The sequence below is a fragment of the Pantoea sp. C1E2 genome (assembly GCF_056491465.1).
The window spans coordinates 3,959,387-4,073,825 of the sequence record NZ_JBSZHT010000002.1 but is presented as its reverse complement, the minus strand read 5'-3'; the positions used below and the strand labels follow the sequence as shown (position 1 = coordinate 4,073,825).

At 54.4% G+C, this 114,439-nt stretch carries 106 protein-coding genes, 1 other RNA gene and 1 pseudogene (1 of these 108 only partly in view); 58 read left to right on the top strand and 50 right to left on the bottom strand.

What is annotated here, in order from left to right; translation table 11 throughout:
- Nucleotides 1–502, bottom strand: the beginning of a protein-coding gene (queG, locus tag ACXI0A_RS19305; protein ID WP_476150826.1) for a tRNA epoxyqueuosine(34) reductase QueG. Its footprint begins 638 nt before the window's first position; only the first 502 of its 1,140 coding nucleotides appear in the window; the start codon lies at nt 500–502; its stop codon lies off the left edge, out of view.
- Here queG and nnr point away from each other — a divergent pair.
- The 15 genes from nnr (at nt 501) to ACXI0A_RS19230 (ending at nt 18,579) form a co-directional block, all read left to right on the top strand.
- Nucleotides 501–2,018 (top strand): bifunctional ADP-dependent NAD(P)H-hydrate dehydratase/NAD(P)H-hydrate epimerase, encoded by a 1,518-nt coding sequence (gene nnr / locus ACXI0A_RS19300; protein WP_476150827.1) that lies wholly within the window; start codon nt 501–503, stop codon nt 2,016–2,018. The two genes, queG and nnr, sit on opposite strands and share 2 nt — an antisense overlap.
- Before the next feature lie 3 nt (nt 2,019–2,021).
- The gene (gene tsaE / locus ACXI0A_RS19295) at nt 2,022–2,498 is read left to right on the top strand and encodes a tRNA (adenosine(37)-N6)-threonylcarbamoyltransferase complex ATPase subunit type 1 TsaE (protein WP_034829377.1); all 477 of its coding nucleotides are present in this window, start codon (nt 2,022–2,024) and stop codon (nt 2,496–2,498) included.
- Entirely contained in the window at nt 2,495–4,144 is a 1,650-nt protein-coding gene (gene amiB, locus ACXI0A_RS19290; protein WP_476150828.1) for an N-acetylmuramoyl-L-alanine amidase AmiB, read from the top strand. Before tsaE ends, amiB begins: the two co-directional genes overlap by 4 nt.
- Before the next feature lie 42 nt (nt 4,145–4,186).
- Complete coding sequence (mutL, locus tag ACXI0A_RS19285; RefSeq protein WP_476150829.1) at nt 4,187–6,043, top strand: DNA mismatch repair endonuclease MutL; 1,857 nt, start codon at nt 4,187–4,189, stop codon at nt 6,041–6,043.
- Nucleotides 6,036–6,977: a tRNA (adenosine(37)-N6)-dimethylallyltransferase MiaA gene (gene miaA / locus ACXI0A_RS19280; protein WP_224933994.1), complete on the top strand. Its 942-nt coding sequence runs from the start codon at nt 6,036–6,038 to the stop codon at nt 6,975–6,977. Before mutL ends, miaA begins: the two co-directional genes overlap by 8 nt.
- A gap of 110 nt (nt 6,978–7,087) precedes the next feature.
- Nucleotides 7,088–7,405, top strand: coding sequence for an RNA chaperone Hfq (gene hfq, locus ACXI0A_RS19275; RefSeq protein ID WP_034829366.1), 318 nt, complete (start codon nt 7,088–7,090; stop codon nt 7,403–7,405).
- A gap of 80 nt (nt 7,406–7,485) precedes the next feature.
- A complete protein-coding gene (hflX, locus tag ACXI0A_RS19270; RefSeq protein ID WP_224933993.1) occupies nt 7,486–8,766 on the top strand; it encodes a ribosome rescue GTPase HflX in 1,281 nt (426 codons plus the stop codon).
- A gap of 113 nt (nt 8,767–8,879) precedes the next feature.
- Nucleotides 8,880–10,118: an FtsH protease activity modulator HflK gene (hflK, locus tag ACXI0A_RS19265; protein WP_200576663.1), complete on the top strand. Its 1,239-nt coding sequence runs from the start codon at nt 8,880–8,882 to the stop codon at nt 10,116–10,118.
- Between the two features lie 3 nt (nt 10,119–10,121).
- Nucleotides 10,122–11,126, top strand: coding sequence for a protease modulator HflC (hflC, locus tag ACXI0A_RS19260; RefSeq protein ID WP_224933992.1), 1,005 nt, complete (start codon nt 10,122–10,124; stop codon nt 11,124–11,126).
- 58 nt (nt 11,127–11,184) lie between these two features.
- Nucleotides 11,185–11,385 (top strand): DUF2065 domain-containing protein, encoded by a 201-nt coding sequence (locus tag ACXI0A_RS19255; protein ID WP_200576668.1) that lies wholly within the window; start codon nt 11,185–11,187, stop codon nt 11,383–11,385.
- A 176-nt stretch (nt 11,386–11,561) separates the two neighbouring features.
- Nucleotides 11,562–12,860 carry an adenylosuccinate synthase gene (locus ACXI0A_RS19250; RefSeq protein ID WP_224933991.1) on the top strand — a complete coding sequence of 433 codons (1,299 nt, stop codon included), beginning with the start codon at nt 11,562–11,564 and terminating at the stop codon, nt 12,858–12,860.
- Between the two features lie 192 nt (nt 12,861–13,052).
- Nucleotides 13,053–13,496 carry a nitric oxide-sensing transcriptional repressor NsrR gene (gene nsrR / locus ACXI0A_RS19245; protein WP_224933990.1) on the top strand — a complete coding sequence of 148 codons (444 nt, stop codon included), beginning with the start codon at nt 13,053–13,055 and terminating at the stop codon, nt 13,494–13,496.
- Between the two features lie 16 nt (nt 13,497–13,512).
- Entirely contained in the window at nt 13,513–15,963 is a 2,451-nt protein-coding gene (rnr, locus tag ACXI0A_RS19240; RefSeq protein WP_224933989.1) for a ribonuclease R, read from the top strand.
- 163 nt (nt 15,964–16,126) lie between these two features.
- Nucleotides 16,127–16,861 (top strand): 23S rRNA (guanosine(2251)-2'-O)-methyltransferase RlmB, encoded by a 735-nt coding sequence (gene rlmB, locus ACXI0A_RS19235; RefSeq protein WP_476150830.1) that lies wholly within the window; start codon nt 16,127–16,129, stop codon nt 16,859–16,861.
- 89 nt (nt 16,862–16,950) lie between these two features.
- Nucleotides 16,951–18,579 (top strand): isovaleryl-CoA dehydrogenase, encoded by a 1,629-nt coding sequence (locus ACXI0A_RS19230; protein ID WP_476150831.1) that lies wholly within the window; start codon nt 16,951–16,953, stop codon nt 18,577–18,579.
- Here ACXI0A_RS19230 and bsmA read toward each other — a convergent pair.
- Nucleotides 18,553–18,879, bottom strand: coding sequence for a biofilm peroxide resistance protein BsmA (bsmA, locus tag ACXI0A_RS19225; RefSeq protein ID WP_476150832.1), 327 nt, complete (start codon nt 18,877–18,879; stop codon nt 18,553–18,555). The genes ACXI0A_RS19230 and bsmA overlap by 27 nt on opposite strands.
- A gap of 55 nt (nt 18,880–18,934) precedes the next feature.
- Entirely contained in the window at nt 18,935–20,866 is a 1,932-nt protein-coding gene (locus ACXI0A_RS19220; protein ID WP_476150833.1) for a Cache 3/Cache 2 fusion domain-containing protein, read from the bottom strand.
- A 160-nt stretch (nt 20,867–21,026) separates the two neighbouring features.
- On the opposite strand from ACXI0A_RS19220, the gene yjfP reads away from it, so the two are divergent.
- The gene (gene yjfP, locus ACXI0A_RS19215) at nt 21,027–21,776 is read left to right on the top strand and encodes an esterase (protein WP_224933984.1); all 750 of its coding nucleotides are present in this window, start codon (nt 21,027–21,029) and stop codon (nt 21,774–21,776) included.
- 45 nt (nt 21,777–21,821) lie between these two features.
- On the opposite strand, the gene ACXI0A_RS19210 is transcribed toward yjfP, so the two are convergent.
- Nucleotides 21,822–22,028 carry a hypothetical protein gene (locus tag ACXI0A_RS19210; RefSeq protein ID WP_034829327.1) on the bottom strand — a complete coding sequence of 69 codons (207 nt, stop codon included), beginning with the start codon at nt 22,026–22,028 and terminating at the stop codon, nt 21,822–21,824.
- A 383-nt stretch (nt 22,029–22,411) separates the two neighbouring features.
- Here ACXI0A_RS19210 and rpsF point away from each other — a divergent pair, with 383 nt between their 5' ends.
- The 4 genes from rpsF to rplI are packed head-to-tail and all read left to right on the top strand — an operon-like array spanning nt 22,412 to nt 23,852.
- Nucleotides 22,412–22,807, top strand: coding sequence for a 30S ribosomal protein S6 (rpsF, locus tag ACXI0A_RS19205; RefSeq protein ID WP_084937237.1), 396 nt, complete (start codon nt 22,412–22,414; stop codon nt 22,805–22,807).
- A 6-nt stretch (nt 22,808–22,813) separates the two neighbouring features.
- Nucleotides 22,814–23,131 carry a primosomal replication protein N gene (gene priB, locus ACXI0A_RS19200; protein WP_084937235.1) on the top strand — a complete coding sequence of 106 codons (318 nt, stop codon included), beginning with the start codon at nt 22,814–22,816 and terminating at the stop codon, nt 23,129–23,131.
- A 4-nt stretch (nt 23,132–23,135) separates the two neighbouring features.
- Nucleotides 23,136–23,363, top strand: coding sequence for a 30S ribosomal protein S18 (rpsR, locus tag ACXI0A_RS19195; protein ID WP_004392491.1), 228 nt, complete (start codon nt 23,136–23,138; stop codon nt 23,361–23,363).
- A gap of 39 nt (nt 23,364–23,402) precedes the next feature.
- The gene (gene rplI, locus ACXI0A_RS19190) at nt 23,403–23,852 is read left to right on the top strand and encodes a 50S ribosomal protein L9 (RefSeq protein ID WP_084937232.1); all 450 of its coding nucleotides are present in this window, start codon (nt 23,403–23,405) and stop codon (nt 23,850–23,852) included.
- Between the two features lie 177 nt (nt 23,853–24,029).
- On the opposite strand, the gene ACXI0A_RS19185 is transcribed toward rplI, so the two are convergent.
- Nucleotides 24,030–24,686, bottom strand: a complete 657-nt coding sequence (locus tag ACXI0A_RS19185) for a LysM-like peptidoglycan-binding domain-containing protein (RefSeq protein ID WP_476150834.1) — start codon at nt 24,684–24,686, stop codon at nt 24,030–24,032.
- Nucleotides 24,687–24,900: 214 nt separating this feature from the next.
- Between ACXI0A_RS19185 and fklB the strand changes: the two genes are divergently transcribed.
- The gene (fklB, locus tag ACXI0A_RS19180) at nt 24,901–25,521 is read left to right on the top strand and encodes a BamJ family beta-barrel-assembly machinery protein (RefSeq protein WP_100703287.1); all 621 of its coding nucleotides are present in this window, start codon (nt 24,901–24,903) and stop codon (nt 25,519–25,521) included.
- A gap of 58 nt (nt 25,522–25,579) precedes the next feature.
- Here fklB and ACXI0A_RS19175 read toward each other — a convergent pair whose 3' ends face one another.
- On the bottom strand, nt 25,580–27,526 hold the full coding sequence (locus ACXI0A_RS19175) for a bifunctional 2',3'-cyclic-nucleotide 2'-phosphodiesterase/3'-nucleotidase (RefSeq protein ID WP_476150835.1): 1,947 nt from the start codon (nt 27,524–27,526) through the stop codon (nt 25,580–25,582).
- Between the two features lie 293 nt (nt 27,527–27,819).
- On the opposite strand from ACXI0A_RS19175, the gene cysQ reads away from it, so the two are divergent.
- Nucleotides 27,820–28,566 (top strand): 3'(2'),5'-bisphosphate nucleotidase CysQ, encoded by a 747-nt coding sequence (cysQ, locus tag ACXI0A_RS19170; RefSeq protein WP_476150836.1) that lies wholly within the window; start codon nt 27,820–27,822, stop codon nt 28,564–28,566.
- Nucleotides 28,567–28,712: 146 nt separating this feature from the next.
- On the opposite strand, the gene ACXI0A_RS19165 is transcribed toward cysQ, so the two are convergent.
- Nucleotides 28,713–29,267 carry a YtfJ family protein gene (locus ACXI0A_RS19165; RefSeq protein ID WP_224933980.1) on the bottom strand — a complete coding sequence of 185 codons (555 nt, stop codon included), beginning with the start codon at nt 29,265–29,267 and terminating at the stop codon, nt 28,713–28,715.
- Nucleotides 29,268–29,580: 313 nt separating this feature from the next.
- Between ACXI0A_RS19165 and ACXI0A_RS19160 the strand changes: the two genes are divergently transcribed.
- Nucleotides 29,581–29,787: a DUF1107 domain-containing protein gene (locus ACXI0A_RS19160; RefSeq protein ID WP_031280153.1), complete on the top strand. Its 207-nt coding sequence runs from the start codon at nt 29,581–29,583 to the stop codon at nt 29,785–29,787.
- An 84-nt stretch (nt 29,788–29,871) separates the two neighbouring features.
- Here the strand turns inward: ACXI0A_RS19160 and paeA are convergent, their stop codons facing one another.
- A complete protein-coding gene (paeA, locus tag ACXI0A_RS19155) occupies nt 29,872–31,209 on the bottom strand; it encodes a polyamine export protein PaeA (RefSeq protein ID WP_224933979.1) in 1,338 nt (445 codons plus the stop codon).
- Between the two features lie 448 nt (nt 31,210–31,657).
- Here paeA and tamA point away from each other — a divergent pair, with 448 nt between their 5' ends.
- From tamA to ACXI0A_RS19140, 3 genes are read left to right on the top strand one after another with little or no spacing between them, the layout of a single operon-like run.
- Nucleotides 31,658–33,397, top strand: a complete 1,740-nt coding sequence (gene tamA / locus ACXI0A_RS19150; protein ID WP_476150837.1) for an autotransporter assembly complex protein TamA — start codon at nt 31,658–31,660, stop codon at nt 33,395–33,397.
- Complete coding sequence (tamB, locus tag ACXI0A_RS19145; protein ID WP_476150839.1) at nt 33,394–37,164, top strand: autotransporter assembly complex protein TamB; 3,771 nt, start codon at nt 33,394–33,396, stop codon at nt 37,162–37,164. The genes tamA and tamB overlap by 4 nt, the downstream gene beginning before the upstream one ends.
- A gap of 2 nt (nt 37,165–37,166) precedes the next feature.
- Nucleotides 37,167–37,520, top strand: coding sequence for a gamma-glutamylcyclotransferase family protein (locus tag ACXI0A_RS19140; protein WP_200576696.1), 354 nt, complete (start codon nt 37,167–37,169; stop codon nt 37,518–37,520).
- Nucleotides 37,521–37,574: 54 nt separating this feature from the next.
- On the opposite strand, the gene ppa is transcribed toward ACXI0A_RS19140, so the two are convergent.
- The 3 genes and pseudogenes from ppa to ACXI0A_RS19125 all read right to left on the bottom strand — a co-directional run bounded on the left by ppa (nt 37,575) and on the right by ACXI0A_RS19125 (nt 39,140).
- A complete protein-coding gene (gene ppa / locus ACXI0A_RS19135) occupies nt 37,575–38,105 on the bottom strand; it encodes an inorganic diphosphatase (RefSeq protein ID WP_007892166.1) in 531 nt (176 codons plus the stop codon).
- A 100-nt stretch (nt 38,106–38,205) separates the two neighbouring features.
- On the bottom strand, nt 38,206–38,655 hold the full coding sequence (locus ACXI0A_RS19130; protein ID WP_038644476.1) for a DUF441 domain-containing protein: 450 nt from the start codon (nt 38,653–38,655) through the stop codon (nt 38,206–38,208).
- Nucleotides 38,656–38,726: 71 nt separating this feature from the next.
- Nucleotides 38,727–39,140: pseudogene (locus tag ACXI0A_RS19125) on the bottom strand (lysozyme inhibitor LprI family protein).
- 169 nt (nt 39,141–39,309) lie between these two features.
- Here ACXI0A_RS19125 and ACXI0A_RS19120 point away from each other — a divergent pair.
- The gene (locus ACXI0A_RS19120) at nt 39,310–40,875 is read left to right on the top strand and encodes a methyl-accepting chemotaxis protein (protein WP_476150842.1); all 1,566 of its coding nucleotides are present in this window, start codon (nt 39,310–39,312) and stop codon (nt 40,873–40,875) included.
- Between the two features lie 77 nt (nt 40,876–40,952).
- On the opposite strand, the gene ACXI0A_RS19115 is transcribed toward ACXI0A_RS19120, so the two are convergent.
- The 3 genes from ACXI0A_RS19115 to ACXI0A_RS19105 all read right to left on the bottom strand — a co-directional run bounded on the left by ACXI0A_RS19115 (nt 40,953) and on the right by ACXI0A_RS19105 (nt 42,168).
- A complete protein-coding gene (locus ACXI0A_RS19115) occupies nt 40,953–41,282 on the bottom strand; it encodes a helix-turn-helix domain-containing protein (RefSeq protein ID WP_166936691.1) in 330 nt (109 codons plus the stop codon).
- The gene (locus ACXI0A_RS19110; RefSeq protein ID WP_476150845.1) at nt 41,272–41,688 is read right to left on the bottom strand and encodes a type II toxin-antitoxin system RelE/ParE family toxin; all 417 of its coding nucleotides are present in this window, start codon (nt 41,686–41,688) and stop codon (nt 41,272–41,274) included. The genes ACXI0A_RS19115 and ACXI0A_RS19110 overlap by 11 nt, the downstream gene beginning before the upstream one ends.
- Before the next feature lie 189 nt (nt 41,689–41,877).
- The gene (locus ACXI0A_RS19105) at nt 41,878–42,168 is read right to left on the bottom strand and encodes a helix-turn-helix domain-containing protein (RefSeq protein WP_476150847.1); all 291 of its coding nucleotides are present in this window, start codon (nt 42,166–42,168) and stop codon (nt 41,878–41,880) included.
- Nucleotides 42,169–42,260: 92 nt separating this feature from the next.
- Here ACXI0A_RS19105 and ACXI0A_RS19100 point away from each other — a divergent pair, with 92 nt between their 5' ends.
- A complete protein-coding gene (locus ACXI0A_RS19100) occupies nt 42,261–42,518 on the top strand; it encodes a helix-turn-helix domain-containing protein (protein WP_224933972.1) in 258 nt (85 codons plus the stop codon).
- A gap of 51 nt (nt 42,519–42,569) precedes the next feature.
- Here the strand turns inward: ACXI0A_RS19100 and fbp are convergent, their stop codons facing one another.
- On the bottom strand, nt 42,570–43,574 hold the full coding sequence (fbp, locus tag ACXI0A_RS19095) for a class 1 fructose-bisphosphatase (protein WP_224933971.1): 1,005 nt from the start codon (nt 43,572–43,574) through the stop codon (nt 42,570–42,572).
- A gap of 166 nt (nt 43,575–43,740) precedes the next feature.
- On the opposite strand from fbp, the gene mpl reads away from it, so the two are divergent.
- A complete protein-coding gene (gene mpl, locus ACXI0A_RS19090; RefSeq protein ID WP_224933970.1) occupies nt 43,741–45,096 on the top strand; it encodes a UDP-N-acetylmuramate:L-alanyl-gamma-D-glutamyl-meso-diaminopimelate ligase in 1,356 nt (451 codons plus the stop codon).
- A gap of 124 nt (nt 45,097–45,220) precedes the next feature.
- On the opposite strand, the gene yjgA is transcribed toward mpl, so the two are convergent.
- Nucleotides 45,221–45,769, bottom strand: a complete 549-nt coding sequence (gene yjgA, locus ACXI0A_RS19085; protein ID WP_224933969.1) for a ribosome biogenesis factor YjgA — start codon at nt 45,767–45,769, stop codon at nt 45,221–45,223.
- Nucleotides 45,770–45,885: 116 nt separating this feature from the next.
- Here yjgA and pmbA point away from each other — a divergent pair, with 116 nt between their 5' ends.
- The 11 genes from pmbA to ACXI0A_RS19030 all read left to right on the top strand — a co-directional run bounded on the left by pmbA (nt 45,886) and on the right by ACXI0A_RS19030 (nt 55,640).
- The gene (pmbA, locus tag ACXI0A_RS19080) at nt 45,886–47,226 is read left to right on the top strand and encodes a metalloprotease PmbA (protein WP_224933968.1); all 1,341 of its coding nucleotides are present in this window, start codon (nt 45,886–45,888) and stop codon (nt 47,224–47,226) included.
- Nucleotides 47,227–47,420: 194 nt separating this feature from the next.
- Nucleotides 47,421–47,807 carry a cytochrome b562 gene (gene cybC, locus ACXI0A_RS19075; protein ID WP_476150850.1) on the top strand — a complete coding sequence of 129 codons (387 nt, stop codon included), beginning with the start codon at nt 47,421–47,423 and terminating at the stop codon, nt 47,805–47,807.
- Between the two features lie 254 nt (nt 47,808–48,061).
- Nucleotides 48,062–48,400, top strand: coding sequence for a glycine dehydrogenase (locus tag ACXI0A_RS19070; protein ID WP_034829231.1), 339 nt, complete (start codon nt 48,062–48,064; stop codon nt 48,398–48,400).
- A gap of 17 nt (nt 48,401–48,417) precedes the next feature.
- Entirely contained in the window at nt 48,418–48,774 is a 357-nt protein-coding gene (locus tag ACXI0A_RS19065) for an SFCGS family glycine-rich protein (protein WP_009087404.1), read from the top strand.
- 2 nt (nt 48,775–48,776) lie between these two features.
- Complete coding sequence (locus ACXI0A_RS19060) at nt 48,777–49,076, top strand: DUF4312 family protein (protein ID WP_476150852.1); 300 nt, start codon at nt 48,777–48,779, stop codon at nt 49,074–49,076.
- A 25-nt stretch (nt 49,077–49,101) separates the two neighbouring features.
- A complete protein-coding gene (locus tag ACXI0A_RS19055; protein ID WP_097119509.1) occupies nt 49,102–49,878 on the top strand; it encodes a DUF4311 domain-containing protein in 777 nt (258 codons plus the stop codon).
- Nucleotides 49,879–49,890: 12 nt separating this feature from the next.
- A complete protein-coding gene (locus ACXI0A_RS19050) occupies nt 49,891–50,538 on the top strand; it encodes a DUF4310 family protein (protein ID WP_476150853.1) in 648 nt (215 codons plus the stop codon).
- A 194-nt stretch (nt 50,539–50,732) separates the two neighbouring features.
- On the top strand, nt 50,733–51,866 hold the full coding sequence (locus ACXI0A_RS19045) for an amidohydrolase/deacetylase family metallohydrolase (protein WP_476150855.1): 1,134 nt from the start codon (nt 50,733–50,735) through the stop codon (nt 51,864–51,866).
- Nucleotides 51,850–52,971 (top strand): DgaE family pyridoxal phosphate-dependent ammonia lyase, encoded by a 1,122-nt coding sequence (locus ACXI0A_RS19040; protein WP_224933964.1) that lies wholly within the window; start codon nt 51,850–51,852, stop codon nt 52,969–52,971. The genes ACXI0A_RS19045 and ACXI0A_RS19040 overlap by 17 nt, the downstream gene beginning before the upstream one ends.
- Nucleotides 52,968–53,705 (top strand): 2-dehydro-3-deoxy-phosphogluconate aldolase, encoded by a 738-nt coding sequence (gene dagF, locus ACXI0A_RS19035; protein WP_224933963.1) that lies wholly within the window; start codon nt 52,968–52,970, stop codon nt 53,703–53,705. Before ACXI0A_RS19040 ends, dagF begins: the two co-directional genes overlap by 4 nt.
- Nucleotides 53,706–53,729: 24 nt before the next feature.
- Nucleotides 53,730–55,640, top strand: coding sequence for a PRD domain-containing protein (locus ACXI0A_RS19030; protein WP_476150857.1), 1,911 nt, complete (start codon nt 53,730–53,732; stop codon nt 55,638–55,640).
- 130 nt (nt 55,641–55,770) lie between these two features.
- Here the strand turns inward: ACXI0A_RS19030 and ACXI0A_RS19025 are convergent, their stop codons facing one another.
- Nucleotides 55,771–56,673: a LysR family transcriptional regulator gene (locus ACXI0A_RS19025; RefSeq protein WP_034829216.1), complete on the bottom strand. Its 903-nt coding sequence runs from the start codon at nt 56,671–56,673 to the stop codon at nt 55,771–55,773.
- A gap of 129 nt (nt 56,674–56,802) precedes the next feature.
- Between ACXI0A_RS19025 and ACXI0A_RS19020 the strand changes: the two genes are divergently transcribed.
- Nucleotides 56,803–57,504, top strand: coding sequence for a pirin family protein (locus ACXI0A_RS19020; protein ID WP_224933961.1), 702 nt, complete (start codon nt 56,803–56,805; stop codon nt 57,502–57,504).
- A gap of 70 nt (nt 57,505–57,574) precedes the next feature.
- Here the strand turns inward: ACXI0A_RS19020 and dolP are convergent, their stop codons facing one another.
- From dolP to ACXI0A_RS19000, 4 genes are read right to left on the bottom strand one after another with little or no spacing between them, the layout of a single operon-like run.
- Complete coding sequence (gene dolP, locus ACXI0A_RS19015; RefSeq protein ID WP_034829213.1) at nt 57,575–58,147, bottom strand: division/outer membrane stress-associated lipid-binding lipoprotein; 573 nt, start codon at nt 58,145–58,147, stop codon at nt 57,575–57,577.
- 14 nt (nt 58,148–58,161) lie between these two features.
- Nucleotides 58,162–58,749, bottom strand: coding sequence for a DnaA initiator-associating protein DiaA (diaA, locus tag ACXI0A_RS19010; protein WP_034829211.1), 588 nt, complete (start codon nt 58,747–58,749; stop codon nt 58,162–58,164).
- Nucleotides 58,750–58,763: 14 nt separating this feature from the next.
- A complete protein-coding gene (locus ACXI0A_RS19005; protein WP_476150859.1) occupies nt 58,764–59,159 on the bottom strand; it encodes a YraN family protein in 396 nt (131 codons plus the stop codon).
- A complete protein-coding gene (locus tag ACXI0A_RS19000; protein WP_476150860.1) occupies nt 59,117–61,192 on the bottom strand; it encodes a penicillin-binding protein activator in 2,076 nt (691 codons plus the stop codon). Before ACXI0A_RS19000 ends, ACXI0A_RS19005 begins: the two co-directional genes overlap by 43 nt.
- Before the next feature lie 62 nt (nt 61,193–61,254).
- Here ACXI0A_RS19000 and rsmI point away from each other — a divergent pair, with 62 nt between their 5' ends.
- The 4 genes from rsmI (at nt 61,255) to mdtI (ending at nt 63,664) form a co-directional block, all read left to right on the top strand.
- The gene (gene rsmI / locus ACXI0A_RS18995) at nt 61,255–62,118 is read left to right on the top strand and encodes a 16S rRNA (cytidine(1402)-2'-O)-methyltransferase (RefSeq protein WP_476150862.1); all 864 of its coding nucleotides are present in this window, start codon (nt 61,255–61,257) and stop codon (nt 62,116–62,118) included.
- A gap of 33 nt (nt 62,119–62,151) precedes the next feature.
- Nucleotides 62,152–62,528: RNase P RNA component class A (gene rnpB / locus ACXI0A_RS18990), an RNA gene on the top strand.
- Between the two features lie 469 nt (nt 62,529–62,997).
- Entirely contained in the window at nt 62,998–63,348 is a 351-nt protein-coding gene (mdtJ, locus tag ACXI0A_RS18985) for a multidrug/spermidine efflux SMR transporter subunit MdtJ (protein ID WP_476150864.1), read from the top strand.
- A complete protein-coding gene (gene mdtI / locus ACXI0A_RS18980; protein ID WP_476150866.1) occupies nt 63,335–63,664 on the top strand; it encodes a multidrug/spermidine efflux SMR transporter subunit MdtI in 330 nt (109 codons plus the stop codon). Before mdtJ ends, mdtI begins: the two co-directional genes overlap by 14 nt.
- 148 nt (nt 63,665–63,812) lie before the next feature.
- Here the strand turns inward: mdtI and ACXI0A_RS18975 are convergent, their stop codons facing one another.
- The 10 genes from ACXI0A_RS18975 to ACXI0A_RS18930 form a co-directional block, all read right to left on the bottom strand.
- Nucleotides 63,813–64,787 carry a glutathione S-transferase C-terminal domain-containing protein gene (locus tag ACXI0A_RS18975; RefSeq protein WP_476150868.1) on the bottom strand — a complete coding sequence of 325 codons (975 nt, stop codon included), beginning with the start codon at nt 64,785–64,787 and terminating at the stop codon, nt 63,813–63,815.
- Between the two features lie 80 nt (nt 64,788–64,867).
- Complete coding sequence (locus ACXI0A_RS18970) at nt 64,868–65,278, bottom strand: DoxX family protein (protein WP_034829198.1); 411 nt, start codon at nt 65,276–65,278, stop codon at nt 64,868–64,870.
- A gap of 206 nt (nt 65,279–65,484) precedes the next feature.
- The gene (locus ACXI0A_RS18965; RefSeq protein ID WP_224933954.1) at nt 65,485–65,769 is read right to left on the bottom strand and encodes a YqjK-like family protein; all 285 of its coding nucleotides are present in this window, start codon (nt 65,767–65,769) and stop codon (nt 65,485–65,487) included.
- Nucleotides 65,766–66,161, bottom strand: coding sequence for a phage holin family protein (locus tag ACXI0A_RS18960; RefSeq protein ID WP_224933953.1), 396 nt, complete (start codon nt 66,159–66,161; stop codon nt 65,766–65,768). The genes ACXI0A_RS18965 and ACXI0A_RS18960 overlap by 4 nt, the downstream gene beginning before the upstream one ends.
- Before the next feature lies 1 nt (nt 66,162).
- Nucleotides 66,163–66,468, bottom strand: a complete 306-nt coding sequence (locus ACXI0A_RS18955; RefSeq protein WP_224933952.1) for an ElaB/YgaM/YqjD family protein — start codon at nt 66,466–66,468, stop codon at nt 66,163–66,165.
- A 34-nt stretch (nt 66,469–66,502) separates the two neighbouring features.
- Nucleotides 66,503–66,874 carry a DUF1090 domain-containing protein gene (locus ACXI0A_RS18950; RefSeq protein WP_034829192.1) on the bottom strand — a complete coding sequence of 124 codons (372 nt, stop codon included), beginning with the start codon at nt 66,872–66,874 and terminating at the stop codon, nt 66,503–66,505.
- Between the two features lie 173 nt (nt 66,875–67,047).
- Nucleotides 67,048–67,416, bottom strand: coding sequence for an EnvZ/OmpR regulon moderator MzrA (gene mzrA, locus ACXI0A_RS18945; RefSeq protein ID WP_200576725.1), 369 nt, complete (start codon nt 67,414–67,416; stop codon nt 67,048–67,050).
- Nucleotides 67,413–68,090, bottom strand: coding sequence for a DedA family protein (locus tag ACXI0A_RS18940; protein WP_224933950.1), 678 nt, complete (start codon nt 68,088–68,090; stop codon nt 67,413–67,415). Before ACXI0A_RS18940 ends, mzrA begins: the two co-directional genes overlap by 4 nt.
- 321 nt (nt 68,091–68,411) lie before the next feature.
- Entirely contained in the window at nt 68,412–69,185 is a 774-nt protein-coding gene (gene exuR / locus ACXI0A_RS18935; protein WP_476150869.1) for a transcriptional regulator ExuR, read from the bottom strand.
- 90 nt (nt 69,186–69,275) lie between these two features.
- Entirely contained in the window at nt 69,276–70,577 is a 1,302-nt protein-coding gene (locus tag ACXI0A_RS18930) for an MFS transporter (RefSeq protein WP_224934025.1), read from the bottom strand.
- A gap of 388 nt (nt 70,578–70,965) precedes the next feature.
- On the opposite strand from ACXI0A_RS18930, the gene uxaC reads away from it, so the two are divergent.
- Genes uxaC through ACXI0A_RS18915 form a run of 3 tightly spaced genes read left to right on the top strand, consistent with a single transcriptional unit; the run spans nt 70,966 to nt 75,327 of the window.
- Nucleotides 70,966–72,381, top strand: coding sequence for a glucuronate isomerase (uxaC, locus tag ACXI0A_RS18925; protein ID WP_476150870.1), 1,416 nt, complete (start codon nt 70,966–70,968; stop codon nt 72,379–72,381).
- Nucleotides 72,382–72,383: 2 nt separating this feature from the next.
- Nucleotides 72,384–73,832 (top strand): tagaturonate reductase, encoded by a 1,449-nt coding sequence (locus ACXI0A_RS18920; RefSeq protein WP_476151209.1) that lies wholly within the window; start codon nt 72,384–72,386, stop codon nt 73,830–73,832.
- A gap of 4 nt (nt 73,833–73,836) precedes the next feature.
- A complete protein-coding gene (locus ACXI0A_RS18915) occupies nt 73,837–75,327 on the top strand; it encodes a UxaA family hydrolase (protein ID WP_476150871.1) in 1,491 nt (496 codons plus the stop codon).
- A gap of 134 nt (nt 75,328–75,461) precedes the next feature.
- On the opposite strand, the gene sstT is transcribed toward ACXI0A_RS18915, so the two are convergent.
- The 3 genes from sstT to ACXI0A_RS18900 all read right to left on the bottom strand — a co-directional run bounded on the left by sstT (nt 75,462) and on the right by ACXI0A_RS18900 (nt 79,149).
- The gene (sstT, locus tag ACXI0A_RS18910; protein ID WP_476150873.1) at nt 75,462–76,706 is read right to left on the bottom strand and encodes a serine/threonine transporter SstT; all 1,245 of its coding nucleotides are present in this window, start codon (nt 76,704–76,706) and stop codon (nt 75,462–75,464) included.
- A gap of 228 nt (nt 76,707–76,934) precedes the next feature.
- Nucleotides 76,935–77,906, bottom strand: coding sequence for a TerC family protein (locus ACXI0A_RS18905; protein WP_224933945.1), 972 nt, complete (start codon nt 77,904–77,906; stop codon nt 76,935–76,937).
- A 262-nt stretch (nt 77,907–78,168) separates the two neighbouring features.
- Entirely contained in the window at nt 78,169–79,149 is a 981-nt protein-coding gene (locus ACXI0A_RS18900; RefSeq protein ID WP_476150875.1) for a Gfo/Idh/MocA family oxidoreductase, read from the bottom strand.
- A gap of 139 nt (nt 79,150–79,288) precedes the next feature.
- Between ACXI0A_RS18900 and ACXI0A_RS18895 the strand changes: the two genes are divergently transcribed.
- Nucleotides 79,289–80,968 (top strand): chloride channel protein, encoded by a 1,680-nt coding sequence (locus tag ACXI0A_RS18895; protein ID WP_476150876.1) that lies wholly within the window; start codon nt 79,289–79,291, stop codon nt 80,966–80,968.
- Here the strand turns inward: ACXI0A_RS18895 and ACXI0A_RS18890 are convergent.
- Nucleotides 80,965–81,465, bottom strand: coding sequence for a M48 family metallopeptidase (locus ACXI0A_RS18890; protein ID WP_100703337.1), 501 nt, complete (start codon nt 81,463–81,465; stop codon nt 80,965–80,967). The genes ACXI0A_RS18895 and ACXI0A_RS18890 overlap by 4 nt on opposite strands.
- 81 nt (nt 81,466–81,546) lie before the next feature.
- Between ACXI0A_RS18890 and rlmG the strand changes: the two genes are divergently transcribed.
- Nucleotides 81,547–82,665: a 23S rRNA (guanine(1835)-N(2))-methyltransferase RlmG gene (gene rlmG / locus ACXI0A_RS18885; protein WP_224933942.1), complete on the top strand. Its 1,119-nt coding sequence runs from the start codon at nt 81,547–81,549 to the stop codon at nt 82,663–82,665.
- On the opposite strand, the gene ACXI0A_RS18880 is transcribed toward rlmG, so the two are convergent.
- Nucleotides 82,666–84,669 carry an FAD-dependent oxidoreductase gene (locus ACXI0A_RS18880; RefSeq protein WP_476150879.1) on the bottom strand — a complete coding sequence of 668 codons (2,004 nt, stop codon included), beginning with the start codon at nt 84,667–84,669 and terminating at the stop codon, nt 82,666–82,668.
- 462 nt (nt 84,670–85,131) lie between these two features.
- Between ACXI0A_RS18880 and idnD the strand changes: the two genes are divergently transcribed.
- From idnD to ACXI0A_RS18865, 3 genes are all read left to right on the top strand, one after another.
- Complete coding sequence (gene idnD / locus ACXI0A_RS18875) at nt 85,132–86,163, top strand: L-idonate 5-dehydrogenase (RefSeq protein ID WP_476150881.1); 1,032 nt, start codon at nt 85,132–85,134, stop codon at nt 86,161–86,163.
- Nucleotides 86,164–86,172: 9 nt separating this feature from the next.
- Nucleotides 86,173–86,937 (top strand): gluconate 5-dehydrogenase, encoded by a 765-nt coding sequence (gene idnO, locus ACXI0A_RS18870; RefSeq protein ID WP_038644549.1) that lies wholly within the window; start codon nt 86,173–86,175, stop codon nt 86,935–86,937.
- Between the two features lie 79 nt (nt 86,938–87,016).
- A complete protein-coding gene (locus ACXI0A_RS18865) occupies nt 87,017–88,336 on the top strand; it encodes a gluconate:H+ symporter (protein WP_045831845.1) in 1,320 nt (439 codons plus the stop codon).
- 31 nt (nt 88,337–88,367) lie between these two features.
- On the opposite strand, the gene ACXI0A_RS18860 is transcribed toward ACXI0A_RS18865, so the two are convergent.
- Nucleotides 88,368–89,078, bottom strand: coding sequence for a laccase domain-containing protein (locus tag ACXI0A_RS18860; protein ID WP_476150883.1), 711 nt, complete (start codon nt 89,076–89,078; stop codon nt 88,368–88,370).
- A gap of 109 nt (nt 89,079–89,187) precedes the next feature.
- Between ACXI0A_RS18860 and ACXI0A_RS18855 the strand changes: the two genes are divergently transcribed.
- The 4 genes from ACXI0A_RS18855 to ACXI0A_RS18840 all read left to right on the top strand — a co-directional run bounded on the left by ACXI0A_RS18855 (nt 89,188) and on the right by ACXI0A_RS18840 (nt 94,407).
- Nucleotides 89,188–89,997: a 5'-nucleotidase, lipoprotein e(P4) family gene (locus ACXI0A_RS18855; protein WP_476150884.1), complete on the top strand. Its 810-nt coding sequence runs from the start codon at nt 89,188–89,190 to the stop codon at nt 89,995–89,997.
- A 580-nt stretch (nt 89,998–90,577) separates the two neighbouring features.
- Entirely contained in the window at nt 90,578–91,216 is a 639-nt protein-coding gene (locus ACXI0A_RS18850) for a carbonic anhydrase (protein WP_224934023.1), read from the top strand.
- The gene (locus tag ACXI0A_RS18845) at nt 91,213–92,688 is read left to right on the top strand and encodes a SulP family inorganic anion transporter (protein ID WP_476150886.1); all 1,476 of its coding nucleotides are present in this window, start codon (nt 91,213–91,215) and stop codon (nt 92,686–92,688) included. The genes ACXI0A_RS18850 and ACXI0A_RS18845 overlap by 4 nt, the downstream gene beginning before the upstream one ends.
- Nucleotides 92,689–92,982: 294 nt before the next feature.
- Nucleotides 92,983–94,407, top strand: coding sequence for a diguanylate cyclase (locus ACXI0A_RS18840; RefSeq protein WP_476150887.1), 1,425 nt, complete (start codon nt 92,983–92,985; stop codon nt 94,405–94,407).
- Between the two features lie 168 nt (nt 94,408–94,575).
- Here the strand turns inward: ACXI0A_RS18840 and ddlA are convergent, their stop codons facing one another.
- From ddlA to ACXI0A_RS18775, 13 genes are all read right to left on the bottom strand, one after another.
- Nucleotides 94,576–95,670 carry a D-alanine--D-alanine ligase gene (ddlA, locus tag ACXI0A_RS18835; protein ID WP_476150888.1) on the bottom strand — a complete coding sequence of 365 codons (1,095 nt, stop codon included), beginning with the start codon at nt 95,668–95,670 and terminating at the stop codon, nt 94,576–94,578.
- Nucleotides 95,671–95,767: 97 nt separating this feature from the next.
- Nucleotides 95,768–96,211, bottom strand: a complete 444-nt coding sequence (locus ACXI0A_RS18830) for an IrmA family protein (protein WP_224933934.1) — start codon at nt 96,209–96,211, stop codon at nt 95,768–95,770.
- Between the two features lie 8 nt (nt 96,212–96,219).
- The gene (locus ACXI0A_RS18825; RefSeq protein ID WP_476150889.1) at nt 96,220–97,806 is read right to left on the bottom strand and encodes an SUMF1/EgtB/PvdO family nonheme iron enzyme; all 1,587 of its coding nucleotides are present in this window, start codon (nt 97,804–97,806) and stop codon (nt 96,220–96,222) included.
- A gap of 35 nt (nt 97,807–97,841) precedes the next feature.
- Complete coding sequence (locus ACXI0A_RS18820) at nt 97,842–99,056, bottom strand: FtsX-like permease family protein (protein WP_476150891.1); 1,215 nt, start codon at nt 99,054–99,056, stop codon at nt 97,842–97,844.
- Nucleotides 99,046–99,774: an ABC transporter ATP-binding protein gene (locus ACXI0A_RS18815; protein ID WP_224933931.1), complete on the bottom strand. Its 729-nt coding sequence runs from the start codon at nt 99,772–99,774 to the stop codon at nt 99,046–99,048. Before ACXI0A_RS18815 ends, ACXI0A_RS18820 begins: the two co-directional genes overlap by 11 nt.
- Nucleotides 99,774–101,735, bottom strand: a complete 1,962-nt coding sequence (locus tag ACXI0A_RS18810; protein ID WP_476150893.1) for a VWA domain-containing protein — start codon at nt 101,733–101,735, stop codon at nt 99,774–99,776. The genes ACXI0A_RS18815 and ACXI0A_RS18810 overlap by 1 nt, the downstream gene beginning before the upstream one ends.
- Complete coding sequence (locus tag ACXI0A_RS18805; protein WP_476150894.1) at nt 101,732–102,721, bottom strand: flagellar basal body-associated FliL family protein; 990 nt, start codon at nt 102,719–102,721, stop codon at nt 101,732–101,734. Before ACXI0A_RS18805 ends, ACXI0A_RS18810 begins: the two co-directional genes overlap by 4 nt.
- Nucleotides 102,715–105,408 carry a virulence factor SrfC family protein gene (locus tag ACXI0A_RS18800; protein ID WP_476150896.1) on the bottom strand — a complete coding sequence of 898 codons (2,694 nt, stop codon included), beginning with the start codon at nt 105,406–105,408 and terminating at the stop codon, nt 102,715–102,717. Before ACXI0A_RS18800 ends, ACXI0A_RS18805 begins: the two co-directional genes overlap by 7 nt.
- A complete protein-coding gene (locus ACXI0A_RS18795) occupies nt 105,408–108,476 on the bottom strand; it encodes a virulence factor SrfB (protein WP_476150898.1) in 3,069 nt (1,022 codons plus the stop codon). The genes ACXI0A_RS18800 and ACXI0A_RS18795 overlap by 1 nt, the downstream gene beginning before the upstream one ends.
- Before the next feature lie 17 nt (nt 108,477–108,493).
- Nucleotides 108,494–110,002, bottom strand: a complete 1,509-nt coding sequence (locus tag ACXI0A_RS18790) for an SrfA family protein (RefSeq protein ID WP_476150900.1) — start codon at nt 110,000–110,002, stop codon at nt 108,494–108,496.
- Between the two features lie 49 nt (nt 110,003–110,051).
- Nucleotides 110,052–111,191, bottom strand: a complete 1,140-nt coding sequence (locus ACXI0A_RS18785) for a tellurite resistance domain protein (RefSeq protein WP_476150902.1) — start codon at nt 111,189–111,191, stop codon at nt 110,052–110,054.
- Nucleotides 111,192–111,276: 85 nt separating this feature from the next.
- Nucleotides 111,277–111,759 (bottom strand): hypothetical protein, encoded by a 483-nt coding sequence (locus ACXI0A_RS18780; RefSeq protein ID WP_476150903.1) that lies wholly within the window; start codon nt 111,757–111,759, stop codon nt 111,277–111,279.
- A 91-nt stretch (nt 111,760–111,850) separates the two neighbouring features.
- A complete protein-coding gene (locus tag ACXI0A_RS18775; protein WP_476150905.1) occupies nt 111,851–112,591 on the bottom strand; it encodes a zinc ribbon domain-containing protein in 741 nt (246 codons plus the stop codon).
- Nucleotides 112,592–113,450: 859 nt separating this feature from the next.
- Here ACXI0A_RS18775 and ACXI0A_RS18770 point away from each other — a divergent pair.
- Nucleotides 113,451–114,155 carry an MgtC/SapB family protein gene (locus tag ACXI0A_RS18770; RefSeq protein WP_034828565.1) on the top strand — a complete coding sequence of 235 codons (705 nt, stop codon included), beginning with the start codon at nt 113,451–113,453 and terminating at the stop codon, nt 114,153–114,155.
- The last annotated feature ends 284 nt before the right edge of the window (nt 114,156–114,439 follow it).

Below are 114,439 nucleotides of genomic sequence, written 5' to 3'. Positions count from 1 at the left end.
CCTCACGGTTGAGAATAAGCGAGTGTTTACCGGTCCAGCCCAATCCTGCTTTGGCGGCAATCGGGCGTTCCAGAATCGGTGCGGAATCCACAAACGGACGGAAATTGAGTTCACCGCAATGGGCCTGAATCATTTCTCCAAGCTTTTTCAGGCGATTGCGCAATACTTTGTGATAATCGCGGCCCAGCGCATAGCGGCTGACATAGCCTAGCTGTGGATTTTTTAAGGTGCTGGCAAACGCCGCTTTGGCCGGAAGGTAGTTCATGCGCACGCTGATCACGCGCAGTGTGCCGGGCAGGAGTTCATGCGGACGCGCACGCATCATGCCGTGGCGCGCCATCCAGTCCATCTCTCCGTGATACTGCTTCTCCAGCCAGTCCTGTAATTTGGGCTCTTCAGCGCTAAGATCGGTATCGCAAATACCAACCTGCTGAAAGCCGAGTTCGCGCCCCCACTGTTTAATTTGGTGGGCAAGCTGTTGAAGATCGAGAGGGTATGACATGAGAAACCAGGCAATTGAAGCAAACCCGCGCAGTTTACCACACTCTGTCTGGCCTGCGCAGGCGATAGGGCAACTGGAGCGCGATGCGGCGGATAGCCTGGGCTTGACCTTGTATGAATTGATGCTGCGCGCGGGGCAGGCGAGCTATGAGCGGGTGCGGGCGCAATGGCCTCAGGCGCAGCATTGGCTGATTCTGTGCGGGCACGGTAATAACGGGGGCGATGGCTATGTGGTGGCGCGACTGGCGCAGGCTGCGGGGCTAAATGTGACGTTGCTGGCGTGTAACGGCAACAAGCCGCTGCCGGAGGAAGCGCAGCAGGCGCAAGAAGCCTGGCTGGCGGCGGGGGGCGTAATTCATGCACCGGATGCGCCATGGCCGGAAAAGAGTGATGTGATCATCGATGCATTGCTGGGCACCGGCATCAATCGTGCGCCCGCCGCGCCTTACGCTGAGCTGATTGAGCTGGCCAACGCGCATGCTGCACCGATATTCGCGATAGATATTCCTTCGGGATTGGATGCCGCCACCGGCACCACGCCAGGCAATGCCATCATCGCGGATGACACCCTTAGCATGATTGTGCTGAAACCGGGGCTGTTAACCGGCAAAGCTCGCGATCACGTGGGTCGTTTGCATTGTGATGCGTTAGGGCTAGGTGCCTTCCTCGCGGGTGAAACGGCCGCCATCCAACGCTACGATGCGGCTGATCTTACGCATTGGTTGAAACCACGCAAAGCCACCTCGCATAAAGGCGATCATGGACGTTTAGTGGTGGTGGGAGGGGATACCGGCACCGCCGGGGCGATCCGAATGACGGCGGAAGCGGCGCTGCGCAGTGGCGCTGGGCTTGTGCGTGTGCTCACGCATGAAGATAATATCGGTCCGATTTTGACGGCCCGGCCGGAGCTCATGGTCGACAAGCTGAGTGAAGAAACGCTGGAACAGGCCCTGCGATGGGCGGACGTGATCGCTATCGGACCTGGGCTGGGACAACGTGATTGGGCTCAGAAGGCACTGAAAAAAGTCGCGGCCAGTGAAAAGCCGATGCTTTGGGATGCTGATGCGCTTAACCTGCTGGCAATCAAGCCGGATTACCGTCAGAATCGCATCATTACACCCCATCCTGGCGAGGCCGCACGGCTATTGGGCGTTAAGACCAGTGAGATCGAGTGCGATCGCTTACATGCGGCGCAAACTCTTGCCAAACGCTACGGCGGTGTGGTGGTGCTAAAAGGTGCGGGCACGATGATTGCCAGCGCGGCGGGTGACATCGCGATTGCCGATGTTGGCAATGCGGGCATGGCATCCGGCGGCATGGGCGATGTACTGAGCGGTATCATTGCGGCCATGCTGGGCCAGAAACTGACTTTACTTGAGGCAGCCTGCGCGGGCTGTGTCGCACACGGTGCAGCGGCAGATGCGGTTGCCCGGCAGCGTGGCACGCGCGGTATGTTAGCCACTGATTTGTTCGAACTGCTGTGGCAGTTTGTTAATCCAGAGATGATTCAACAATAAAGCATGAAGACCTGTGTTATCCCTTTGCCCGATGAGGCGGCAACCCTGAATCTGGGTGCGCAACTGGCCCGCGTTTGCAGCAGCGCGTTGGTTATCTATCTTTATGGCGATCTCGGCGCCGGTAAAACCACCTTTAGCCGTGGTTTTTTGCAGGCGCTTGGCCATCAGGGTAATGTCAAAAGCCCAACCTATACGCTGGTAGAGCCGTACGAACTTGGCTCACGTACGCTTTATCACTTCGATCTCTATCGCCTGGCCGATCCCGAAGAGCTTGAGTTTATGGGGATCCGTGACTACTTCAGCGGGGATGCATTGTGTCTGGTCGAATGGCCGCAACAGGGCGCCGGTGTGTTACCCGAACCCGATCTGGCATTGACGCTGCGCTATGTGGACGCAGCGCGAGAAGCGGAGATCAGCGCGGTATCTGCGGTGGGTGAAACGCTGCTGGCACAATTCCAGCAAGGCAGGGAATCGGCATGACTTCATGGATGAAAGGAATTCTGCTGGCTGCGCTCTGTATGGTTTCGGCTTCGGCGTTATCTGCCACTTTGTCAGACATCAAAGTGGATAACGGTGACAGCCAGGCAACCGTCACGCTGAGCTTTAACGGCCAGCCGGTGTATGGTTTCTTCCCATTGCACAACCCCAATCGCGTGGTGCTGGATATCCGCCAAAGCGGTGCGATCAAGGGCTTACCGCTGAACTTTAGCGGCGAGAATATCGTGCAACGTATCCGTAATAGCCAGCCGAAAGACAAACAGAGTATTCGTCTGGTGTTCGAACTGACGCAGGCGGCGCACACGCGTGCGACCACTCAGCGTGACGGCAATCAGTATCGCGTGGTGTTTACCATTCGTGGTACGCAACCGGTAAAACGCAGTACGGCTGCTGCACCGGTGACCACTGCCCGCCAAAGCGAAAGTGCGGCTAACCCGTTTAACGGCAATCCGGTGACCGCCGTCACCAGTAGCAATACCACGGTACGTCCGGGTGGCGCGGTTTCCCGTAATGATACGGTGATTGTGGCGATTGATGCCGGTCACGGCGGTCAGGATCCCGGTGCATCTGGCCAACACGGTTTGCACGAGAAGAACGTCACCATTGCCATTGCGCGTAAACTGAAAGCGCTGATGGATCAGGATCCGATGTTTAAACCGGTGCTGACGCGTAACGGCGACTACTTTATTTCGGTGATGGGCCGTTCCGAAGTGGCGCGTAAAGAGAATGCCAATTTACTGGTATCGATTCACGCTGACGCTGCACCTAACCATTCGGCGACGGGTGCATCGGTTTGGGTGTTGTCGAACCGCCGCGCCAATAACGAAATGGCGAATTGGCTGGAACAGAAAGAGAAGCAGTCAGAATTGTTGGGCGGTGCGGGTGATTTGCTGGCAAACAGTCAGGCGGACCCTTACCTGAGTCAGGCGGTGCTGGATCTGCAGTTTGGCCATTCGCAGCGCGTTGGCTATGACGTTGCAGTGAAAGTATTGCAGCAGCTGCGCGGAATCACGCCACTGCATAAACGTTTACCGGAACACGCCAGTCTGGGCGTGTTGCGTTCACCGGATATCCCTTCTTTACTGGTTGAAACTGGCTTTATCAGTAACGCAGCGGAGGAGCGGCTGCTCGGCAGCAGCGCGTATCAGGAGAAGATTGCTCAGTCGATTTATAAAGGACTGCGTAATTATTTCCTCGCGCATCCGCTGCAATCGCTCCCAAAGGAGGAAAACCGGCCGCTGGACAGCGCACCAGCGGTTAGCGTTGCCAGCAACCCGGCAACCGGTACCGTGCAATACACTGGCGCCACGCAGCGGCATACGGTCACGCGCGGTGAGACCTTGTCAGGGATTGCCGCCAAATACGGTGTCAGCATGGCAACCTTGCGTGACCTCAATAGCCTGAAGCGCGATGTGGTTTGGGTAGGGCAGCGCCTGAAGGTCCCGGCGAAATCAGGCGTCAGCGTGACTGCCGCGAGTCGCCCCGCGCGACACAAAGTGGTTCGCGGTGACTCGCTCACCGGCATTGCCGCCCATTATGGTGTGAGCCCCAAAGCCATCATGCAGGCGAATAATATGAAGTCGAGCAACGTGATGCTGGGGCAAAACTTAAAGATTCCACAATCCTGATTGCTGGCGCTGCGGCGCCAGTCCTTTTAAAGGATCACCACCATGCCAATACAGATTTTACCGCCGCAGCTGGCGAACCAGATTGCCGCAGGCGAAGTGGTTGAGCGTCCGGCGTCGGTCGTAAAAGAGCTGGTGGAAAACAGTCTTGATGCCGGCGCGACGCGCATTGACGTTGATATCGAAAAGGGTGGCGCGAAATTAATCCGCATCCGCGACAACGGCTGTGGCATCGACAAATCCGAACTGGCCATGGCGCTGGCTCGCCATGCCACCAGTAAAATTGCCTCGCTGGATGATCTTGAGGCGATTATGAGCCTCGGTTTTCGCGGCGAAGCCCTCGCCAGTATCAGTTCGGTTTCACGTCTCACGCTAACCTCTCGCACTGTAGATCAAACTGAAGCCTGGCAGGCCTATGCGGAGGGGCGTGATATGGATGTCACGGTGAAACCCGCTGCGCATCCTGTCGGGACGTCGTTGGAAGTGCTCGATCTGTTTTACAACACGCCGGCGCGACGTAAGTTTATGCGCACCGAGAAAACCGAATTTACCCATATTGATGAAGTGATTCGCCGCATCGCGCTGGCACGCTTTGACGTGGCGATTTCGCTGACCCACAACGGCAAGATGATTCGCCAGTATCGCGCGGTGGATCAGGAAGCCCAGCGTGAACGCCGACTGGGCGCCATCTGTGGCACCACCTTTATGCAGCATGCACTGCGCATTGACTGGCAGCATGACGATCTGGCATTACGTGGATGGGTGGCCGATCCCGCCGGGTCACGTCAGGTGACGGATCTGCAATATTGCTACGTCAATGGCCGCATGATGCGTGACAAGCTAATCAACCATGCTATTCGGCAAGCGTACCAGACGCAGTTGGGTGAAGATCAGCAACCCGCTTATGTGCTGTATCTGGAGATCGATCCGCACCAGGTTGATGTCAACGTTCATCCCGCCAAGCACGAAGTCCGTTTTCACCAGTCACGCCTGGTGCATGATTTCATCTGGCAGGGCGTCATGAGCGCTTTGCAGGCGAGTCGTGCTGCTGAGTTACCTGGCACACATGCGGAAGAGCCTGCGCCAAAGTGGCAGCCAGAGAACCGACAGGCAGCAGGAGCGAATCATTTTGCGCAGCCTGCCAGCACATCACGCAGTAGCGGCGTTGCGGCGGCGAGTGGCGCACAAGCCAACTGGCAGAGTAAAGAGCCGGTCTATCGCGCACGTGAAGGTGCCGCCTACCAGCAGCTAATGAAAACGCCTGTGGCCGAAACTCTTCGTGCCACCACGCCACAATCAGCCCGCGCGCGTCAGCCTGAAGCACAAGAAGCCCCGTTGGCTGCACATGCGCAAAGTTTTGGCCGCGTGCTGAGTGTGATGCATGATCAATATGCGCTGCTAGAACGTGGTCATCAATTACAGTTGTTGTCACTGAGTGTGGCCTCACGCTGGCTGAAACAGGCCCAGTTACAACCGGGAGAAGAAGGCCTGAAACCTCAACCTTTACTGATCCCGGTACGGCTGAAAATTGCCAAAGAAGAGTTGAATGTGATTGATGCCCAGAGCGCGTTACTTGGGCTGATGGGCATTGATTTACAACGAGAAGGTCAGCACGCCACCCTGCGCGCTGTCCCTTTACCGTTACGCACACAAAATTTACAAATCTTGATTCCAGACCTGTTAGGCTATCTGGCCCGGCAGCAAGAGGTTTCTGCATCGGCGCTGGCCCAATGGCTGGCACGTCGTGATGATGCAGAAAACGCTCACTGGAATCACTCGCAGGCGATTGCACTGCTGGCAGAGCTTGAAAGGCTTTGTCCGCATCTGCTCAAGTCGCCGCCTTCAGGTCTGTTACAGACCATTGAGATTGAGAGCGCGATTAACGCGTTGAAGCATGAGTGAACTAAACCAGGCTAGCCGGCCAAAGGCAATTTTTTTGATGGGGCCTACCGCCTCCGGTAAGACGGCATTAGCGATTTCGCTGCGTCAGCAACTTCCGGTGGAACTTATCAGCGTTGACTCTGCCTTAATCTATCGCGGGATGGATATTGGCACGGCGAAACCGTCGGCAGAGGAGTTAGCACTGGCGCCCCATCGTTTGCTAGACATTCGCGACCCAGCGGAAGCTTATTCTGCTGCAGAGTTTCGTCGCGATGCGCTAGCGGAAATGGCGGAGATTACCCAGAAGGGTAAGATTCCGTTGCTTGTTGGTGGAACCATGCTCTACTTCAAGGCGTTACTTGAAGGATTGTCGCCGTTGCCCTCGGCCGATCCCGAGGTGCGTCAGCAGATAGAGCAAATGGCGGCGGAGAAAGGGTGGGATGCCTTACACCGCCAGCTGTGTGAAATCGATCCGGTCGCCGGTAGTCGTATTCATCCGAATGATCCGCAGAGACTTTCGCGAGCACTGGAAGTTTTTTTTATTTCGGGTAAAACTTTAACGGAACTGACAAAAACGTCCGGCGAAGCGTTACCCTACGACGTGTACCAGTTTGCTATCGCTCCGGCGAGTCGTGAACTGATACATCAACGCATTGCGTTGCGTTACGACCAGATGCTAGCGTCAGGATTTGAAGCGGAGGCTCGTGAACTGTTTGCACGAGGTGATTTGCATACGGATATGCCTTCCATTCGTTGTGTAGGTTATCGCCAGATGTGGTCTTATCTTTCTGGTGAAATCGATTACGACGAAATGGTTTATCGGGGAATTTGCGCCACCCGGCAGCTCGCTAAACGCCAGATGACCTGGTTACGTGGCTGGCCCAACGTTCACTGGTTAGACAGTGACGAGCCAGAATTAGCCCGTAATGCGGTGCTTCAGGTAGTTAGTGCGTAGCAGGGACGATTGTGTACAATTGGTCTGTTATCGTGCGCAAATTTTTACGCAGTTTTTCTGAACCACGGTTCTTAAAGTAACAAACAACAAGCATATAAGGAAAAGATAGAATGGCTAAGGGGCAATCATTACAAGACCCGTTTTTGAACGCATTGCGTCGTGAACGTGTACCGGTTTCGATCTATTTGGTGAATGGTATTAAGCTGCAAGGGCAAATTGAATCCTTTGATCAGTTCGTCATTCTGTTGAAAAACACGGTTAGCCAGATGGTGTATAAGCACGCCATCTCTACAGTGGTTCCTTCTCGTCCGGTTTCGCACCATAGCAATAACCCGGGCGGTAGCGGTGGCAGCAGCAATTACCACCATAGCGGAAGCAACCAGGGCGCTCAGTCGCAGCCACAACAAGACGGCGATAACGCAGAATAATTTTGCGCTGCCGTAAAGCCAGGGCTGGGGAGCGAAAACGTTTTCCCGTCCTGGTTATTTTATTTTAGCGAGGTTATAGCTTGTTTGACCGTTATGATGCCGGTGAGCAGGCCGTACTGGTACACATCTGGTTCTCCCAAGACAAAGAGCTGGAAGATTTGCAGGAGTTCGAAACTCTTGTCTCTTCTGCGGGCGTCGAAGCGCTGCAAGTGATTACTGGCAGCCGTAAAGCGCCACATCCCAAATATTTTGTCGGTGAAGGAAAGGCAGTTGAAATTGCCGATGCGGTGAAAGCGAGTGGAGCATCGGTCGTGTTATTCGATCATGCCTTATCGCCTGCCCAAGAACGTAATCTCGAGCGAGTGTGTGAATGTCGCGTGGTCGACCGCACTGGCTTAATTCTCGATATTTTTGCTCAGCGCGCCCGTACCCATGAGGGTAAATTACAGGTCGAGCTGGCACAGTTGCGCCATATGGCAACCCGTTTGGTGCGTGGATGGACGCACCTTGAACGCCAAAAAGGCGGGATCGGTTTGCGTGGTCCCGGTGAAACGCAGCTGGAAACGGACCGTCGTTTACTGCGTAACCGCATCAGTCTCATCCTTTCCCGCCTTGAGCGTGTGGAGAAGCAGCGCGAACAGGGCCGACAAGCACGCGCCAAAGCCGATGTGCCTACCGTTTCGCTGGTGGGATACACCAACGCCGGCAAATCTACCCTGTTCAATGCGGTGACCTCAGCCAATGTGTATGCGGCTGATCAGCTGTTTGCGACTCTCGATCCTACTTTGCGTCGCCTGAATGTGGCAGACGTGGGGGACGTGGTATTAGCGGATACCGTAGGTTTTATCCGCCACCTACCGCATGACTTAGTCGCGGCTTTTAAAGCCACACTGCAGGAAACACGTCAGGCGACGCTATTACTGCACGTGATTGACGCCGCCGATTTGCGCGTCAATGACAACATCGAAGCCGTCAATGAAGTATTGGCAGAAATCGAATCGGATGAAATTCCCACGCTGTTGATTATGAACAAAATCGACATGCTGGAAGGTTTTGTGCCGCGTATTGATCGTGATGAAGAGAATAAGCCGACGCGCGTCTGGCTTTCTGCTCAGAGCGGTGAAGGTCTACCCTTACTTTGGCAGGCGTTGTCTGAACGCTTAGCCGGTGAAATTGCGCAGTATGATTTACGTCTGCCGCCGGAAGCGGGCCGTTTGCGCAGCCGCTTCTATCAGCTGCAGGCGATTGAGAAAGAATGGAATGAAGATGATGGTTCTGTGGGGATGCATGTGCGAATGCCGATCGTTGACTGGCGTCGTTTGTGCAAACAGGAACCCTCGTTAGCCAGTTATATTGTTTGATATTGCCCTAACGCCTTTACCCAAATCATTGAAAATTGCTGCAATTATTTCTCTGGGCTGCAATTCGAAATAGGAAGGGTAAAAAACGTAAATACAATAAATGGAGTAGAAACATGGCGTGGAATCAGCCCGGAAATAACGGACAGGACCGCGACCCGTGGGGAAGCAGCAATAATCAAGGCGGCAACTCTGGGGGAAATAAGGGAGGGCGCGATCAAGGGCCTCCTGATCTGGATGATATCTTCCGTAAACTGAGTAAAAAACTCGGCGGACTGGGCGGTGGCAAACAGAGTGACAACAATGGCCAGCGCGGCGGCGGTAGCGGTGGCAAACTGGTTGGCATCGTAGCCGTAGCCGCAGTCGTCATCTGGGCTGCCAGCGGTTTCTACACCATCAAAGAAGCAGAACGTGGCGTTGTGACCCGTTTTGGTAAGTTCAGCCATCTGGTTGAGCCGGGCCTGAACTGGAAGCCGACCTTTATCGATCAGGTGCGAGCCGTTAACGTTGAAGCCGTGCGTGAACTGGCCGCCTCTGGCGTGATGCTGACTTCGGACGAAAACGTGGTGCGCGTGGAAATGAACGTGCAGTACCGCGTGACCAATCCTGAGCAATATTTGTATGCGGTCACCAGCGCTGACGACAGCCTGCGTCAGGCCACCGACAGCGCGCTGCGCGGCGTGATTGGTCGTTCCACCATGGACCGTATCCTCACCGAAGGCCGTACCGTGGTGCGTAGCGAAACGCAACGCGAGCTGGATGAAACCATCCGTCCTTACAACATGGGTATTACCCTGCTTGACGTCAACTTCCAGGCGGCACGTCCACCGGAAGAAGTGAAGGCCTCGTTTGACGATGCCATCGCCGCACGTGAAAACCGCGAGCAGTATGTGCGTGAAGCAGAAGCCTATTCCAACGAAGTACAGCCGCGTGCGAACGGTCAGGCGCAGCGTATTCTGGAAGAAGCCCGCGCTTACAAAGAGCGTACGGTATTAGAAGCGCAGGGTGAAGTAGCACGCTTTGCTTTACTGCTGCCGGAATACAAAGCGGCACCGCAAATCACCAAAGAGCGTCTGTATATCGAAAGCATGGAACGCGTGCTGAGCCATACGCGCAAAGTATTGGTTAATGACCGTGGTAACAGCCTGATGGTGCTGCCACTGGATCAACTGATGCGCGGTGGTCAGGCTTCAGGTGGTCAGAATGGCCAGAAAAATACCAATTTGATGAAGCTGCCTTCGTCTGGCAGCAGTGCCAGCAATGATGACTCTTCGTCTTACAGTCCGAGCAGCATCATGGACCAGCGTCGCGCCAACGCGTTACGCAACGATACCCAGCGCGCAGGGAGGGAGTAATCGATGCGTAAGCCAATTATTGCCGTAATTATTGTCGTACTGGTGGCGCTGTACGCATCACTGTTCGTGGTGCAGGAAGGTGAGCGCGGTATCGTGTTGCGCTTCGGTAAAGTTCTGCGTGATAACGAGAACAAGCCGCAGGTTTATGCGCCGGGTCTGCACTTCAAGATCCCATTCATTGAAACCGTGAAGTCGCTGGATGCCCGTATCCAGACCATGGACAACCAGGCCGATCGCTTTGTTACCAAAGAGAAAAAAGACCTGATCGTTGATTCCTACATCAAGTGGCGCATCAGTGATTTCAGCCGTTACTACCTGGCAACCGGCGGTGGTGATGTTTCTCAGGCTGAAGTGCTGCTGAAACGTAAGTTCAGTGACCGTTTGCGTTCTGAAATGGGTCGTCTGGATGTGAAAGACATCGTGACGGATTCACGTGGCCGTTTGACCACCGACGTGCGTGATGCGCTGAACACCGGTACCGCAGGCAGTGATGACGAAGTGCAAACGCCAGCAGCTGATGATGCGATTGCCAGCGCGGCAGCCCGCGTTGAGCGTGAAACCAACAGCAGCGAGCCAGCACCGAATCCGAACAGTATGGCTGCACTGGGTATCCAGGTGGTTGACGTGCGTATCAAGCAGATCAACCTGCCGGCTGAAGTGTCTGATGCTATCTACAACCGTATGCGCGCAGAGCGTGAAGCGGTTGCCCGTAGCCAGCGTTCACAAGGCCAGGAAGAGGCAGAAAAACTGCGTGCTCAGGCGGATTACCAGGTCACTCGTACTTTGGCTGAAGCCCAGCGTCAGGCATTGATTTCACGTGGTGAAGGTGATGCGCAGGCAGCAAAACTGTTTGCTGATGCTTTCGGTCAGGATCCTGATTTCTATGCCTTTATCCGCAGCCTGCGTGCTTACGAGAACAGCTTCTCTGACAACCAGGATGTGATGGTGTTAAGCCCGGATAGCGATTTCTTCCGCTTTATGAAGGCGCCGACTAACACCGCGCGTTAAGAACTGATATAACCTTGAGGCCGACAATGTTGTCGGCCTTTTTTTTGGGAAAAATAGCATGAACACAACCATCTGGATGGCGCTGGCATTAGTTCTGGTGCTGGAAGGGCTGGGTCCGATGTTTCTGCCGCGCATCTGGCGCCGCATGATTATTTCAATGGCGCAGTTGCCCGATCGTATCCTGCATCGTTTTGGCGGTGGGTTAGTGGTAGCGGGCGTAGTGATTTATTACATGTTGAGCGTGCACGCGAGCGCATAGCGTTAAATTTGAGCGATAACGCACGGCTAAATTGTGTCTTGCAGTCAATGTTTCCCCCAACATGTTGTATTGATCAAAACGCGGGCAAAAAACCGCGCAATCGTATGCTAAAAGTGCTGAAAGTGAGCAAAACCGATGGTAGAATCCATTTTTAAGCAATCGGTGATTTTGAAAAAATGGGTAAGAACGTCGTCGTACTGGGCACCCAATGGGGTGACGAAGGTAAAGGTAAGATCGTAGACCTTCTGACTGAACGCGCGAATTACGTTGTGCGTTACCAGGGTGGCCACAATGCTGGCCATACACTTGTCATCAACGGTGAAAAAACCGTCCTCCACTTAATTCCATCTGGCATCCTGCGTGATAACGTGACCAGCATCATTGGTAATGGTGTTGTGCTGTCACCTGAAGCGCTGATGAAAGAGATGAAAGGCCTGGAAGAGCGCGGTGTGCCGGTACGTGAACGTCTGCTGATCTCTGAAGCATGTCCACTGATTCTGCAATATCACGTCGCAATGGACCTGGCGCGCGAAAAAGCGCGTGGCGCCAAAGCGATCGGTACCACCGGTCGTGGTATCGGCCCAGCCTACGAAGATAAAGTTGCTCGTCGCGGTCTGCGCGTGAGCGATCTCTTCAACAAAGAAACCTTCGCCGTTAAGCTGAAAGAAATCGTCGATTTCTATAACTTCCAGCTGGTTAATTACTACAAAACTGACGCCGTAGACTACGAAAAAGTGCTGAGCGATACGTTGGCTGTGGCTGACATCCTGACCAGCATGGTAGTTGACGTGTCTGAACTGTTGGACGGTGCGCGCAAGCGTGGCGATCTGATCATGTTCGAAGGCGCGCAGGGTACGCTGTTGGATATCGATCACGGTACTTATCCGTACGTGACCTCGTCTAACACCACTGCGGGTGGCGTGGCGACCGGTTCCGGTATTGGTCCGCGTTACGTTGATTACGTGCTAGGTATCGTTAAAGCTTATTCAACGCGTGTCGGTGCGGGTCCATTCCCAACCGAACTGTTTGATGAGACAGGCGAATTCCTGTGTGCACAGGGCAACGAGTTTGGCGCGACCACCGGTCGTCGTCGTCGTACCGGCTGGCTGGATGCGGTTGCGGTACGTCGCGCAGTACAGATTAACTCCCTGTCAGGTTTCTGCATGACCAAACTGGACGTGCTGGATGGCCTGAAAGAAGTGAAAATCTGTGTGGCTTATCGCATGCCGGATGGCCGCGAAATGACTACCACGCCGCTGGCTGCTGAAGGTTGGGAAGGTATTGAGCCAATCTATGAATCCATGCCGGGCTGGAGCGAAACCACCTTTGGCGTGAAAACGCTGGAAGGTCTGCCGCAGGCAGCGCGTGACTACATCAAGCGTGTGGAAGAAGTGACCGGTGTGCCGATTGATATTATTTCAACTGGCCCGGACCGTAGTGAGACCATGATTCTGCGTGACCCGTTCGACGCATAATCTTACATGGCCGGACACTGTCCGGCCTTTGTTTATCCGCTCTTTGACTCCGCTCACTCTCTTTTTTCTTGCAATTATCGATACTTGCCTAAGAAAAAACGCACCGGCCTTCACGCTCTGGTTTATCATCATACTTAAACACCACGCCGACCGGCGCATAACCCTAACGCCCGATGATTCACCGAGGTATATGTGCAGCTAACGAGTTTCACCGATTATGGTCTGCGTGCGCTGATTTACATGGCGACGTTGCCGGAAGGTAAGCAGACCAACATTACCGAAGTCACCGATACCTACGGGGTGTCGCGTAACCATATGGTTAAAATCATCAACCAACTAAGCCGGGCTGGCTTTGTCGCCGCAACTCGCGGTAAAAACGGCGGAATTCGTTTAGGCATGGACCCGGAAAAAATCGTCATTGGTCAGGTTGTGAGAAGAATGGAGCCTTTGCAGTTGGTGAACTGTGAAGAGTGCGCCATTACGCCGGCCTGTCGTCTGCGCAAGGCGCTGCACGATGCGGTCCAGTTATTCCTCAAAGAGTTGGATAACTATACGCTGGCCGATCTGGTCAAAGATAACGATTCACTGTACCAAATTTTATTGTCCGAACCGCCGGTGGCAATCCAAATTAAATGACATCGGAGGAACCGTAATGTCAAAAGATCCTTTCCAGGATAGAGAAGCAGAAAAGTACGACAACCCCATTCCAAGCCGCGAATTTATTCTGGCGCTGTTAGAAAAGCGTGAGAAACCCATCAATCGTGATGAAATTGCTCAGGAATTGAATATCACCAGCGAAGACCAGCTCGAAGCGCTGCGCCGTCGTCTGCGCGCCATGGAGCGTGATGGTCAGCTGGTGTTTACCCGTCGTCAATGTTACGCCTTGCCAGAGCGCCTCGACTTACTGCGCGGCAAAGTGATTGGCCACCGTGATGGCTATGGCTTCCTGCGCGTTGAAGGCCAGAAAGATGATTTCTATCTTTCTGCTGAGCAGATGAAATTTTGCCTGCACGGTGATGTGATCCTGGCGCAGCCGGGCAGCGCTGACCGTAAAGGTCGCCGCGAGGCGCGTGTAGTGCGTGTGCTTGAGCCGCGCAACAGCCAGATCGTGGGTCGTTACTTTACCGATGCCGGTACCGGATTTGTGGTGCCGGATGACAGCCGCCTGAGCTTTGACATTCTCATCCCGCAGGAAGAAACACTTAACGCGCGTATGGGATCGGTTGTGGTGGTAGAGATCATCCAGCGCTCGACCCGTCGCACCAAAGCTATCGGCAAAGTGACCGAGATTCTCGGTGACGATATGGGTACCAGCCTTGCCGTTGATATGGCGCTGCGTACCCATGAAATTCCGCATACCTGGCCTGAAGAAGTCGAGAAAGAGATTTCGAAGCTGCAAGAGCAGGTGCCGGAAGCCGCGAAAAAAGGGCGTGTTGATTTACGTGAGTTGCCGCTCGTCACTATCGATGGTGAAGATGCGCGTGACTTCGATGATGCGGTCTACTGTGAGAAAAAACGCGGTGGTGGCTGGCGTCTGTGGGTTGCGATTGCGGATGTCAGTTATTACGTGCGTCCAGGTACGGCGTTAGATGACGAAGCGCATCAGCGCGGCACGTCGGTCTACTTCCCGTCGCAAGTGGTGCCCATGCTGCCGGAGATTCTCTCTAACGGCCTGTGCTCGCTGAACCCGCAAGTTGATCGTCTGTGCATGGTGTGTGAGATGACCATCTCTTCCAGCGGCAAGCTCACCGGCTATAAGCACTACGAAGCGGTGATGAACTCCCATGCGCGTCTGACCTACAACAAAGTGTGGAACATTCTGCAGGGCGATACCGAGCTGCGTGAGCAGTATGCTGCACAGGTTAAACACCTTGAAGAGCTGCATCACATGTATCAGGAGCTGGAAACTGCGCGTGAACAGCGTGGCGGTATCTCCTTCGAAACTGAGGAAGCGAAATTTATCTTCAATGCGGAACGCCGTATCGACCGTGTTGAACGCACCGCTCGCAACGAAGCGCACAAGCTGATCGAAGAGTGCATGATCCTTGCTAACATTGCCTCAGCACGTTATGTCGAGAAGCACGAAGAGCCGGCACTGTTCCGCGATCACGATCGTCCGAGCGAAGACAGCATCAAGAGCTTCCGTACCGTGCTGAACGAGCTGGGCTTAAGCCTGCCGGGTGGCATGAAACCGCAGCCTGTTGATTATGCAGCACTGCTGAAGCAAGTGGCCGAGCGTCCAGATGCGGAAATGCTGCAAACCATGCTGCTGCGTTCGATGAAGCAAGCGGTATACGATCCTGAGAACCGCGGCCACTTCGGCCTGGCGCTGCAGTCGTATGCGCACTTCACTTCGCCGATTCGTCGTTATCCTGATCTGCTGTTACACCGCGCGATCAAATACCTGCTGGCGAAAGAGCAGGGCACGCTGAAGGGTAACACCACGCCAAACGGCGGTTATCACTACGATATGCAGCAGATGCTGCAACTCGGCCAGCACTGTTCACTGACAGAGCGCCGCGCCGATGAAGCTACGCGTGATGTGGCAGACTGGCTGAAATGCGACTTTATGCAGGATCAGGTCGGCAATGTGTTTAACGGTGTGATCTCTAGCGTCACCGGATTTGGTTTCTTCGTACGCCTCAACGATCTGTTTATCGATGGCCTGGTGCACGTTTCTTCACTGGATAACGATTACTACCGTTTCGACCCCGTCGGTCAGCGTTTGATTGGTGAATCCGGTGGTCGTACCTATCGCCTTGGCGATACGGTGGAAGTGCGCGTGGAAGCGGTTCACATGGATGAGCGCAAAATCGACTTCGCGCTGATCTCCAGCAAACGCGTACCGCGCGGTGAAGGTAAAACCGAGCGTGAACGTGAGAAGCGCGGCGGTAAGCCACCGGCCAGACGTCGTCGCGATGCGGGTAAAAAGGGCACCTTCGAGCCAGATTCAGCGTTCCGCAGCGAGAAGAAAAAGCCTGCGGCTGCTGAGCCATCGGCAAACACCGAGAAAAAAGGCAAAAAAGTCTCTGAGAAAACCCGTAAAATCGCCGCCGCCACCAAGGCCAAGCGTGGGCCGAAGAAGAAACCTAACGAAGCCTGAGGGCTGGGTCACCAAGCTTGAAGACCTGAGCATACCTTAAAGCCAGGGTCGCCATTAATGGCGACCCTACGTTAGAGCAGCGAGTTTTGTAGGGTGCGCATTCATGCGCGCCGAAGTTAATACCCATATTTTCAGATAGATACATCCAACCTTGAGCAAACAAATGAGTGAAATAATTTTTGGTATTCATGCCGTGCAGGCGCTGCTGGAACGTGATCCTCAGCGTTTCCAGGAAGTCTTTATTCTCAAAGGCCGTGACGATCGTCGCCTGCAGCCACTGATTGCCGCACTGGAAGCTCAGGGAATTGTGGTTCAGGTGGCTAACCGCCAATGGCTCGATAGCCAGGTGGAAGGCGGTGTGCATCAGGGTATCGTGGCGCGCGTGAAGCAGGGTAAAAACTATCAGGAAGGCGATTTACCGGATCTGCTGCAAAGTCTGGAGAAACCGTTCCTGCTGGTACTGGATGGCGTTACCGATCCGCATAACCTCGGTGCCTGTCTGCGTAGCGCTGATGCTGCTGGCGTACATGCGGTGATTGTGCCGAAAGATCGTGCCGCTCCGCTGAATGCCACGGCGAAAAAAGTTGCCAGTGGCGCAGCAGAAAACGTGCCCCTGATTCGTGTCACCAACCTGGCACGTACCCTGCGTTTACTGCAGGAGTATAACATCTGGGTGGTGGGCACCGCAGGCGAAGCCGATCACAACGTGTACCAGAGCAAAATGACCGGCCCGATGGCGCTGGTGATGGGCGCGGAAGGCGAAGGCATGCGTCGTCTGACCCGTGAACACTGCGATGAGCTGATCAGCATCCCAATGGCTGGCAGCGTTTCTTCACTGAACGTTTCTGTCGCGACCGGCGTCTGCCTGTTCGAAGCGGTGCGTCAGCGTTTGGCGTGATCCCCGCCGCAAAAGTGTTTCTGAGCCAGGCATAACTGCACATCCCCCTCATACTTGAACCATGCGTTTTATGAGGGAGATGCCACATTATGACCTGGACAACCCACAGCGTTTTCAATCAGCCCCATCCTCTTAGTAACAGCAATTTATTCACCCGCGATATCGCCTTGTGCGAGGCGGTGGCACGCGAAGGTGCAGGCTGGGACCGCGAATGGCTGGCCTCCGTTGGACTGCAACTCGGCAGCGCCGAATCCCTTGAATTGGGCCGTCTGGCCAATGCGCAATCACCTGAACTGCTACGCTACGACGCACGCGGTGAGCGGCTGGACGAAGTGCGCTTTCATCCGGCATGGCACCTGTTGATGCAGGGATTGTGCGCCAGCCGCTTGCACAATCTCAGCTGGCAGCCGAATGTGCAGCCCAATGCCATGGTGGCACGAGCCGCGCGTTTTATTTTGCACGCGCAAGTTGAAGCGGGTTCGCTCTGTCCGGTGACCATGACCCACGCCGCCATTCCGCTACTGCAAAATCATCTGCCGGAGGTCTACGCTGATTGGCGCGAGGCGCTGCTGAGCGATCGTTACGATGCACATCATCAGCCGGGTAATAAAAAGCGCGGCCTGTTGATTGGCATGGGCATGACCGAGAAGCAGGGCGGAACCGATGTGCTCAGCAACAGCACGCGCGCGGAACCGATTGGTGTGCACGGCACAGGCGAGCCTTATCGCATCACCGGTCACAAATGGTTTTTCTCCGTGCCGCAAAGCGATGCGCATCTGATACTGGCGCAAACCTCACAGGGGCTGAGCTGCTTCTTTCTGCCGCGCCTGCTGCCTGATGGCATGCGCAACGCGATTCGGATTGAACGCCTAAAAGACAAGCTGGGCAACCGCTCTAACGCCAGCGCCGAAGTGGAGTTTCAGGATGCGATAGGCTGGTTGATGGGCGAAGAGGGCGATGGTGTACGGCTTATCCTGAAAATGGGTGGCATGACGCGCCTGGATTGCGCATTGGGTAGCCATGGTTTGATGCGGCGTGCCCTGTCGATTGCGCTGCATCACGCGCAGCAGCGTCAGGTGATGGGCAAAAACCTCAGCGATCAGCCATTAATGCGCACCGTGCTGGCGCAGCAGGCCCTGCAGCTGGAAGGGCAGACCGCGCTGCTCATGCGATTAGCGCGCGCATGGTCAACCCCCGCCAGCGAGCATGAACGTTTATATGCGCGGCTGTTCACACCTGCCGCCAAGTTTGGCATCTGCAAAGCCGGCATGCCATTTGTGGCGGAGTCGATGGAAGTGCTGGGCGGTATCGGCTATTGCGAAGAGAGTGAGCTGCCTCGTCTCTACCGCGAGATGCCGGTCAACAGCATCTGGGAGGGCTCCGGCAACGTGATGTGCCTCGACGTGCTGCGCGTGCTGGGTCGTCAGGTCGATGTGATGACTATGCTCAACGATGAATTTGAAGCGGTAAAAGGCATAAATCGCCACTTTGATCGTCGCTGGCGTCAGTTAAGGCTGCAGCTCAATCACGTGCGAGAAGGTATGGCGCGTGAGGTCACGCAGGCGCTTTTACAATTGGCGACGGCAGCGATTCTGTTGAAAGTGGCAGAACCGCCGTTGGCCGATGGCTGGTGCGATCAACATCTGGATATGCGGGGGCGACGTTCGCTGAGTGACGATCTCAGCGCGCGCCTACTGCTGCGAGCCAGCGCTGGCTGATGGCGCGCCATAGAGAATCGCGGTGCCGTACCAAAAGCCGGGTAGCGTGGTTTCATCCAGCATCAGGATTTGGTAATACACGGCGCCCGCCTGATTCGCTCGTGCAGCCAGTGCGCGTTCGGCATCATCCGGTGAACCACGGGTGGAGACGGTAATGTTGCCGAGCTTGCGCAAACCATAACTTTGCGCACGGCTGATCTCCTGCGCGTGGCTGGTGGGCGGCGGTGGGGCTTCGGGGGTGGTTTTAAACGCGGCACAACCGGTTAATAACAAGCTCAACACCAGTAAGAGGCGACGCATAACAAGCTCCTGAAAAGGAAGATGGCTCCAGTTTAGGCCATCTTCCCGACTCACATCAGTCTTTCAGATGAAAAACACTCACCAGCTGGGTCAAATGATGACCTTGCTGGCTCAGCGTCTGCGCAGTGGTTTCCGATTGAGTAATCATATCGCTGCTTTGGTGCGTCGCCTGGCCAATATGATTCATCGCCAGATTCACCTGACCAATGCCCGCCGCCTGCTCCTGGGCAGCGATATTGATCTCGCCCATCAGCGTTTTGACCTGCTCAATATGGCTGACGATATGCTGCATCGCATCGCGCGTTTGCTCGGACAGCGTATGCCCGGCCGCCACTTTATCGATGGAGGTGGCGATCAGGTTATCGATCTCTTTGGCCGCATTGGCACTGCGCAGCGCCAGCGCACGCACTTCCGCTGCCACCACGGCAAAGCCTTTGCCATGCTCACCGGCACGCGCCGCTTCTACCGCCGCATTAAGTGCCAGAATGTTGGTCTGAAAAGCAATCGACTCAATCACATGGGTGATATCGGCGATGCTTTGTGAAGCCACGCGGATCTCCGCCATGGTTTCGACAGAGCGTGCCACTGTACTGCCACCATGATTGACGGTGCTGGCCGCTTCACCGACCAGCGCCATCGCCTGGCGCACGTTGGCCGCGGTTTGCGCGACAGTTGCACCAAACTGCTCCATGCTGGCAGAGGTCTCTTCCACGCTACTCGCCTGACGATTGATCTGCTCACTGATGCTGGAGCTGCTGGCGGCGATCGTATCGGTGCCACGGCTGATATCGCGTGCCGCATGGCGAACCTGACTCACCACTTTTTCCAGTCCATCGCCGATGCCATTAATGGCTGCCACCAGTTGGCCGATTTCGTCACGACGGCTGGAATCCAGATGCGCCTGCAAATTCCCGGCCGCATACTGCTCCGCCAGATGAATCACCTGTTGTAACGGACGCGTAATGGCGCGGCGGCTGTACCAGATAAAGCCCACGGCGAAAGCGATGACCAGTGCAAAGCCAATCACGATAAACAGGTTGCGGCTCTGGGTAATGGGGGCCAGCAGGCTGGCGCGACTCACTTTTCCCGCGATAATCCAGTTCCAGCCCGGCAGTTGCTGCCACGCCAATAATGTAGTTTCACCGTCGAGCTCAATACTCATCAACCCTTTTGGCTGGGTTAACAGCTGCTGCTGGACGGTCTGACCCCAACGCGGCAATTTGCCCTCTGATTCACGATCAAACAGATATTGCCCCTGCGTGCTGCCGGGGGTGCCGTTCAGAACAAAAAAGTTGCCACTTTCGCCAAGATGGCGCGCCAGCACTTTGTCACGCATCAGGGCGTATTGCGTATCGATCTGCACGCCGACGAACAGAATGGCGATCACCGCACCGCTCTCATCCTGCACTGGCTGGTACTGGGTGATGTAGCGATGGCCAAACAGCGTGGCCAGTCCGCGATAAACTTCGCCCTGATTAACGCTGCGCCATGCTGCACTGCTGCGATCCAATTTGGTGCCGATGGCGCGGTTGCCATCCTGTTTTTTCAATGAGGTAGCGATACGGACATAGTCTTCACCGTCGCGCACAAAGATGGTCGACACCGCACCGGTGCGATCGAGAAAATCATCCACGGCGATTTGATCAAGATTGAGCGTTTTCAGTCCGGCGCGCAGCGTTGGCGTACTGAGTTCGCCGACCTGGACACGCTCATTTTCATCACGGCTAAAGCGTTTAGGCAGGAAGCTTTGGAACAGCTTGGTGTAATTCGCCACTTCTTCAGACAGAGTGGCGTTAAACATGGTGGCCATTTCATTGATGCCCAACACCTGATTCTGCATATCGTCGGTGGCCAACTGCTCCAGTTGGCGTGCCGCGTTATGGCTCAGGGTTAAGGTCAAGGTAAACAGCACAATCGCCACGCTTAAAGACGTCAATACAGACAGTTTAATGCCGAGACCCATGGCGCTGAGAGAGAGACGCTTCATAAAGTACCTATTTCAATATTATTGGAGGGGTACAAGATCAACGGCAAATGCGGCAAAAGGTTTAGTACAGAAATTATTCTGATTAAATGTGAAGTCGCTCGCGTTTTGCCGTTCAGCGCTTACACTGTGACGGGTGATAATCATTCTCAACGGAGGCGGTATGATTGAGTTGGCAACGGAAAACCTGGCAGGCATTGAGTGTATTCACACGGCTCCCGCGGGACAGCGGCAGGCACGTTTACCCACCATCCTGTTTTATCACGGATTTACCTCATCCAAAGAGGTGTACAGCTACTTTGCGGTGGCACTGGCGCAGGCCGGTTTTCGCGTGATAATGCCAGACGCCGACATGCACGGGGCGCGCTACAACGGGGATACCGAAACGCGCATGACGCACTTCTGGGAGATCCTCAAACAGAACATCGACGAAGTGCCGTTGTTAGAAGCAGCGCTGCGTGAGAACGACTGGATTGCCGATGAGCGCTTTGCGGTGGCTGGTGCCTCGATGGGCGGCATGACGGCACTAGGCGCGATGGTGCGCTATCCGCAGATTCATAGTGTCGCTTGCATGATGGGCTCAGGTTACTTTATGCAGTTGAGTCAAACGCTGTTCCCGCCGCTGGTGGCGCGCACGCCAGAGCAAAAAGAGACGCTTGCCGCCCGCCTCGCACCGCTGGCGCCTTACGATCCCAGCCAGCAGCTGGATAAACTGGCTAATCGCCCGTTGCTGTTGTGGCACGGCGAAGCCGATGAAGTGGTGCCGTTTGCCGAAACCGTCCGTCTGGAGAAAGCGCTGCGTGAAGCCGCGTTGAATGACAAAATCACTTACCTGTCAGAAAAGCAGATTGGCCACAAAATTACGCCGTCAGCCCTCACCGCGCTGGTGAGTTTTTTCAAACATCAGCTGTGAAAAAACTCGGGCTGGCAAAGAGGCCAGCCCGTTACGTCTTCCGATTTACAGTTGTGAAGATAAACGATCTGCTGCACTGGTATTCGCACTGACCGGGTTACTGCCAGGCGCATCCAGCCGGTTGACATAGACATAGCCTGAAGCCGCATTGCTGCTGTTACTTCTCATCTGCTGCGCGTAGTCAGCGGAGCTGGCGAAAGCGGGTGGAGACAGGAAGAGACCCAGTAAAGTGGCGAAAATGATGGTTTTCATATTCGACTCCTCACCTCAGGGATTGCACTCTCAGACGCCGCGAATAAGCCAAACCGTTGCGCCTGTAAATAGTTTAGTTCTTCGCCACATTGATGCCAGATCGCCCTGTTGAACGCCTCCATCAGCAATTTTGAACAATCCTTCACTAACCTGCTGAATCTTAATCCTTAGCACAAAAGGTGCGCTTAATTGGCACGACCCCCACGATTTGATGAATTGTGCGCTTGAGTTTCCTGGGGTACGCCAGTATGATTACGCGTCAATTTTTCAGCTGCATTCAGAGGTGTGTTTCATTTAAATGATTCACTACCTATAACGTTCCTTGCTTCCATGGGCCGCAGCTGACCCCGACAGGAGGCTGAATAATCCGTAAGGAGCTATCGATGCGTCATTACGAAATCGTATTTATGGTCCACCCTGACCAGAGCGAACAGGTTCCAGGTATGATCGAGCGTTACACTGGTGCTATCACCGGTGCACAGGGCACGATTCACCGTCTGGAAGACTGGGGCCGCCGTCAGCTGGCTTACCCAATCAACAAACTGCACAAAGCTCACTATGTTCTGCTGAACGTAGAAGCGCCGCAGGAAGTGATTGACGAGCTGGAAACTAACTTCCGCTTCAACGACGCCGTTATCCGCAGCATGGTTATGCGCGTTAAGCACGCGGTAACTGAAGCATCTCCGATGGTTAAAGCGAAAGATGAGCGTCGTGATCGTCGCGAAGACTTCGCTAGCGAATCATCAGATGACTCAGATGCTGGGGATTCTGAAGAGTAATCCGACATGACGGCAAATCGACTGCGCCTGTCAGGCACTGTGTGCAAGACGCCAGTTCGAAAAATCAGTCCGTCAGGGATTCCACACTGCCAGTTCGTGCTTGAGCATCGGTCTGTGCAGGAGGAAGCCGGTTTCCACCGGCAAGCCTGGTGTCAAATGCCGGTGATTATCAGCGGCAGCACCCACCAGGTGATTACTCAACATATAACGGTCGGTACGCAACTCACTCTCGAAGGATTCATTAGCTGCCATCAGGCACGCAATGGTCAGAGCAGAATGGTGTTACATGCCGAGCAGATTGAATTGATAGATTCTGGAGACTAGCCAAATGGCACGTTATTTCCGTCGTCGCAAATTCTGCCGTTTCACAGCGGAAGGTGTTGTAGAGATTGATTACAAAGATATCGCTACACTGAAAAACTACGTTACCGAAAGCGGTAAAATTGTCCCGAGCCGTATTACCGGTACTCGTGCAAAATACCAGCGTCAGCTCGCTCGTTGCATCAAGCGCGCTCGCTACCTGTCCCTGCTGCCATACACTGATCGTCATCAGTAATTGGTAGTTGTCCATTAACGACTTTAAGAGGATAAGGTAATGCAAGTTATTCTGCTTGATAAAGTAGCAAACCTGGGCAGCCTGGGTGATCAGGTTAACGTTAAAGCGGGCTACGCTCGTAACTTCTTGGTTCCACAGGGTAAAGCTGTTCCTGCTACCAAGAAAAACGTTGAGTTCTTCGAAACACGTCGCGCTGAACTGGAAGCCAAACTGGCTGACGTTCTGGCTGCTGCTAACGCACGTGCAGAGAAAATCAACTCACTGGGCACCGTTACCATCGCGTCTAAATCAGGCGACGAAGGTAAACTGTTCGGTTCAATCGGTACCCGCGACATCGCTGATGCAGTTACTGCAGCTGGCGTTGAAGTGGCTAAGAGCGAAGTGCGTCTGCCAAACGGCGTTCTGCGTTCTACCGGTGAGCACGAAGTTGACTTCCAGGTTCATAGCGAAGTATTCGCTAAACTGGTTGTGAATGTAGTGGCTGAGTAATTTACTCTAAATAATTCAAGGTGCGGGAAGGCGGCAAGGGAATGAATCTCAGGAGCTTACTTAGGTAAGTGACTGGGGTGAATGAGCGAAGCCAACGCATCAGCAACTTGAAGTATGACGAGTATACTCGGTAATGCGAAAACGCCGGCCATGTGCCGGCGTTTTTGTTTCTGCGATTTACTGGGCGCGGATAAAGCTGCCGTCCGGTTGACGGGTAAACAGCACCGGGCCGTTGCTGCCATCCACCGTTAAGCCTGTCACCACGCCTTGTGCGTTCTGACGAATCTTCACCTGCTGTCCATTCTTCAATGCGCTGAGCGGCTGATCGTCCCCCTCTACGCGAGCCATCGCGAACACATCATTCACCGGCAGATTATTGTCGCGGAACAGCTGCGCCAGCGTCTGACCCGATGACACGGTATAGTTGTGCCACTCACCCTGAGAATCGGTTTTAGGTTGGGTGTTCTGCGGCTGCTTGTTGTCGTAAATCTCCGCCTGCAACGGCACCTCTTTGCTGCTGTTATCTGCCGGGCGCTCAATCGGGTATTGCGGCGTACTGCTCGGCCAGAGAAACGCTAATAGCAGAACCAGCAGGGCAATCACAATGCCACGCCGATGGAAGGCTGGCAGTGGGTTCATCCAGCGTACATCATCCAGCAGGTGCCAGACGCGCAGTAGCACGGCGGGAACGCGGGAAGGGGTATCAGAAGCCATTCGTGAATCCTCCTCGCTGGCGGCCTTGCGCGTAAATTGCGGCAGCCAACGTTGCAACCTCGATAATGTAAAAGCACGCGGTGCGCGCGTCCTGCGGCGTCGTGGGGCGATCTGGCCCATGTATTCTCTCTTTCTTAGCGCTGTACGACGAAAACGTTGCCACAGCTATAGTATGGGCAATGCGGGCGGGAAGTGCCTGCCAGCATTGAAAAATTTGACCTGCGTATTGTTTCTCTTTCCCTGGTAAATGTCATCTGCGGCGCTGCAGATTTTACGCCAGCCGCCTGCGCTGTTATGCTGCCGTTTCTATTTTCTCCGGGATTAAGGAATCAAGATGACCACCCCTTCATTCGACAGCGTCGAATCACAAGCAAGTTACGGTATCGGTTTACAGGTAGGCCAGCAGCTGCAGGAATCTGGCCTGCAGGGTCTGCAGCCGGAAGCACTGCTCGCGGGTCTGCGCGACGCGCTGGAAGGGAACTCACCGGCAGTGCCTGTTGACGTGGTACATCGCGCGCTGCGTGAAGTGCACGAGCGTGCAGAAGGCGTGCGTCGTGAGCGTGTGGAAGCAATGGCTGCTGATGGCCATAAATTCCTGGAGCAGAACGCCCAGCGTGAAGGTGTGAGCAGCACTGAATCTGGTTTGCAGTTCAGCGTGATCACCCAAGGCGATGGCCCAATCCCATCGCGTCAGGACCGTGTACGTGTGCACTACACCGGCAAACTGATCGACGGTTCTGTATTCGACAGCTCAGTGGCACGTGGCGAGCCAGCTGAATTCCCGGTAAGCGGCGTGATCGCGGGCTGGATTGAAGCGCTGACTCTGATGCCAGTGGGTTCTAAGTGGGAACTGGTGATTCCACAAAACCTCGCGTACGGCGAGCGCGGTGCTGGCGCATCCATCCCGCCATTCAGCACCCTGGTGTTCGAAGTCGAGCTGCTGGAAATTCTGTAATCTGAATTTTTCGCAGTAGATGGCCAGTCGTAAATGACTGGCCATTCTTTTGCCAACTTTACTGCTTCTGCAAATCTACCTGCCAAATCGCAAAACCAATCTCGTCACTGCCCACCGCTTTCATCGGATAATCAGCGTACTTCTCAATAAACTGCGTGGCTTTCTCGCCCGGTGCGGTTTCAAAGCGAATATCCAGCGGCGTATCGCTGTGAATCGGCGCTAAACGCCAGTTATGATCGGCCTGTGGTTTCACTTCGCCGTGTGCTTTGGTTTCGCTGCTGATATAAGCCGCGACCACTGAACGGTTCTCATCCGGTGAAGCAAACGCCACGTACTTATCGCCGGTGCCAGCGAACTTCCCGCCGTACGCGCGATAGTTGTTGGTGGCGACGAGGAATACCGCGTTAGGATCGATCGGCTTACCTCGCCACGTCAGATCCTTAATGCGTGAAGCATCCTTGTTGATTAACGTGCATTCACCGTCGTAACGCGCGGGCTGCGTTACATCGATTTGATAATCGACACCGTCAATGACGTCGAAGTTATAGGTGCGGAAATCCCAGTTAATCAGCGCTTGCGGTTTACTGCTGTGTGGATCGATTTGATTAAACTGCGCCGCTGAACACTCCAGCCACTCTCTCACTTGCGCACCGGTGACTTTCATCACCACCAGTGTGTTGGGATAGAGATAGAGATCGGCGGCATTGCGGAAAGTCAGCTCACCTTTCTCTACTTCGGTATAGCTGGCGGGATCGTTTTTACGCCCACCGGCTTTAAAGGGTGCAGCAGCGGAAAGCACCGGCAAGCGGCCGAGATCGGGATCGCCCTGAATAAAGTGTTCAACATAGGCGCGCTGTGCATTGTTGACGATCTGCACAGTAGGGTCGTCCTGCACCAGCGACAGATAGCTGTACATCACATCCGCAGACTTGCCGATCGGCTTAGCAACGAATTCACGCGTGGCACGGTGATCTTGCTCCAGCACTTTCACCAAATCAGCATCTTCAGCCGCCAGTGACTTTTTGGCGACGGGATCATAGATAGGCCGCGCTTCGGCTTTGCCCTGTGTAACCTGCCATTTGCCACCCTCGTTATTCAGCACCAAATCAACCACACCGAGATGATCGCCCCACATGCCGGGCATCACCGAGGGAACACCGTTCAGCGTGCCTTGTGCAATATCAGCGCCTTTAATGGCGGCAAACTCTTTGCTGGGGAACACCGCATGCGCGTGACCAAACATAATAGCGTTGATGCCAGGCACCTGGCTGAGGTAGTAGACCGAATTCTCCGCCATCGCATGATAGGGCTCACTGCTTAAACCTGAGTGCGGAATAGCGATGATTATTTCAGCACCTTTTGCGCGCATTTCCGGCACATACCGCTTCGCTGTTTCCGTGATGTCATCAACGCGCACTTTGCCCTGCAGATTGTTGCGATCCCACACCATAATCTGCGGCGGAACGAAGCCGATGTAGCCAATTTTTAAGCGATGCGGGTTGCCGCTGCGGTCGGTAACGGTTGTTTCTTTGATGAGATAGGGGGTAAACAGCGGTTTTCCGCTCTTTTCATCGATAATGTTGGCATTCACATAGGGGAAACGCGCCCCGGCAATCGCTTTCTGCAGATAGGGTAAGCCGTAATTGAATTCGTGATTGCCTAAGTTGCCCACCGCGTAATCCAGCGTGTTCATCGCTTTATACACTGGATGAACATCGCCTTTTTTCAGTCCCTTAGCCGCCATGTAATCGCCTAACGGACTGCCCTGAATAATGTCGCCGTTATCAACCAGCACACTGTTCTTCGCTTCTGCGCGGGCCTGTTGAATCAGGGTCGCCGTGCGCACCAGACCAAATTTCTCGGTTGGCGTGTCTTTGTAGTAATCGAAATCCATCATATTGCTGTGCAGATCGGTGGTTTCCAGAATGCGCAGATCCACTGTAGCGGCTTGCACCGTGGCTGCCGTCACACACAGCGCCAGTAACGACATGCTCGCTTTGAACATGATTTGCTCCTTGTCTGATCTAATGGGCCTCTCAAAATAATGTAAAACAATGACGAATTATCATTTCAATTTGTGATGTGTCTCAGACTTTCACGCATCAGCAGGCTTCGCTGTCCGCTAGAAAGGGATTCAGTATCACGCCATAGCCGCCAACCATGAACTATGGTATTGATAATCATATAGATTGCCGTTTCAGACAGTTCAGCCGCAGAGCATCGGGACACAACTGCTAAAATGTGTAGAGGTGAGCTGTTGATGTCTGACAGGCAGAGTCAGCGGAAAAGAGGTGAAAAATGTTAGATAAAATAATCCAACTGGCGCGTGAAGCGGGCGATGCCATTATGCATGTCTATGCGGGTTCACAACCGATGGATGTGACGCGTAAGTCGGATGATTCGCCGGTGACGGCCGCCGATCTCGCGGCACACAAAGTCATCGTGGAAGGGCTGGCCGCGCTATCACCCGAAGTGCCGGTGTTATCAGAAGAAGATCCGCCGAGCTGGGCCGTACGTCAGAACTGGAAAAAATATTGGCTGGTTGATCCGCTGGATGGCACCAAAGAGTTCATCAAGCGCAACGGGGAATTCACCGTCAACATTGCTCTGATTGAAAACGGTAAGCCGGTGTTAGGTGTGGTTTATGCGCCCGCGTTGGGTGTGATGTATTCAGCATCCGAAGGCAAAGCCTGGAAAGAAGAGGGCGGCCATAAAACACAGATTCAGGTGCGCGAGGCGCGTCCATTGCTGGTCGTCGTCAGTCGCTCGCATGCAGATAAAGATGAAGAGCTGAAAGAATATCTGGCTCAGTTGGGCGAACACCAAACCACTGCGATTGGCTCTTCGCTGAAATTCTGCCTGGTGGCGGAAGGTAAAGCCCAGCTGTATCCGCGTTTCGGGCCAACCAACATTTGGGATACCGGAGCGGGTCACGCGGTGGCGATTGCGGCCGGAGCCCATGTGCATGACTGGCAGGGCAAAACCCTTGATTACACACCGCGCGAATCCTTCCTGAATCCGGGCTTCCGCGTCTCGCTGTTTTAGTTCCTGATGCGCACCCTGCGAAAACTGCAGCCTGTATTTTCGTTGTTAATTCCGGGATGAACAGAGAAATTCGCAGCCTGTGTTTTCGCGGTTAAGAGAAGACAAGCCGGTCAAAACAGGGTCGCCATTGATGGCGACCTTAGTTTTTACTGTAGCAACTCACGGATCAACGTTATCGCCTGCTGCGCCTCATCCTGCGTCAATGCACCTTCTTTGGCATATCGCACATGCCCGGTCTTATCCAGCACCACAATCGCTGAACCCCCTTTCTCCAGCTGCCAGACCTTACGCACATTGCCGTCGCTATCCACGATAAACTGCGACCACGGATATTGCTGCTTATTGCTCTCAATACTGCTGCGCACAAACATGCCGGTGCCGGGAATGGCATCGTCAGTGTTTACAATAGTGGTGGTTTGATAGCGGTCGTGCGGAAACTTCGCTGCTTTAATGGCTTCAATCAGCGCTGCGTTCTGCTCTTTAGCCGAAGAACGCCCGGCAATATGCAAGATGACACGCACTTTTCCACTCAGCTGCGCGCTATTCCACGGTTGGTAGCTAAACTTATCTTGTTGATAAAGCAATTCCCCCCTGTCGCTCACACCCACCGGTGGGACGCGCTCGCCAATCTTAAAAGCATGGGCTGAGACAAGGCTGGGAACCAGCAGTGCCAGTGCTAACACCGAGTGTGCCAAACGCATGGTAATGCTCCTTAGTGATCCGACCAGTTATTCATGATTTTGCAATATTAGGCGTGGATGATGCGCCTGTCGCGATGAGTTAACAGCTTTGCAACCCACGCCACAATTCCTTAATGAGTGAAGGTTTATACTGGGTTTTGTGAACGTCATAACAGAGTGTTCTGTAATAATGTGTCAATTCAGTAAAAAATTCACCTTTTCGGAACATACGTAACGTTTGGTGTTCTATAGTTATGCCTCATTTGCGCTTCATGGGTTCGTACCGGATTTGGCAACGACGAAGCGTAGTACATCTGTTCAGGAGTTAGACAGCATGAAAATCTTCCAGCGCTATAATCCGCTGCAAATTGCGAAATACGTAAAAACGCTTTTTAAAGGAAGGTTGTATATCAAGGATGTTGGCGCGTTTGAGTTTGATAAAGGCAAAGTGATGTTGCCACGCGTCAAAGATAAACAGCACCTTAGCGTGATGTCCGAGATCAACCGCCAGGTTCTGCGGCTACAAGCCGAGTACAACTAAGCAGTAAAAACAAAGGGCGCCATGCAAGCAGGCGCCCTGTAGCGGCGCGATTAATCGCGCCTTGTTTTTTCTGGCCACTCCACGCTATGGCGACTCCATCTCATCAGTCGCACTCTTCGTCAGATTTATCACCGGTGGGCGCTCATCAATACGCGTGACCAGCAGCTGATCGATGCGGTAACTGTCGATATCCACCACTTCAAATTTATACCCTGAGAACTTCACGAAATCGGTACGTTTCGGGATTTTGCGCAGCATATACATCATAAAGCCGCCAATGGTTTCATAGTTGCCGGACTGCGGGAAATCATCGATATCCAATACGCGCATCACGTCATCAATCGGTGTGCCGCCTTCAACCAGCCATGAGTTCTCATCACGTGCAACGATCTGCTCTTCCTGACCCTGACCGACCAAATCACCCATCAGCGTAGTCATCACATCGTTTAAGGTGATGATTCCCACCACCAACGCGTATTCGTTCATGATCACCGCAAAATCATCACCTGCGGTTTTAAAGCTCTCCAGCGCTTCAGAGAGTGTCAGCGTATCCGGCACAATCAGCGCAGAGCGAATCTGAACGCCGCTGCTCAACGTTAAACTCTGATTGCCGAGCACGCGCAGCAGTAACTCTTTGGAGTCGACATAACCCACAATGTGGTCAATGTCGCCATCGCAGACGATAAATTTAGAGTGCGGATGCTGCGCGATTTTGGTTTTGAGGGTGTTTTCATCTTCGTGCAGATCGAACCAGACCACGTTTTCACGCGAAGTCATGGAGGAGGGCACGGTACGCGATTCCAGCTCAAACACGTTTTCAATCAGTTCGTGCTCCTGCTTACGCAGCACGCCCGCTAAAGCACCGGCTTCCACCACCGCATAAATGTCATCGGAGGTGATGTCATCTTTGCGCACCATCGGCAATTTGAAGATGCGGAAAAACACGTTCGCCAGGCCGTTAAACAGCCACACCAGCGGCCGCATCACAAACAGACAAAAGCGCATCGGATTGATGATGCGCAGCGCAACGGCTTCCGGCGCGACCATGCCAACGCGTTTTGGCGTTAAATCCGCGAACAGGATAAACAGGCTGGTCACCACGGTGAAGGAACAGATGAAGCTGAGCTGTTCCGCCAGTTCTGGCGCGACAAAACGGCTGAACAAGCTGTTGAAGGCAGGGGAGAAAGCCGCATCACCGACAATACCGCCGAGGATAGCCACGGCGTTCAGGCCAATCTGCACCACGGTGAAGAACATGCCAGGCTGTTCCTGCATTTTCAGCACACGCTGCGCATTAATGTTGCCTTCATCGGCGAGCAGTTTAAGTTTGATCTTGCGGGCAGCGGCCAGCGAGATCTCAGAAAGAGAAAAGAATGAACTGATCACAATCAGTAAAAGAATGACAAGTAAGCTATCGAGCATAGAAGATCCGTTGGTTAATCACTTGTCATTTTTGGCCTGGGCAGCGCAGGAGAACATCCAGTATTCGCCTGTCATACAGGGCTATCCGTGCCAAAAATGTCTGCGCCATTTCGACAAGGAACGATAACGTCGGGGCAGAAAGGAAAGCAGGTCATGCCTGCTGGGTGCTGATTATAGCAGCAGCGCTTATCATGCCGCCAGAGGCGCGCAACATGAGCTCGGAATAATCCGAGTGAGAGACCCTCAGTCGCAGAAGTGCGGGTTCGGAGTTGTATCGCTCCCCCCATTTACCGACAATAGGAAATGATTTGGCTTAGTGACCATTTTTCCTCAGCCATCCGCCAAAAAGAGCGGCTATGCTGATGGGTAAGCGAGTGGTGGTGATAGCCTCCGATGAGAAATAACGCCCCTGCGGAATAAGGGGCAGGCATTATTAACAGGAGTACGCGTGCCGCGATTGCATATTTATTGTTTGGCCAGCCTGTTGCTTGCTGCACCTGCCGTTGAGGCAGCCAAAGTGCGCTTGCAGCTGGAAGGGCTAACTGGGGATTTACAGAAGAACGTCAGGGCGCGCTTGTCCACCATTGGTACCGATGAAGTGTCCAGCGATGGGCGCTTCCAGGCGCGTGTCTCACAAGCGATCAAAGAAGGCTTGCGGGCACTTGGCTATTACGAACCCGAAATCGATTTTGAATCTCGTCCCGCGCCGGCACAGGGCGGCCGACCGGTACTTATCGCTCACGTCAAACCCGGCGAACCGGTGAAAATCGGTGGCAGCCACATCGTGGTTGAAGGTGCCGCGAAAAACGATGATGACTATAAAGCCTGGGTGAAACAGGGCACGCCGAAAGTCGGTACGCAACTCAATCACGGCGAATACGACAAATTTAAAAATGGCTTCTCCAGCCTGGCACTGCGTAATGGTTACTTCGACGGTGACTTTAAGCAAAGCCAGCTTGGCGTTTCGGTCGAAAGACGCGAGGCATTCTGGGATATCGATTACGACAGTGGCCCGCGCTACCGTTTTGGCGATGTCAGCTTCCAGGGCTCGCAAATTAACGAAGCCTATCTGCGTAATCTTGTGCCATTTAAAAAGGGCGATCCCTACAGCTCGCGCGATCTGGCAGAACTGAACCGCCGCTTGTCGGCCACTGGCTGGTTCAACTCGGTGGTCGTCGCCCCTGAATTCGATAAAGGTCGCCAGACCAAAGTACTGCCGCTCAATGCGGCGGTATCGCCACGCGTTGAAAACACCATCGAAGCCGGTGTCGGCTATTCCACCGATGTCGGGCCGCGTCTGAAAGGGACGTGGAAAAAGCCGTGGATTAACAGCAGCGGCCACAGCCTGACGGCCAGTTCCTATATTTCTGCCCCCGAGCAACAGGTCGATCTCAGCTATAAAGTGCCGCTGCTGAAGAGCCCGCTGGAGCAGTATTACACCTTCTCGGGTGGCCTGAAGCGCACCGATCTCAATGACACCAAAGCCGATACCAGCACGCTGGGCGTCTCGCGTAACTGGGACAGCAGTTCCGGCTGGCAGCGTGCGGTTAACCTGAAGTGGAGTCTCGATCACTTTACCCAAGGTAGTGTCACCAACACCACCATGCTGCTTTATCCGGGCGTAAGCCTGAGCCGCACCCGTTCACGCGGCGGTTTGATGCCGACCTGGGGCGACTCGCAGCGTTATTCCGTCGATGTTTCTGATACCACCTGGGGATCGGATGTCGACTTCCTGATCCTGCAGGCGCAGAACGTCTGGATCCGCATGCTGGGCGAGAAGAATCGCTTTGTGGTGCGCGGTAACCTGGGCTGGATCGAAACCAACGACTTCGACAAAGTCCCGCCGGACCTGCGCTTCTTCGCCGGCGGCGATCGCAGCATTCGCGGCTACAAATACAAAGATGTCTCCCCTCGTGACAGCGATGGCAAGCTGACCGGTGCCTCCAAAATGGCCACTGGCTCGCTGGAGTATCAATACAACGTGACCGGTAAGTGGTGGGGCGCGGTGTTTGTCGATTCGGGTGAAGCGGTGAACGACATCAAACAGAGTGATTTTAAAACCGGTGCCGGTGTCGGCGTGCGCTGGGCTTCTCCGGTCGGGCCGATCAAATTTGATATCGCGCGGCCGATTGGCGATGACAAGGAACATGGTTTGCAATTCTATGTAGGACTGGGGCCTGAACTATGAAGCTGTGGAAAAAGGTCCTGATTGGATTTGGTATTTTTTTGGTGGTGCTGTTTGGCTGCGTGGCGTTTTTGATTGGTACGACGCCCGGAATCCATCTGTTATTAAAAGGCGCCGATCGCTGGGTGCCCGGTTTATCGATCAACAAAGTTGAGGGTGGCTGGCGCGATCTGACGCTGAGCGGCGTGAAATACGAAATGCCAGGCGTCAGCGTAGACGCTGGGCGCTTCCATTTGGCGCTCAATCTTAACTGCCTGCTGCACTCGTCAGTGTGTGTAAATGACATCGGCTTGCAGGATGTCAGCGTGGTGGTCGACAGCAAGAAAATGGCGCCGGCCGCTGCGCCACCGCCAGAAGAGGAGAGCGGTAGCACCAACCTGACCACGCCTTATCCAATTACGCTGAGCAAAGTTGGCCTGCATAACATCAACGTCAAAGTGGATGACACGTCCATCTCGCTACTGGATTTCACCACCGGCCTCAACTGGCAAGGGCGTTCATTAACGCTGACGCCGACGCACATCCAAAGTCTGCTGATTGCCCTGCCGAAAGCCGCCAAAGTGGCGGATGAGCAGGTGGTTCAGCCGAAAGTGCAGCAACCACAGCCAGGCGAGAAGCCACTGGGTGAAACCTTACAGGAGATGTTCGCCAAACCGCTGTTGCCTGAGTTGCCGGACTTCCAGCTGCCGCTGGATATCACCGTGCAGGAGCTACTGGGTGAGCAGCTGCGTATTACCGGTGACACAGATATCGCGATTACGCGCCTGTTGTTGAAAGCCAAAACCGCCGATCGTCATCTGCAATTAGAGACCTTTGACGTTGATTCGCCGCAAGGGCAGGTGAATGCCAGCGGAGACGCGCAACTGGCGGATAACTGGCCGGTGAATTTTGCCCTCAGCGGTACGCTGAATCTCGATCCGATTAAGGGCGAGAAAATCAAAATGAACCTCAGCGGGGCAATGCGTGAAGAGTTGAAGCTGGGGCTGAATCTGTCTGGCCCGGTGCGTGCGCAGTTGGATGCCGCAGCGCAACCGGCGGTGGCGGGTTTGCCACTGTCGCTTAAGCTCACCAGTCCAGAGTTACGCTGGCCGCTAACAGGACCCGTGCAGTATCAGGCGGATAACCTCGATTATCAGTTCAAAGGCAAAGCCACCGACTATGTGATGTCGCTGCGTACCGCAGTTAAAGGCGAAGCGGTGCCGCCGGCGACCATTTCGCTTGATGGCAAAGGTAATGTGCAGCAGTTCAGTCTGGACAAGCTGCGCGTGGCGGCATTGCAGGGTAATGTCGATTTAACCGCGCTGGTGGACTGGAGCAAAGCCATCAGCTGGCGCAGTGAACTGACGCTCTCCGGCATCAATACCGCCAAACAGTATCCTGAGTGGCCAGCCAAACTCGATGGCAAAATCACCACCCGAGGCAGCTTGTATGGCGGCAGTTGGCAGCTCAGCGTGCCGCAGCTGGAGTTGAAAGGGGACGTGAAGCAGAACGCCGTGAGCGCCAACGGTTCACTCACCGGGAATAGCTACAATCAATGGAAAATCCCGGGCATTAATATCGCGCTGGGTCGTAACCATCTGGATGTGAAAGGCGAACTGGGCGACACGCTCAATCTGGATGCCAATGTCGATGCACCGCACCTGGATAACGCGTTACCTGGGCTCGGCGGCGTGGCCAAAGGCACGATCAAAGCACGTGGCACCCTACAAGCACCGCAGCTGTTAGCTGACCTCACGGCCACGGGCTTGCGCTGGCAGCAGCTGCAAATTCGTCGTGTGGCGCTGGAAGGCGATGTGAAATCCAGCGACCAGATCGCCGGTAAGCTACAACTGCGCGTCGAGCAACTGCAACAGGACGCACTGAAGATCAATCTGCTGACGCTGAACGCTGACGGTAACGAGAAGCAGCATCAGCTCAAGCTGAACGTGGAAGGCGAGCCGGTCTCCGGTCAGCTGGCGTTGAACGGCAGCTTCGATCGTAAAACTGAACGCTGGCAAGGCAATCTCAACAATACCCACTTTGATACCCCGGTGGGCGAATGGCGTCTGACGCGTGCGATGGCGATTGATTACCTCAACAGCAAGCAGACCGCGACCATTGGACCACATTGCTGGCAGAACCCTAACGCCCAGCTCTGTGTGCCAGAACCGATCGAAGCGGGTCCGAACGGCCATGCCCACGTGGTGCTGAACCGTTTTGATTTGGCGATGATCAAACCGTTCCTGACCGATGCCACCAAACTCACCGGCGTATTCAGCGGTGATGCGCGCGTCAACTGGACGTCAGATGGCGCGCTGCCAACCGGCAACGTTTCACTGAAGGGCAACGGCGTGAAAGTGGAGCAGGATGTGCAGGGCAACACGCTGCCAATCGCCTTCGACACGCTCAATCTTAACGCCGCGATGCGTAATGGACGTGCGCAGCTTGATTGGCTAATTCACATCGTCAACAACGGTCAGCTGAGCGGCAACGTGCAGATTGCCGATCCGCAAACCCGTCGTCAGCTGTCCGGCAACATCGGCATCAGCAATCTGTCGCTGGCGATGTTCAACCCGGCGTTGATGCAGGGTGAGAAGATTAAAGGCAACCTCAACAGCAACCTGCGTCTGGGCGGCACGCTGCAACAGCCGCAGGTGTTTGGCCAGTTGGGGCTGAGTGATGTGAATGTGCTGGCCAGCTTTATGCCGGTTACGCTCACATCGGCCAATCTGAACATGGTGTTCAATGGCATGAGTTCGACGCTTAACGGTCTGCTGCAGACCACCCAGGGCAATCTGAATCTGGGCGGCAATGCGGACTGGAGCCAGCTGGATAACTGGCGTGCGCGCATCACGGCGCAGGGTAGCCGTATTCGCGTCACCGTGCCGCCGATGGTGCGCATGGATGTCTCGCCGGATCTGGTGTTTGAAGCCACGCCAGCAGCCTTCAATCTGGATGGCAAGGTAGATATTCCCTGGGCGCGCATCACGGTGCAGGAGGTGCCAGAAAGCGCCACCGGTGTCTCTTCAGATGAAGTGATGCTGGATCAGAATCTCAAGCCGATTCAGCCAAAAACCGCCGCGATCCCGATTAACAGCAACCTGGTAATCCACGTCGGTAACGATGTGCGGCTGTCAGCCTTTGGTCTGAAAGCCAAACTTAACGGCGATCTCAAACTGGTGCAGGATAAAAACGGCCTGGGCTTAAACGGGCAGATCAACATTCCTGATGGCCGTTTCCACGCTTACGGACAGGATTTGATTGTGCGTAAAGGCGAGCTGCAGTTTGCCGGGCCGCCAGATCAGCCGTACGTTAACCTTGAAGCGATACGTAATCCGGAAGCCACCGAAGATGATGTCACCGCTGGTATTCGCGTCACCGGCCTGGCCGATGAACCGAAAGTGGAGGTGTTCTCTGACCCCGCCATGTCGCAGCAGGAAGCGCTTTCTTACCTATTACGCGGTCAGGGACTCAGCAGTGATGGTGACAGTAATGCATTAACTTCAGCACTTGTGGGGTTAGGGGTTGCACAAAGTGGTCAGGTTATGGGTAAAATCGGCGAGACATTCGGCGTCAGTAACCTCGCGCTTGACACCACCGGTGTAGGCGATAGCCAGCAGGTGCAGGTGAGCGGTTATGTACTGCCGGGTCTACAAGTAAAATACGGTGTTGGCATATTTGATTCACTGGCGACGTTAACCTTGCGTTACCGCCTGATGCCCAAACTCTATTTGGAAGCCGTGTCCGGTCTCGATCAGGCACTGGATTTGCTCTATCAGTTTGAGTTTTAGCAATGCGAATAATTGTCTACGGCAGTTTACGGCGCAAACAGGGAAACAGTCACTGGATGACGAATGCGCAATGGCTCGGCGACCATCAGATTGAAGGGTTTGCGCTCTACAATCTGGGTCATTATCCGGGCGTCGTTGAAGATGAGGGAACCGTCTTCTGCGAAGTGTATCGCATCGATGCCAGTACGCTGGGCGAGCTTGATGCCTTACGCACCAAGAATGGCGAATACAAACGCCAACTCATCCAGACGCCTTACGGCAGTGCCTGGCTGTATGTCTATCAGCGTTCGATTGCGGGTCGCACCCGCATCGCGAGCGGTGACTGGCTCAAGCGCGATGACCTACCAGAGGCATAAATAAAAACACCGTCCATTGGACGGTGTTTTTTTATGCTCGCAAGGCGAAGAAGATTATTTCTTCTGTGCGCGCTCGTAAGAAGCAATGATTTCAGCTTTGGCCGCTTCAGCGTTGTCCCAGCCGTCAACTTTCACCCATTTGCCTTTTTCCAGATCTTTGTAGTGCTCGAAGAAATGGGTGATCTGCGCTTTCAGCAGTTCTGGCAGGTCGTTCACATCTTTGATGTGATCGTACTCTTTGCTCAGTTTGGTGTGCGGAACGGCAACCAGTTTGGCATCTTCGCCAGACTCGTCGGTCATTTTCAGCACGCCAACGGGACGGCAGCGAATCACTGAGCCCGGCACCAGCGGATACGGGGTTGGCACCAGCACGTCAACCGGATCACCATCCAGAGACAGGGTGTGGTTGATGTAACCGTAGTTGCACGGATAGAACATGGCGGTAGACATGAAACGGTCTACAAACAGGGCGCCAGACTCTTTGTCCACTTCATATTTGATCGGATCGGCATTCGCTGGGATCTCGATAACGACATAGATATCTTCTGGCAGTTCTTTACCTGCAGGCACCTGGTTCAAACTCATCTGGCTTTCCTTCATTGGTCGTATGTTGAGTGACGGCTATTATAGCCAACTGACTCTGAAAGTATGCCCCCTTTTTGGCGTTTCGGAATGCTCCAAAGGCCTACTTCGCGGTGACAAACAGCGAGACAATCCCTGCTGCAATCAGTGGTCCGACGGGTACCCCACGGAAAAACGCCACGCCAATCACGGTGCCGATTAACAATCCACCAATCACTGACGGCTGTACGCTCATAAAACTGACGCCGCGCCCGCCGAGCCAGGCAACAAACACTCCGACAATAATCGCCACTATCGATTGCCAGTTGGCAAACGACTTAAGCAGAGACGATGCAGGTAACGTCCCGCTGGCCAGCGGTGCCATCACGGCCACGGTCAGAATAATGATGCCGATCTGAATGCCCTGTTTCTCCACATAGGGGAAGAACTGTGAAAGCGGTGTCAGCTTGATGGCAAGCAGGATCAAAATGGAAATGGTAACGGCACTGTTATGAACGAAATAGCTCAGGACGGCGAGGCAGACCAGAATGATGGTAGAGGCATAAGCAGCCATGATTTCTCCCTGAAGATGGATGGATGCGCAGGTCAGTGCCTGCGCTGACGTTTTTTTAACGCCACCATTTATCAACAATCATCGGGATTGGCGCAACTGCCTTTGTTAATTGATTGCAACATCAGGGCCTGATTCCTCACCAGACTGACCCCTTGAGCACCCACTGAGAGCGCCGCCATGCTGCCCTGGCTGCTAAGGAAATAACTGCGGCTGGCCTCCATCCAGCTATCACGATAGGCCAGCCATGCACGCTGTGCGGCACGCAATTTGTCTTAAGGTTCACCGGTTAATTTTTTCATCACCTGGTTGTACTGCAAATTCATCTCTTTATCCCAGCCCTTATTGGCGCTGCTGTAGCACTGAGACATGCCCAGGGTGCTGGACTCCTTGTCCAGACACTGCTGCAGCTGCTGGTCGAGGGGATGCGTCTGCGCCATGGCAACACCACTGGCGAGCAGACACAAAATTGGGAGCCACTTTTTCATCATTTCATTCCTTCATTTTTGCGCAGCGGACTTCAGAAAAGCTGAAGGGTAAGCGAACGTCGGCAGATTGACCATCAACATTGGATAAAGTTTCTGCGATCAACTGCCGATAATCTCTCCGTTTTAGGGCCAGTGGAGTTCTGCCTTTTTCATACACACGGGAATGATCATGAAACAGCTATCGATTAGAAATGGAATACGCGCCTTACTCTTCTTTATGACACTGCTACTGCTGGCAGTGAGTTTTATGGGCATCTATGCCATCAATGCGGGCAATCAGTCACTGGATGCCATCAATCGTATTCAGGGTATTGAGCTTAACAAGCTGTATCAAAGCCGTTCTGAGTTGATGCGCGCGCGTGCTAACGCGGCTTTAGCTGTACGCAAAATTGAAATTGGCCTGCTGGATGACGGTACAAAAGTCACCGCCCAGGCGCAGGCGGCGGTAGATAGCTCGCACAAGCTGCTGCAGGCATTTGTTGATGCGGGCACGGTGACGGCCCACGGCAAAACGCTGGCAGATGCCATCGTCTCCACTTACGCCGTGTATGACAAAGAGGGCATCCAGCCGATGATGGAAGCGCTGAGAAAACAGTATACCGATGAATATTATCAGGTACTGGAAGGCAACCAATCTCAGCTAGCCGCGAACTATTCGAAAGCCGTGAGTGACTTCAGCATTTATGCGGATGAAGTCTCTGCTGCGCGCCTGCAGCAGGCGGCAGATAATGAAGTGAAAATGAAAATCATGATTGGCGTCGCCATGACGCTGGCATTGCTGATGATCGTGTTGTCATGGCAAATGTTGCGTCGCCTGTTTATGGTGCCGTTAAACAACGCCATCAAACACCTTGAGCAGATCTCGGCGGGCGATTTGTCGCAGCCGCTGCCACAGGCAGGCAAAAACGAAGTGGGCCGTCTCAATCAGGCGTTATCCGATATGCAGCTGGCGCTGCGTGATTCGGTAAGCCAGGTGCGTGAAGCCAGCATGCAGATTGATGTTGGCAGCCGTGAACTGGCTGCGGGCACCGTGCATCTGTCGCAGCGTACCGAAGAATCCGCTGCCTCGCTGGAGCAAACTGCCGCCAGCATGGAGCAGCTCACCGCCACCGTCCGTCTCAACGCCAGCAATGCACAGCAGGCGAATCAGTTGGCCAGCAATGTCTCGACCAGTGCCGATCGCGGTGCGGAAGTGGTGGGCTACGTGATGGAGAAGATGCAGGAGATTACCCAAAGCTCTAACCGCATCGGCGACATCCTGAGCGTGATCGACGGTATCGCCTTCCAGACCAACATCCTTGCACTCAACGCGTCCGTAGAAGCCGCACGTGCGGGCGAGCAGGGGCGTGGATTTGCCGTGGTCGCCAATGAAGTGCGCACCTTAGCCGGTCGCAGCGCCACCGCAGCAAAAGAGATTCGTGAGTTGATCAGTGAATCGCAAACGCGGGTCAAAGAGGGCAGCGACATGGCGACGCGTGCGGGTGAAACTATGGATGAGATCTCCAGCGAAGTGATGCGAGTGACCTCACTGATGAAAGAGATCTCGATTGCTTCGGAAGAGCAGAGTCGTGGGATTGAGCAGGTAAATCAGGCGGTGACGCAGATGGATGAAGCCGCGCAGCAAAACGCCGCACTGGTGGAAGAAGCCAGCGCCGCCACGCAGTCGCTCGAAGCGCAGTCGCAGCAGTTGCAGGAATCGATGGCGCAGTTCCGCGTGGCGACTAATACTATTTAATGATCTCAAAGCCTGTGATTTAACACCCGCCCGTTACTGGTGACTCCTCAGCGAAAGGGCGGGTTTATTCATGCGGTCTAAACTGCTAAGAAATCATCAAGCCCTTTGGCCTCAATGTGCCTTAATGCAAGTGCAACAATCCCTTTTGGTATTGTTGCGCCTCGCTCCCATTTTTGGAGGCAAGTCGTTGACACTTCGATGCGTTCAGCAAACTGGCTTTGACTCAATTTCTCGCGTGCACGCATTGCTTTGATGCGCTCGCCAGTGATTGAATCTTTCATCGCCTCTAACTTAGCTTCTGCAAAGATGGCGTCAGCCTCTTGCATCATATCTGCTGAGATGAGACCAGCTTTAAACTGGCGTTTCATCATTGCGTGCATTTTCAGTACGCGCCTATTAATCCTCATTTTCACTCTCCTGATTAATAGAGGGTAACTCTACATAAATCCGATTTGTCTCTAACTTTTCGACTTGTTCAGCGGTGTAAGCTTTAGCAGCTTTGGATATTTGCCTGAACACTTTTAAATCAGAATCATCTATCTCACGCTTATTTTTTGGGATCTCTTTTTTTTCCCAACCGTCGATAAAGTAGAGTTTATCTTCATGATGATAAGCAACAATTGTCCTTGCGCTATCCTCGTCACCTAAACGCTTTTTGAAAATTCCACCGCCCAATGCGGCTTTAGTCGATCCATTTTTGATTTCTTCGATAAGCTCGGCTGCAACTGAACGTAAATCATCATCACTGATTTTTGATTTCTTCCGCTTCTTGTTATAGCTCCACTCGACGAAAATTCTTAACTCAATGTCCATTTGATATCGTCCCGGGTGTAGTACAAAATACTATAGCCAGGATTATTGTAAGATTCAATGCTACAGGCGCAGCAAAAAGCCGCGCTGGTGGAAGAAGCCAGTGCCCTCACGTAGTGTTTGGAAGCTCAGTTGCAGGAATCAATGGCGCAGTTCCGCGTGGTCGCCGCGTAAAAACAGGTGCAACGTGCCTTATGGCGCGTTGCTACTCCTCTCTTCAGCGAAGCGCAGAATCATGTCGGCTAATTGGTCATCATCCGCCAGAAAATAGGCGGCGGGGATCTCCAGCGCTTTTGCCAGCAGTTGCAGCGTTAGTAAATCGGGCTGATGCACACCGACTTCATAACGATTGATGCGCGCACTGGCGGAAAACTCTTCAATGCCAGCGGCAATCCCTAACCCTTTTTGCGAAAAACCCTTCACCAGACGCGCCTGTTTCAGGCGTCTACAGAAGGTATTTTGCAGGGAAGAGGTCGGTTTCATGCCTACGAGAATCGTAGATTTGCTGCTTGTCAGATACTACGAGTAACGTAGTATCGTTATGGCAACCTATAACGAGAACTAAGGAGAGTGACGTGGGTGAAAGCAAGCAGGACTGGCATCAGGCCGATATTATTGCCGCTTTACGTAAGAGAGGGACTTCATTAGCCGCCGTATCCCGCGAGGCGGGCTTGTGCTCGACCACCCTGGGAAATGCGTTAATCCGGCCCTGGCCCAAGGGCGAGTGGCTGATTGCCGAAGCGATTGGCGTCGCGCCAGATCAAATATGGCCAAGCCGCTATTACTCCACGCAGGGTGAATTAATCGATCGGCAGGCAAAGCGGCGAAAATAACCCAACAAAAAGCCCGCTCAAATTTGGCGGGCTTTTTCACATCACATCACATTATGAGTGGCTATCTGGGTATTCACGGATAAAGCGCTCAACGTCATTCACCATCGCATCGTTGCCGCAGAAGAACGGGCAGCGCTGGTGCAGGGTTTCAGGCTGGATATCGAGGATGCGATTGGCACCATCGCTCGCCTTGCCACCGGCTTGTTCCGCCAGGAACGCCATTGGGTTGCACTCATACAGCAGACGCAGCTTACCTTTCGGGTGGCTGGCGGTGCTTGGATAGAGGTAAATACCGCCTTTCAGCAGGTTACGGTGGAAGTCTGCCACCAGTGAACCGATATAGCGCGAAGTGTACGGGCGCTTGGTCGCGATATCCTCTTCCTGACAGAACTTCAGGTATTTCTTCACGCCCTGTGGGAAGCGGATGTAGTTACCTTCGTTGATGGAGTAGGTGTAGCCTTTCTCCGGGAAGGTCATGCGCTCATGGCTCAGGCAGAATACGCCCAGTGAGGGATCGTAGGTGAACGCATGCACGCCCACGCCGGTGGTGTAAACCATCATGGTGGATGAGCCATAAACCACGTAGCCGGCAGCGACCTGCTTGTTGCCCGGCTGCATAAAGTCGGCTTCAGTGATCGGGGTACCCGGCTCACTGATGCGGTGGTAGATGGAGAAAATGGTGCCCACGGAAACGTTCACGTCGATGTTGGAAGAGCCGTCCAGCGGATCCATCAACACCACATATTTACCGTCTTCCGAACCTTCAAAGATCACAAACTCATCTTCTTCTTCGGAAGCGATACCAGCGACCACTCCACGTGCTTTCAGGGCAGCTTTCAGTTTTTCATTCGCGAACAGGTCCAGCTTCATCTGCTGTTCGCCCTGCACGTTTTCCACGCCGCTGGCACCGAGAATATCCACCAGACCCGCTTTGTTGATGTCGCGGTGGATAATCTTGGCTCCGAGCTTAATGGAGGAAATCAGCGCCGTCAGTTCACCTGTGGCGTGTGGAAAGTCGTGTTGCTTCTCGACGATGAATTCGCCTAACGTTTTCATAACACATTCCCTGAATCTACGATGGAGTGGCAGCAGCTTTAACACGCTACCAACGTATGAGCGCAGTTTAGCCGATTGAACTTTAAAAACCATAGTCCTAATCCGTTTCTTCCCACTCTGCTCGGGGTTACACTGTGCGCCGAACTTTTGAGTAATGGATCTCTATATGCGCATTCACATCCTTGGGATTTGTGGCACCTTCATGGGCGGACTGGCGATGCTGGCCCGTTCATTGGGGCACGAAGTGACCGGCTCAGACGCCAATGTCTACCCGCCGATGAGCACCCTGCTGGAACAGCAAGGTATTGAATTGACAGAAGGTTATGACGCCAGTCAGCTTGAGCCTCAACCGGATCTGGTGATTATCGGCAACGCCATGACGCGCGGTAATCCGTGTGTGGAAGCGGTGCTGGAACGCAACATTCCCTACCTCTCTGGCCCACAGTGGCTGCATGATTTCGTGCTGCGTGACCGCTGGGTACTGGCTGTGGCCGGAACCCATGGCAAAACCACCACCGCAGGCATGGCAGCGTGGATTCTGGAGGCCTGTGGCCTTGAACCGGGCTTCATCATCGGTGGGGTGCCAGGAAACTTTGAGGTGTCGGCAAAATTAGGAAAAAGTCCATTCTTCGTCATTGAGGCGGATGAGTACGACAGCGCGTTCTTCGACAAGCGTTCCAAATTTGTCCATTACTGCCCGCGCACGCTGATCCTCAACAACCTGGAATTCGATCACGCCGATATCTTTGACGATCTGCGCGCGATCCAGAAGCAGTTCCATCACCTGATTCGTATCGTGCCAGGCCAGGGCAAGATCCTGTTGCCAGAGCACGATCACAATCTCAAGCAGGTGATGGCGATGGGCTGCTGGAGCGAGCAGGAAACTGTGGGTGACAATGGTCACTGGCAGGCGAAGAAACTGACGCCGGACTCCTCACACTGGGAAATCTGGCTCGATGGCGAGAAAGTCGGTGAAGTGAATTGGGCGCTGGTGGGCGAGCACAACATGCACAATGGCCTGATGGCGATTGCGGCTGCGCGTCACGTCGGCGTGAAGCCGGTGGATGCCGGTGAAGCGCTGAGCAGCTTTATCAATGCGCGCCGTCGTCTTGAACTGCGTGGTGAAGTGAATGCCATCAAGGTGTATGACGATTTTGCCCATCACCCGACGGCGATCCACGCCACGCTGGCGGCACTGCGTAGTAAAGTCGGCGGCACCGCGCGTATTCTGGCGGTACTGGAGCCTCGTTCGAACACCATGAAGATGGGCGTGAGCAAAAACGAGCTGGCGCCATCATTGGGCCGTGCTGACAAAGTGTTCCTGTTCCAGCCGCACCATATTCCATGGCAAGTCTCGGATGTTGCAGAAGCCTGTATTCAGCCCGCCAGGTGGAGTGCGGATATCGATGCACTGGTTGAAATGGTGGCGAAAGAAGCCCAGCCAGGCGATTCCATTCTGGTGATGAGTAATGGTGGTTTTGGTGGCATTCACCAGAAACTGCTGGAGAGATTAGGGCGTTGATTGAGTGGTGGCCAGGAATGGCCACCGTTTTATCGGGCTTACCGCTGGGTTTGATGACGCTCTTTTATCTGCCCAAACTAAAAAGGGTCGCCGATTGGCGACCCTTTTTATGCACGCGGCAAACTTACGCCTCTGCCAGCTCGCGCAGATACTGGAAGATCTGACGGGTGGCTTTCGGTGGCTTGTTGGCGGCTTTCTCTTTCTGCGCATTACGGATCATGGTGCGCAGCTGCTGGCGATCGGCCTGCGGATAGAGGTTAATCACTTCCGCGATAGCATCATCGCCTTTCTCGATCATACGATCGCGCAGTTGCTCGAGTTTATGGAACAGCGCAACCTGCTGGTTATGGCGGTTCTTCAGCTTATCCAGTGCCTGACGAATCGGATCTTCTTCGCGCGCGCGCAACATCTTACCGATCAGCTGCAACTGGCGGCGACGGCCTTCCTTTTTAATACGCTGTGCCAGCTCAATGGCGGCACGCAGATCATCGTCGAGTGGAATTTTGTCGAGGGAGTTTTTCCCCAGATCAACTAACTCGGCGCCCAGGCGTTTCAGCTCTTCGGCGTCGCGTTTAATTTCGCTTTTGCTGACCCAGATAATCTCTTCGTCTTCATCTTCTTCGTTTTGATTATCTGGCACATCGTCGAGCCAGTCATCGGGCTGCTTGGTCATCTCTTGGCTCCCTAAAAAAAAGAGGCTAATCCTACCAGTTTATCGGGCGACTGCGAAATTGTTCTCTGAGTCTGATAGACTCAATAAATTCATACTTAAGATTAGACGGCAGGTCGATGAACGTATCTACTCAGGTTGCAGAACAACGTAAAGTGTTAGAACAGGCTGTCGCGCAGGCGCTGGAACTGGCGAAAGCCAGCACCGATGGTGCAGAAGTGGCGGTGACCAAAACCACCGGCATCGGCGTCAGTACCCGCTATGGCGAAGTGGAAAACGTCGAATTCAACAGCGATGGTGCACTCGGCATCACCGTCTATCATCAGAACCGCAAAGGCAGCGCCTCCTCGACCGATCTCAGCCCGGATGCGATCAAACGCACCGTGCAAGCGGCGATCGATATCGCGCGCTACACCTCGGTTGATCCTTTTGGCGCCCCGGCCGATCCCGATCTGCTGGCGTTTGAAGCGCCGGATCTCGATCTTTACCATCCGTGGGAGATCGACGCCGATCGCGCTATCGAACTGGCCGCGCAAGCCGAACAGGCATCGCTGCAGGCTGACAAGCGTATTACCAATACCGAAGGCGGCAGCTTCAATAGCCACGTCGGCATCAAAGTGTTCGGTAATAGCCACGGCATGCTGCAGAGCTATTGCTCGAGCCGCCATTCGCTCTCCAGCTGTGTGATTGCCGAACAGGATGGCAACATGGAGCGCGATTACGCTTACACCATCGGCCGTTCGATTGACGATCTGCAAAGTGCCGATTGGGTAGGACAAGAGTGTGCACGTCGCGTGTTGTCACGCCTGGCGCCGCGCAAACTGCCAACCATGAAAGCACCGGTGATCTTCGCGCCGGAAGTGGCGACGGGTCTGTTTGGCCATCTGGTTGGCATGATCAGCGGCGGCAGCGTTTATCGTAAAGCGACTTTCCTGCTGGATTCACTGGGCAAACAGATTCTGCCCGAGTGGCTGACCATTGAAGAGAAGCCGCACCTGCTGAAAGGGCTGGCGTCTACGCCGTTCGACAGCGAAGGCGTGCGCACCCAGGCGCGTGACATCATTAAAGATGGCGTGCTGCAAAACTGGCTGCTGACCAGCTATTCGGCGCGCAAACTTGGCCTGCAGAGCACCGGCCACGCGGGCGGTATTCACAACTGGCGCATTGCGGGCCAGGGTCATAGCTTTGAAGATATGCTGAAACAGATGGGCCGTGGCTTAGTGGTGACCGAAATGATGGGTTCCAGCGTCAGCGCCATGACCGGTGATTACTCGCGCGGTGCCTCAGGTTTCTGGGTTGAAAACGGTGAAATCCAATATCCTGTGAGTGAGATCACAATTGCGGGCAACCTCAAGGATATGTGGCTCAATATGGTAACTCTCGGTAACGACATTGAAACGCGCAGCAATATACAATGCGGGTCGGTGCTGCTGCCGGAGATGAAAATCGCCGGACAATAAACACATCGCTTCACTGAAAGCAGCCCACGTGGCTGCTTTTTTTTTGCCAATAATAATACCCGAAATAATTCGCGTTGCAGGAAGCCGGCAAGTGAATGAATTCTTAGGAGCTTACATGAGTGAGTGACTGAGGTGAGTAAGCGCAGCCAACGCGCCTGGAACGTGAAGGATGAAGGGTAAATAAGGATATTTTTATGCGGAAGCATGTAATTGCAATGTTGTCTCTCTCGCTGTTGTTCTCCTCGGCTAGCGTATTCGCCGCTGACCTGAAGAATGATATGGATACTCTGAAAGATGGCCTGAGCGTGGTGAAAAAAACCTCCGATGCTCAGGAAATGCAAACCGCACTCGGCAAGATGCGCCAGGCGGCGGAGGATGCTAAAAAATCCACGCCGGAAAAACTGGAAGGTCAGGCTGCCGATAGCGCCCAGATTAAGGATTATCACGCAGGTCTTGATTCTCTGATTGCACAGATTGATGTCGTCGATCAGTTGGCGAAAGCCAATAAACTCGACGAAGCCAAAGCTGAAGCGAAAAAGTTGGAAGATATTCGTAACGCCAACCATAAGAAATTCCGCTGATAAACCGGCCAGCCCTGTGGCTGGCCTTATCTTCCCCCGCGATTTCTCCGTTCTCTCACACTCATTTCCGGCATAACCCGCATTTTTGTGACCTGTTTCGCACACTTCATGCGTAGTGCGATCTGGCGCACACACGCCCGTGGGATTTCCACTTTGAGGTGGAAAAGATGCGTCTCCACAGCCTGAAGCGGAAAGCGTAATTTCTTTTCAACGCGAATTATCTCTAATTATCCGCAGTAAACAGGAGTAGCAAGGTGAGGAGTGAAGCTGTCCCGCTGAAACCGAGTACGCCAGAAGCCATTCAGGCGTTGGCGGATAACACGTTGAAGCAGATTGCGGCGATCTACGCCGCGCACCACATCGAAGCCAATGCCGTGCAGCAGCAGATGCTGGCGTCGCATGTGCGGGCGATGGCAGCGCGTTCCCTCACGGGAGAAGCCTTGCCGGAAGTGGAAGCCGAACTGTTTGAAGATATCTCGCCAGAAACCATGGCGCTGGCACAGCAGGTGGTCGATCTGTTTGGCAATCTGCCAAAAGAAGAAGCCTGGTTGTTATCGGTGCATATCGAAGTGGCGAAATCGAACGAAGCATAAATCGAGAGGAATTGAACATGGTAACAGTCGTCATTGGTGATCGTCTGGGTAAAGGCCAGAAAGTTGCAGCCGGTATTGAGAAAGCAGGCGGCCGTGCCGTTGTCGTGCCGGGCGTAGCAGCCGACATGAAACTGGGCGATGTGATGAAAGCGGAAAACGCCGATTTCGGTATCTCCTTCTGCGGCAGCGGCGGTGCAGGTGCCATCACTGCACAGAACAAATATGGCTACAAAGCCAAACACGGCATGCGTTCGATTGATGAAGGCGTGACTGCCATCAACGAAGGCGCCACCGTGCTGGGCTTTGGCTTTATGGATAAAGAAGAGCTGGGTGAACGTCTGGTGCAGGCCTGGAATAAAAAACACGGCAGCTAAGCATGAAACAGCAATACGAGACCCAGGTAACGGTGCAGGGCAAAGGCGACAGCAAAGCGAAAGCCTTTTCCGATGCATTGAGCAAGGTGCAGCAGCAAGTGCTGCGCACCAGCCAAAAGATTCTGTTGCGCATTGAACCCATAGATGTGCGGGTGCTGCGCGCGCAGGAGAGCGTACGCGCAGAGAAGTTCTTGTTCTTCTTTCTGGCGCGCGAACGACGGAATTACAGCGTTGAGCTGGATATTACCGTCAGCGTCACCGTGATCGACACCGACAAGGTGGATTTCATCGCGACGAAATAAAAACGACAACAAAGGGTACAACAACATGTTTTTAATCATTTTGTTTAAGTCGTTGATCATTGGTGGATTGGTTGGCGTTGGGGTAGGAGCGGGCGCAGCGCGCATGTTCCATGCACCGACCACGCAAGGTATGGGCGCGTTTCGTACTTTGGGTGAACTCAATTCCTGCGAAGGCGATCCTGCTTCGCACTTCTCCTTTGGTCTTGGCTTCTTCTTTAACGCCTGGGCATCGTCTGTGGCGGCAGGCTCCTTCACACAGGACGTTGACCACCGCATTCTGCCCAACTGGGGCGCGGCTGCGTTGATGGTGAAAAATCGTAACGTCGCGGAAACCCTGCACAACCCGAAACGCATGGCGATTGCCTGCGGCATCATCGGCATGATCGTCGTGGCGTTCCTCAACAGTACCGCTTCTGCGGTGCCAGCGGCGTTGCAGGTCACGGCAGTGAAAGTGCTGGTACCGGCGGCGAACCTGCTGGTGAATACCGTGATGCCAGTGATCTTCTGGCTGGCGGCCATTGATGCCGGTAAGAAATCGGGCTTCTGGGCGACCATCTTTGGTGGTCTGGCGCAGTTGATCATGGGCAATGCCGTACCGGGTTTGGTGCTGGGCATCCTGATCGGTAAAGGCGTGGAAGAGAGCGGCTGGAACAAAGTCACCAAAGTGATGATGTTCGCGATTGTGCTGCTGTTCGCTCTGAGTGGCTTCTTCCGTGGCTTCGACATGAAACTGCTGCAATCCTTCCAACTGGGTGTCCCTGGCTGGCTGGACATGATCCACAACAGCCTGAGCGGCAAATAAGGAGCCTCGAGAATGAACGAGACTGAAAACAAAGGGTTCTGGTATGCCGACTGGTCGTTCCCGATCTTTGTTGGCCTGCTGTCATCTGGCGTGTTTGCCGGTACGCACATGTACTACCTGTACGGCATTGGCGCTTTCAACGAAGTGGCATTCGTATCCATGCTGCGCTCCGGTATGGAAACCGGTGTATATGGCGCAGTGGCGGCGTTCGGTGCCAGCTTCCTGTTTGCCCGTATTATTGAAGGCTCGCTGGTCGGGATTCTGGATATTGGTGGCGCGATTCAAACCGGCGTCGGCTTAGGTGTTCCTGCCTTGCTGCTCGGTGCGGGCATCGTGTTCCCGGTGGCGAACTTTGCCGCGTCACTGGCAACCGGCCTGGTGGTGGGCGTAGCGATTGGCTATCTGATCATCCTGGCGCGTAAGTTCACCATCAATCAAAGCGATTCCACCTACGGTGCGGACGTGATGATGGGCGCAGGTAATGCATCGGGTCGCTTCCTCGGGCCGTTGATCATCCTGTCTGCGATGGCCGCGTCGATTCCTATCGGCCTCGGTTCGCTGGTGGGTGCGCTGTTGTTCTATCTGTGGAACAAACCGATTACCGGTGGTGCGATTCTCGGCGCGATGGCCTTAGGCGCGATGTTCCCGGTTTCTCTGTGATGCAGTAACCGGTTTAACGGTCGCCATAAATGGCGACCCTACGATTTCGTAGGGTGCGCATTTATGCGCACCAGGCAGATGTGGTGCACATTCCGTAGGGTGCGCATTTATGCGCATCAGGCAGATGTGGTGCACATTCCGTAGGGTGCGCATTTATGTGCACCAGGCTGAATGCAGGTTGTTAAGGAGTAAACATGTTTGATCTGATTCTGCGCCGCGCGCGTTTGTGCGACGAACAGCTGGTGGATATCGCCATCCAGCACGGCAAGATTGCTGCGGTCGGTGACGTCAGCGGTTCAGCACAGCAGGAGCGCGATTTAGCAGGGCGCTACTACGTCAGCGCGGGCTGGATCGACAGCCACGTGCACTGCTATCCCAAATCCCCGATTTATCACGATGAAGCCGATGCGATTGGCGTGGCGCAGGGCGTGACCACGGTGGTCGATGCAGGCAGCACCGGTGCGGATCATATCGACGATTTCTATCGGCTAACCCGTTCCGCCACCACGGAAGTGCGCGCGCTGATCAACATCTCACGCACCGGCATCATCACGCAGAACGAGCTGGCCGATATGGCGCAGATCGACAGTGACGCGGTGGTGCAGGCGGTAAAACGTCGCCCGGACTTTATTGTGGGATTGAAAGCGCGCATGAGCAGCAGCGTGGTGGGCGAAAACGGCATTCAGCCACTGATTCGCGCCAAAGCCATCCAGCAGGCGGCGGGTAATCTGCCGCTGATGGTGCACATCGGCAACAATCCGCCGGTGCTGGAAGAGATCGCCGATCTGCTCACCTCCGGTGACATCATTACCCACTGCTTCAACGGTAAACCGAACCGCATTTTGTCGCCACAGGGCGAACTGAAGGCGGCGGTGAAAAATGCCATCGCGCGCGGTGTGAAGCTGGATATCGGCCACGGCAGCGCCAGCTTCAGTTTTGAAGTAGCCCGTCAGGCCATCGCGCAGGGCATTCTGCCCGACACCATCAGCTCTGACATTTACTGTCGCAACCGCATCAACGGCCCGGTACACAGCCTGGCGCACGTGATGTCGAAATTCTTCAGCATTGGCATGACGCTGCCGCAGGTTATTGACTGCGTGACCGGCAATGCCGCGGCTGGCCTGCGCTTAGCGGGCAAAGGGCGCTTAACTGAAGGTTATGACGCCGACCTGACCATTTTTACCGTCAAAGAGGAAGCCCGCCCGTTCGTTGATGCTGAAGGCGAACGGGTTTTGGGTGAGCAACATTTGCTGCCGCTGGCCGTGGTTGTCGCGGGTGAGTGGCATCTGACAGATGAAGGGAAAACCAATCATGTCTTCGATTTATGAAAAATATGACCTGAAACAGGTCATCAATGCCTCCGGTCGTATGACCATTCTCGGTGTTTCAACCCCGTCTGCCGATGTGGTCGAGACCGTCAGCTACGGTTTGAATCACTATTTCGAGATCAAAGATCTGGTCAATAAAACCGGCGCCTATATCGCTAAACTGCTGGATGTGGAGAACGCGGTCGTGGTCTCCTGCGCCTCGGCCGGCATCGCGCAGAGCGTGGCGGCGGTGATCGTCAAAGATAACGACTGGCTGCTGGATAACCTGCATGCCGCACCGTTGACCGTACCGCACGATATCGTGGTGCCGAAAGGGCACAACGTAAACTTCGGCGCACCCGTGGGCGCGATGGTGGCGCTGGGCGGTGGACGTTTAGTGGAAGCCGGTTACAGCAACGAATGTTCGCCTGAACAGCTGGCCGCCGCCATCACGCCAACCACGGCGGCACTGATGTACATCAAGTCACACCACTGCGTGCAGAAGAGCCACCTGAGCGTGGAGCAGGCGGCGGTGGTCGCGCGTAAACATGGCATCCCGTTAATCGTGGATGCGGCAGCAGAAGAAGATCTGCAGTGCTACTACCAAATGGGCGCGGATCTGGTGATCTACAGCGGTGCCAAGGCGATTGAAGGGCCGACTAGCGGACTGGTGATCGGCCGCACCCAATATGTTGAGTGGGTAAAACGTCAAAGCAACGGCATTGGCCGCGCGATGAAAGTCGGTAAAGAGGGCATTCTCGGTCTGACGCAGGCGATTGAAAACTATCTGGTGCAGCCGAAAACCACCGGCGCTGAGATGGTGGCCAACATGACGCCGTTTATCGACAACCTCAACACGATTAATGGCGTGTCCGCTCGCGTGGTGTGGGATGCGGCGGGCCGTGATATCGCTCGTGCTGAGATCAAGTTCGATGAAGTCGTCACTCAATGGCCAACCGGCGAGCTGGTGCAGGCGCTGAAAACCGGCGATATCGCTATCTACTTCCGTGGCTACAAGGCCAATGAAGGCATTATCGAAGCGGATGTGCGCAGCGTCAGCGCCGATCAGCTGCATATTATCTTTAGCCGTATCCAGGCGTTAATCAGCGGAGGAAAACGCGCATGAGTCTGAACCCGAATTTTTATCAGGGCCGTCTGTGCCTCAACGTGCTGGCCGGTTCTAAGCAGAACGCCAAAGAGATCTGGCAGGCCGCAGAAGGCCACGTACTGGTGGGCGTCTTATCAAAAAATTACGCCACCAATGAAGAAGCGATTGCCGATATGCGCGAGTACGCGGCGCTGATCGATAACGCGCTGTCCGTCGGGCTGGGCGCGGGCGATCCGAATCAGTCCGCGATGGTGAGTGAGATTTCAGCAGTGCTGCAACCGCAGCACGTCAACCAGGTATTCACCGGTGTCGCCACCAGCCGTGCGCTGCTCGGACAAAATCACACCGTGGTCAACGGCCTGATTTCGCCAACCGGCACGCCTGGTCTGGTGAAAATCTCCACCGGGCCGCGTAGCTCGCAGGCAGAAGATGCAATAGTGCCGATCGACAGCGCCATCGCCATGTTGCAGGACATGGGCGGCAGCTCGGTAAAGTACTTCCCGATGGGCGGCTTAAAATCAGTGAACGAATATCGTGCTGTGGCTGAAGCCTGTGCGCGTCACGACTTCTGGCTGGAACCGACCGGCGGCATCGATCTCAATAATTTCGAAGCCATTGTGCAGATTGCGCTCGATGCGGGCGTCAGCAAAGTGATTCCACACGTCTATAGTTCGATCATCGACAGCGCCACTGGCGACACGCGCATTGACGATGTGCGTCAGCTTCTGGCAACGTGCAAGAAACTGCTGTAACAAACGAGTCACAGGTGAAGCTCCGTGAGATTTCCCAATCAGCGTCTGGCCCAACTTTTCGCTGCGCTGCAAAATGAAACGCTGCCACAGGATGAACTGGCGCGCCGCTTTTCAGTTTCAACGCGCACGGTGCGCACCGATATCACCGCGCTGAATGCGCTGCTGGAGCAACACGGCGCTCAGTTCGTGCTGGCACGCGGCGCGGGGTATCAACTCAAGATTGACAATGTGGCGCGCTTCGACCGGTTGCAGGAAGAGAGCACTGCACCGCTGCGTGTGCCTCGTACCTCGCAGGATCGGGTGCGCTATCTGCTCACCCGCTTTCTCACCGCCGCCTTTTCCCTCAAGCTGGAAGACCTGTCTGAAGAGTGGTTTGTCAGTCGTGCCACTTTGCAAAGTGACATGGCGGAGGTGCGGGAATGGCTCGGCCGCTATCATCTGAATATCGAAACCAAACCCCATTACGGCATGAAATTGTTTGGCAGCGAGGCGGCGATTCGCACCTGCCTGACAGACTTGCTGTGGCAGATCGACCAAGAGATGCCTGACAGCCCGCTGCTGACGGTGGAAGCGCTGCACAGCGGCATTTTGGCGCAGCTGGAGCCACTGCTGCAGCACTGTTTCAATCAGTACGCGATTCGCCTCAGCGATGAGGGCGAGCGCTATCTGCAAATTTACTGTGCGGTGGCGGTGCGGCGCATCAGCGAAGGTTTCCCGCTCAACGATCCTGGCGCGGAAGATGTCGGTGACGAGGTGCGCGAAGCCGCACATCATCTGGTGAGCTTGATGCAACCGCTGGTCGGTAAACCGATTTCGCAGGCAGAAGAGAACTGGCTGCGTGTGAATATCGCCGCACGACAGATTCAGGCACTGGCTCCCAGCGCCATCAATGCCGATGACGCCGACGCGCTGGTCGATTATCTGCTGAACTACATCAACACCCACTACAACTACCGCTTGCAGCAGGATGAACAGCTGCGGGCCGATCTGCTCACGCATATCAAAACCATGATTACCCGGGTGCGCTACCAGATTCACATTCCCAATCCGCTGCTCGGTAACATTAAACAGCACTATCCGATGGCGTATGACGTCACGCTGGCGGCGGTGACCAGCTGGGGCAAGTACACGCCGTACAGCATCAGCGAGAACGAAATCGGTTTTCTGGTGCTGCATATCGGTGTCGGGCTGGAGCGGCATTACGATGTCGGCTATCAACGCCATCCTCAGGTGCTGTTGGTGTGCGACAGCGGCAACTCCACGCTGCGCATGATCGAAGCGCTGCTGCTGCGCAAATACCCGCAGCTGGTGGTCACCGCGCGTTTGTCGCAGCGTGATTACGAGATGCGCGAACACATCGACGAAGATTTCGTGATTTCCACCGTGCGTTTGAGCGAAAAGAATAAGCCGGTTGCGGTGATGTCGCCGTTCCCCACCGAATTCCAGCTGGAGCAATTGGGCAAGCTGGTGCTGGTGGATCGCACGCGTCCTTACATGCTGGAAAAGTACTTCGACGCGCAGCACTTTATGGTGCTGGATAAGCCGATGACGCAATCGGCGCTGTTCCGCGTGCTGTGCGATCAGCTGGAGTCCGAGGGCTTTGTGGATGCGGAGTTTTATCCTTCAGTGGAAGAGCGTGAAGCCATCGTCAGCACTATGCTCGGCGAAGGCATTGCGCTGCCGCACTCACTGGGACTGTTGGCGAAGAAAACCGTGGTCTATACCGTGCTGGCGCCGCATGGCGTGAGTTGGGGGGATGAAACCGCTTCGGTGATTTTCCTGCTGGCGATCAGCAAAAGCGAATACGAAGAGGCGATGGCGATCTACGATCTGTTCGTTACCTTCCTGCGTGAGAGGGCGATGACCCGACTGCGCGACTGCGGGGATTTCGTCAGCTTTAAAGCGGTGGCGATCGATTGTCTGAGTCGGATGTGATCGTAAACCAGGGCGGCATGAATGCCGCCCCTACAATGTCCGATATGGATTGCGTATTACAATGTTTGGCAGGAATGCAGCCACTACGATGTTCGGCGTAGGGTTGGCATTTATGCCGACCTGGATTTAATCAACCGCGCTGCTTCGCCAGCAGTCGCGGGATCTCACGCAAACACCACGCCTTAGCTTCACCCATGCTGTCGCGGCGCCACGCCATAATAATATCCACTTCACGGGTGTATTCGGCACTTACCACACGCAGACGACCTTCGGCGATATCCTGTTCCACCATCGGATAAGGCATGGTGGCGACACCCAATCCCGCCAGTAGGGCACGGCGTTTATCGTCCATGCTGCTTACCGTCAGGCGCTGCTGTTTATCCAGCAGCTGCACCGTTAACACCGGGCGTTCGCGCGCGGTATCCGCCACCGCAATGCCGCGATACTTCACGCGCGTCACTTCAGACAGCGGCTCGGCTTCCTGATGAATTGGGTGATCCGGACTGGCAACGTAGACGCTCATGATGCTGTAAAGCTTGCGCGTATTGATTTCGGTCGAGGCACGGAAATGCATATCAGGTGCAATCACGATATCGGCGCGGCCCTGTTCCAGACGCTCCCAGGCACCGGCCAGCACTTCTGTCACCAGCGAAATCTGCGTATTGGCTTTCTCCGCCAGTTTTTCTACGACAGGAAACAGCAGATTGGTGGGGATCAGCGCTTCGGCCACGATGGTGAGATGGGTTTCCCAACCGCGTGCCAGCGCTTCGGCATCGGTGGTGAGCTTATCGGCCGCTTCCAGCAGTACGCGCCCACGCTCCAACAGCATGCGTCCGACGTTAGTGAACTTGGTGCGATGACCGGAGCGGTCGAACAGCACCACGTCCAGTTCCTCTTCCAGCTTCTGCATGGTGTAGCTTAATGCAGAGGGAACGCGGCCCAGTTCATCGGCTGCCGCAGCAAAGCTACCACGACGATCGATAGCATCCATCACACGTAAAGCTTCGAGGGTTAACGCGCGGTCTTTTGCCATGCCGGTTCTCTGTCAGTAAATTTGAATATGCCAGGCAGATTAACTGGCTAACAATCCGGCGTCCAGCCTTTTACCATGAACGTATAAAGCCTGTGGTCGAATCTCACCGCAGTGCGTCGGAGGTAAATCATGATGACAACCCGCTGCGCGTCCGCATGTGGCCAGGCCGATTTCGGTTGGTTGCAGGCGCGATACAGCTTCTCTTTTGGCCACTATTTTGACCCGAAATTGATGGGCTACGCTTCATTGCGTGTGCTCAATCAGGAAGTGCTGGCGCCGGGTGCGGCGTTTCAGCCGCGCAGCTATCCGCAGGTGGATGTGCTGAACCTGGTTCTGCAGGGTGAAGCGGAGTACCGCGACAGCGAGGGTAATCACCTGATCGCGCGGGAAGGCGAAGCCATGCTGCTCTCGGCGCGCCAGGGTGTGAACTACAGCGAAATCAACATCAGCAAAGATCGCCCGTTGACGCGTATGCAGCTATGGCTGGCGGCCTGCCCGGAACGTGAAAACCCGCTGCTGCAGAAAATCGCTGTGCCGCAGGAAACTCGCTTCTTGCTGGCCTCGCCAGACGGCGTTGACGGCAGCCTGCAGCTGCGTCAGCAAGTCTGGGTGCATCAGGTCATCCTGGCGCCGGGTGAACAGCATACGGTGAAGCTGAATGGCCCTCGCGCCTATCTGCAATCGATCCACGGCTCGTTAGATCTGCAGGCAAGCAGTGCCAATCAGGAATTACTGAGCTGCGGCGACGGTGCGTTTTTAAGTGAAGAACATCAGATTACGTTGCAGGCGAAAACGCCGCTGCGTGCCCTGGTGATCGATTTACCGGCATAAAAAAGGCAGCCCGTTGAGGCTGCCCTGATCTGTGGTCGGGGCGCAATTGACTGCGCCCGTCAGATGCAGATTACTTGAGGATGGTGAACGCGGTAGTCACGTGTTTCACACCGCTCACACGACTGGCCACATCGGCGGCCGCCGTCGCTTCCTGTTGTGTCACCAGACCCAGCAGGAACACTTCACCGTTTTCCGTAGTCACTTTCACGTTCGATGATTTCACCTGATCGCTACCCAGCAGCTGTGAGCGGATTTTGGTGGTGATCCAGGTATCCGATGATGACGTTCCGAGGCTCACTTTCTGGCCGGTACGGATTTCGTTATACACTTCGGTGGCACCATCCACGCCCATCGCAATCTGCTTGGCGCGGCTGGCCAAATCAGCGGATGGCGATTGACCGGTCAGCAGCACTTTGCCCTGATAAGCGGTCACCACGACGCGCGCCTGGTTTTTGATTTGTTCATCTTTAGCCAGTGCGTTACTGACACGCAGTTCCAGCGTACCATCATCCACTTGCGTACCCACGGTGCGCGGGTCAGTTGCGGTTTTGGTCGCCACAGCGGCGCCGCCAGCGACAACGGCAACACAGCCTTGCAGCATCATGGCGGTTAAAAGAATGGCGACAGCGTTCAATGCTTTCATTTGAGCTCCTTCAGTCATTCCTGGTGTGGGAACAAAGTGTTATCAATCAAATCACACAGGCAGTTCAGCGTCAGCATATGCATTTCCTGAATGCGTGCGCTGCGATGTGATGGAATGCGAATTTCCACATCGTGCGGACCCAACAGGCCCGCCAGCTCACCGCCATCATGGCCGGTCAGCGCGACGATAGTCATATCGCGAGTAACCGCAGCTTCAACCGCTTTAACGATATCGCGGGTGTTGCCACGGGTTGAAATGGCCAGCAGCACATCACCGGCCTGACCAAGCGCGCGAACCTGCTTGGCATAAACTTCATCGTGGAGACGATCGTTGCCGATCGCCGTCAGCATGACATTATCGGCGCTCAGTGCCAGCGCAGGCAGGCTGGGGCGCTCGGTCTCAAAACGGTTAATCATACTGGCGGCAAAATGCTGAGCATTGGCCGATGAAGCACCGTTACCACAACTCAGGATTTTGTTACCGTTCAGCAGCGACTGCACCAGCGTCATAGCGGCGCGAGAAATCGCATCCGGCAGCGCCTCCGCAGCAGCGATTTGAGTCTGAATACTTTCGGTAAAACACGCTTTAATTCTGTCCTGCACAAGACCACCTGGTTCTATCCATCGGCATTAAAGGCATCGGGCAGCCATTCCAGCTCACGCCCGGTAATGGCAATGATGTCAAAACGGCAATTCACCGTATTAAAACTGCCGCCGCGTGCCAGCAACCACCATGCAGCGGTGCGCAGCAGCTTTTGTTGTTTCTGGCGCGTCACGCTGGCGGCGGCACCGCCGTAGCGCGCATCGCGTCGATAGCGCACTTCAACAAACACCCAGCAATCGGCGTCTCGCATAATGAGGTCAATTTCCCCACTGCGGCAACGCACGTTGCTGGCAATCCATCGCAGCCCGGCGCGCTCCAGATAGAGGCGCGCCTGCTGCTCCTGCTCAGCGCCAATGCGCTGGCGGTTTATTGCACCGGAACGATTTGTCCCTGACGATACTGGTTCCATGCCAACTTCCTGTTGATCACGCAATCCGTGTCGGCGCTCAGCTTGCCGGTGTTGCCATCAATGGCAAAGCCAGGCACCTGGCGCATCTGGTTAAAGTGATTCGCCAGCGTCCAGGCATCAATGCCCATCGCGTAGAGGCGAACCAGCGAATAATCGTTGTTAAACGACTTCGCCGCCTGCTGCATCAGACCCGGATTGTTGCCGGAGAGCAGCGGAATATCACTGAACTGCAGGCCATCCATTTCCAGACGGAAATCTGGACCGGCACCCGCCTGCGCGCTGCGTGAGCTGGCGTACAGCGCAATGTTGTTGCGGCTGCTGGTGCGCATCGCGATCATCGGCTTGATCAGTTGCAGCTCATCCTGGCTGGCCACGATATACACCGCATCCACACTGCCACCGCTGGCATCGGCCGTTGGCGCTGGCGTGGTGGTTTGCGGTGCCGGAATAGTCAGGCCTGCAACAGCCACGCCGGCTGATTGTGGTTGTTCAACCGTCAGCGGCGTGCCACTCAATGCGATACCGGCTCCGCTATTAATACCTTGTTTCAGCTCGGAAACGCCACCAAAACGCTGTTGCAGTACGGTGGAACCGCCGAGTTGTTGCCACTCCTGCGCAAAAGCCTTGCTGACGCGATCGCCATAGCTGCTACGCGGTACCAACAGTAATGGCTGGCGTTTGCCCTGCTCGTAGATATGGTGCGCGGCATCGCGCGCTTCGTCTTCAGGAGAAAGCGCAAAATAACAAATATTCGGATGGTTCTGGATCTGTTCTGGCTCATTCAGCGCCAGCACGTTAAGTGGCGTCTGGCTATTCACCACCGACTCCACGTCGTTTTTCAGCAGTGGACCCACCACGATGGTCGCGCCATCCTGCTGGGCCTGCTGCATTACCTGGGCAATCGGCTGGCTGCTGGTGTCATAGACTTTCACTTGCGCGCTGCTGTCTGGCTGAGCAGCAGTGGTCGCCGGTTGTGCGGCGGACTGCGGCTGTTCAGTCTGCGGCGGCATATTGCCCGCCATGGCAGGGCTGACAACCGCATTAGCAGCGGTGTTAGCATCGGCAGGCTGCTGCGCGTTGGCGTCGCCAGCTTGTGGTGCTGACGGCTGGGCATTGGCGTCGGTTGCCGCTGGCGCAGCAGGCGCGGGCTGTGATGCTGGCGCATTTAACACGCCATTTTTGGCATCGTTAAAGCCTTTCTGAATCGCATTGGCAAAAACCTGTGCTTGGCCATTCAATGGCAGCAGCAGCGCGATGGTGCTGGTCGAAGCTTTCGTGAAGTTTTGCACCTGACTAAGCTGCGTTGGCAGTGTTTTCGCACCCGGATTTTGCGGATAACGTGTCTGCCAGTCTTTGATCGCCGCTTTCAGCATCTGCGGATCCTGGCTGTTGGTATGCCAGGTATTGAGCAGATCCAGCCAGCCCTGCAGGGTATTTTCATTGGCGTTAATCACCAGGCTGTTTAGCTGATCCTGCGTCATTTGCGTCAGGGCTTGCCAGGTAGCGTCAATATTGCTCTGGTGGTCGGGGCCTTTTAGCAGCGGCTCCTGAGCAATATAGGCGCGCAGCAACGCGAGCGAAGGGCGATTCTGCGCCGCAGCGATTTGCAGTGCGTAGTAGCGCACCTGCTGATCTTCAGACAAGCCATCGGTTTTCACCTGACCCAATGTCTGTTGAGCGCCGCCGAAATCTTGCTGACCAATCTGCATCTGCGCGCGCAGTAATTGCAGTTCCTGCTGCTGCACATCAGAGAGCTGTTGTGGCAGTTGCGAGATCTGATCGTTTGCCTGCGGATACTTTCCTTCCTTCAACAGGGCACGGATGGCAAGTAATTGCCAGTCGGTCTTGCTATCATCGCTGCTTTGCTGCACCTGCTGCAGATAATAGTCAGATCGGCCAGTAGCAGGCCCCTGAATATTGACGTTGGAGGTTTGCTGCGGTCCCTGTCCGCTACAGGCGGCTAAAATCAGTCCAGCGAGAAGAACAGGCACAAAGCGTCCTGCTTTATGACGTACGACTTTTGAAGGAAGCATACTGTATCCAGTGATGTTTTTTTCTAGATGCTCAATATTAAATCGGCAATTCGGATGAAACAATGAAACAACTCGATCGGGCAGAGATTTCTGCCAGCACGCTCTATATCGTTCCTACCCCGATCGGTAACCTGGGTGATATCACGCAGCGTGCGTTGACGGTGCTTGCGAGCGTCGATCTGGTCGCAGCGGAAGATACACGTCATACCGGGCTGTTGCTACAACATTTCGCCATCAATGCGCGACTGTTCGCACTTCACGACCACAACGAACAACAGAAAGCAGAAGTGTTGTTAGCCAAGCTGCAAGAAGGCCAGAGCATAGCGCTGGTCTCAGATGCGGGCACGCCGTTAATCAACGATCCGGGCTATCATCTGGTGCGTCGCTGCCGTGAAGCAGGTGTGCGCGTGGTTCCGTTGCCGGGTGCCTGCGCGGCTATCACAGCATTAAGCGCGGCGGGGTTACCGTCCGATCGTTTCTGTTACGAAGGATTTCTGCCTGCCAAAAGTAAAGGCCGCTGCGACGTACTGCGCTCCCTTGAGAATGAACCGCGTACCCTCATTTTTTATGAATCAACCCATCGTTTGATCGATAGCCTGCAAGATATGGTGAACGTCTGGGGCGCAGACCGCTATGTGGTGCTGGCACGCGAAATCACCAAAACCTGGGAAACCATCCAGGGCGCGCCGGTCGGTGAGCTGCTGGCCTGGGTGCTGGAAGATGAAAACCGTCGTAAAGGCGAGATGGTGCTGATTGTTGAAGGTCACAAGGCCGACGAAGAAGCGTTGCCTGCCGAAGCGCTGCGTACGCTGGCGTTGCTGCAAGCGGAATTGCCGCTGAAAAAAGCCGCAGCGTTAACAGCGGAAATTCATGGCGTTAAGAAGAACGCCCTGTATAAGTACGCACTAGAGCAGCAAGAGGCGTGACAAACGCGGGCGGATCGCCTATTATCCCGCGCCGAAGCTGACCAGACAGTCGCCGCTTTGTCGTCGTCCCTTTCGGGGGAGACGGGCAGAGGGGAGGAAAGTCCGGGCTCCATAGGGCAGGGTGCCAGGTAACGCCTGGGGGGCGCAAGCCTACGACCAGTGCAACAGAGAGCAAACCGCCGATGGCCCAGTAATGGGATCAGGTAAGGGTGAAAGGGTGCGGTAAGAGCGCACCGCGCGGCTGGCAACAGTCCGTGGCACGGTAAACTCCACCCGGAGCAAGGCCAAATAGGGGTTCACAAGGTACGGCCCGTACTGAACCCGGGTAGGCTGCTTGAGCCAGTGAGCGATTGCTGGCCTAGAGGAATGACTGTCCACGACAGAACCCGGCTTATCGGTCAGTTTCGACTTTTCAGGTGAAAACCCCGCTTCGGCGGGGTTTTTGCTATCTGGCGTACGGGAGTGAGAGGAATGATTGTCCACTCCACCTTCAATGAAAAGAATGCGGCTTATCGGAAATTAAAATAAACTTTATCCCGCGGAGAATAAGAAAAGCCGCAGCGTAAAGAAATGAAAATACCGGGGAACTAAATAATCCTTATGCCAGAATAGGCGCGTGTTTCACTACCGAGGACAATTATTCATCCACATCGACGAAAAGCAACAACGTGGATAAGTTGTAAAATTATGGACAAAATGCTCGCCCCAATGATGGCAACCTCTATTTATCTTCCTCAGCACTTCCACTGCTCGATCTGCGATCAGCACTGGCGCTTCGCGCTTTAGCGTCACCCTCTCCTTATTTAAAAAAATATTCTTAAAATTTCTCACGCGTTTATTTTGCGTGATAGTTCTCTGTTTCTCTTAAGGAGAGAAAGTATGCGCTATTGGATTATATTGGTTTTAGCTATCCTGGCTGAAATAACTGGGACGCTCTCAATGAAATGGTCCAGCGTCAATGACGACAACGCGGGTTTTATTTTTATGCTGGTGATGATTGCGCTCTCTTATATTTTCCTGTCTTTCGCCGTCAAACGTATCGCCCTGGGCGTGGCCTATGCAATGTGGGAAGGTATTGGCATTCTGTTTATCACTCTGTTCAGCGTCTTGCTGTTCGATGAAACCTTATCGCTGATGAAAGTGGCGGGCTTAGTCACGCTGGTGGCAGGGATTGTGCTGATCAAATCTGGCACGCTGACACGTAAGGAGCCGCAACATGGCCACCTTTAATGCTGTGCACGTTGCCTGGCTGGCATTGGCGATTGGGCTAGAGATCATCGCGAATATCTTTCTCAAATACTCTGATGGTTTCCGCCGTGCGATTTACGGCGTGCTCTCGCTGGTCGCGGTGCTGGGGGCGTTCAGTGCGTTGTCACAAGCGGTGAAAGGGATCGATCTCTCGGTAGCCTATGCGCTGTGGGGCGGTTTTGGGCTGGTGGCAACAGTGGCAGCCGGATGGATGCTGTTTGGGCAGCGTCTGAATCGTATTGGCTGGTTAGGGGTAGGATTGCTGATTGCGGGGATGGTGCTGATTAAGTTTGCCTAAAACTGGACACATTGACCTGATTCTTAGCGGTTAACGCGCGTGAAGAAATGGACTATCAGGCGCTTCACCTCGTATTCCATCTGTAAAACTTTGCACAACACACTCCTTCAAAAAAGGAGTGTGTTGAACGCAACAATTCGCACCAACTTCAACCGCGGCCGTGTGGCTCATCCCAATCAAACGCCGGGCCCAGCGAAATCACGCCGCTCGGGTTAATGGTTTTATGGCTGCAGTAGTAGTGATGGCGAATATGCGGCAGATTTACCGTGTCGGCGATGCCTGGCATTTGATAGATGTCACGCAGGAAGCCGTTCAGATTGCGGTAATCACTGATACGGTGGCGGTCGCACTTAAAGTGAGTGACATACACCGGATCGAATCGCACCAGCGTGGTCCACAAGCGCAGATCGGCTTCAGTGAGGCTATCGCCCGTCAAATAACGATGCTGGCCAAGAATCTGCTCAAGCCGCGCCAGCGAGTGGAACAACGCCGTGACTGATTCATCATAAGCCGCCTGCGAAGTAGCAAACCCGCTCTTATACACGCCATTATTCACCGTGTCGTAAATCCAGCCGTTCAGCTCATCGATCTTGTCACGCAGCTCAGGCGGATAATAATCACCGGCGCGGGCACCCTGTGCATCAAACGCCGTGTTGAGCATACGAATGATGTCGGCGGACTCATTACTGACGATGGTGTGCTGGGTTTTGTCCCACAATACCGGAACGGTCACGCGGCCGGTGTACTGCGGATCGGCGTGCAGATAGAGCTGGTAAAGGAATTCGTTCTGGTACAGCGAATCACCGGTCGCATCCGGGAAATCGTCGTCAAAGGTCCAGCCGTTTTCCAGCATCAATGGATGCACCACCGAAACCGAAATCATATCCTCCAGCCCTTTGAGCTGGCGCATCAGCAGCGTGCGGTGTGCCCACGGACAGGCAAGCGAAACATAAAGATGATAGCGATCGCGCTCGGCAGCAAAGCCGGCATTGCCGGTTGGGCCTGCGCTGCCATCCGCCGTTACCCAGTTGCGCCAGACTGCTTCTGTGCGTTTGAAGCGGCCACCGGTTGACTTCGTATCGTACCAGGTGTCATGCCAGACACCGTCAATCAGCTGTCCCATAAGCCCTCCATAAAGAAAAAGGGCGAGGAATATCCTCGCCCCTGCAAATCAGTATATGTGTTCTGGCAACGCTTGTGTGCTTAGCGTGCGGCCGCTGGTGCGAAACGAGCACGAATCAGACGGTCGATGCTGTAAGCGCCTGGACCTACCAGACCCAGCACCAGGAAACCACCGGCGATGGACAGGTTTTTCATGAACATCAGCTGGTTAACACCTTCAGCAAAGTTGCTGTGGAACAGGAACGCAGTCAGCAGGGTAAAGCCCGCGGTGAACAGTGCGGTGAAACGGGTCAGGAAACCGAACAGAATCGCCAGACCGCCGCCGAACTCCAGCAGAATAACCAGTGGCAGCAGGAAGCCCGGGACGCCCATTGCCTGCATGTATTGTGCAGTGCCTGCATAACCGGTGATTTTGCCCCAGCCTGCAGTGATGAACAGAATAGTCATTAATACACGTGCCAGCAGCAGGCCTGAGTCTTCGAATTTTTTCATCATTTACTCCAACAAGAATTATGTAGCAGGTTGTTGGCCTGCAAGGTTTTATTCCCGCCGAATCGCATGTCTCAATTCGTTGGGCTGATGGAGGGAGATGATAGTCGCAGGTCGCAACAGTTGTAAGCGAGATAAACTGTCAATGTTGTTCAGGAATTCTGATAAAGAAAAACCGAATCTTTTAGATCCGGTTTGAAATGAAGGCTTTAGCGAGGTTCGAGCGTGGATTTAATCATGCGCCAGGTGCTCCACAGGCCAAAACCGCGTTTTGCCCAACGCAAAATACGGTTAGGACTGCGGATAGACCAGATGGCCAGTGCGCTGCTGCCAATTGCCAGATAGCGGCGTAAGCTGAGAAACGTCAACCAGCCGCGATCATAGTGAGCGGTGCCATCCAGCCAGTCACGACGAGCGGCACTCAGATCCAATCGCTGCTGCTGAACATGATTCAACAGTTCGTGAATGCGGGCTTCACGTTCGCGACGGCTCATGAGCGATGCTCCTCCAGCAGGTTGCGATCGGTTTCCAGCTCCTTGCGGGTATGACGCAACAACGTTGACTGACGTGACTTGTACAATGTCCACAAACCAAATATCAGCGCCAGCGCAAACAGTACGGCGGTGGTAATGGCAATCGCCATCAGCCGATACTGCGCGTCCACCGCCCAGATGATCAGCACCATCAGGCTCATTAAACCAAAAGCGGTAAACAGCATGGTCAACCCAACCATCATCAGCATCTGAATCAGATTGGCTTTCTCCTCCTCCAGCTCGACAATCGCCAGACGGACGCGCGTCTCAACCATACTCACTAAGGTAGTGACGACGCGCTGACCGATGTTGAAGACCCCTTTGCCTGGGCCGTGGCTCTGACTCTCGTTCATATCAACGACGTGAAATCAGGATGCCGATCAGTACACCGACAGCTGCACCGATGCCCACGCCGTGCCAAGGATTGTCGCGCACGTATTCGTCGGCTTTTTCCGCTGCTTCACGGGTGCTCTGCGCAATGCGCTCACCGGAATCGCCCAGGCGCTCACGCGAACTGTCGATAGCGCCACGCGCTTTGTGGCGCAGCTTATCAAGCTCGGTTTTCGATTTATCCGCCGAGCTGCTCAGCACTTCTTCCAGGGTGTCAGCAAGGTTTTTCAGTTCCGCACGCAGATGTTCAGATGTGGTGTCTTTAGACATGAATTTCTCCATTACATCATTTATTTAAGTCCGATTAGTAGGGCTCAGCCTCAAGCTTTTTCAGCTCGTGCTGTGCCTCTTCCAGCTTACGTTCGCGCTTCTCAATCTTATCTTTGTCGCCATCCTGACGCTCTTCCTTCAACTCACGCTCACGTTCAGCAATTTTGTGCTTTTGCTCTGCGATGCGTTCGCTGTGGGCCGACTTCAGTCTTTCATCGGTGCAGTTAGCACGCACTTCAGTCAGCGCGCGCTCCAGCCCGGTCACACGGCGCTGGTTATCATGCTGTTTAGCCATGTCGATTTCGCGCTGAATATCGTGTTCTTTCTGTTGGCACAGTGATTCGGCCGCCATAAGAGATCCCGATAGAGAAAACAGAATAGCACCCAGCAGTAATTGATGTTTCATCAGGTTTTTACCTTCCATTGTTGATGACCTGCCGCAAACCGGGCAGGAGAAGCGTCCCAGCTTGTCTTAACTCGCGCTACCTTTAAGCATAGACAGCAGACGAAAAAATTCAACGAAGACGCGGGGATAGCGAGGATTGATTCACCGTCTGGCTTATCACCAGACGGCTAAAATCAGCTGTAAGTGGGGCGATTGGCGTCAGGCACTTGCTGTGAAGCTTGCGGTCCGCTTGCCACCACAAACCCCTGTGGCAGCAGGCGTCGCAGCACTTTCTGCGCGGCCAGACTTTGCTCTTCATTCTCGAAATGAATCACCAGCGCATCACCTGCAGGTGTAATGCTTTTGATACGCACGCCTTGCGCACTGAGCTGCTGATACAGATAAAAGCCATCCGGCAAATTGGTGCCATTATGGGCAACACGGATTTGTACCACGGTATCGTGCTGCAACATCGAAGGCACAAAAATCACCGCCAGCAGCGCCAAAGCAGCGCCCAGTGCCCAGGGCACTAAGCGCCTGGGAAATCCACGGAATGCGATCATGGTTGTGAATTCCCGTTGCGCGAAGACTGACGTTTACGCCACAACACCACCAGCGAACCCACCAGCCCAATGACCAGCAGCACCAATGGCAGTAGCATCAGGCAGAACATCAGCTCATCTTCATAGCGGCGGAAAATCGGCGTTTTGCCCAGTGCGAAACCCAGCACCGTCAGAATCACTACCCACAGTAAACCGCTCACCCAGTTGAAAAACTGAAAGCGCGCATTGCTCAGACCGGAAAGCCCGGCAATGGTCGGCAGCAGGGTACGAACAAAGGCAATAAAGCGACCAATCAACAGGGCCGACAGGCCATGACGATGGAACAGGCTATGTGCGCGCTGATGATATTGAGCGGGAAGGTGCGACAGCCATTTTTGTACGGTGGGCGTATTCCCGAGCCATCGTCCCTGGATGTAACTCACCCAGCAGCCCAGGCTGGCGCCGGTGGTCAGAATCAGGATGGTAAGCGGGAAACCCATGGTGCCTTTGGCAATTAAAACACCGACTAAAATCAACAAGCTATCACCGGGAAGAAACGCGGCGGGCAGCAGGCCATTTTCAAGAAACAGAATCAAGAACAGCACGCCATAAATGGCCCAAACCAGCGTCGGGTCGGAGAGCATTTCGTAATCTTGCTGCCATAAGGCGTGCAGCAATGCTTTCAAAATATCCATCAATCATTCCTGAACATCATTGTTAAACGTGCCCGTGAGGGGCTGAGGCGCAGGCTGGTTTGGTTATACATTTTTGGTATGCAGCCGTTGCGGGATTTCCGGATCCATCCAGAATTGATTGTTAAATCAGCGACTTTTTAAAGCCCTGTCGCAAAGGGTAAGAAAAGGGCGATAACTGTAACAAAAATCACGCAGGTCAGACAGTGTAAAGTGGCTCTCGCACAGGAGTTTTACCTTTTGACGCAGATGGTCAAAAGGAGCTTTACATGAGCTGACACTATTGCAGATTAACTGACTTATTCGCCTGGAAATGCAGCAGAATCAATGTGAATTGTCACTACCTTCCGGCAGGATGACGGGATTTTCCGCAAACATGTAACGGTCGACATTAAATTCAAAATCGTCGGCGGTGGCGTTAAACAGCATCTGTTTAGTATTTTCCAGGTGCTGCCACATTGCCAGCTTACTGGCGGCGGGATCTTTGCGCATAAGTGCTTTCAGAATCTGGTCATGATCGTCGCACCAGCTGGTGATATTGCGCGCATCAATATGTTCGTGCAGTTTCAGCCAATAGGGGTTGTACAGACGGTGCAGCCACATCTTCTCGACTATCGCGGCGAGGGCGCTGTTTTGCGTGGATTGAGCGATGCGGACGTGAAAGTGCATATCCCATTCAGAATCACGTGAATGGTCTTCCTGGCGGGCTTTTTCCTGAATCGCCATCAGCGCCATAATGTCCTGGCGTGTGACCTGCGTGGCGGCAAATTCGGCCACGTTGCTCTCTATCAACTGGCGCGCCTGCAACAGCTCAAACGGGCCAAAGCTGGCGAACTCCAGCTGGCTGGGTGTGGTCTCGCGATTTTGCTGCTGACTGCTGATCACGTGAATGCCAGAACCCTTGCGCACTTCAACATACCCTTCCACTTCCAGCATGATGATCGCTTCACGTACCACCGTGCGGCTCACTTCCATCTCTTCAGCGATTAGGCGTTCGGCCGGCAATTTATCGCCCACGCGATAATCAGCCGACTCAATGCGACGTTTGAGTTCACTGGCGAGTTGTTGATAAAGACGACGGGATTCGTTCAGATCCATTGCGCGGTTCGCTGTAGTGGCAGAGGTTGAGTTGTTATACCACTTTGGCGAGAGGGAAGAAATGGGCTGGCATGTGCCAGCCCGCAGAGATTAACTCCGTGCAGGAGCGGGTTGTGCTACGCCAGATTCTCCCAGCTCAGACACCGGCTGGTTTTTCAGCACGGTCCAAATCACACAGGCACCGAGCAGATCAAACACCGCCAGCGCGGCAAACAGCGGGCTGAAGCCGAGCGTATCAGCTAATGCGCCTACCACCAGCGCAAACATGGTGCTGGCGGTCCACGCAGCCATGCCGGTCAAGCCATTTGCCGTAGCCACTTCATTACGGCCAAAGACATCCGAGGAGAGAGTGATCAGGGCACCGGACAGTGCCTGATGGGCAAAGCCGCCGACGCACAGCAAACCAATCGCCACATAAGGGCTGGTGAACAAGCCGATGGTGCCCGGTGCAATCATTAACACCGCCCCCATGGTCACCACCAGTTTGCGCGACACGATCAGGTTAACGCCAAACCAGCGCTGGAACAGCGGCGGTAAATAGCCGCCGACAATGCAGCCTAAATCAGCGAACAGCATCGGCATCCAGGCGAACATGGCGATCTCTTTCAGATTGAAGCCGTAGACCTTGAACATAAACAGCGGGATCCACGCATTAAAGGTGCCCCAGGCCGGTTCAGCGAGGAAACGCGGCAGGGCGATGCCCCAGAACTGGCGATTACGCAGGATCTGACGCGCCGACATTTTGCTGTTATTGCCGGTCTGATGCTGCACTTCCTGACCGGAAATAATGTAATGACGCTCTTCATCGCTCAGTTTGGTTTGCTGCTTAGGATGTTTATAAAAGATTAACCAGCACATCGCCCATGCCATGCTGAGCACGCCGGTGATGATAAAGGCCAGCTGCCAGCTGTGCGCCAGAATTGCCCACACCACCAACGGTGGAGCCAGCATCGCACCAATCGATGAGCCGACGTTGAAGTAGCCGACCGCCACGGAGCGCTCTTTGGCCGGGAACCACTCGCTGCTGGCTTTCAAACCGGCTGGGATCATCGCCGCTTCGGCCGCACCCACGGCGCCACGTGCCAGCGCAAAACCGCCCCAGCTGCCTGCCATGGCGGTGGCGGCACAGAAGATGGCCCATAACACGGCAAATACGGCATAACCGATTTTGGTGCCGAGCAAATCCAGGACATAACCGGCGACGGGTTGCATCAGGGTGTAGCACGCCGAATAGGCGGCGACGATATAGGAATATTGTTGTGTGGTAATGCCCAGCTGGGTTTCCAGCGTCGGAGCGGCCACGGCAATGGTATTTCGCGTCAGGTAACCAAGCACCGTGCCCAGCGTCACCAGTCCAATCATGTACCAGCGTAGCCCTTTGATCTTACGCATCATTAACCTCTTCCAGTCTGTCGTAACACTTGCCATTAAAGGGTAGGGGAGCACTTGGGTACCCCCGCTGGCGGCCATGACGATCCAGACCTGCCGCCTTATTGTTATTAGTCGTGCCCTTGAATCAGGCATCAACGAGGCGAGAGGTTAACTTGTTATACAACTTTAAAAGTTGAATGCCATCACAAAAACCTGCATGCACTGTGTGATCCACTAAACAAGCGTTATAACAGCCAGTTAGTGCAATATGGCTGACAGTTTTGTCCATATACCCACAGTGAAACTGTCATTATTGTGAGGTGTATCGCAAACAATTTTGCCGATCGGTAAAATTGGTATGATAACTTTGAATCAGAAGCCAATGGGCACCAAACATGAGGAAGCAGGTATGTCGCGTTTTATGAGTGAGGATTTTCTACTCGATAGCGAGTTCGCCCGTCGTCTGTACCATGACTACGCCAAAGACCAGCCGATTTTCGACTATCACTGCCATTTACCGCCGCAGCAGATTGCCGAAAATTACCGCTTCACCAACCTTTATGACATCTGGCTGAAAGGCGATCACTACAAATGGCGTGCGATGCGTGCCAACGGCGTGCCCGAAGCGCTGTGCACCGGAGATGCCAGCGATCGCGATAAATTCAACGCCTGGGCGCGCACCGTGCCGCACACCATTGGCAATCCGCTTTATCACTGGACGCACCTTGAACTGCGCCGCCCGTTTGGCATCACCGATGTGCTGCTGAATGAGCAGAGTGCTGACCGCATCTGGCAGCAGTGCAACGAGTTGCTGGCGCAGGATGCCTTTAGCGCACGCGGCATCATGCAGCAGATGAAGGTGAAAATGGTCGGCACCACCGACGATCCGCTTGACGATCTGCAGCATCACCGCACGCTGGCGGACGATGCCAGCTTCAGCGTCAAAGTGCTGCCAAGCTGGCGTCCGGATAAAGCCTTCAACATCGAACTGGATACCTTCCTGCCGTGGATCCAGCGTCTGGAACAGGTCGCCGATGTCAGCGTGCAACGCTTTGATGATCTGCGCCGCGCCCTGAGCCTGCGACTCGACCATTTTGCCGCACACGGCTGCAAAATTTCGGACCATGCGCTGGACGTGGTGCTGTTTGCCGAAGCCGACGAAAGCACGCTGGATGGCATTCTGGCGCGCCGTCTGCAAGGGGCTGCACCGACGCAAGAGGAAGTGGCGCAGTTTAAAACGGCGGTGCTGGTGTGGTTGGGCAGCGAATATGCGCGTCGCGGCTGGGCGCAGCAATATCACATTGGTGCGTTGCGTAACGCCAACCGCCGCCAGTTCGATATTCTCGGCCCGGATGTGGGTTTTGACTCCATTAATGATGCGCCCCTGGCTATTCCGCTGGGCCGTTTGCTGGATGCGCAGAACCGCAATAACGCACTGCCGAAAACCATCCTTTACTGCGTTAACCCGCGTGATAACGAAGTGCTGGCGACCATGTCAGGCAATTTCCAGGGCGAAGGTGAGCCGGGCAAGATGCAGTTTGGTTCCGCATGGTGGTTCAACGACCAGCTTGATGGCATGCACCGTCAAATGACGCAGCTGGCGCAGATCGGCCTGTTGAGCCGCTTTGTCGGTATGCTCACCGACAGCCGCAGTTTCCTTTCGTATACCCGCCACGAATACTTCCGTCGCTTGTTGTGCCAGATGATCGGCAATTGGGTTGAGCGCGGTGAAGCGCCAGCCGACGAAGCGCTGTTGGGGCAGATGGTGCAAAACATCTGCTTCAACAACGCGCGCGACTACTTCGGCATTGAGTTAGGAGCCTGATGATGCAGCGGCTGAACCGTCACGATTTTCCCAGCGCAAGCTATAGCGAGCGCGTGATTCAGTTTGGAGAAGGCAACTTCCTGCGGGCGTTTATTGACTGGCAGCTCGACTGGCTCAATGAACACCAGGGCATCGATGCGGGCGTAGTGGTGGTGCGGCCGCGTAACCGCGTGGTGGAAGATTCGCTCAACCAACAGGGCGGTTTGTACACCACGCTGATCCGTGGATTGGACGCGCAGGGCGATCAGGTGAGTGAAACCCGACTGATCCGCAGTCTGAATCGCGAGATCCAGCCGTATCAGCAGTTTGAGGATTTCCTCGCACTGGCCCGTGCGCCGCAGATGCGCTTTGTGTTTTCCAACACCACCGAAGCGGGCATTGCCTTTGCAGAGCAGGATCGACTGGAGGATGCGCCTGCCTCTTCCTTCCCGGGCAAGTTGACTCAGCTGCTGTGGACGCGCTTCAGTCACTTTGCGGGAGCCGCTGACAAGGGCTGGCTGATCGTGCCGTGCGAGTTGATCGACCATAACGGTGATGCGTTACGTGAGTTAGTGCTGCGTTACATCAAGCACTGGCAGCTGCCGCCGGAATTTGCCCGCTGGGTGCTGGATCACTGCGCGTTTTATAACACGCTGGTGGATCGCATCGTCACCGGCTATCCCGCCGATGGCACCGACATCGCTGCACAGCTTGGCTATGAAGATCGCTATCTGGTGGCAGGCGAAGTCTATTACCAGTTTGTGATTCAGGGGCCGGATGCGCTGGCACAGGAGCTGAAACTTGGCGCGCTGGAGCCGGAAGTGAAGTTCGTCGACGATATCACGCCGTATAAAGCCCAGAAGGTGGCGATCCTCAACGGCGCGCACACTGCGATGGTGCCGGTGGCGTTTCAGGCCGGACTGGAAAGCGTCGGCGAAGCGATGGATGACCCTGCCATCGCGGGTTATGTCGATGCGCTGCTGCGTGAGGAAGTGATCCCCACGCTGGATCTGCCTCGCGATGAACTGCACGCCTTTGCCGATGCGGTGCAGCGTCGCTTCCGTAATCCGTTTATCCGCCATGCGCTGCTCTCCATTGCATTGAACGGCATGACTAAATTCCGTACCCGCTTGTTGCCACAGCTATTGCTGGGGCAGCAGCAAACTGGCCAATGGCCACCGCGATTGACCTTCGCATTTTCTGCGCTGCTGGCGTTCTATCGCGGCGAGCAGGGCGATCAGCACTGGCCCTTACAGGATGATGACCACTGGTTGCAGCAGTTCGCGGAGCTTTGGCCAGCGGTAAACCAGGACACATTGACCCCGGAGCAGCTGGTGCAAGCCGTACTCAGCAACCGCTCACACTGGGGCGAAGATCTCACTCAGCGGCCCGGATTAGTGGCCGCAGTAAGCCAACACCTGCAAAACATCGTTGTCCACGGGATGCGGACGGCGCTGACACAACTGAGATAACGCTATGCAAGATGCGATAAGAATACATTCACGCGACAACGTGGCGGTGGCGCTGCGGGATCTGCCTGCCGATGCCAAAGTGGAGATTGATCGCCAGTTCGTAACCTTGCAGCAAGAGGTCGGACGCGGGCATAAGTTCGCACTGACGCCGCTGGCAACCGATGCGCTGGTAGTCAAATACGGCTTGCCGATTGCCCATGCCACCCGGCCGATCGCTATTGGCGAAATCATTCACTCCAGCAACGCCCGCACCAATCTGAGCGATGTGGACGAGTATGACTATCAGCCGGAATTTCTCGATATTCCCGCTCAGGCGGGCGATCGCGAGGTACAAATTTACCGTCGCGCCAGCGGTGAAGTCGGTATTCGCAATGAGCTGTGGATTTTGCCAACAGTGGGCTGTGTGAACGGCATCGCCCGGCAAATTCTTTCGCGCTTCCTGAAAGAGACCAATGAAGCGGAAGGGATTGATGGGGTGCACTTGTTCAGCCACCCCTTTGGCTGTTCTCAGCTCGGTCAGGATCATGAAAACACCCGCACCATGCTGCAAAACATGGTACGCCATCCCAATGCCGGTGCGGTGTTGGTGATCGGCCTCGGTTGTGAGAACAATCAGGTGGATGTGTTTCGTGAAACGCTGGGCAGCTTCGACAGTGACCGCGTGCACTTTATGGAGTGCCAGAAGCAGGACGATGAAGTCGAAGCGGGTTTGGAGCAGTTGCACGTGCTGTACAACGTGATGCGTGGCGATCAGCGCCAGCCGGGCAAACTCAGTGAACTGAAGTTTGGGCTGGAGTGCGGCGGTTCTGACGGTTTCTCTGGCATTACCGCCAACCCGATGCTGGGCTGCTTCTCCGATCAAATGATTGCCAACGGCGGCACTACAGTGCTGACAGAAGTGCCCGAAATGTTTGGCGCAGAGCGCATTCTGATGAGCCGCTGCCGTGACGAAGCCACTTTCGATAAAACCGTGGCGATGATCAACGACTTCAAGCGTTACTTTATCGACCATCAGCAGCCGATTTATGAAAACCCCTCACCGGGTAACAAGGCGGGCGGTATCACCACGCTGGAGGAAAAATCACTGGGCTGCACTCAGAAGGCCGGGCAGAGCCAGGTCGTGGATGTACTGAAATATGGCGAACGACTAAATACGCCGGGACTGAACCTGTTGAGCGCGCCGGGTAATGATGCGGTTGCCACCAGCGCGCTGGCGGGGGCGGGCTGTCATATGGTGCTGTTCACCACCGGTCGCGGCACGCCGTACGGCGGATTCGTGCCTACCGTGAAGATTGCTACCAATACGCAGCTGGCAGAGAAGAAGCCGCACTGGATTGATTTTAACGCGGGTCGTTTGATTGATGGCATGAGCATGCCGGAAATGCTGGAGGATTTCGTCGATATGATTGTGGCGATTGCCAACGGTAAACCAGCGCGTAATGAAGCCAATGATTTCCGCGAGTTAGCAATCTTTAAGAGTGGTGTCACGCTGTAAACAACAGGTGCGCATAAATGCGCACCCTACGAAAACCGTGCCAGATTCTCTTGGGGGCGGCGAATGCGCACCCTACGAAAACAGTGCCAGATTGTCGTAGGGGCGGCATTTATGCCGACCTGGTCAATGCCAATTTATTCTGCTTCAGACACCGTACGCAGTTCGCGCTCGGCTTCTGCCTGGCACACTGCTGCCGTAAACAGAATATCGGTCGACGAGTTCAACGCCGTTTCAGCAGAATCCTGCAATACGCTGATGATAAAACCGATCGCCACCACCTGCATCGCGAGGTCATTCGGAATGCCAAACATGTTACAGGCAACCGGAATCAACAGCAGCGAGCCGCCCGCCACACCCGAAGCACCACAGGCACAAATCGAGGCCACGAAACTCAGCAGAATCGCGGTTGGCACATCCACGGAAATGCCCAGCGTATGCACCGCCGCCAGCGTCAGCACCGTAATGGTGGTGGACGCGCCTGCCATGCTGATGGTGGCGCCCAGCGGAATAGAAACGGAGTAGGTGTCTTCGTCAAGATTCAGGCGTTTGGCGATCGCCATGTTTACCGGAATGTTTGCCGCAGAACTGCGGGTAAAGAACGCGGTCACGCCACTTTCACGGATGCAGGTAAACACCAGCGGATAAGGGTTACGGCGAATCTTTTGGAACACCAGAATCGGATTCACAATCAACGCCATGATGGCCATACATCCCAGCAACAGCGCCAGCAGCGTCGCGTATTCCTCAAGCGCGCCAAAACCGGTTGAGGCCAGAATCGAGGCCACCAGACCAAAGATTCCCAGCGGTGCACAACGAATCACGCAGCGCACCACCCATGTCGCCGCATGCGAAGCGTCGGTAAGAAACGCTTTGCTGCTCGGGCTGGCATGGCGAAACGCTAAACCAAGCCCAATGGCCCACACCAGAATGCCGATGTAGTTGGCGTTGAGTAACGCTTCAATCGGGTTGGCCACCATGCTCATCAACAAACCATGCAGCACTTCAGTGATGCCCGACGGCGGTGAAATTTCGGTTGCGCCCACTTTCATTGACAGCGTTTGCGGGAACAGATGGCTTAAGGTCACCGCGACGACGGCCGCAAAGAAGGTGCTCAGCAGATAGAGCATGATGATGGGACGAATGTTGGTTTTCTGCCCCTGCTGATGATTGGCAATCGATGAGATCACCAATACCAGCACCAGCAGCGGTGCCACCGCCTTCAGCGCGCGAACAAAGAGTTCACCCAGCAGGCCAACGGCGATTGCCGCATCATGTGAGAACCACGCCAGCGCCACACCGGCAATCAGGCCAATCATGATTTGTTTTACCAGGCTTCCTGCGAACAGCGCGCCCAGACGTCCAATAAAGTTGTTTTGCATAGTTCGGTCTTTTTATAGCGGTATGAGTGTTGTGCGCGGTTACTCCGCGCCTAACGGTTTACCCGGCGGAGTATAAGGAAAAGTCTTAGTGAAGAAAGAGATAATTCTGTTTGTATGGGCTGGATCGGTTATTTGATCTGCTAACGATGGGAAGTGTGACAGAGCGATAAAAGGTGAAAGTTTCAGCTGGCAAAATAAAGCAGGGGCGACTATCGCCCCTGCAGCAGATTATTGTGAGATGCCTTTCTGGTCGTTTCTGTGGTTAACCCAGGCGTTAATCAGCAATGTACCGCCCAAAATTACCCCTACCACCGTCAGCGAGATGCCCACCGGGATATGGTAGAACTCGACGATCAGCATCTTGATACCGATAAATACCAGCACAATCGCCAGACCATATTTCAGCATCGAGAAGCGCTCAGCCACGTTCGCCAACAGGAAGTACATCGCACGCAGACCGAGAATCGCGAACAGGTTCGAGGTCAGGACGATAAAGGGATCGGTGGTCACCGCGAAGATCGCCGGAATACTGTCGACGGCGAAGATCACATCGCTCAACTCCACCATGATCAGCACCAGCAGTAATGGGGTGGCAAACAATACGCCGTTTTTGCGGGTGAAGAACTTCTCGCCTTCCAGGTTATCGGTCATACGCAGATGTTTACGTAGCCAGCGCACCACCGGTTTATCGCCTACTGCCGCATCATCGCCTTCTTTGGCAAACGCCATTTTCAGGCCAGTGAACAGCAGGAAGGCGCCGAACACGTAGAGGATCCAGCTGAACTGTGTGACCAGATAGCTTCCGGCGAAGATCATGATGGTACGCAAGACGATCGCGCCCAGCACGCCATACACCAGCACGCGGCGTTGCAGGTTTGCCGGAATAGCGAAGTAGCTGAACAGCATCAGCCAGACGAAGACGTTATCCACCGCCAGTGCTTTTTCCAGCACGTAGCCGGTAAGGAAGGCAAGGGTTTGCGCGGTAGCCACTTCACGGCCCGCAGTGCCTTCGAGGTACCACCAGAATGCTGCGCTAAACAGCAGAGAAACGGAGATCCACACCAGTGACCAGACGGCCGCCTGTTTGAATGACATGGTTTGAGCGCCCCGACGTCCCTGTAAGAAGAGATCAATCGCCAGCATGATGAGCACAACGACAGCGAAGCTGCCCCAGAGTAACGGTGTGCCTACAGAGTGCATAATCGTATCCTGTCCGGAAAATAAAAAAACGGCTAAGTCAGAAGACGTTAGCCGCTTTGATTAAGCTGCAAGCAAACCTCGCCTTCCGGCAAGGTCTCACTTACAACTCAGAATAGATTCCGGGTTGCCTGACGACCGGATGCGTTTAGCATCGTAATGACGATCAATCAGCTTACAAGTTACTCCCCTTTGCAGCGGTCAAGATACGTCCAACGGCTGAGGTATTCAATGGGGAGTTTGAAATATTCTGCAATATTTACACTTAGGCCTGGTCTGCCGGGAAAACCACGCCAGTCTGGCGGCGGATTTCCGTCAGCAGTTTTGCTGTGATGCGCGAGGCTTCCAGCGCAGGATGCTCGACCTGACGTTTTTCGACCAATTGGGCAAAGGTCTCGGCTTCATACAGCATGGTGTTGATATGCTGCGGCTGCGTCAGATTTTTGCTCTCGCCACCCCGTGGGATAAAGCGCAGTTGCTGGCATTCCGAGATTTTCTCAATCACCAGTGAACCGGCTTCGCCCTGAATTTCGCTCGGGATCAGTGAATCGCTCACCTTAGAGTGCAGCAGCGTGACATCAAAATCGCCGTAGCTCAGCACCACCACACCGTGCGCATCGACGCCACTCTCCAGCAGCGAAGCCTGCGCTTTCACCTGCTGCGGTTCGCCCCACAATGTCACGGCAGCGGCCAGGCAGTAAAAGCCAATATCCATTATCGAGCCGTTCGACCAGCGCGGATTAAAGGTATTGGGATTTTCGCCGTCGAGATAACGCTGGTAACGTGATGAATACTGGCAGTAGTTAATCAACGCTTTACGCAGCTTGCCAAGTTGCGGCAGGGTGTTCTGCAGTTGCAGGAAGGTCGGCAGGCTGGCAGTTTTAAACGCCTCGAACAGTACAACCTGATGCTGGCGCGCGCAGGCGATCATCGCTTCGGCTTCACGCAGATTCGACGCCATCGGCTTTTCGCAAATCACATGTTTGCCGTGCGACATTAACAGCATAGCCTGCTCGGCATGCAGCGCATTCGGGCTGGCGATATACACCGCATCAATGTCCGGACTGGCTGCCAAATCGTCGAGGGAAGTGAAGGTGAGTTTGCAGGGATAGTCAGCGATAAAGGCATCCGCCTGTGACTGCTGGCGCGAATAGACACCACTTAAGGTCATTTTGCCGGTCTCATGCGCGGCGTCGATAAACTGGCGGGTTATCCAGTTGGTTCCCACAATGGCAAAACGAATCACGGCTTTTTTCTCCTGCAACAGTAAAGGGGCAGAGTAGCATGTTCAGCGGAGCGTTCCTCAGACGAAATTTGATCATGCGATCCGCATTCCAATATGATGATGCAGCACATTTTTTTAACCAGCTAGCGGGGACGCGCGGGTGAGTGGAAGTAAACATGCATTGAACTGGACCACACTGCTGATTGCTATTCCCGTGGGATTCGTCGCGTCGCTGGTGACCTTAGCGTTTCGCGGTGTCATTGATTTGATTAACCGCCTGCTGTTTAACAGCGACAGCGAAATCACTGTGGCAATGCACGTCTGGCCGTGGATTTTCTGGCCGCTGCTGGTGGGCGCGGGCGGTGTGCTGGCGGGTTTCTTCCTGCGCTATGCGGTGGCGATTGAGAAACAGGAAACGGTCAAAACCGACTATCTCGAAGTGATCAACGCGCGCCTGGATGCGGTGCCGACCAAAACCTCGCTGTTCCGCGCGCTCTCCTCGATTGCCAGTATCGGCAGCGGTGCCTCGATTGGTAAAGAGGGGCCGATGGTGCAACTCTCCGCCCTGAGTGGCAGCCTGATGGGCCGCTGGTTCCCGCAGATGCGTAACAGCGATATTGTCGCCATGGCCGCAGCAGCCGGCCTCTCATCGGTGTACCACGCGCCGCTGGCCTCAGCGATATTTGTCGCTGAAATTGCCTTTGGTATCTCGGCGCTGCAACGCTTAATCCCGCTGATCGTTTCCTCTGCGGTGGCGGTGATGACCATGTGGTCTCTCGGTTTTCGCAGCGCGCTCTATCCGCTTTCCGAAGCCTTGTTCCAGATGGATATCAGCAGCTTATTAATGACCATTCTGATTGGCGTGGTGGCCGGTTTTGCCGGTTGGTTGTTGATCAAACTGATCGCCCGCAGCAAAACGCTATTTGGCCGGGTTAAGTCACTGCCTGCGCGACTGGGCCTCGGTGGCCTGGCCGTCGGCTTTCTGGCGTTGATATCCACCGATATTCTGGGTAACGGCTATGAAGTGATCGTGAAAATCATCGATGGCCACTATGTGCTGATGGGATTGATTGGCCTGCTGGTGCTCAAAACCCTGGCAACCACGCTGTCGGTCGGTTCTAACGCGGTAGGTGGCTTATTCACGCCATCATTATTGATAGGTGCATTGCTCGGTGTGGCGCTGGCACAGATCGGGGCAGCGCTGCATTTGCCGGTCGGCGATACCCTACTGTATGCCGCGATTGGCATGGCGGCAGTGCTGGCCGCTGTAAGTCAGGCACCCTTAATGGCGATGCTAATGGTGCTGGAGATGACACTCAACAGCAGCCTGCTATTCCCGATCATGATCGCTTCAGTGCTGGCCTCGATGGTGGTGTATCGGCTGCAATCCACCAGTACCTATCCGGTGGTGAGCAACCACTTCAGCCGCTCGGAAGCCAAATTCGATTTCGATAACATGCGCGTTGATCAGCTGATCATTCCCGGTGCGGCGTTACAACCCGAGGAGTCGGTGGGGCAGGCGCTGGCAGTGAGTTCGCTGAAGCGCGAACGCTATGTGTATGTGATTAACGAGGCGGGGCAGTTTCTTGGCGTGGTATCGATTCACGATATCTCGCGCAAGGTGCTGTCACAGGAGATAACCCTCGATTCACCGGTCAGCAGCGTGATGGACGATAACTTTCCGTGCATTTATCAGAATCAGAGCATGCGTGAAGGCTGGGAAGCCTTTGCCCGCGTGACGCTGGAGCGTTTGCCGGTGCTGAATAATCCACAAGAGCGCCGCTTTATGGGCGCCTTGACCAAAACCAGTTTGATTCAGAAGGCGCAGGAATTTCTTTAAGCTGCGTTACCGCGCATCGCCTGATCCGTCATCCACAGGCGTGCATCGAACTCCAGCTGGTGATAATCCGGCTCCATATGGCAGCAAAGCTGGTAAAACGCTTTGTCGTGATCCTTCTCTTTCAGGTGCGCCAGTTCGTGCACCACGATCATGCGCAGGAAAGGTTCCGGTGCCAGACGGAAGAAGGTGGAAATGCGAATCTCGGCTTTGGCTTTGAGATTGCCACCCTGCACGCGTGAGATGGCGGTGTGCAGGCCAAGCGCATGTTTCATCACCTTGATTTTGTTATCCCAGATGACTTTGCTCACCGGCGGCGCGCTGCGCATGTAACGGCTTTTCATCGCCTGGGTGTAGTCGTAAAGTGCGCGGTCACTGACAACATCGTGCGTGTCGGGATAGCGTTCCTGCAAAAAACTGCCTAATCGCTGATTATCAATCAGCAACTGCACCTGTTCGAGGATGTTTTCAGGGTAACCCTGCAAATAGATTAATGACATTGGGATTCCCGACGAAAGACAGTATACTGCGCCCCCTTTTTAGGGCGAAAATCGCGCAAAGTGTACCACGCCGGAGATTCCATGAGCCAACTTGAACTAACCAATCGCACGCTGACATTGCAGCGCTTCCCGCCTATGCGTGAAGAAAGCCCGTTACAGGCGTGGGATTCCGCCGATGAATATCTGCTGCAGCAAGAACTGCCAGAAGGACCGGTGCTGGTGTTCAACGACAGCTTTGGTGCGTTGACCTGCGGACTGAACGGCCGTGAAGTGTGGCACGTCAGCGACTCGCTGCTGAGCGAGCAGGCGGCAAAGCAGAACCTGCGTCTCAATGAGATGGATGAGGATCAGGTGCACTTTATCGACAGCCTGGCACCGCTACCTGCTGCGCCCGCTGTTGTGCTGATTAAGATCCCAAAAGCGCTGGCCCTGCTGGAGCACCAGCTGCGCGCGCTGCGCAAAGTGGTGACGGCAGATACGCTGATTCTCGGCGCGGCCAAAGCCAAAGACATTCATAACTCCACGCAGCAGCTGTTTGATCGCATTCTCGGTGAGAGCAAAACCTCACTGGCGTGGAAAAAAGCTCGCCTGATTTACTGCAACTTCACGGCACCAGCACTGCCCGATGCGCCCGAAACCACCGTGTGGCCGTTGGACACCACGGATTACCAGATCCACAACCATGCCAACGTGTTCTCACGCGGATCGCTGGATGTGGGCGCGCGCTTCTTTTTAGATCATCTGCCGTTTGATATCGAAGGTGAGATCCTCGATCTCGGCTGCGGCAACGGTGTGGTTGGTTTGCTGGCGCTGGAGCAGAACCCGAATGCGGACGTGCTGTTCTATGACGAATCTTACATGGCCGTGGCATCCAGCCAGCTAAATATTGAAGTGAACCGTCCGCAGGATTTGGCGCGCTGCCAGTTCCGCGTTAATAACGTGCTGAGTGGCTTCCCGTCGGATCGTCTGCATGCGGTGCTGTGCAACCCGCCGTTCCATCAGCAGCACGCGGTGACCGATCATCTGGCCTGGCAAATGCTGCGCGATGCAAAACGTTGCCTGCAGTATGGCGGCGAGTTGCGCATTGTTGGCAACCGCCACCTCGGTTATCACGTCAAAATGAAAAAGCTGTTTGGCAACTGTGAGCTGGTGGCCTCGAACGCCAAATTCGTGGTGTTGCGCTCGGTCAAACTGCGTTAATCACACGCTGAGCGCCAGCTCAGTGGCCTGTGCGATGGCGCGGCGAGCATCCAGCTCCTGCGCCACGTCGGCTCCGCCAATCAGCCTGACCGCTTTGCCGCGTGCAGCCAGCTCATCCGCCAGCTGACGCAGCGGTTCCTGTCCGGCGCAAATCACCACGTTATCCACTGCCAGCGTGACCGCTTCGCCCTGATGGCGCAGGTGTAACCCGTGATCATCAATCTTCAGATACTCCACGTCGCCCCACATCTGCACGCCATGTGCCTGCAAACTGGCGCGGTGGATCCAACCGGTGGTTTTGGCCAGCCCGGCGCCGGGTTTGCCCGATTTACGCTGTAACAGCCAGATTTGTCGATCCGCCGCCACAGGCTGTGGACGCACCAATCCGCCGCGCGCCTGCAAGCTGTGATCGATGCCCCAGCTTTGATAGAAGTCTTCATGTTCACCGCGATGCAGCAAAAACTCGGCAGTATCAAAGCCAATGCCGCCCGCACCGATAATGGCCACGCGCTGGCCAACCGGTTTTTTATCGCGGATAACATCGAGATAGCTAAGCACGCAGGAATGGTCGATGCCGGGAATCGAGAGCTGACGCGGCGAAATCCCAGTGGCGATCACCACTTCATCCACGCTTTCTAGTTCATTAGCCGTCACACGATGCTGGGTGCGAATCGCGACGCCTGCCGCTGCCAGCTGATGGCGGAAGTAGCGCAGCGTCTCGCTAAACTCCTCTTTACCGGGGATTTGGCGGGCAATATTAAACTGGCCGCCAATCTGCGCGTCCGCTTCATACAATGTCACCTGATGGCCGCGCTCGGCCGCCTGTAGCGCGAACGCCATGCCCGCCGGACCGGCACCGACCACCGCGATCTGTTTATGCTGCTCCGCAGGGATCACTGGCATCAGGGTTTCGTGGCAGGCACGTGGATTCACCAGACAGGAAGTGACTTTGCCGACAAAGATCTGATCGAGACAGGCCTGATTACAGGCGATGCAGGTATTGATGGCATCCGGCTGTCCGGCCTGGGCTTTGCGCACAAAGGCCGCATCGGCAAGAAACGGGCGCGCCATCGACACCATATCGGCAATGCCATCGCGCAACAGTGATTCCGCCACCTGCGGATGGTTGATACGGTTAGTGGCGATCACCGGCACCGACACCGCCTCACGCAAATGCTTTGTCACCCACGCAAACCCGGCACGCGGCACGCAGGTGGCGATGGTGGGAATGCGCGCTTCGTGCCAGCCAATGCCGCTGTTGAACAGGGTGACGCCACGCTGCTCCAGCGCCTTTGCCAGCGTCAGCGTCTCTTCCAGTGAGCTGCCGTTATTCACCAGATCGAGCATCGACAGGCGGAAGATAATAATAAACGCTGGGCCGACCGCCTCGCGCACCGCCTGCGTAACCTCCAGTGCAAAGCGCCGACGGCGATCCACATCCCCGCCCCATTCATCATCACGGTGATTGGTGTGCGCCACCAGAAACTGATTAATCAGATAGCCTTCAGATCCCATGATCTCAACGCCATCATATCCGGCCTGCTGGGCTAATTTAGCGCACTGGGCGAAGTCAGCAATGGTCTGGCGAATCTCGGCATCACTGAGTTCGCGCGGTGTGAACGGGTTAATCGGAGCCTGTAATGCAGACGGCGCCACCAGATCGCGCTGATAGCTGTAGCGTCCGGCATGCAGAATCTGCAGCGCAATTTTGCCGCCTTCCGCATGCACCGCATCAGTGAGGGTGCGATGCCATTCACATTGGCTTTCCTGATTGAGGATTGCGCCACCGTGCGCCACCACGCCTTGTGCGTTCGGCGCGATGCCGCCGGTGACAATCAGCGCCACGCCCTCCCGCGCGCGTTCCGCATAAAACGCCGCTGATCGTGCAGCGCCGTCAGTGTGTTCTTCCAGTCCGGTGTGCATCGAGCCCATCAGAAAACGGTTCTTTAATTGGGTAAATCCCAGATCCAGCGGGGCAAACAGGTGGGCGTAATGCTCAGTCATGAACACAGTCTCGGAAAGTGGTCGGATGAGTTAACTTTAGCGGGAATTGGTTTGGATGGAAATTCGCGGTGTTCAGGCTGTGAGAAACCTCAAAAAAAGCAGGGCGACAGGTCGCAGGCGAAAGGTTCGGAACGCTTTCGTCTGGCACGGGAAGAGACCTGTACACCCTGAAACAGTTTGAAGATGAGGGCTAATGGATTAGCTCTTTAGTTATGACTCCTGTCAGACTCAATCCCGGGTGAGGGTGCGGCGATAATGGCATAGCTCGATCCCGCTTTTCCCCAGAGACTGGTCTTGGTTTTTCCCGGCAAACAGTGATCCCGCTTCCATCTTCAGTACGAGCAGTTCACGTTCCAGGTAACAGCTATTTCGTAACATGATTTAGAGTGATCTGGTTCACAGTTTTCAGCGCCCGATCCCGCTTTGATAGCCCCTATTGCAACAGCAACAAATGGGGAAACCATGAATATCGAAACGCAATCCTGCGTGATTACCGGGAAAAAACAGGTCAGCGTCGCACCGCAACAGGTGAAATGGGACGGCACAGGCACGCTGGTGCGTATTACGCGCGGCGGCATTTGTGGATCTGACCTGCATTACTATCAGGAAGGCAAAGTCGGTAGCTTCGAGGTCAAAATGCCGATGATCCTCGGACATGAAGTGATTGGCCATGTGGTGAAGAGCGACAATCCTGACCTGAAGCCAAATCAGAAAGTGGCGGTCAATCCGTCCAAACCGTGCGGCGAGTGCAAATACTGCCAGCGCGATCAGGAAAACCAGTGCACCTCGATGCGCTTCTTCGGCAGCGCCATGTATGTGCCACATGTTGATGGCGGCTTCACCCAATACAAAGTGGTGGACAGCAAACAGTGCGTGCCATTCCCACAGGATGCCGATGAAACCGTGATGGTGTTTGCCGAGCCGCTGGCGGTGTGCATTCATGCCACGCATCAGGCGGGCGATCTTACCGGCAAGCACGTGTTCATTTCCGGCGTCGGTCCGATTGGCTGCTTGATTGCGGCGGCGGCGAAAGCGCGCGGTGCCGCTTCTGTGGTGTGCAGCGATATCAGCGAACGTTCGCTGGAGATGGCGCAGCAGATGGGTGCGACCGATGTGATCCACGCCGCTGAAGGCGATTTCACGCCGTATCTGGCTGACAAAGGCTTTTTCGATGTGGCGTTTGAGGCCTCTGGCCATCCTTCCTCACTGCAACGCTGTCTCGATGTGGTGTGCGCTAAAGGCACGCTGGTTCAGGTCGGCATGGGCGGCACCATCCCTAACTTCCCAATCATGGCGCTGATCGCCAAAGAGATTCAGCTGGTCGGTTCCTTCCGTTTCACCCATGAATTCAATACCGCCGTCGAGTGGCTGGCGAACGGTGTGGTCAACCCGCTGCCGCTGTTTAGCGGTGAATACGATTTACAGGACATCGACGCGGCCTTGCAGTTTGCTGGCGATAAAACCCGTGCGGCGAAAGTCCAGTTAACCTTTTAAGGAGCAGTGATGAGTCAGTTATTTTCCCTTGAAGGCAAGCGTGTATTACTCACCGGTTCGGCGCGCGGCATTGGTTTTCTTCTGGCGCGTGGTTTAGGTGAAGCCGGCGCGGAAGTGATCGTCAACGCCACCACGGAGCAGGGTGCAGAGCAGGGCGCGGCGAAACTGCGTGAGCTGGGCTTACGCGCCCATGCCAAAGCCTTTGATGTGACGCAGTCTGCGCAGGTACAGCAGGCGGTGGATGAGATTGAAGCCGAATGGGGCCCGATTGATATTCTGGTAAACAACGCCGGGATCCAGCGCCGCCGTCCGTTCCTCGAATTCCCGGAGCAGGACTGGAATGACGTGATTGCCGTTAACCAGACCGCGGTGTTCCTGGTCTCTCAAACCGTGGCGAAAAAAATGGTCGATCGCCAGCGCGGTAAAATCATCAATATCGGTTCGATGCAAAGCGAACTGGGCCGCGACACCATCACGCCTTACGCGGCTTCCAAAGGGGCCGTCACCATGCTGACGCGCGGGATGTGCGTCGAGCTGGCGCGCCATAACATCCAGGTGAACGCCATTGCACCGGGCTACTTCGTCACGGAGATGACCCAGGCGCTGGCGGACGATCCGGCCTTTACCGGCTGGCTCACCAAACGCACGCCAGCGGCGCGTTGGGGTAAACCAGAAGAACTGATCGGTGCCGCGGTGTTCCTCGCCTCAGGTGCTTCTGATTTCGTGAATGGTCACTTGCTGTTTGTTGATGGCGGTATGCGCGTCGCCGTGTAATGCCATGGCGCGGCTGGCATTTTCGCCGGGCCGCGCCTAAACCTTAATCACCCCTCTGTATTCCTAAGGATAATAAAAAATGCCAATAACCATTATTGTGCTGGGTGTGATACTGCTGCTGGTATTGATGATTGTATTTAAGGTCAACGGCTTTATTGCGTTGGTGTTTGTCTCGGCGGTGGTCGGTATTGCCGAAGGGATGACGCCGCTCAACGTGATGGCCTCGATCCAGAAAGGTATCGGTTCGACGCTCGGTGGATTAGCGATGATCCTCGGCTTCGGTGCCATGCTCGGGCGATTAGTCTCGGATACCGGTGCGGCACAACGCGTGGCCACTACGCTGATTGCCGCCTTTGGTAAAGAGCGGCTGCAATGGGCGCTGGTGGTCACCGGACTGATCGTCGGTCTGGCGATGTTCTATGAAGTGGGCTTTGTGCTGCTGCTGCCGCTGGTGTTCACCATCGTTGCTGCTGCCGGTTTGCCGCTGCTGTACGTCGGCGTGCCGATGGTGGCTGCACTCTCGGTCACGCACTGCTTCCTGCCGCCGCATCCTGGTCCAACCGCGATCGCCACCATCTTTGGCGCGAACCTCGGGACCACGCTGCTGTACGGCATGATCATCACCATCCCGACGGTGATTGTGGCCGGTCCGATCTTCTCGAAATTCCTCAAGAGCTTTGAGAAGTCGCCGCCGGAAGGCTTGTACAACCCGAAAATCTTTACCGAAGAAGAGATGCCAGGTTTCGGTATCAGTATCTTTGCCGCCATCATCCCGGTGGTGCTGATGGCGATTGCTGCGGTGTTTGAGCTGACTACGCCAAAAGAGAACCCGCTGCGTCAGTTCTTCGAGTTTATCGGTAACCCGGCGGTGGCGCTGTTTATTGCCGTGGTGATCGCGGTGTTGACGCTGGGTCTGCGCAACGGCCGCAAGATGGAAGAAGTGATGGATATGTGCGGCGAATCGATTGCCGCTATCGCCATGATCGTCTTCATTATTGCCGGTGGTGGCGCGTTCAAGCAGGTGCTGGTGGACAGCGGCGTGGGCAACTATATCGCTGACATGATGAAGGGATCGTCTCTCTCTCCATTGTTGATGTGCTGGACGGTAGCAGCGATGCTGCGTATTGCGCTGGGGTCGGCCACGGTTGCGGCGATCACCACCGCCGGGATCGTCACGCCAATTATCGCAGTGACGCATGCCGATCCGGCTTTGATGGTGCTGGCGGTAGGTTCGGGCAGCGTGATCGCCTCACACGTCAACGATCCGGGCTTCTGGCTGTTTAAGGGTTACTTCAACCTCAGCGTGGTGGAAACCCTGAAAACCTGGACGGTGATGGAGACGCTGATCTCGATTCTTGGCCTGGCGGGTGTGCTGGCACTCAACGCCATCATTCACTGATGCAACAAGCTGCACAAGGATGTGCAGCTAATCAATCGCGGCTACGAATCCACGAAAAACGGGACTGGTAACCGCTATCAAAATGGGTGTTGTAGCGATAGCTCGATCCCGACTCCGCCATGCAATAAGTGCAGACGTTCAACACCTCAATCTGTTCGGCTGGGATGCCGCGCTGTAACAGTAACCCTCGCGCCAGATGCGGCAAATCAAACCACACGCCCTGATGATGCGCCCGCGCCTGCGGACGAATCGCCGCGCTATTGTGCGGTTGCTCGCTCGCCCACTGCAGCGCAGGCAAATCTGCGCGTTGCTGCATTTGCGTCACCAAATCTTTGCCCAACTCATAACAGCACGGACCAATGGCCGGGCCGATGGCAACATGCAGCGTTTCAGTGCGGGCGCCTCGTTTGAGCAATCCATCAATGGCACTGTTCAGCACTCCACTCAGCGTGCCTTTTAATCCGGCGTGCACTGCCGCCACCTGATGCTGCTCGCTATCGGCGAACAGTACCGGCAAACAGTCAGCGGTATACACCGCAACCGGCAGTTGGTTTTCCCCGATCACACCATCGGATTCGCAGCTTTTCGGCGGCAGATTTTGGGTTGCCAGCACCACATGGGCGCTATGGCGCTGCTGACCATAAGCGGCATCTGCGGGCACCGGTTGACCCGCAGGCTGGAAGGCATAATCGAGCCACGGCAGGGCATCAAGCAGGGTTGAACGCGGTCCGGCATACGACATAAGTGTCTCCTTTGACAGGGCGGCAGCTTTCTTCTGCCCACAGCTTACGTTAACTGCTACATTTTTAAAGCTTTACACAAACTGACCATAATCACTTAAGGACGATCTGATGAAAAACACCTCTTTGCTGGCGGCGTCCGGCATTCTTGCGCTGTTGCTGACCGGGTGCGCACAACCGGCCAAACAGCAGGCGCAGCAGCAGCTCGGCCAGCAATCGGTATTGGCAGTGAACTGGTTCCAGCAGTCCGGTGAGTATCAGGCATTGAGCTGGCAGGCGTTTAACAGTGCGCGTATGGCGTTTGATGCCGCACCGTCGCTGGCGGGCAAACCGAAAGCGGTGATCGTCGATCTTGATGAAACCATGATTGATAACAGCGCCTACAGCGCATGGCAGGCGAAAAACGGCCAGCCGTTCTCTGGCAAAACCTGGTCAGCCTGGACTCAGGCGCGTCAGGCCACCGCTGTGCCGGGCGCGGTGGAGTTCGCGAACTACGTCAACAGCCACGGCGGCACGATGTTCTACGTCTCGAACCGCGATCAGAAGGATTACGCCGCGACGGTGGATAACCTTCATAAGCTGGGCTTCAGCGGTGTGAGCGATAAAACCGTGCGTCTTAGCACCGGCAATTCCAATAAACAGGAGCGCTTCGATGCGATTAAAAACGCCGGATACAACGTGGTGCTGTACGTGGGCGATAACCTGAACGATTTTGGCGGTGCGACCTGGCATCAGGGCAATGCGCAGCGCCAGCAGTTTGTCAGCCTAAATCATCAGCATTTTGGTACGCAATTTATCGTGCTGCCAAACCCGCTGTACGGTGACTGGGAAAGCGGCATGGCGGAGAACTACAACAAACTGACGCCGGAACAGCAGCTTCAGGTGCGTGAAGCGCGTATGAAAGCGTGGAACGGTAAATAATTCGTCAAGCGAATTAGCGCCTGTTGCGGCAGGCGCTGTGATTTTAATTCAGGGCCAGTCATATTTACTTTTGATCGTCATTATTATTCTCCTTATTATTTTCCTGATCTCTTGCTTAATTGTCAGTCAGTGATTGGCGAAAAATATCGCCATTCTGCTATTCATCCAGTGAATAACTCCATTCATAAATTTTATAATTAAGATTTTTCTCAGCTCAAATCGTTTAATTCACCATACTAGTGCAAAGGCATGAAAAGACTGTGTGTATATTTTTGTCGATTCATTCCAGATGCATAATTTAATATTAAATCTAATTTCATGATTTATATATTAAATTGTATTTTTCAATCAATTCCATCGGCTTGCATTAAATTACTTATTATCGACATTTCCTGACATTTATTTTACAGGGCGGAGGATTTTGTCGTGCGCGGAAATAATGATTGTGCAACCACAAGCATTAGCAGCTATAAACAATTTATGTGAGGAAGCTCTGCTTTCACCCTCCATCGATCGTCTTAGCGGCGTTTAAAACCCTGTGACTTTGCCTGAAAGCGATATTTCTGGACGTAGAGAGAAGATAATTGTGACGACACTTAAACCCTTATTAGCGAAAAATCGCAGTTGGGCATTACAGCGCCGCGAGCGTAATCCAGATTATTTCGAACAATATCTGCATCAACAAAAACCGCATTCGCTATGGATTGGCTGTTCCGATAGCCGCGTACCTGCCGAAGTGCTGACTGGCTCGCATCCCGGTGAACTGTTCGTGCATCGCAACATCGCCAATATGGTGGTGCCCGATGACGATAACCTGATGAGCGTGCTGCAATACGCGATTTTCTACTTGGGCGTGGAGCGCATTGTTCTGTGCGGCCATTATGGCTGCGGCGGCGTGCAGGCCGCGCTGGGGTTGCCCGCCAGCCCGCTGGCAAAAGAGGATTCGGCGCTGGCAAGACGCATCGCCGCGTTGCGCAGTGGCCTGCAACAAGGATTGGTGGAATATCACGCCAGTGCTGAGGAAGAGGAGAGCAGCAAGCTCAACCGCTTAGTGGAGGCCAACGTGATCGCGCAGTTTGCCCAATTGGTGGTATGCGAACCGGTGCAACAGGCCTGGCAGGCGGGGCAAGCGCTGGAAGTGTTTGGCTGCGTGTATGACTTGCAGTCTGGTCATCTGAAAGAACTCATTCAGCAATCTGCAGAGGAATCGGTGCCATGAATCTGAACACGCTGCGTCAGGATATTCCCGCCGGTCTGGTGGTGTTTTTGGTGGCACTGCCGCTGTGCCTTGGCATTGCGCAGGCCAGCGGTTTACCGCCGTTTGCCGGACTGCTCACCGGGGTGATCGGCGGGCTGCTGGTCACATCGCTCAGCCCATCACGCTTTGCCGTCAGCGGCCCGGCGGCGGGGCTGGTGACCATTGTGGTGGCCTCGATCCAGACGCTCGGCAGCTTCTCCGCTTTCCTCACCGCACTGATTCTGGCGGGCGTGTTGCAATGCCTGCTTGGCTTGCTGCGTGCCGGTCGCTTTATCTCGCTGGTGCCGGGGAGCGTGATTAAAGGGATGCTGGCGGCGATTGGTATTTTGCTGATTATGCAGCAGATCCCGGTGGCCTTCGGTGCCGCAGGCGATGCCGAATTAATATCGCTGGTGAACGGTGAGTTTCAGTTTTCAACCAGCGCGATGTGGGTGGCAGGCATCGGCCTGGTAATTTTGTGGCTGTGGACCACGCCAATGGTGAAATCAGTCAAGCTGCTCAGCTGGATACCGGGGCCGCTGGTGGCGGTGCTGCTCGGCTGCATGGCGACGGTGTTTGGCGACCGCCTGTTCCCGAGCCTGGCGGAAGGGCTGCCGCGTATTGCGTTACCGGCCTTTGATAGCCTGTCGGCGCTGGCGGCTGAACTGGAAACTCCGGACTGGCTGGCATGGCAAAATCCTTCTGTCTGGGTCGTTGCCGTGACGTTGGCACTGGTGGCGAGCCTGGAAACGCTGCTCAGTCAGGAAGCGCTGAAAAAACTGCGTCCGCAGCATCCGGCACCCTCGCCGAATAAAGAGATGTTCGCGCAGGGCATCGGCAACCTGACCGCCGGTTTCCTCGGTGCGATGCCGATTACGGCGGTGATTGTGCGCAGCTCGGTGAACGTCAGCGTCGGGGCTCAGACCAAACTCTCGATTCTGATCCACGGCGCGCTGTTGCTGATTTGCGGCTTGTGGTTCAGCGATCTGCTCAATGCCATCCCGCTGGCCAGTCTGGCCGCCGTTTTGCTGTATACCGGTTATAAGCTGGCAACGCCGCGTCTGTTCATCGAGCAGTTCCGCATGGGGGCTCAGCAGTATGTGCCGTTCCTGGCGACCATCGGTGGCATCCTGGTGTTTGGCATGCTGGCGGGGATTGGCATCGGTATCGCCACGCAGATTATCTACAGCATCTACAAAAGCCACCGCAATGCGCTGCAGCTTACCCGCTATGACGATCACTACGTGTTGCGCTTCCAGCAAAACCTCACCTTTATGCACAATCCTAAACTGCAGGGCTTACTGGCGGAGATCCCGGAAAACAGCACGGTGATTGTCGATCATGATAATGCCGAGTATCTGGATCCCGACGTCAAAGCGGTGCTGCAGGATTTCGGCGAAAACGCCCGCGATCGTGGTATTCGTCTGAGTCAGTGGCCGGTTGCGGTTAATTAGCAATAACACTTTGCTTAAAAACTGGTTTTTAGCGTAAAAATCGGATATCTCGGATATCCGATTTTTTTATTTACAGGGCATAATTGCAGCAGCTCTCATCCTTGTTTCTCGGGTTTCAACCCTGCCAGTGCGCTCACATCTCGCCGATCCGGCTCATTGAGTGCTGCCCAGCCGCAGAGTAGGATGACGAACACTCGCTTAATTGCCGAATCATCGCACAGTTATTTCAGGTTAAATGCTTGCTGATGCCCGTGGGCAAGAGGCAGCGATTTCCAGGTTACAGGGTTCAGACGTATGCGCGTTAAGCTGTTTGCTGAGAATAATTTAAAAAAGAATGTACTCTCGCTGTTCCTGATTACGCTTTTCTTCTGCTTTATTGGCAGTCATCTGCGCATTCCGGAGGAGTTCTCACTGTTTTGGCCGGTGAATGCGCTGATTGCCGGTTTGATGGTGCGAAATCCTTTCCTGCATACCACATCGAGCTATCTGGTGTGCTTTGCTGCGATGATATTTAACGACACGGTGTTTTCCGGCTGGGCATTGCCTGCGGTGACCGTGAACTTCGCCAATATCCTGTTTACCCTGATAACGGTCAGCATGCTGATCAAACACCTGCAGCCGCCTTCGGCCAACAGCCAGGTGTTCAATGCCATGCGCATATTCCCGGCCTGTTTCCTTGGCGCTGCAGCCTGTGCCACCTGGGGTGCATGGGCGCAGGATATCGATTTCAATGCGCGCTTTGTGGTGGCGTGGGGCGACTGGTTTAGCGAGCAGTTCTCGACCTCCCTGATGCTGCTGCCGGTGATGCTGGCGCGACCGTTGCGCAGCGTATCACCGCGCACCTTGCTGCACCCTGGCAAGCTGCTGCCCCTGGCGGCGGTGGTGCTGTCGTTAACCGTAGGTGCACTGATTGGCGGGGCAGGTAGCCTGACCTTCCCGGTGCCAGCGCTGATCTGGTGCGCCATCGTGTTACCGATTCCTGTTACAAGCCTGGTGATCCTGATTACCGGTATCACTGAGATCGTTCTCGTTTCCCACGGCGTAATGAATATTCAGGGCGATGACGCACTGCTGCCGATCAGCCATCTCACCTCGGCGCGACTGGGCGTGGCGACCGTGGCCCTCAGCCCGCTGCTGGTGGCGGTGAGTATGGATGCGATTCGTCAGCTTAATCACCGCCTGGCGTTACGCGCTAACTTTGATTTCCTCACCCAACTGCTGTCGCGTTCCGGCCTGTATGAAAGCCTGAAACAGGAGCCGTTCTCTTTACAGCGTGAAGCGGGCGTGGTGATGCTGGATGTCGACTATTTCAAAGCCATTAACGACAACTTTGGCCACGATGCCGGTGATGGTGTGCTGGAAGAGATTGCACGCCGCATGCAACGCGTGGTGGGCAATCGCGGCATGGTGTGTCGCTTTGGTGGCGAAGAGTTTGTGGTGGTGGTGTTCGACTACAGCCATCTGCAACTTTACCAGCTGGCCGAGGCGATACGTCAGGCGATGGTCAAAGAGAAGTTCTGGATTCAGGGCAACACGGTGACGGTAACCGCCAGTTTAGGCCTGGCGCGCGGCAGTGCGCAGAGTGAGCGGGAATGGCCGGGCGTGATTAACCGTCTGGTGTCGGCAGCGGATAAAAATCTCTACCTCTCGAAACGCAATGGCCGTAACCAAACCTCTCCGGCGATGGAACCGCGCAGCGTGGTGAATGACGTGGCGTGAAGTGCGTGGTGGTCGCCATGAGAGGCGACCATCAGATGGCTTGATGCGGGGTTGTACCTTAATAACGCCCTCACAATTGCCTGATGCGAGTTTGTTTCGACAACCCTCAATGGCGAAGCTGTTTTACCGTCCCAAGGTGCACATTGCTGCGCACCAGGAAATCGATGATTAAACGCTGCTTTTCAGCTGACTACTCTGCTGATGGCGCTGCTGCGCCAGCTCAATCAAGCGCGTAATCAACTCGCTGTAGCTTAATCCTGCCGCCTGCCACAACTTCGGATACATGCTGATATTGGTAAAGCCCGGCAGGGTATTCACCTCGTTCACCACGATCTCGCCGCTCTCGGTCAGGAACACATCGACACGCGCCATACCGAAGCACTCCAGCGCCTGAAATGCGCGAATCGCCACGGCACGAATCGCTTCGCTGTGTTCTTCGCTGATAGAAGCGGGCACCACCACTAGTGCACCATCGGCGCTGATGTATTTGGTGTCGTACGAATAGAAGGCATCATGCACCACCACTTCGCCACACGGGCTGGCTTCGGGTTCATCATTACCCAGCACCGCACACTCAATTTCGCGGCCTTTGATGCCTTGCTCGATCAGTACTTTGCGATCAAAGGTAAAGGCCAGATCCAGCGCCGCCGCCAGATCGTCGATATGATCCACTTTGCTGACACCGACAGACGATCCCTGATTAGCCGGTTTGATAAACAGTGGCAGACCGAACTGTTCGACCACGGCTTGCGCATCCAGACGCGCACGCTGTGCCTGCGTCACGCTGATCCACGGCGCGACTTTTAAGCCCGCATCGCGCAGCAAACGCTTGGTGAAATCTTTGTCCATGCTCACCGCCGAGCCGAGCACATCCGATCCGACAAACGGCAGATTCGCCATGCGCAACAAGCCCTGCAGTGATCCATCTTCACCCAGCGTACCGTGCACGATCGGGAAGATCACATCCAGCTGTGACAGCGGCTGCGCCTGCTGGCGAGTAATCAGTTGCTGTGAAGCACTGCCCGGCACCAGCGCGACGTTTTCGCCGGAGCGGTTCAGAGCAATCAGCGCCGGGTTATCGGCATTCAGCAGGAAGCCGGAAGCATCATTCAGATGCCATTCACCCTGTTTATCGATGCCCAGCAGCACCACCTCGTATTTGCTCTTATCGATGGCTTCGAGGATGTTTTTCGCTGATTGTAACGACACTTCATGCTCGGCCGATTTACCACCAAACACGATTCCTACACGTTGTTTTGCCATTGGTCTTGATCCGATTGCGGTATAGCGAGTGGGTAAGATAGCACGGTGATAAAAGGCATCAACAGGCAGCAATTTGTCCCCACTAACTCGCTATACGCTACGGACTGATTGAAATCTTCAATGGCTTATAATACTGCGGATCAAAGGTTGTAACTGGCAAAGCGACTTTGGTGCTATTGCCGCGAACTTCCGTGACTTCCACGATACGAATATTGCTGGCCTTTTCCACCGCCTCACAATCAAATTCTGTTGCGGCATCTATTGAGCGAGTTGCATCACTGTCACCAAAAGGCGCCACATTTAATGTGCCTTTTTCGAGAACATTTCCCGTTTTGTCATTGAGCTCAATATTCACTTCCAGTGGGCCAAATTCTCCAGCCCCTCCATTATCTAGCCTGAATACCAGTGAACAGACGCCTTGAACCCACACGCTATCGGTATTGCGAATACTGATATAGCGATGCTCTTCGGCAAGACTGGTCGTCTGCCAGCCCAGTACGAATAGCAGCGTTGCCCAAACAGGCTTCTTTGACCGTTTCATGTTCTTACCTATTTTTCCTGAGCAATAGCCTGAGGGGATGCATTAATCTTTTTGCAGCTATCCAACCAGCCTGCGGTATCAATCTTGCCGTTCTCCAGATACTTCTGCTGATTCTGCCAATGGGTTGCGAGGAAAGGCTTTAGTCCTGAAAGACGTTTGTTTAAGGTGAGCATTTGATCAAATACCGTGACTTCGTGTTGCAGACCGTCTTTTCCATAAAGAGTAGCCGCATCGACGAGGCTACTGGCGTAATATCCAGTGAGCTGTTGTAGTCGGTCAGATTGCTCGCCCAGCTTGGTTTTGCGGATGGCGCAATTGGCATCGCTGGCGTCTTTGTTTTTGCACAGCAGTTCGTAGTTATGGTTTAGGAAATCGAGGAAGCGGCCATCATCCTGTAGCTTGGTGCAGAGGAAAGAGCCTAAATTCAGGCTGGCACGGATAGACTGATCCCGCTCTTCCTGTTGTTTTTGATTGCTGGCGCGTAGCTGATTTTCCAGGTCTTTTAATTTCTGTTTTAACGCCGCGTCGTCAACATTCGACGCAAGGCTGCCCAGCGCTTTCACTGTGTCTTTAGCTTCATCGTCTTTCTTATTGTTAGCCTGATTTTCCGCGCCAAGGGTTTCCCAGCTTTTTTCCAGCAGCTTAACTTTATCTGGTGAGGTGATGGTAGGCGCCACCAGAACCAGACGCATACCGGTCGTTTTGCTGATGGAAGGCGTCGCCTGATCGTAGTAATTCACTTCTTTACGGGTGGCGCTGCGAATTTCTGTCGGCCCTGAGAGGAAGTTTCCGCCCCGCACCACGAAGCCCCCGGCCTGGCCATGCAGGCGATTGAGCTTGTTGAGATAAAACGGATTGAACATCATCTCTGACACGTTGCCCAACATGTCATATAAACCCAGCGGATTGGGCTGCAATAATCCAATGAGCTGTGCTCTGCCATTCGAAGACTGCGCACCGGAATACCACTCATAGTTCTTCATGTCGTCCATCGGGTAGTGCTGATCGCGGAATTCGGCGCTATTCACTTTCAGGCCACCGCGTGCCGCAAACTCCCACTCAACTTCAGTTGGCAGACGCAAGAATCCGGCATCACCATCCTCTTGGGGTAGCTTATCCATCGCATGAGTACGCAACCACTGATTATATTTATCGGCGGTACTGACGGCATCGAACCAACTGATTCCCGTGACGGGTAAACTGAGTTTGCGTGAAGGGGTAGGGCAAGTGCCTTCTGTTAACGCCTGATATTGCAACGTCGTCAGTTCATATTTCGCCATCAGGTAATAGCGGCCTTTCGCTTTCTTCTCCGTGAAGCTACCAGCAATGAAGGTGGGATAGCTGTGTTCAATCACGCCCCAATCACCACTGTCCTGGCCGAGGGTAATCGGCAGGTCATCAAGCGGACCCGCCATCGGAATTTCTACCCGACGGAACACCATCGAGCCTTCGCAGGGCATCGGCAAGACGATATCTTCGCCATCCGGTTTGGGATTCCAGGTATTTTCTGTCCACGGCTCTGCCAGAGCAGAAGAGACATTGGCGAGCAGGCCAAAAACTAACCAGTACGGCAGTGAAGCAGGCGTTAAGGTCACGAAAAGTCTCCGCTAATCATCAATGAATTAAATAATCACACTTCGCGCAGGCTTTGCGCAGGTTCTATGTTAATGGCCCTATAAGCCCCAATACTGGCAACCACCAGCGCGACGACCACGGTCATCAGCATGGCCAGCAAGCTATGGGTCAGGGTTATTTTGCACAGCATCTGGTCAGTCGCCTGGCTGCCGGCTAATGCACGGTTAAATATCTGGCTGGCGATTAGATAGATGCCGTAGCCGCCTATATAAGCCAGCAGGCTAAGTAGGCAACCCTGCACAATGACATAGCCGCCGACAGCCGGGCCGGTGAAGCCCAGAAGCCGTAGTACGGCAATGTGTTTGCGTTTGCGATCGACGTTGGCGATAAACGATCCGACGAGAGAGGCAATACAGCCAATCAGCGCGGTGCCGGCAATAATATTAAAAATCAGCCCCAGCACCCGGTTGATGCTTTTGACATTTTCAATATCGGCCAGTCGGCTGGAGGTTTCGATGCGTTGCGCGCGCAGATCGCGCTCCAGACCGGCAACATGGTCAATGCTTTTGGCATATAACCGGGCGCGCGCATAGCGGGGAGGTTTGGCACTCAATGGCTGCCCACTAGTGGCACCGAGAGCCGGGGTGGCATAACCGTCTCTAAAATTTTCCAGCAGCAGGAGTAAGGAAGATTGTGTGAAGAAAGCCGCCCGATTGAAATAAGTGGCAGGCAAGATGCCAGCGACCACCAGGCTTTTACGACCCCATTCCTGGCGACCATCGAGCTGGCGGCTGACGCGTAGCGTCACGGTATCACCATCTTTAGCCGCCAATTTACGTGCGGCTTCCTGGGTCAACACCACCTCATTTTCCTGCTGAATCTTCAGATTGCCCAACAGCGGATCGCCGACATCAGTCGGGATCACTTCGGCATTTTCGATGAAATGGCTGCTGTCTACTTGCAGATCGGCAAGGGTGTTAAGCGAACGCGTCTGCCCAATGGCAAAGCCCACGTCGGGGCGTTGGCGCAGCTGTGCTATCCACTCTGGATCATAATTGCCGCTGCTTAACATCCTGATTTCAAGGTTGCGGGGATCGTTGGCGAGCTCATCTTGTAATTGGCTGACGATGCCAAAGCGCAAGCCGAATAGCAGCAGGAGTGGAGCGATCACCGCCACCAGAGATGAAGCAATACAAAAAGAGATGATGCGATCGTGCCACAGATCCTTGAGTGCCAGGCGTCCCAGCAGCAGGGTACGGTTAAAGGACAAAGTGGGTTCCTCGCTGGGCTTGTTCATCTGACAAATCAGATGCACCTGAACCAGGATGTGCAATCAAACAGGGCAATTTGAAACGTTGCACCAGTGGCCAGTCGTGGCAAACCACCAGTGCCATCATGTTTTCCTGAGCAACCAAATCAATAAACAGGCTAAACAGTTGCTGCGCATTATGTGGATCGAGTGCGGCGGTGGGTTCATCGGCCAGCACCAATGCGGGGCGATGTAAAATGGCGCGGGCAAATGCGGTTCGCTGTCTTTCACCAAAGGACAATTGCGCCGGGTACTTATCCAATAGAGGGCCCAGTTTTAGCGCATCAATCACTCTGCTCAGCATGGCCATATCCGGCGTCATGCCAAGCAGCTGGCACGGCAGTGTTATGTTGTCCTGCACGCTCAGGAAAGGAAGTAGGCCGCCATTTTGCAGCACAAAACCGAGATGGCGTGCGCGTATCTCCGCCAGTTTCGCTTGCTGATTTTGAGCAAGCAGAGAGGCAACATCCAGCAACGTTTCACCTTGCAGCGTAAAGCGTCCCACGCTGGCAGGGCGAAGCACTAAGCCAATTGCTTCAAGCAGCGTGCTTTTGCCGCAACCACTTTCACCGGTTACCGCCACCACCTGGCCTGGCCGCAGGCTCAGCTGCGGCAGGTAAACAGGATGAGCGCTCTCGCCCTCGCCACGGACAACACACAAGTCGTCTATGTCTAACATCAGGGCATCATTTCCAGTGGCACCGGGTAGACACGATCGCGCGGATCGCTTCCTTTGGCGAGCTCAACCCAGCGATCGACGTCCGCATTGTATTTCTGGTAATAACGCAGCTTGGTCGACAACGTGCGAATGAATTTCTCTTGTGACAAACCATCCCAGCTTTTCCATGTCTCTTCATCGAGATTCAGGACGTCGCTTTTGTACGGGAGATCAGCAAGATACTCCCCTAATACACCAAGATCGTTGATTTTGGCGTTGTCCTGTTGCTTCAGCTGGTTAGGGTCGGCCCCCATGGTGGCGGCAACGGTGCGCAGGCGTTCAAACATCTTGTTGGGTGAGATCATACCTTCGTTGGCCGCTTGCAGGATCTGGCTGACGACATCGCTTAAATCGCTCAATTGCCCTTTGGTCAGCAGCACACGCACGTCGGTGGTCGGGATATTTTGCTTAATGAGATCGCGGTCGCTGATCCAGGCCGTGAACACCAGTGGTGCCTGAGTGTCATTTTTTTTACCCAGCCAGGCCAACTGCATGGCGTGGCCAATTAGCGCGGTATCTTCCAGCAATTTATCTTCTGGCGTTGGCTTCTTACCCTCATCTTTCGAATAGAGTGCGCTGCCGATAGCCGCATCACCCATGTAGGCCGCTTTGACCTGTTCGGTTATCGCGCCTGCCAGCGTATCCACCTGTTGCCCAAAGGTTTTCAAGTTACCGGCATCAACGGACTGGTAAAGATTGGACTGCGTACTGTCGAAATTGGAGAGATCCCGGTACTGGCCTTCTGCTTTCGCATGATCCTCTTTGCCCGAAGGCGTTTTGAGATGCAGGGTATAAATCGCAATCCCTTTGTTACCTGCCTCCAGTCGCAGCTGTTTGGCATCAAGCCCCGTGGCAGAAAGTTTGTTGCTGCCATCAATGGCGCCGGCATCGGTAATTAAGACGATGTAACGCGCACCGAATGGACTCCAGTCGATATTATCAATCGCTGACATGACACCGGAGTAAGCATCTTCGTCGTATAACGAGCTAGAGACTTTGGCCTCTTTCAGACCCGCAACTTTCTTGAGGAAATCCTCTCCATCCTTAACCTGGTTAGGATCGGCGAAGATTTTCGAGGTGAACTCCAGACCCGGCACCGCTTTGGTACTGGATCGGAAGGAAACCAGACCAAATTTCACCTGGTCTTGCAGATGTTCCTGCTTAATCTTGTCATAAATTTTGTTGACCGCCTCTTTGGTGCGATCGATATACGGGCCCATTGAAATGGTCGAGTCGATAACAAAAACCACCGAAGCATTGAAGCCTTTCAGCTGCTTAACATCATCGGCCGATTTCTCATTAGGATCCGCCTTGCTCACCGATGCGACGTTCAGTAAGCGAGTATAAAAGCCGCTCTCCGTCATCACCTCTTCACCGCTGAGGATCGGCAACAGATAGAACTGCTTTTGAAGATCGACAAAATATTCCGGTTCTTGTGCCAGCACGCCATCTGCATGGCCATCGCGTTTTAGGTGAGCGCGCAGCGGTGCAACGACCGAGACCGGGTCGGGTGCGTTAAGAATATCATCAAGGCTTTTTTTGTCTTTGAAGAACACTAATCGGTCACGGTTCGCCGGGTTGGTAAACGCCAATGTCAGCTGCATCTTCCAGTCAACGGTGCAGGACTGCGGGAGCCAGCCAATGGTTTTGCCATAGCTATCCGGTCCTACTTTGACCCAGCTTTTCCCATTCACATCCGCTTTTTGATAAACATAAAAGCTGCTAAAGGCGGGTTGCAAGGGACCTTTATCATCGCCCGCTTCGGTGCCCAGTTTGCAGCCTGGTGTAGTCAACACGCGTTGGAATAACGTTTTCTTCCCTTCTTGCAACAGGGGCTTATCTCCCTCCGCAGCAAGAGCCTGACTGGCCAAGAGCAGACCACATAGCGGTAATAAGAGCCGAAGCAGATGCTTTGTCATCATTTTCTCAACTCCGCCAGGCGTTGTTTCGCTTTCTGGTTTTCGGGATCGGTTTGCAGCACGGTGTCGTACCAGTAAGCGGCGGTATCTGCGTCTGGGGTTTTGAAGCACTCGCTGGATTTGTGATCCTGTGGATCATATTCGCCGGCATAAGCGAGAGCGATTTTGGTATCACCTGCCTGAGCACTGTGCGCGTAAAGGCGTTGAGCCACGCCGCATTTCTTCGCGTCTTTGGCCGCCTGAATGATGGTCAGCAACTTGTCACTATCGAGTTTCTGTTGCACGCAGTTCTGCACAAAATCGAGCTCATTCTGGCTCGCCAGGTTTGCAGGCGAACACTCGCTGGCACTGGTCTGGGCATTCGCCGTCGTTGCCTGAGGTTCTGGCTGCTTCTCAGCGGCTGGCGGGGTGGCATTGCCTCGGCCCATAAACCACCAGAGCGCACCGGCGGCGATCAGTAGCACCAAAAGGATGGCAACGATGATCGGTACTAAAGAGTTGTTGCGTTTGGGACGCGACGTGGTGGGGGCATGAATCGGTTCTGGGGGCGCGGGTTCAGGTTCAGTAACCACAGCAGGTTCAGGTGTAGCAGTCGGGGCGTCCACCACACTGCTACCGCCGTAATGGGCAGTCTGGCCGCGTGCATCAGATGAAAATAGTGCATCGCGCACCAGTTGCAGGGTGGTGCTACGGGATTCACCGGGGGCTAACTGGCCCTGAATTTGTACCTGACTGGCGCTCGCCAGCAAAGGATCAAGTAAGTCCGGGCCAATACGGAAAGCGCTGCCCTTTTCGAATGGATAACCACCCGTGACGGTAAACATGTGCGGTGCTGGGCTCCAGCTGCCGTTGGGCTGCAAATAGTTCTGCTCGTTGTTGCACAGCGTAAAGTTGAGAGTTGGCAGCAGGGCATCCTGACCACGCAGGCGAACCATCAATTGCGCGTAGCCCGGTTCCGCAGGGTCGCAGGGGAAAATTTTAGCTAGCATGGCAAATTCTCTTGTTTCATTTGACCGATGATCTGGCCAAGTTGCTGGTTTTGTTCAATGGAGATATCGCGAGTGGCACTGTGGCCGGCATTATCCAGGGTGATACTCATCAGTGCCGATAGCCAGTCGCCCATATAGGCAACACCCGGCTGCGGGGCAACAGCCGCCAGTTGCGGCAGTTCATCGCTGGCAAGAGAGACCTGGCGGGCAAAGACTTTTTTCTTCTCGCCGACATAGCTATTGGGGATTTGCGCTTCAGGCAGTGCGAGGTAGCCAAACCAGGCAATAAAGTCACGTATCGTCAGTTGTGCACGCTGTGTTTGGCGCGCCAGTAGCTGCTGGCGGAGCGTTCCCGCCTGCTCCTGACCGGCCAGTGCGTGTTTGAGCTTGCCTTCCAGATCCAGACGCGTGGCAGCGGTCACTAATTCTTCACACAACTGATTGATCGTCTCAGGGTTGATCGCCAGTTGTTGCCAGTAAGCAGTTTGCTGTGATAACTCCCTCAGATGGGCTACCCAGGCTTTAAATGCCTCATGGGCGAATTCGTCGTCCCGACCAATGCGTTCCGCTACAGGCGCAACGGCGGCGGGCGACTCCTCAATCGTGGCATCACCAAAGGGATTACTGGCAAAGGGATTGCTGCCAAAAGGATTGTTCGAAAAAGCATTCTGCGGGCGTGATTCAGCCCCTGTTTGCGGCTCTTGTTCCTGATCGCGAATACTCAGATAGATATTATGAAGTTCATGGGACGGCAGATCTAAACGGCTAACCAGCTCTCCTAAATTCTGAGGGCTGGCGGATAGGCCTTGCCACAGATCTTTGGCAATGGCTTGTTTTTTACTGAGCTGGCCGTCGCCATCATGCTGGTACCAGCGACCGAGGCGTTTTTCCGCCGTTTCGATGCGACACTGCTTTAACTGCTCACGCAGGCGTTCCAGTTTGAACTCAAGATGGGCCACGCCACGTAGCGCTCCGGTCAAACGAGAGATTCCGCCATCATTGAGCTTAAGCATCTCTTGCCATGCTTCGTTAGGCGCGGCAACGTGAAGATGCACATTATTACGGGTGACAAAGGCACGGCCCATGGTATCGATCACATCACGATAACGCTCAGTGATCGCCACTTCTTTAAGAGTTTCTTGTCCAGGCATAGTGTCGAGCATCAGGAACGGCGTATCCATGCCGGGTTTACGCACCAGGAAACAGTTATCAAAGGGCTTGCCAGGCGACCACTCTTTTAACCAGTCATATTGAGCAAAACGCTCCAGCAGCGTCATATGCATCATGCCTTCCCAGGCTTCGTTTAACTGAATCTCTGTTTTCTTAAGATTGTCATTGATGCGCATATCACACATGGTAATCGCCCAGAAGAGACCGGCTTTGCTCTTGCCACGTTCTTCGGCGGTTTTGCCCTGTGTCTTCTCTACCCAACGCGTGAGAACCGGACCGACATCGGACACGTCACTCTGTTTAAACGAGCTGGCGCACACCACCAGTGCATTCATCTCCTGGTTGTCGGTGTAACGCTCAAAGAGATAGGCGACTTTGCCACGCAGCAAAAGTTGCGATACCGGATTCTGACCAGCCTGAGCCGCATCTTTTAAGGCGAGAAGTTTGAGACGGCCGCGATAGCCGGGGAAGTCGAGTAAATCGACCTGCTCCATCACGCTGTTTGGGGTGACTTCCGCCAGTGGGAAGATGAGTTCAGAAGTCAGTGCTGCGAGTTCTGCTTGTGACAAATGCGCGCTGCCGGTTTGTTTACTTTCGTTCCAGAAACGTATTTCAACCTGGCGATCCTGGCTTGAACCAAGACGATTCAAACTGTCGACATTCATAATGCTGCCGTTGCTGTGATCAATCAGCGTTTCTAACGGAGCGAACACCATTTTTGCGTGGTTGAGTTTTGTCAGCACATGGGCCAATGAACGGTATGTCTCCGTGAGCTCTGGCTGCTCCCCCCACAGTAGAGAAAAGAGGTCTGCGCGCTCGTGCGGGTTGAGCGCAGGTGCAATCTTCAGCACCTGCGGCCACCAGGCGTGTTCAAGCTTTTCTACCGACTTTTTGAAGGATGCATTGAGATAATCCCACAGCGCAACCACGTCCTCACTGCTGACGCCATTGTTGACATCAGACTGGACAGCACGCTGCAAGAAAGGACGCAGGGATGCTTCAATGCGGTTTTCATCGAGCTGGTAATTGAGATGCTCATGGTTAAAGTCATTAAACCAGGTGTTAGCGAGGATCTTTGCCAGATCAATTTCACTGAACAGGCGTAAAGGAATTGGAAAACCCTGTGGCGCTTCGGGCGCATGTCGGGTAAAGCGCGTCACCAGACCGGTCGCCTCTTTACCGCCGCCGACCGGGTTAACCTCCTTAATAAAATCCACCACTCGGGTGCCATAACGTGCTTCCAGCTCGCCATTGCTGCCTGCCGCTAACGCCGAGATAAGGTAGGACTTACCCGCTTGCGAGATGCCAAAGAAGCCCACGGTCATTGGCGTGGTTGAGACCTGAGAAAGACTGTTTGCCAAATTACGGGTGCGCAGCAGACTCAGGTTAAGCTGGTCGGCCTCGTTATCCAGGCGGCGAGAACCGCTGCGCACATCTTTCACCCAACCCAGCGCATCCAGGCTGCCCTGAGCGATAGCCGCCCAACCTTGTTGCAGTGTCGTTTGTTCGTTGTTCATTATTTTTTTACACTCCCGCTATCGAGCCAATGACGGCTATCAATCAGACCCGTGTCGGGCATGGTATTGAGCTCCAGCTCTACATCATTCTTACCAAAGGATTTATCGGTATTGCTGCTCACCTCAGCGATGGTCAGACGATCGCTAATGAGCCCCAATTTGCGCGCCGCTTTACCTTTATCAATGGTCAGCCGGACCTTGAGGTACGGGGAACCGCTGTCTGAGGAGGTCGCTTTTGAGAATTTCTCACGTCCTGACTCACTGAAACGCAGCGTGTAAAGAGGTGAAGCAGACCAACGCTCCGCATCCAGTTGGCGGTAACCTAGGCGCAGGTCACCACGCATCACGATGCTAGCGGTTGTGGCGTCTCCATCCTCATTAATTAACACCGGCAGGATGATCTGCCCCTCTTCCGATTTGATATGGCGATAGATAATGTCCGCATCGTGAATCAGGCTATCCATATCAATGGTGCCGATATGGCGGATGGTGGAATAAGGCTTCAATGCAGCGATGCGGAAATGGAAATTAGGAATGCTATGGTTTGCGCACAGCTGTGACAGCATCGCGCCAACCGATGCGGTACTTTTGGGATCGTGAATATGGCCGTTTTTGTGGAATGGATACCAGGTTCCGGTCTGGTAGCCATGCAGCGCCAGAATGCGTCCCGGCGGTAACGGCAGATTGCGGCGAATAATGGCCTGGATGCCCGGTAGCTGCGACGGACGTCCCGTGAGCAGCAGGAGATCGCAGTGATAGCAGGATAAAACTTCGCATAGTGCGGTCAGCACTTTATCGATGTTGAACTTACCTGAGCACACATCGTTGTGCATTTTCGCCAGCGCAATGTTGAGGCTGATGTCAGCCAGCTTGAAGCCCTCTGAGCCTCCCGCCTTTTTGACTTCACGCACCACAAAGTTTTCAACTTCGTCACTGATACTGCCTGCTGGCAGTAACTCACTGACACGCTGATTGATCAGCAGATGGGTGTTTTCATTCTGAGGATCGTATTGCTCATAGCGAGCCAGTATGTGTAGTGCTAACGGCACAAACAGCTGCAGACTCAGTTGCTGGCGCAACACGGATTCCGCGGCACTGATATTTTGTGAACCGCATAGCTGAGACATCAATGTTTCGACCGAGCGAACACCGGTTTCACGCAGCGACAGCTCAAAAGCTGGGAGTACGTAAGACTGAATGACATCAAGCAGAATGTCATCCCCAGCGATTTTGAAGCTGTCGCGGAAACGCTGCTGAGGAATGATATGCACGTTTGCGCCACCGCCGGACACGCCATTACGATCCAAACGATAATCGGTGATGACCAGATCGGTTGTGCCGCCACCAATATCAATCGACGCAATGGTGAGTGTCTCGCGATCCTGACGATCTGGACGTCCTAGCGTATTGAAAAACACCTCAGGATGGCCGGCGAAGTTCTGATTGATCTCCGTGTAGAGATAAACCAGCTGAGCGCAGGACGCTTCATCCCACTCAACGCGGATTTTAGGCAGCGGGATCTTGATGTTGCTTTTGTTTTGCTCAACTTGCTCATCTTCATAAGGATCATTCTCACCCGTGTGCCAGCGCAGAGATTTCCACACTAAGCCCACCGCCTGACGCATTCTGCTATCAAGAATGCAGCGTTCTGCCATCGGCATACCTGGTGGAACCGTCAGAATGATATGACGAAGCTGACGAGGAAGACCGGCATGGCCTTCACGAATACGCTGCTCGGGGCTGTTGATCTGGCTGATGGCCTGAGTCAGCACCTCCGCTAACATGAAAGTCATCAGAGAACTGCGTGAGTAGCGTGGAGTAAAGACTGGAATGCGATCCATCTCATCTTCAATGGTGTGGAGCGCCTCGCCTTTCTCATCAATCAGATTCGCAAACGGAGCGGCAGTGGCAAGCGGGTTGCTCTCCTGCGCTGAGCTGTTATTAAAACGCCAGCCCTGCCCATAAAACTTCTCGTCCCACAGATAACGTTTTGGGCTGGACAAGCCGGTAGAGCCCTCACTTCCACGACGGCGTGAGGCTAAACGGTTGGCTTCTCCGCCAACACGGGCGATGGTCGGCCACTGAAACGCGTCATGACGGCCGCTACGCACCGAGTAGAGATCTTTGCCAAAAAACGCCTGCGCAAATTCGACCTTACTTTCAAAGGGCTCGGTATAAATATGTTCAGGCGTGCTGAGATCGCGAAGTTTAAGCACATAGTTGTGCATCAGGCCCGATCCTGATTGGCCGTGATCTTCAATCAAGATGCCGCAGGTACGTGAATTACCTACATCAAGGATCAGATCGACAGGGATCGGTTTGATGGCGTTCACCTCCCGATTGGCAATCACCTTTACCTGCGGTATGGCAATGACAGGTTCGGTTTCGGTCTGCAAACCTTCCAGCGGAACGGCCATCAAGGACAGCAGGTTGAGATAGTGCGCCAGCGGATATTGCTGGGCAATTTCATCCTCACGTTCGTCAATATCTCTGCCCTTGCTGGCTTCTTTAAACACATCAACCAGCCAATCTTTGACCCAATCCTGGGTTAAATACCAGTTGAGTGCGTAAGTGGCGGTGGCCACCGCAAAGGTCGCGCCAGCATTCACATCCTCATGATTGGGGCTGAGGTCAGCGGCTGACTGTTGTTTGGCCATGATGCGGGTATCAATCGCTACTGTCATACGGTGGCTATGGCCATCCATATCAGGCTCTGGCAGCTTAACGATGCGAAAACGCGCCCAATTCAGAGGGCCTTCCTGATAAATATTGGGCAGGCTGAAACGGAACAGCGGGAGCGGCAACCAAACGCTGTCCAGCATTTTAAGGCTCTGCTCAACGGGAATATCGTATTGGCTTTTAGCCTTCTCAATGTTGTCAGGCGTCGGCTGATAGAAGTAGTAATCGCGCGGCTCGTTATAAATCAAACGCGTGAGAACGCCATTGGCGAGTTTAACAAATTCCCCAGTTGGCTGACGTTTAGGGCTTAGACCGAAATCCATAAACTGAATTCCGGAGTCGCCGACCAGCGTGATCTGGCGATCAAAAGAAATAATCTCAGGTAACATAAGTTATTCGTCCCTGTTTAAGAATGAGGTTGCAGCATACGAATAGGGAAGGTCTTATCCCCATCATTGCTACCGACACAGTCGGTGTGACCAGAAGCGGGGGATTTGCACGCTATGGTCGGGCCGATAAAGTTTGAGTCATCGCTACATTTCATCTGCTCAGGATTGGTAATGCTGAGCGCGCCTTTTTGCACACTCCCTGAAGCCGGACCGGTGCAGACTACGCCATTGGACTGGCGAACACTGACGGTCCCTTTGCCCTGATCAAAGTTGTATTGCAACTGGAGAGGCTTGCCGGTGAATTTGTCCTGGATGCCGCCGTTGACCCGCCATTTCCCATTAAGAAACTGCGCTGGACCATCAGGTAACGCGGTGGGCAGTGTCAGCGGATCGCCCTGTGCGGCCTTGACCGGTGGGAGGGGATCAGTGGTTACCGCAGGGTTTTTCGATTCACTATTGGGTGCCTCTGGCACGCTTGCTGCCGTGGTGTCCGCTGCGGGTTCAGTTGCAGGCATCTCAGGGTTGGCTGGCGCTTCTGGCTGCGTTTTGGCGGCTTCCGCTGGCGTCGCGGTTTCATTCGCCGTTGGCTCTTTTTCAATCTGCGAGCCTGTACCATCCAGAGCCGGAGGTGCCTCAGCAGAACCTGTTATGGGCGCCTTGTTGGTCGCGTTGGCTTGAACACTTTTCACAGGGATATTAACGGATGAGTCGTTAGAAGGATTGGCCTCAACTCCTCTATTCCCTGTATCGCTAACAGGAAGGCTGTGATGACTATCACCAGATAGTTTGGGCAAACCGGGTAGTGAAAGTGAGGGAACACAGCCACGCAACAATCCCAGAATCAGCGCAAGAGAGAGCAGGGCGACTAACAGCCATGGTAACCAGCGCCAACTCCATCTCCTGCGTTGGGTGTGTGTCACTGTTTCAATGGTGTGGGTCGCCGTTGACAGCGGTTGTGCTAAAGGTTGGTTGATGGATGGTGTGACCGGAGCCATGTGCGTTTGCACTGGCGCAGGCACTGAGCCGGGCTGCAACCAGTGCATCGGGTTGCGCTGCTCGCCAGTGGGATGAACAAATCCCCAGAACGTGATCACCAACGTCCCATTCACCAAATAAAGAAACTCATCATCTGGAAAGCTAACCGCCGATGTTAATAACTGCGCAAATACCCGCCGGTCGCCGCCCGCGTGACTGCTTTCGGTATTCAACATCTTTTCACTTAATGCCTGGACTGCCATCTGGAATTCGGTGAATTGCTGACGCGCCGAAGCGCGTTCGCTTTCCGTGGCGCCACTCCAGGGAATGACATCACCGGAAAAACTGCTGTACCAGTCAGTGCGATCGCCGCCCTGCTCATTTTGTGGAACGGCAAGATGCCGGGCCAAATCGCGCCCAGCATCAAGGCGGTAGATGGCCTCTCGCAATTGAAAAGCCATTTTAAATACGGGGTAGCCGGTTTCACCCAGCGCTTTGAATGAAGAGTTGTTCCCGGTACGTAACAGTGGTCCCTGAATCGAATTTCGCATTGTCTAAACCTTTTAGGGCTGCTAATTAACGCAAGTCACATGGCGGTGATTAATTTTTGCTGGCACCCGGCGTCCATTCAAAGTTCCAGCCGTAATGCTTAGCCAATGACTCACGATCGGGGAAGAAGCTGTTGAGCCGCTCAACATGGAGGTCACCCTCAACGTTCTTTAAACGTGCAATTGCTGCCACTTCATGACGTTCATCCCCATTCACTAAGGTGGAGGTGATCGGCGGCTGGTTTGGAACAGAGAGGGTGATAGTGGCATCAAGCCCCTGCCAGTTATTCGCGCCACCATAGATGAAGCTGTAAATCAGCACTTCATCAATCTCCTGCCATTGGCTGCCGTTGATGAAGAGCCATTCGCCATCTTGATTTCCGCCGTCGCGCAGATCTTTTTGCAATAGCATGAAAGGCGGTTTGTCGTAGTCACCCAGGAATTTACTGAGTGCTTCAACGCCACCGTTTTTGCCATTTTTCAATCGAACGAAGGCGGCAACATCCAGATCTACTGGCTGTTTATTTGGGCCCTGATGCCAGGTTAAATTGACTTTGATTCGGCCAAAGTCCTTGGTTTTAGCAAGATTAACGCTGGGATTTTCCGGCGTTAACTGGGTCTTTTTCAGCGAGGTATCGGTCACTGCAGCAGGCATTTCGCGTTGCGCGGGGAGGGCGGCTGATGAACGGTTGTGATACCACCACCATACGAGGGCCAGCAGAAGCAATAACAGCAGCAAGAGCAACCATGGCAGTAATTTTCGCCTTTGTGGCGCAGGTGTTATCTCTGCTGGCGTTTGTTGAACTGGAATGGCCCAGTTGATTAACACCGGTTCACCCCCAACGCCATAGCACGCCAAAGCCTGAGAATGAGTGAGCAAGGTTTGCAGTGCATGGGCCGGATGAGTTTCTCCGCGCGCGGTCAGCTGTTCAATCAAGCTGGCAACCGTATCTTGGTATTCCTGCCGCTTAGACTGAATCTGGGCTTGTTCAGCGTCGCTCAGCGCTGACAACGGCGTAGCGAGACCCTGCCGCGCGGTCCACCACTCCAGATTCCCTTCTGCGCTGCGACGCGCTGTTGCATACAACAGCGCGAGAGCAGGGGGAAGATAACGGTGGATAATGGCGACCGTTTCCTCGTAGGTGGTGAGCGTTGCCTCATCAATTGGCGCTGATCTAGTTAGTCGTTGCATAGCCCCAGATTCGTTTTGGTTTTATTAGCTGTAAATGCCGATTGGCTATGGGGCGAGAAAACAATCCCGCCACTCAGGTGACGGTTTATTGAATTGAGTTAGCCTGCTCTAGCACTTTAATCCTGCTTTTGGCGGCAGCGATTTTCTGCTCAATGTCGGCAACGTCGCTGGCACTGCTCGCTTGCTGGGACTGTTGCTGCAGCTTCACCAGTTGATTGATTTCTTGCTGGCGCTGCTGACTTTTGGATTTGCCGGATTTAAGCTTTTTCAATGTCTGTGCCAGATCAGAACGTGCTGCTTTTAATCGCGTTTGCTCATCTGCCAGCTTCTGACTGGATGCTTGTTCCCTGGTTTGGGTATCAGCGAGGTTTTGTTGTGCAATTTTATTGTCACGCTGGCTTTGCAGAACATGGCGCTCTTGATCGTCGACTTTTTGTCTGTAACCACCCGAGGAGGTGCAACTCAATTTGGTAAGAAAGCTCGGGTCTTGAGCATGCAAATCACAGTCTTGAGGAGAGGTGGCACATCCAGCAAGGAGTAGTGAAGCGAGTAAAACGTAAATTCTCATGAAGGCGTCCATGTATTCAGAAAGCTGAACAAAATGTCGTACACAGCGAATAGTGCTAAACAGGGCCGATAATAGTATCGGCCCGTCATTATCAACCCAGTGAAATAGCCTGGCGTTGGCTGTATAAACCATCCGTCTCAGATTCCAGCACGGTAATCTGATTATTGAGTTCGTTATACTCGGTCTTAAGTTTGGTCAGTTGGGCTTTGTCTTTGGTATTGCTGGTGGTCTGGCCACTGATAGCGACTTTATAACCATCGCTCTTCTCTTTCATAACTTTAATTTTGTCTTTCATCACGCTGACGTTTGCGTCAATCTGGGCCAGTTCTTTTTTGGCACCGGCTTTATCAAAGCCAGCTTTGTCTTTCTGCACGCTAATTTTGGTCAGTGTTGCACTGTTGTCATGGATTACCGCTTTCATGGCTGCGGTTGTTTTCGCTATATCTGCGGTATCTTTGTTGATGTCTTTGTCCATTGCTTGCAAGCGGTCAGCAGTGGTGGCGTAATCTTTTTTCAGACTATCAAGGTAGTAGTTTGCCGCTACACCGGCAGCACATCCGGCAGCACCGCCAACAGCAGCGCCCACGAGGGCTTTTTTACCATTTCCAGCCAGAGCACCGGTCAAAGCACCCAAGCCTGCACCTGCCAGAGCCCCTACACCACAACCCTGCGCAGCTGAGCTGCTAAATAATTGGGATTGTTCACCACTGGTCAGACGCGGATCAGGTTTGGTGCCTGACAAAAGGGAGCTACCGGTATTAGCACAGCCACCAAGCAGCAGGGTGAGAGAGACAAGCAGACAGGATGTGCTGCGTTTAAACGTATTCGCCATTATTTTATCCTTAAAATATCGAATGGATCAGAGCGAAAAAAGTGTGCTGTCCATCGACACTATTGCTGTTATTGATTTAACGTTTGACTGGTTATTGCTTCCCAGCATAAGTCTTATTAAAAAACTACTACTATAAATAGCAGTAGATCGTTGAACCTGTTCTTACCTTTAAATCTTAAAAGCAGGTGTGAAAGTCTCAGGTCTTAACGACGCTTAATAGACATCGGCAGACCAAATCAAATATTTAGTGCTGAAGAGTAAAATTTATGGGTATAGAACGAAAATTCACCCAACAGGACCGTCTTTCATCACGCAATCCTAAGTTCAATGTGGAACTCTTTGAAGCGTTGAGTGCCACATCCATTATTCCGCGCCTTAAGCTATCCGATTAACCTTAATTAATAAATTACAAAACCATTAATATTGCTTAACTTTGAGCGAGGTTTTGTCCCTTCGGATGGAGTGGGATCTATCTTGCAACTGTTTTAGCGACGCCAGAATAGAGCCATACCAACGCGTTTAACCTTGCTGGCGATGTGCGCTGCTGCATAAACCTTCAATAAACAGAAGCGCAGTTGGATAGCAATTAACCGGCGCGAGGTTTACAATCGCGCCGAATTTTACCCCAAAGAGGATAACTGCATTGGACACCTGTCCCGAACGATTACAAAAGGTCCCTGCGGTAAGATAGCCTTCAACGCTGTCTTAACCGTGCGTTAAGACGGTGGATTTCCTTCCAGAATCTCCCCCTGTTTTTTTGCGTGATGCTGCTGAGTTTCAGCGGTAGCGGCACCGGCTGTAATCCATTTATTACCCCCCTGAAGTTCCGCCTGCCTGAAGCAGCGGAGTGAGGTTTATGATGGATTGGAAAATCTTTTTACTGCGCGTCACCGTCGCGCTGGTTTTGGGCGCGCTGATTGGCAGCGAGCGCCAGCTTCGCCAACGTATGACCGGTTTGCGCACTAATGCGCTGGTCAGCACTGGCGCCTGTTTATTTGTTTTGATGACGCAAAGCGTACCTGGCATCGCAACTGATGCCTCTCGCGTGGCTGCTTATGTGGTTTCTGGCATCGGCTTTCTCGGCGGCGGGGTGATCATGCGCGACGGCCTTAACGTGCGTGGCCTGAATACTGCCGCAACCCTGTGGTGCACCGCCGCCGTGGGTGTGCTGTGTAGCATGGGATTGCTGCTGGAAGCGGCGATTGGCTGCATGGTGATTCTTTGCGCCAATATTCTGCTGCGCGATTTGGCACAGGGGATTAATCGTCAGAGCCTGGTGCCTGCGGAAGAAGTGGTGCAGCACTACAAAGTGCAGATCATCTGTCTGGCGCAGGATGAAGTGCAGGTGCGCAGCCTGATGCTGCACAGCCTCGGCGGCAGCGGATTACGCCTGCAATCACTGCACAGCGAAGATATGAATCCGCCGCATCGCATGGAAGTGAATGCGGAAGTGCTGGGGAAACCGAGCATGACGGATCAGCTGGAGAGTCTGGTGGGACGGATTAGCCTGGAGAAGGGCGTGAGTTCGGTGCGGTGGCAGGTTTGCGGGTTGGAAGGGGAGTGATTGTCTGGGTTTCGACTTCGTCCCATCCACATGTTGGGAAACTTTATCATCGATGACTTGGTTTGGATGTTAAAAGAGAGTGCTGACAGATGGTGTTGGAAATATTCAATACCATCTGTTGTATTTGATGTAGATGAAGGAAACCACGATCACCCAGGATATGCTCAGGAAGGCTGCGTAATTTGGCATAAAGCGGACGAAAATGTAGATCCCTGCTACGACAGCTGCGAGGGGGATAAGATGAATATATGACTGAATAAACCATAAAAGTACTCTCTTCATTT

Excerpts from the sequence above, each read along its gene's own strand:
- ACXI0A_RS19060 (WP_476150852.1), top strand. The coding sequence starts at position 48,777 with ATGAAACAGCAATACGAGACCCAGGTAACGGTGCAGGGCAAAGGCGAC.
- ACXI0A_RS18955 (WP_224933952.1), bottom strand. The coding sequence starts at position 66,468 with ATGTCTAAAGACACCACATCTGAACATCTGCGTGCGGAACTGAAAAAC.
- ACXI0A_RS18830 (WP_224933934.1), bottom strand. The coding sequence starts at position 96,211 with ATGAAACGGTCAAAGAAGCCTGTTTGGGCAACGCTGCTATTCGTACTG.
- mzrA (WP_200576725.1), bottom strand. The coding sequence starts at position 67,416 with ATGATCGCATTCCGTGGATTTCCCAGGCGCTTAGTGCCCTGGGCACTG.
- ACXI0A_RS19005 (WP_476150859.1), bottom strand. The coding sequence starts at position 59,159 with ATGGAACCAGTATCGTCAGGGACAAATCGTTCCGGTGCAATAAACCGC.
- uxaC (WP_476150870.1), top strand. The coding sequence starts at position 70,966 with ATGTCGCGTTTTATGAGTGAGGATTTTCTACTCGATAGCGAGTTCGCC.
- ACXI0A_RS19140 (WP_200576696.1), top strand. The coding sequence starts at position 37,167 with ATGCGAATAATTGTCTACGGCAGTTTACGGCGCAAACAGGGAAACAGT.
- ACXI0A_RS19040 (WP_224933964.1), top strand. The coding sequence starts at position 51,850 with ATGTCTTCGATTTATGAAAAATATGACCTGAAACAGGTCATCAATGCC.
- ACXI0A_RS18880 (WP_476150879.1), bottom strand. The coding sequence starts at position 84,669 with ATGACTGAGCATTACGCCCACCTGTTTGCCCCGCTGGATCTGGGATTT.
- ACXI0A_RS18775 (WP_476150905.1), bottom strand. The coding sequence starts at position 112,591 with ATGGCGAATACGTTTAAACGCAGCACATCCTGTCTGCTTGTCTCTCTC.
- rsmI (WP_476150862.1), top strand. The coding sequence starts at position 61,255 with ATGAAACAACTCGATCGGGCAGAGATTTCTGCCAGCACGCTCTATATC.
- ACXI0A_RS18790 (WP_476150900.1), bottom strand. The coding sequence starts at position 110,002 with ATGCGAAATTCGATTCAGGGACCACTGTTACGTACCGGGAACAACTCT.
- rplI (WP_084937232.1), top strand. The coding sequence starts at position 23,403 with ATGCAAGTTATTCTGCTTGATAAAGTAGCAAACCTGGGCAGCCTGGGT.
- ACXI0A_RS18795 (WP_476150898.1), bottom strand. The coding sequence starts at position 108,476 with ATGTTACCTGAGATTATTTCTTTTGATCGCCAGATCACGCTGGTCGGC.
- rnr (WP_224933989.1), top strand. The coding sequence starts at position 13,513 with ATGTCAAAAGATCCTTTCCAGGATAGAGAAGCAGAAAAGTACGACAAC.
- mdtI (WP_476150866.1), top strand. The coding sequence starts at position 63,335 with ATGGCCACCTTTAATGCTGTGCACGTTGCCTGGCTGGCATTGGCGATT.
- ACXI0A_RS18810 (WP_476150893.1), bottom strand. The coding sequence starts at position 101,735 with ATGATGACAAAGCATCTGCTTCGGCTCTTATTACCGCTATGTGGTCTG.
- ACXI0A_RS19110 (WP_476150845.1), bottom strand. The coding sequence starts at position 41,688 with ATGGACATTGAGTTAAGAATTTTCGTCGAGTGGAGCTATAACAAGAAG.
- dagF (WP_224933963.1), top strand. The coding sequence starts at position 52,968 with ATGAGTCTGAACCCGAATTTTTATCAGGGCCGTCTGTGCCTCAACGTG.
- ACXI0A_RS18915 (WP_476150871.1), top strand. The coding sequence starts at position 73,837 with ATGCAAGATGCGATAAGAATACATTCACGCGACAACGTGGCGGTGGCG.
- ACXI0A_RS19055 (WP_097119509.1), top strand. The coding sequence starts at position 49,102 with ATGTTTTTAATCATTTTGTTTAAGTCGTTGATCATTGGTGGATTGGTT.
- hflC (WP_224933992.1), top strand. The coding sequence starts at position 10,122 with ATGCGTAAGCCAATTATTGCCGTAATTATTGTCGTACTGGTGGCGCTG.
- paeA (WP_224933979.1), bottom strand. The coding sequence starts at position 31,209 with ATGCTCGATAGCTTACTTGTCATTCTTTTACTGATTGTGATCAGTTCA.
- ACXI0A_RS18930 (WP_224934025.1), bottom strand. The coding sequence starts at position 70,577 with ATGCGTAAGATCAAAGGGCTACGCTGGTACATGATTGGACTGGTGACG.
- amiB (WP_476150828.1), top strand. The coding sequence starts at position 2,495 with ATGACTTCATGGATGAAAGGAATTCTGCTGGCTGCGCTCTGTATGGTT.
- ACXI0A_RS19130 (WP_038644476.1), bottom strand. The coding sequence starts at position 38,655 with ATGGCTGCTTATGCCTCTACCATCATTCTGGTCTGCCTCGCCGTCCTG.
- idnO (WP_038644549.1), top strand. The coding sequence starts at position 86,173 with ATGAGTCAGTTATTTTCCCTTGAAGGCAAGCGTGTATTACTCACCGGT.
- ACXI0A_RS18865 (WP_045831845.1), top strand. The coding sequence starts at position 87,017 with ATGCCAATAACCATTATTGTGCTGGGTGTGATACTGCTGCTGGTATTG.
- fbp (WP_224933971.1), bottom strand. The coding sequence starts at position 43,574 with ATGAAAACGTTAGGCGAATTCATCGTCGAGAAGCAACACGACTTTCCA.
- ACXI0A_RS18890 (WP_100703337.1), bottom strand. The coding sequence starts at position 81,465 with ATGTCATTAATCTATTTGCAGGGTTACCCTGAAAACATCCTCGAACAG.
- ACXI0A_RS19160 (WP_031280153.1), top strand. The coding sequence starts at position 29,581 with ATGAAAATCTTCCAGCGCTATAATCCGCTGCAAATTGCGAAATACGTA.
- ACXI0A_RS18920 (WP_476151209.1), top strand. The coding sequence starts at position 72,384 with ATGCAGCGGCTGAACCGTCACGATTTTCCCAGCGCAAGCTATAGCGAG.
- fklB (WP_100703287.1), top strand. The coding sequence starts at position 24,901 with ATGACCACCCCTTCATTCGACAGCGTCGAATCACAAGCAAGTTACGGT.
- ACXI0A_RS19000 (WP_476150860.1), bottom strand. The coding sequence starts at position 61,192 with ATGCTTCCTTCAAAAGTCGTACGTCATAAAGCAGGACGCTTTGTGCCT.
- hflK (WP_200576663.1), top strand. The coding sequence starts at position 8,880 with ATGGCGTGGAATCAGCCCGGAAATAACGGACAGGACCGCGACCCGTGG.
- mutL (WP_476150829.1), top strand. The coding sequence starts at position 4,187 with ATGCCAATACAGATTTTACCGCCGCAGCTGGCGAACCAGATTGCCGCA.
- ACXI0A_RS19220 (WP_476150833.1), bottom strand. The coding sequence starts at position 20,866 with ATGAAGCGTCTCTCTCTCAGCGCCATGGGTCTCGGCATTAAACTGTCT.
- ACXI0A_RS19050 (WP_476150853.1), top strand. The coding sequence starts at position 49,891 with ATGAACGAGACTGAAAACAAAGGGTTCTGGTATGCCGACTGGTCGTTC.
- mpl (WP_224933970.1), top strand. The coding sequence starts at position 43,741 with ATGCGCATTCACATCCTTGGGATTTGTGGCACCTTCATGGGCGGACTG.
- exuR (WP_476150869.1), bottom strand. The coding sequence starts at position 69,185 with ATGGATCTGAACGAATCCCGTCGTCTTTATCAACAACTCGCCAGTGAA.
- ACXI0A_RS19120 (WP_476150842.1), top strand. The coding sequence starts at position 39,310 with ATGAAACAGCTATCGATTAGAAATGGAATACGCGCCTTACTCTTCTTT.
- ACXI0A_RS19185 (WP_476150834.1), bottom strand. The coding sequence starts at position 24,686 with ATGGGCCAGATCGCCCCACGACGCCGCAGGACGCGCGCACCGCGTGCT.
- ACXI0A_RS18855 (WP_476150884.1), top strand. The coding sequence starts at position 89,188 with ATGAAAAACACCTCTTTGCTGGCGGCGTCCGGCATTCTTGCGCTGTTG.
- dolP (WP_034829213.1), bottom strand. The coding sequence starts at position 58,147 with ATGAAAGCATTGAACGCTGTCGCCATTCTTTTAACCGCCATGATGCTG.
- ACXI0A_RS18845 (WP_476150886.1), top strand. The coding sequence starts at position 91,213 with ATGAATCTGAACACGCTGCGTCAGGATATTCCCGCCGGTCTGGTGGTG.
- rlmG (WP_224933942.1), top strand. The coding sequence starts at position 81,547 with ATGAGCCAACTTGAACTAACCAATCGCACGCTGACATTGCAGCGCTTC.
- pmbA (WP_224933968.1), top strand. The coding sequence starts at position 45,886 with ATGAACGTATCTACTCAGGTTGCAGAACAACGTAAAGTGTTAGAACAG.
- ACXI0A_RS19065 (WP_009087404.1), top strand. The coding sequence starts at position 48,418 with ATGGTAACAGTCGTCATTGGTGATCGTCTGGGTAAAGGCCAGAAAGTT.
- priB (WP_084937235.1), top strand. The coding sequence starts at position 22,814 with ATGACGGCAAATCGACTGCGCCTGTCAGGCACTGTGTGCAAGACGCCA.
- ACXI0A_RS19020 (WP_224933961.1), top strand. The coding sequence starts at position 56,803 with ATGATGACAACCCGCTGCGCGTCCGCATGTGGCCAGGCCGATTTCGGT.
- cysQ (WP_476150836.1), top strand. The coding sequence starts at position 27,820 with ATGTTAGATAAAATAATCCAACTGGCGCGTGAAGCGGGCGATGCCATT.
- ACXI0A_RS18805 (WP_476150894.1), bottom strand. The coding sequence starts at position 102,721 with ATGCTAGCTAAAATTTTCCCCTGCGACCCTGCGGAACCGGGCTACGCG.
- hfq (WP_034829366.1), top strand. The coding sequence starts at position 7,088 with ATGGCTAAGGGGCAATCATTACAAGACCCGTTTTTGAACGCATTGCGT.
- bsmA (WP_476150832.1), bottom strand. The coding sequence starts at position 18,879 with ATGCGTCGCCTCTTACTGGTGTTGAGCTTGTTATTAACCGGTTGTGCC.
- ACXI0A_RS18770 (WP_034828565.1), top strand. The coding sequence starts at position 113,451 with ATGGATTGGAAAATCTTTTTACTGCGCGTCACCGTCGCGCTGGTTTTG.
- yjgA (WP_224933969.1), bottom strand. The coding sequence starts at position 45,769 with ATGACCAAGCAGCCCGATGACTGGCTCGACGATGTGCCAGATAATCAA.
- ACXI0A_RS18975 (WP_476150868.1), bottom strand. The coding sequence starts at position 64,787 with ATGGGACAGCTGATTGACGGTGTCTGGCATGACACCTGGTACGATACG.
- ACXI0A_RS18785 (WP_476150902.1), bottom strand. The coding sequence starts at position 111,191 with ATGCAACGACTAACTAGATCAGCGCCAATTGATGAGGCAACGCTCACC.
- ACXI0A_RS18960 (WP_224933953.1), bottom strand. The coding sequence starts at position 66,161 with ATGAACGAGAGTCAGAGCCACGGCCCAGGCAAAGGGGTCTTCAACATC.
- ACXI0A_RS19230 (WP_476150831.1), top strand. The coding sequence starts at position 16,951 with ATGACCTGGACAACCCACAGCGTTTTCAATCAGCCCCATCCTCTTAGT.
- nnr (WP_476150827.1), top strand. The coding sequence starts at position 501 with ATGAGAAACCAGGCAATTGAAGCAAACCCGCGCAGTTTACCACACTCT.
- idnD (WP_476150881.1), top strand. The coding sequence starts at position 85,132 with ATGAATATCGAAACGCAATCCTGCGTGATTACCGGGAAAAAACAGGTC.
- ACXI0A_RS19210 (WP_034829327.1), bottom strand. The coding sequence starts at position 22,028 with ATGAAAACCATCATTTTCGCCACTTTACTGGGTCTCTTCCTGTCTCCA.
- ACXI0A_RS18970 (WP_034829198.1), bottom strand. The coding sequence starts at position 65,278 with ATGAAAAAATTCGAAGACTCAGGCCTGCTGCTGGCACGTGTATTAATG.
- ACXI0A_RS18940 (WP_224933950.1), bottom strand. The coding sequence starts at position 68,090 with ATGGATATTTTGAAAGCATTGCTGCACGCCTTATGGCAGCAAGATTAC.
- ACXI0A_RS19255 (WP_200576668.1), top strand. The coding sequence starts at position 11,185 with ATGAACACAACCATCTGGATGGCGCTGGCATTAGTTCTGGTGCTGGAA.
- ppa (WP_007892166.1), bottom strand. The coding sequence starts at position 38,105 with ATGAGTTTGAACCAGGTGCCTGCAGGTAAAGAACTGCCAGAAGATATC.
- ACXI0A_RS19045 (WP_476150855.1), top strand. The coding sequence starts at position 50,733 with ATGTTTGATCTGATTCTGCGCCGCGCGCGTTTGTGCGACGAACAGCTG.
- ACXI0A_RS18860 (WP_476150883.1), bottom strand. The coding sequence starts at position 89,078 with ATGTCGTATGCCGGACCGCGTTCAACCCTGCTTGATGCCCTGCCGTGG.
- ACXI0A_RS18950 (WP_034829192.1), bottom strand. The coding sequence starts at position 66,874 with ATGAAACATCAATTACTGCTGGGTGCTATTCTGTTTTCTCTATCGGGA.
- ACXI0A_RS19250 (WP_224933991.1), top strand. The coding sequence starts at position 11,562 with ATGGGTAAGAACGTCGTCGTACTGGGCACCCAATGGGGTGACGAAGGT.
- rpsF (WP_084937237.1), top strand. The coding sequence starts at position 22,412 with ATGCGTCATTACGAAATCGTATTTATGGTCCACCCTGACCAGAGCGAA.
- tsaE (WP_034829377.1), top strand. The coding sequence starts at position 2,022 with ATGAAGACCTGTGTTATCCCTTTGCCCGATGAGGCGGCAACCCTGAAT.
- ACXI0A_RS19025 (WP_034829216.1), bottom strand. The coding sequence starts at position 56,673 with ATGGCAAAAGACCGCGCGTTAACCCTCGAAGCTTTACGTGTGATGGAT.
- rlmB (WP_476150830.1), top strand. The coding sequence starts at position 16,127 with ATGAGTGAAATAATTTTTGGTATTCATGCCGTGCAGGCGCTGCTGGAA.
- tamB (WP_476150839.1), top strand. The coding sequence starts at position 33,394 with ATGAAGCTGTGGAAAAAGGTCCTGATTGGATTTGGTATTTTTTTGGTG.
- ACXI0A_RS19115 (WP_166936691.1), bottom strand. The coding sequence starts at position 41,282 with ATGAGGATTAATAGGCGCGTACTGAAAATGCACGCAATGATGAAACGC.
- sstT (WP_476150873.1), bottom strand. The coding sequence starts at position 76,706 with ATGCAAAACAACTTTATTGGACGTCTGGGCGCGCTGTTCGCAGGAAGC.
- mdtJ (WP_476150864.1), top strand. The coding sequence starts at position 62,998 with ATGCGCTATTGGATTATATTGGTTTTAGCTATCCTGGCTGAAATAACT.
- cybC (WP_476150850.1), top strand. The coding sequence starts at position 47,421 with ATGCGGAAGCATGTAATTGCAATGTTGTCTCTCTCGCTGTTGTTCTCC.
- ACXI0A_RS18800 (WP_476150896.1), bottom strand. The coding sequence starts at position 105,408 with ATGAACAACGAACAAACGACACTGCAACAAGGTTGGGCGGCTATCGCT.
- ACXI0A_RS18905 (WP_224933945.1), bottom strand. The coding sequence starts at position 77,906 with ATGCACTCTGTAGGCACACCGTTACTCTGGGGCAGCTTCGCTGTCGTT.
- ACXI0A_RS18815 (WP_224933931.1), bottom strand. The coding sequence starts at position 99,774 with ATGTTAGACATAGACGACTTGTGTGTTGTCCGTGGCGAGGGCGAGAGC.
- ACXI0A_RS19175 (WP_476150835.1), bottom strand. The coding sequence starts at position 27,526 with ATGTTCAAAGCGAGCATGTCGTTACTGGCGCTGTGTGTGACGGCAGCC.
- ddlA (WP_476150888.1), bottom strand. The coding sequence starts at position 95,670 with ATGGCAAAACAACGTGTAGGAATCGTGTTTGGTGGTAAATCGGCCGAG.
- ACXI0A_RS18840 (WP_476150887.1), top strand. The coding sequence starts at position 92,983 with ATGCGCGTTAAGCTGTTTGCTGAGAATAATTTAAAAAAGAATGTACTC.
- ACXI0A_RS18965 (WP_224933954.1), bottom strand. The coding sequence starts at position 65,769 with ATGAGCCGTCGCGAACGTGAAGCCCGCATTCACGAACTGTTGAATCAT.
- yjfP (WP_224933984.1), top strand. The coding sequence starts at position 21,027 with ATGATTGAGTTGGCAACGGAAAACCTGGCAGGCATTGAGTGTATTCAC.
- ACXI0A_RS19165 (WP_224933980.1), bottom strand. The coding sequence starts at position 29,267 with ATGCGTTTGGCACACTCGGTGTTAGCACTGGCACTGCTGGTTCCCAGC.
- miaA (WP_224933994.1), top strand. The coding sequence starts at position 6,036 with ATGAGTGAACTAAACCAGGCTAGCCGGCCAAAGGCAATTTTTTTGATG.
- rpsR (WP_004392491.1), top strand. The coding sequence starts at position 23,136 with ATGGCACGTTATTTCCGTCGTCGCAAATTCTGCCGTTTCACAGCGGAA.
- ACXI0A_RS19105 (WP_476150847.1), bottom strand. The coding sequence starts at position 42,168 with ATGAAACCGACCTCTTCCCTGCAAAATACCTTCTGTAGACGCCTGAAA.
- ACXI0A_RS18780 (WP_476150903.1), bottom strand. The coding sequence starts at position 111,759 with ATGAGAATTTACGTTTTACTCGCTTCACTACTCCTTGCTGGATGTGCC.